We start from the raw sequence: 115,343 nt of genomic DNA, 5'->3' as shown, positions 1-115,343 counted from the left end.
CACGTCAGCCTGTCAGCGGCGATGCCGCGCTGTTGGGCACCGTCACGGCGGTGACCGTTTTGCAGGCCGGCAATCATCGTCAGGGTTGGGTCCAGTTGGAAGGCGAACGCTGGCAGGTGGCAAGCGCGACGCCGCTGCGGCCTGGGCAAGCGGTTCGGGTCATCGCCCGCAAGGGCTTGCTGCTGGAAGTGGCCCCCGCTGACTCACAAGGAGTCTGAGATGGGTATGCAAATCGGTTTTACGATGCTGTTGTTGCTGTTGATCGCGCTGGCGGCTTCGACATTCCGGATCCTGCGCGAATACGAACGGGCGGTGGTGTTCCAACTCGGTCGGTTCTGGCAAGTCAAAGGCCCAGGGTTGATCCTGCTGATTCCGGTGGTGCAGCAGATGATCCGCGTCGACCTGCGCACGATTGTCCTCGACGTGCCGGCCCAGGATGTGATCACCCGGGACAACGTCTCGGTGAAGGTCAACGCGGTGCTGTACTTCCGCGTGCTCGACCCGCAGAAGGCAATCATCCAGGTCGAGAACTTCCTCATGGCCACCAGCCAATTGGCGCAAACCACGTTACGGGCGGTCCTGGGCAAACATGACCTGGACCAGTTGCTGGCCGAACGCGAGCAATTGAACGGCGACATCCAGCAAGTGCTCGATGCCCAGACCGACGCCTGGGGCATCAAGGTGGCGAACGTCGAGATCAAGCACGTGGACCTCAACGAATCCATGATCCGCGCCATCGCCCGCCAAGCCGAGGCCGAACGGGAACGCCGGGCCAAGGTGATCCACGCCGAAGGCGAGCTGCAAGCCTCGGAAAAACTCATGCAGGCCGCCGAAATGCTCGGGCGCCAGCCAGGCGCCATGCAACTGCGCTACATGCAGACGCTGGGCTCGATTGCCGGGGATAAAAGCTCCACCATCGTCTTCCCTTTGCCGATTGAATTGCTCAAGGGGATGGCGGAGTTGTCGCCGAACAAGCCTTGACCCACAGAGCAAGCATCCCCTGTGGCGAGGGGATTTATCCCCGTTGGGCTGCGAAGCGGCCGCGAATCGGTCAGTTCGGTGTGCCAGGAAGATTGGGTTCGCTGCTTTAGGGCTGCTTCGCAGCCCAGCGGGGATAAATCCCCTCGCCACAAAAGCGGGTTTGACTCTCCACAAAAGCGGGTCTGATTCCCCACAAAAGCGGGTTTGATTCCCCATAAAAGCGAGTTTGATTCCCCACAAAAGCGGGTTTAATTCCCCACAAAAGCGGGTTTGATTCCCCATAAAAGCGGGTTTAATTCCCCACAAAAGCGGGTTTGATTCCCCATAAAAGCGGGTTTGATTCCCCACAAAAGCGAGTTTGATTCACCGCTACGGGGGCAGTGACTTCAACGCTTCATAGGGCCCCTGCGCCCAGCGCATGACCTGCTCGCGCAACAGCGCCGACGCCTCCCGGCGCTTGTCTTCGCTATCGCCAACAAATGTTTGCGCCGGCTGCTTGGCATGCTGCCCGACCGCTGCGAAGACGTGCCTGCATTGCTCATCATCGAGGCCGAAAAACGCTGCCAGCCTGCCCGTCATCGCCTCGGGCAGTTCGGTGTAGTCGACCGCTAGCCCAGCCAATGCCCGGCAGTGCTCCACCCCCGTCGCCAACAACCGCCCTACCCGGCGCGGGATGAAATCTTCCCGGCTGCCGAACGGCAATCCATCGTCCAGGACACTCGGCCCGATCATCTCCGGCACCATGTGCATGCCGGGACGGCGCAAGTGGGAAACGGCGATTTCCAAGGGATCGCGGTAGACGAACAGCCAGGGCGTGTCGGGAAAGCACCCGCGCAACAACGGCAGCTCACCGATGTTCCAGGCGTCGAGCTTGACCACCAGGCGTTGCTCCACGCCTCGACGGCGCTGCCCGTAGGCCGACATCAAGCCCTTGAGCGCCATGCACCGTTCGCCCGGCGGCAGATCACCGCGCAGCAGCGTATCCAGGGGCGGCGATTCCGAGATGACGATATGGTCGTCCAATTGGGCGAGCATCTGGCTGATCAAGGTCGAACCGCAACGGGAGGCATGGAAAATGAACGCACTGGGCCCGAGGCCCGGGCTTTGCCGTTGCCACTGGCCGAGCGCGTCCAAAGGCGTCCGGCGACGGAACGCCTGGTTGAAGGGCAGGCGCAGGGCGTCTTCCACGGCGTCGCCAAAAAATGGCTGCGTCAGTTGCGCGTCGCCAAACCAGCACCAATCGACCCACCACTGTCCGGCCTCCCGCCATACGCGGATGGGCAGCCAACCGTGCAGACTCAGGTCTTCCACTGCGCTCTCCACTGCTGGCGACCGTTGCGCATGGCGGCCCGCAATTCTTCCCGGGTGAAATGAAGCCCTCGCTCGGCCCCCAGCGCCAGCACCGACTCAATGAATGCATCGAGGTCAGGCAGGCCCTGCAACGTCCGGGCAAGATGAGGATCGTTTTCCACGTACCGCTGAAAACGAGCGAAGTCGCTTTGCCTGGCGCCCGCGGCGGGTGTGGTGGGCAACCCATCGGCGATCTGCCGGGCCAGCCAGGGCCCGGGACGACAATCGAGCACCAGGTGAACCCGCGAATGAGCACTTCGGTTAACCACCCGATGGGGCCGTGCGAGGTCGAGAAACCAGCACTCACCGGCTGTCATCGGAATGATCTGTCCATCCAGGAAGAAGTCCACGTCAGGTGGGCTGAGCAGGGGAACGTGCAGGCGCACATCGGCGTCCGGTCCGTCCAGGTCATAGTCACGATGCTCGTGGATGCACCCGCCGGGTCCCAGCCGCAGCAACCGGGCCGAGACGATCTCCAGGGGCCATTGGCACAACGCCTCATGCCAGCGACCGTCCGCTGTCCAAGGCTCACGGTGTCGGGGCTGACCGCGCCCGGGGGACAGCTCGGTGACAGCGTCGGCCGCCGAAATCAGCGCCACGCCGCTCCAATCGCCGCTGTGATAGGCACTGTTGAAATGCCCCCGCCAACGCACGTCTTCAATGGCTGCCAGTGCCTGCAACAGCAACGGCAGGTTCACCGCCACCGGCAGCCGGGAAAACGCCGGACGCGCCATGCCAGCGCCCGGTTATTGAGTCACCGTGGCGGGCTCCGGCAACGTGATATCGCCCTGGGACCAGGCCGCTTCGCGGTTGGCCAGCGCTGTGGCGATCGACTGGACTTCGGTCGATTGCACTTCGTTCGGCAGCGGGTCGAGGCCGGCGCTGGCGAAGATCTGCCCGTAGGCGTTGCGCAGGTCGGCGTAGGCCAGGTCCCGGCGCAGATCGGCCTGCAGGGTATTCAGTTCGCCCTGGATCAGGTCCAGTTCGCCGATACCGGCAGCCTGGTGACGGCTGCGCAGCTGACCGACAATCTGCCCGTCGATGTCCGACAGTTGCTGGCTGGTCTTGAATTGGCGCAGGGCTTCGCGATAGTTGGCATTGGCCACGTACAACTGCGCCAACACGGCAATCGACATCGCCTGACGCCGCGCCGCCGCCACTTCCTCACCGGCCTTGGCCACGTCGATGGCCGCCGGGGCGGAAATCACGTTGAACAGGTTCCAGGTGACTTTCACGCCATAGTCGGCCCAACCCTGCTCCACCAGGAACGAGTTGCTGTCGTAATGCCCGCCGGCGGAAAACTCCAGCCCCGGCAACAGGCGCAACATGGCCTTGCGGGTTTCGGCGGCGGTGATGCGCGTCTGGTAGTCCTGCTCGCGCAATTCCGGACGGCTGGCCAGGGCTTCCTGTTCGAGGCGGGCCAGGTCGACCTTGAGTTCCGGGATGGTGTATTCGTCCTGGGTCGCCAGCGTCAGCTCGGTGCCCAAAGGCAAGTTGATCAGGGTCGCCAGCTCGGTCTTGGCGAGGGACAGCGCCCGGCGTTGCTCTTCCAGTTGGCGGGTGGCCTGGATCAGCGAACGCTGGTAACCCAAGGCCTGCACCGGGTCACCAATGCGCTGTTCGCTCATGCTCTGGCTATTGTCGCGCGCCGCCTCGACCCGGACCATCAGGCTGTCGATCTGCTTGAGCAGGCGCTCGGCGGCCATGGCGCGCCAGTAGGCAGAACGCACGTCCTGAACAATGGTGTTGATCACCTTGCGCCGGCGTTCCTGCACAATCAGGCGCTGGTCCCCAGCCTGTTTGGCGCTGATATAACTCACGCCGAAGTCGAGCACGTTCCAGACCATGGTCAGGTCCGCCACTTCACGGTCACGGTCCTGGGAGGTCGACGGTTCCAGGGACTGGGTACCGGTTTCCACACTCTGGCTGCTGGAGGCGCTGACATTGTTGCGGCCCACATAACCGGCATCCAGGGCCATGCGCGGCAGCATGTCGAAACTGGCCAGGTCCAGCTGACGCTTGGCCAGGGCTTCCTCCATGATCTTCAAGCGACCTTCGAGGTTGTACTTCACCGCCCGGGCCATGGCCTGGTGCAGGGTCAGTGGGCCGCTCAGCGGCTCCTGATCCTTGTACATGTTCTGCAGGTCGGTTCGAGCGCGCTGTTCGCTGACGCTTCGATCGATCGGCTCACTGGTGACGGCACATCCGCTGACCACCAACGCCAGCGCACTCACTGCAAATAACTTCTGACTTCTATTCATTCCCTGGATTGCCCCTGGCTGCCCCAATATTTTTTAGAATTCAAGCCAGCACTTGGCTGATACCGACCTGTCGTAACGCGGTTGCCAGGTTGTCGACCTGACGTTGTTCAGTGTCTTTGAGCTGTTGCAGCTGCTGACCCAGGCTCGGCGCTCCGAACATCCCCCGCAGCCCTTGGGACACATCGCCGCCCTGCATCGACTGGCTGCCGAAGGCCTCCATCGAATCGCCCTCGGAACCGGCGTCCTGGGTGAACAGGGTCGAAAGCGTGCTGCTGCCGAACACCCCACCATCGCCCCCACCAAAGCCGAGGAACCCCTGGCCGCTGCCATCGCCAGCGGCGTCAGAGCTGAAAACCTGGGCGATATAGCTCGGCGCCAGGGCACCACGGTTGATGAAAATGTCCCCAATCGGCCGCAGGCCCCCGCCCACGTCCCGTTGCTCGAACAGCGGCGGGAAGCCCAGCGGCGAACCCAGGTTGCCAGTCGGCGGGGTAAAGACGATCGGTTGCAACGGCACCTCGGACGGCGGGAGGACCGTGACCGGGTCGGACGTCAGGAACTCCGGTGGCGGCTTCACGTCGTTGGGCACCACGGTGTCGATCGCGTAGTTGTTGGACACCGCCACGCTGGCCCCGGCGTTGCCGGACAGGTCGCTGACGTTGCTGGTGTCCAGGGCGATGAAGTTGCTCGGGTCGGTGAGGCTCACCGTCGGCGTGAACGTAGCCGTCCAGGTCCTGCCGCCGTCGCTGGTGGTCAGGTTGGTCAGTTCACCGTTGGTGACGCTGAGGTCCGACAGATCGAAGTCGGTCACCGCTTCGCTGAAGGTGAAGGTCACCTGGGTCGTCTCGCCCACCGTCAGGTTCGGGTCGGCGACCACGATGGTGGCCGTCGGCCGGGTGGCGTCCAGTGCGTAGTTGGCGGAAATCGCGATGCCGACGCCGGCGTTGCCGGCCAAGTCCTGCACAGTGCTGGCGTCGAGCAGAATCAGGTTGGTGGCATCGTTGACGCCCGCGGTCGGGGTCAGGGTCGCCGTCCAGGTCAGGCCGCCATCACTGCTGGCGAGGTTGGACAACACCCCATTGGCGACACTGAGGTCCGACAGGTCGAAACCGGACACCGCCTCGGTGAAGCTGATGGTCACGGTGGTGCTCTGGCCAATGCCCAGAGTGGTGTCGCCCACGGTGATGGTGGCGCCCGGGCGCACCGTGTCGATTGCGTAATTGTTAGAGGCCACCACACCGACACCGGTGTTGCCCGAGGCGTTGACCACGCCGCTGGTGTCCAGGCTGATCAGGTTGGTGGTGTCCGTGACGTTGCTCGCCGGGGTGAACGTCGCGGTCCAGGTCACGCCGCCATCGCTGGACGAAACGTTGCTCAGCGTACCGTTGCTGATGCTCAGGTCACTGTTGTCGAAGCCACTGACCGCCTCCGAGAAAGTGATGGTCACCAATGAGGTTTCACCGACCGCGAGGGCGTTGTCGGCCACCACGATCGTGGCGGTTGGCAGCCGGGTCTCGACCGCGTAGTTGGCCGAATCGGTGGTGCCCGCGCCAGCGTTGCCAGCCGCGTCGCTCACACCGGTATTGTCCAGGGTGATCAGGTTGGAGGCGTCGCTCACACCGAGGGTTGGCGTGAAGGTCGCCGTCCAGGTCAGGCCGCCGTCGCTGCTGCTGACGGCGCTCAGGGTACCGTTGGCCACGCTCAAGTCAGCATTGCTGAAGCCAGTCACCGCCTCGCTGAAGGTGATGGTCACTTGCGCGGTTTCACCCGGCCTCAGCGTTGTATCGCTGAGCACGATGGTGGCGGTCGGCAACTGGGTGTCGACGGCGTAGTTGTTCGAGTCGGTGGTGCCGCTGCCCGCGTTGCCCGCCAGGTCGGCCACGCCGCTGTTGTCCAGGGTGATCAGGTTGCTGGTGTCGGAAATGCCACCGGTCGGTGTGAACGTGGCCGTCCAGGTGATGCCGCCATCGTTGCTGCTCAGGCCGCTGAGCGAACCGTTGGCAACGCTCAGGTCGGCACTGGTGAAGCCGGTCACGGCTTCGCTGAAGGTGATGGTCACCAGCGACGTCTCGCCCGCGGCGAGGGCCGTGTCGGCGACAACGATGGTCGCCGTCGGGCGCACCGTGTCGACGGCGTAGTTGTTGGAATCGGTGGTGCCGACACCAGCGTTGCCCGAGACGTTGACGACACCGGTGTTGTCCAGGGTGATCAGGTTGCTGGTATCGGAAATACTCGCGCTCGGTGTGAACGTAGCCGTCCAGGTAACGCCGCCGTCGGAAGACGACACGTTGCTCAGCGTGCCATTGCTGATGGTCAGGTCGCTGTTGTCGAAACCGCTCACCGCTTCGTTGAAGGTGATGGTCACCTGGCTGGTTTCACCGATGCTCAGGGACGTATCGGCCACCACGATGGTGGCGGTCGGTACCTGGGTGTCGATGGCGTAGTTATTGGAGCTGGTCGCGCCGGTTCCGGCATTGCCCGCCCCATCGCTCACGCCGGTGTTGTCCAGCACGATGAGGTTGGTCGTGTCCCGGATGCCTAAGGCCGGGGTGAAGACCGCGGTCCAGGTGATACCGCCATCGCTGCTGCTGACCGCGCTCAGGGTGCCGTTGGTCACGCTCAGGTCCGAGTTGTCGAAACCTGTGACCGCTTCGGAGAAGGTGATGGTCACCAGGGACGTTTCGCCAACGCTCAGCGCGTTGTCCGCCACCACGATGGTGGCGGTCGGGCGCAGCGTATCGACGGCGTAGTTATTCGAGTCGGCGGTGCCGACGTTGACGTTGCCGGCCAGGTCAACGATGCCGCCACTGTTGAGCGAAATGACGTTGCTGGTGTCCGTGACGCCAGCGGTCGGTGTGAAGGTCGCGGTCCAGGTGATGCCGCCGTCGCTGCTGCTCAGGCCGGAGATCACGCCGTTGGCAACCGTCAGGTCGGCACTGGTGAACGCGGTCACCGCCTCGCTGAAGGTGATGGTCACCAGCGAGGTCTCGCCTGCGGCAATGGCGGTGTCGGCCACGACGATGGTCGCCGTTGGGCGCACCGTGTCGACGGCGTAGTTGTTGGAATCGGTGGTGCCGACCCCGGCGTTGTTCGCGCCGTTGCGCACGCCGGTGTTGTCCAGGGTAATCAGGTTGCTGGTGTCGGAAATGCCGGCGCTCGGGGTGAACGTCGCCGTCCAGGTCACGCCGCCATCGCTGGACGAAACACTGCTCAGCGTACCGTTGCTGATGCTCAGGTCGCTGTTGTCGAAGCCATTCACGGCGTCGTTGAAGGTGATGGTCACCAGGGACGTTTCACCAATGCTCAGCGACGTATCGGCCACCACGATGGTCGCCGTGGGCACGTTGGTGTCGACCTGGTAGTTGTTGGAGTTGGTGGTGCCAGTGCCGGTATTGCCCGCCGCATCGCTGATGCCGGTGTTGTTCAGGGTGATCAGGTTGGTGGCATCGCTGACCCCCAGGTTCGGGGTCAGGGTGGCGGTCCAGGTGAAGCCGCCGTCGCTGCTGCTGACCGCGCTGAGCGTGCCGTTGGCCACGGTCAGGTCCGAGTTGTCGAAACCTGTGACCGCCTCGGAGAACGTAATGGTCACCAGGGACGTTTCGCCAACGCTCAGCGCGTTATCCGCCACCACGATGGTGGCGGTCGGGCGCAGCGTATCGACGCCGTAGTTGTTCGAGTCGGTGGTGCCGCTGCCGGCGTTGCCCGCTCCGTCCACGACACCGGTATTGTCCAGGGTGATCAGGTTGCTGGTGTCGCTGATGCCCGCGCTCGGGGTGAAGGTCGCGGTGTAGGTGATGTTGTCGCTGGTGCTCAAGCCGCTCAAGACACCGTTCGCCGTCGTCAGGTCGGCCAGGGTGAAACCGGTCACCGCTTCACTGAAGGTGATGGTCACCACAGACGTCTCGCCGATGCTTAGGGTGCTGTCGGCGACCACGATCGTCGCGGTTGGCCGCACGTTGTCGATGGCATAGTTGTTGGAGTTGGTGGTGCCGCTACCGGCATTGCCCGCGGCATCGCTGACGCCGGTATTGTCCAGGGTGATGACGTTGCTGGTGTCGCTGATGCTGGCGGTCGGGGTCAGGGTCCCGGTCCAGGTAATGCCGCCGTCACCGCTGCTCAGCCCGGTGACGGTACCGTTGGCGACGGTCAGGTCGGCCGTGGTGAAGCCGGTCACCGCCTCGTTGAAGGTGATGGTCACCAGGGACGTTTCGCCGATGCTCAATGCCGCATCGGCCACGACGATGCTGGCGGTCGGGCGCTGGGTATCGACGGCGTAGTTGTTGGAGCTGGTGGTGCCGGTGCCGGCATTACCGGCGGCGTCGGACACGCCTGTGTTGGCCAGCACGATCAGGTTGGTGGCGTCGCTGATGCTGGCGGTCGGCGTGAGCGTCGCGGTCCAGGTGATGCCGCCATCGCTGCTGCTCAGGCCGCTCAAGGCGCCGTTGGCGACCGTCAGGTCGGCCAGGGTAAAGCCGCTCACGGCCTCGCTGAAGGTAATGGTCACCAGTGAGGTTTCGCCGACGGCCAGTGCGGTGTCGGCCACCACGATCGTGGCGGTTGGGCGCACCGTGTCGATCGCGTAGTTATTGGAGTCGGTGGTGCCCACCCCGGCGTTGCCGGACAGGTCGGCAACGCCACCATTGTTCAGCGTGATCACGTTGGTGGTGTCAGTGACACTGGCGGTCGGGGTCAGGGTCCCGGTCCAGGTGATGCCGCCATCGGCGCTGCTCAGCCCGGTCACCGCGCCGTTGGCGACCGTCAGGTCGGCGGTGGTGAAACCGCTCACCGCTTCATTGAAGGTGATGGTCACCAGGGACGTTTCACCGACGCTCAGCGACGTATCGGCCACGACGATGGTGGCAGTCGGGCGCAGGGTATCGATGGCGTAGTTGTTGGAGTTGGTGGTGCCCACCCCGGCGTTGCCGGACAGGTCGGCGACACCGGTCTTGTCCAGGACCACCAGGTTCGTGGTGTCGGTGATATCGGCATCCGGCGTCAGGGTCGCGGTCCAGGTGATGCCACCGTCGGCGCTGCTCAAGCCGGTGATTGTGCCATTCGCCACCGTCAGGTCGGCGGTGGTGAAACCGCTCACCGCTTCGGAGAACGTAATGGTCACTGTCGAGGTTTCACCGCTCCGGAGCGCGGTATCGGCCACCACGATGGTCGCGGTCGGCGCCACGGTGTCGTTGACCACATAATTGTTCGAACTGGTGGTGCCCACGCCGGCGTTGCCGGCCAGGTCGGCGACGCCGGTGTTGTCCAGGGTGATCACGTTGGTGGTGTCGGCAATGTTGCTGGCCGCCGTCAACGTGCCGGTCCAGGTGACGCCGCCGTCGCCGCTGGTCAAGGTGCCAACCGTACCGTTCTGCACCGTCAGGTCGGACGAGGTGAGGCCAGTCACCGCTTCGGAGAAGGTGATGGTCACCAGCGAGGTACCGCCGGAGCTCAGGTTGGTATTGGCCACCACGACGGTCGCGGTCGGTGGCGTCTCGTCCGGCACATAGTTGGTGTTGATGGTCCCGCCATCGCCGTAGACATTGGCGACGGAAGCCGGCGAAGTGCCCGAAGTGCCAGCACTGCCGCCGCCGGTACCGCTGCCGCCGACGTTGCCGGACAGGGCCGCGAAGTTGGCGGCGGTGATCAGGATAGCGCCTTTGTTCCAGATGGCGCCGACACCGACGCCCCCCGCGCCGCCGGTGTGGGTGTAGCCGCCCCCGGCACCGCCGCCGCCGCCGCCACCGCCGGCACCGATGTTGTTGGAGATCACCGAGTTGCCGATGATGCGCAGGGTCGCGCCGGTGTCGTTGTAGATACCGCCGACTGCACCGCCACCCGCACCACCCACGGCGTTGTAGCCGTCACCGCCACCGCCGCCGCCAATGGACAGGCCCGCGCTGGCCGCCGTACCACCCGACGAGCCGGTGCTGTAGCCCGGGTACGCGGCGCCACCGATGCCACCGGTGGAGTTGCCGCCACGCCCACCCATGTTGAAGAAACCGCCGCCGGCGCCGCCTTGTCCGGTCGAACCAACGGCGCCCGTGGCGTTGATCGTATCGCCGCCTTTGCCGCCGGTACCGCTGCCGACCGCGCCGCCGCCACCGCCGCCGCCACCGGCATATTGCGGCGTCACGCCGCCACCGCCGCCACCGCCCGATGCGGCGTTCGCGGTGATCGTGACGTTGCGCAGGGTCAAGGTCCCGGCATTGTAGATCCCGCCGGCCTTGGCGACCGCCGCGTCGACGCCGCCATTACCACCGTCGCCCGCCACCATGCCGCGGGTAATCACCAGGCCATCGAGGGTTGCCGTCGTACCGGACGTCACGTTGAGGACCTGGGTGCGGAATTGCCCATCGAGGGTGACATCGGCCACGTTGTCGTTATTGAGGTCGCCGTCGATGGTCACGTTCTTGTTGACCACCAGCACCTGGGTCAGCGCGACAGTCATGCCGCTGCTGAAGGTGACGATGTCGCCGTTCTGGGCAGAGGCCAGGGCCGCACGCAACGAACCCACGCCAGTGTTGGCGTTATTGGTGGCGGTCCAGGTGGCGAGGCCCCACTGGTATTCGCTCATCGCGCTGACGGACAGCACGTTGGCGCTTTCGATATTGCCGGTGGCAATTTCCAGGTCCCAGTCGCCGCCCAGGCCCGTGCGGTCATTGGAGGCCGCCACGTCACGGCCGGTCAACTGCGCCAGCGAATCGACCAGTGCCAGGCCCCGGTCACCCTCGGCGGTGTAGCAGCCGTAGATCAGGATATCGCCACCGGCGTTCATGTCCTGGCCGATCTGCGCCAGCACCTCGCTGCGGGCCTGGACGTTGTCCGCCGACAGGTAGGCGTTGCCCAGCCACAAATCGCCAGCGTTGCCGTGGGCGATGATTTGCACCGAGCTCACGCCCTGGTGGGTGTCCAGGTAGTCGGCAATCTGTTGCAGGCCGTCCTTGGTCGCGTCGAGCTGCACCACCTGGGTACCCGGCGCGACACCCTCGAGCAGGCTGGCGGCATCCTTGACCCGGGAATCGATAAACACCACGGACTTGCCCGGCACGGCGGCTTCGGTGGCATCGACCTGGCCCTGGGGCGCATGGGTATCGACCGACGGGTCGGCCGTCGGTGTCTTGGCTGCGTCAGCAGTGGGATGAGCCTCCGGTTGCGCGGCCTCGGCCACGGTCGCGGCCACCGCGCCGTCGAACAGCATGCGCGGTTCCAGGGACATGATCATTGGCGATGCCAGGGCCTGTGTGCCCTCGGTTACCCGCGATTTGCCTTTGCTCCACCACATGACGATCACCTGGACTCGAACTTTGAATACGCAAAATGAGAAAAACCGCAATCAACTGATCGCGGCGTCGGTTTTCATACGAATGACATTCGCCGCGCTGGCAGACCCATCGCGCCAGAACGACAACTCGGCAAACTTTTCGAACAGGTCCGGCGGCAGCAGCGTGCGCCGAGCTTGCGGCGCGACCCTGGGCTTGACCTTGTGCAGACCCGCAACGCCCAAGGCCTGATCGAAGGCCGGTGCGTCGTAGGTCAAGTGATTGAAATCGTGTTCGAACCAGGGCTCGCCGATGAACTCGTAGACCAGCCGCATCACCCGCTCGGGCGCCTGGCTCAGCAGGTCGTAATCGACGATCAGCAGCGACTCGGCATGCTCGCCGTAATAGGCTTCCTTGAGTGCCGTCCAGGCAAACCCCACCAGGCGGTTGCGCTGGGCCAGGGTTTCGCAACGGCTGTAGACGGTGTTGCGCTCGTCATCGTCGTTGAACAGTTTGGTGTTTTCGAAAGGATTGGCGCGATACAACCGCTCCAGGCTGTCGAGCACCCAGGCGACATTGCGCACGCAGGCGATGGTCTTGGCTTGGGGAAACAGGTCTTGCAGGGCCGGCAGGCGGGCGCACCACTGACGGTTGGTGTCGAAGATGACGGGTTTGTCGGCCTTGTCGGCGTAGTAGGAGTCGAACAGCCCGCGCAACAGGCGGCGACGCAGGTCGGTGTCGATCACCGAACCGAACTCGCTGCCGGCGCTGCACTGCTGCAGCACACTGCTGAACAGCGAACCGACGGGGCTGGTCATGCCGGCGTGAAAGCGCGGGTTCTGCAACAAGATCGCAGAAAGCAGAGTCGAGCCTGAGCGCGGAAGACCGGAAATAAAGTGAAATTGCGACAATCCCTTCACCGTTTGTAGTCCTTTTGTGTCCGAAGCGTAGCCCAGGAAACACGCGCCGCCTAGTAGTACTTTGATATCAAATACACCTCACCCTGTAAAAAAGATGGACGGTACGCGCCACTGCTCCAAGTGAACCGATTTAGCTGACCCGGAAGAATTTTCCTTGTGTCTCTTCCGGCAAAATCAGACATCCCCGTCTACGCTCAGCCGTGCGTGAGAGGCCTGGGAAGGAAAGCGTCGGTTTGATCGCTAACTTCACCCGCCTGCCGGACACACGCCAGACCAATTACCTGAGGGATGAGGCATCTATGGAAGTATTCATCGGGACTATCCAACCGTTCGCTTTTAACTTCGCCCCCAGGGACTGGGCCCTGTGCAACGGGCAGACCCTCAGTCTGGCCCAGTACCAGACACTGTTTGCCCTGATCGGCGTGACGTACGGAGGCAACGGCCAGACCACCTTTCTGTTGCCCAACCTGCAAGGCCGCCTGCCCATTGGCCAGGGCAATGGCCTGGGCCTGACGCCACGGGTCATCGGCGAGATTTCCGGCACCGAAAACGTCACCGCGACCCTGAACAACCTGCCCAACCACACCCACACCCTCACGGGCATCACCGCTTCCACCACCCTGCAGTTGGCCAACCCCGCCAGCAATCCGATGAATACGCCAACGGCCGCCAACTCGTTCATCGGCACCTCGGGCACCGGGCCGGGCGCGGCGAATATCTATTCCGACCAGATCGGCGCCTCACCGGTACCGCTGCAAGGCGTGACCACGACGGTCAGCGGTACGGTCGCCCCTACGGGCGGCAGCACACCGATGCCGATCATGAACCCGTTCCTGGCGATCAACTTCAGCATCGCCCTGCAAGGTTACTTCCCGTCCCGCAACTGATGACCCATCGGAGGGCCGCGGCCCTCCGGTCCGTTGGAGTATCGCCATGCTGCAAGCGGTTCATAGCCACCATTTCCAGCCATTGCTGGGCCAGACCAGCCACCTGACCCTGCCCGACGGCAGTTGTTTGCCCATACGGATCGAGGCCCTCGAAGAAACGCCCACGGCCAGAATGCCGAACACCGAGCGCATGCCATTCAGCGTGGCGCTCAACAGCCTGGAAGCCACCGAGTTCGTCGATGGCCTCTGTGCGCTGGAAGTGCCCGAACTGGGCAAACTCGAAGGGGTGTTCGTGTCTCGAATACCGCCCATGGGACGAGACCCCTCGGTTGGGTATTTCTACATCGCGTTCAACTAGGCGTGATCAGGCCAGGGAACAAGGAGTCGGGCTGAACGCAATCTTATTCGCTGGCGACACCAGACCAATCACCTGAAGGATGAAAAATCTATGGAAGTTTTCATGGGCACTATCCAGTCTTTTGCCTTTAACTTCGCACCCAATGGCTGGGCGCTGTGCAATGGGCAGACGCTCGCCATTTCGCAGTACCAGGCACTGTTCTCGCTGATCGGCACCTTTTACGGCGGCAACGGCCAGACCAACTTCATGCTCCCCAACCTGCAAGGCCGCCTGCCGATGGGCCAGGGCAACGGCCTGGGCCTGACCCCACGGGTCATCGGCGAGGTGTCCGGCACCGAAAACGTCACCGCGACCCTGAACAACCTGCCCAACCACACCCATACCCTCACGGGTATCACCGCTTCCACCACCCTGCAGTTGGCCAACCCCGCCAGCAATCCGATGAATACGCCAACGGCCACCAACTCGTTCATCGGCACCTCGGGCACCGGACCGGGTGCGGCGAATATCTATTCCGACCAGATAGGCGCCTCGCCGGTGCCGCTCAAAGGCGTCACCACGACGGTCAGCGGCACGGTGGCCCCGACGGGCAATGGCCAGCCGATGGCGATCATGAACCCGTTCCTGGCCCTCAACTTCAGCGTTGCCCTGAACGGTCTGTTCCCATCCCGTAACTGATGGTTCCATCGCAGAGGAGCGAGCCTGTGGGAGCAAGGCTCGCCCGCGATAGCATCGCCTCGGTCTCAACGTAAATCGAGGCGCCTGCATCGTGGGCAAGCCATGCTCCCACGGAAGCTGCCTCACATTGAACGACCTGGAAAGGTCAGTCGCCTTTGGGGTACCACACCAACCGCTCGGCCGCCGGGTTGCGCTCTTGCACTTCGAACCCCAGCGCCAGGTAGTGCCGCCGTGCGTGGGGGTTGCTGGTCCAGACCACCGTCGCCACCGGGCAGCGGATCTGTTGCGCGGCTTTCTGCACGCCCTGCAACACGGTCCGGCCATAACCCTGACCACGTGCCTGGGGGATGAAGGCCAGGTACAGCACGCGGATTTCATTCGGGCCAAAATCGGTGCTCAGGGCGCCGATGGCGGTGCCGAGCTTCTCCACCACGTAATGCATGGCATTGGGAAAGTTCTCCCCCAGCCCCTGCTCTTGCACCTGGAACTGCTGGGTGATCACCTGCTGCACCTGCTCGTGCTCACCGTCGATCCACTGCAAATCCGGTCGCGCCGCCTGGTAAAGGCTTTGCAGGAACGGCCCATCGCTGAATCGCGATGGCCGCACCACCAGCCCGTCTGCCGCCACTGAATCCATGCTCGCCCCTTAAAAACCGCTTTCCCTCACACCCAGCGCCGCCAATCGGCGCCAAGCCGCTCCCAGTACCGACTCCCCCCTGCCCTGCAACACCACCACGCCACGCAGCGGTTGCAGCGGCGCAGCCCCGTCCTCGACGGCGCTCAAGCGCACGCCGTACTGCGCCTGCACCGGTTCGGCCCGCTGCTGCGAGTCACGACGTACGGCAATGGGCCCGTGGTGATCGGAAGTCAGTGCCTGCTGCTCGACCCAAGCCACGCCGTTGGTGTCGATCTCATTCAGTTGCACGGCAATCGAGGGGTGCATCGGATCGTCGGCAATGAATCGCCCCGTGGCACCGGCGCTGACCCGCCACAACTCGGCCTCGGTCAGGTACCCGCGCAGGCGCGAATCGGTCTGTACCACCCGCGTCAGTGCCTGCGTCGGCGACAGCCAGCGCCCTACCGACAGTTGCGGCAACAAGTCACGCACCTGGCCCGCATGGGGCGCACGCAACAACAGACGTTCACGCTGGGCCACCAGCCCCCGGTACTCGGCCACCGCCTCGGCCAATTGCTGTTCAACGATGCCGGCATCGGCGGCGGTCTCGCTACGCCCGGCCTGACGACGCATCTGCAATTGCTGGATCTCGATCTCCCGGCGCACGATGGCCAGGCGCGACGCCATGTCCGGCGACTCCAGTTCAATCAATACATCGCCCTGGGCCACGACTTGGCCGTCGCGCACATTCACCTGCTTGACCCGTGCCGCCACCGGCGCGTGCAAGGCACTGGCGCGGCCGGCCTCGAGCATGGCCGGCACCTCCACCGCGCTGCGCCAGGGCAACAGCAGCAGCAACAGCAACGCCAGCAACACCAAGCCACTCAGTAGCATCCGTCCACCGTGGGCGTGCTCACGACGACTCCACCATTGTCGCCACTCATTCACGATGGGCATAAAAATGAACCACACCAATTCCACCATCATCAGAAAAATGCCCAGCACCTTGAAAAACAGGTGATAGACCGCCAGGGCAATCCCGAAAAACAACAACGCCCGCCACAGCCAGGAACCGTATCCCCATACCAGCAAACGCCGGCGCATCTTCGGCGACCAGGGTTCCGGCGCTGCCTCGCCATAACCGAACAAGGCTTCGCGCAGGCGCCAGCGGCACAGGGCGAACGCACGTCCCTGAAGGTTATCCACCGCCCAGAAATCACTGAGCAGGAAGTACCCGTCGAAGCGCATGAAGGGGTTCAGGTTGATGATCAGCGTGGTGATCCAGGTGGCGCTCGCCAGCATGAACGCTGCGGTGCGCGCCGGCCCGTCGGGCAGCAGCGACCAGGCCAGCAGGGCGATACACGCCAGCAGCAATTCCGCCAATACGCCACCGGCGCCGATCAGCAACCTCGCCCGCCGGTCATTGATCCGCCAGGCGTCACTGACATCGGTGTAGAACATCGGTAACAGCACCATGAACGCCACGCCCATGCTCTGCACCCGACAACCGGCGCGCTTGGCCATGAAGGCATGGCCGAATTCATGGCACAGCTTGGCGAAGAGCAACGCCGCCCCGAAGGCCAGCGCGCCCCCGAGACTGAACAGGTGCGGAAACGTCGCCAGGAACCGCTGCCAGTCCCGTGACACCAGGAAAATACCGAGCCCCAGCGTCAGTGGCAGTCCGTAGCGCAGGAGCTTGGGGCCGAACCGTGCCAGCCAGGGCCACGCACGGTTGAGGAAGGCGTCAGGGCGCCACAGCGGAATGCGGAAAAACAGGTATTGGTGCAACAGCATCTGCCACAGGCTCTGGCGCCGAGTCGCCGTCTTGAGCAGGTAGCTGTCGCGCTGTTGCGGGTCCAGGGCGCTGATCAGATCGTGGCCTCGCAAAAAGCCCAGCAACTGTTCCAGCGACTCGCCATTGAGGGGCAGGCCCGGCTCGCGGTTCGCCGCTTGCAGCACCCGCGCCGGGTCGCCCAGGGACCAATGCCGCAGCATGCGCATCGCCGCCGCGCCCAGTTTGAAATAGCGCCCGCGCACCGGGTCGGCCAGGGTCCACTGCGGCGAGCCGTCGGGGTCTGGAGCCGCGGGGGACAACTGCAAGTCTGGCCGCAGGCTCGGCAGGTCCATGCTACAGGCCTACACTCTGGCGCAGGCCGGCCAGTGGCCGACGCAACAGGTACAACGCCAGCGGCGCACGGTCGCCAAAGACCTTCGCCGTGCCCCGCAGGCCAATGCGCGGTGCCGTGGCATCGAAACGCGCATCCAGCCGATACGCCAGTTGCCCGGCGGCGGTAGGCTGCGCTTCATAGGCCGAACGCTCAAGCCAGGCCAGGTGCCGCTGCAACGGGTCGCTGTCGAGAAACAACGCCACTTGCGCACCGGGCTCCAGGGCAATCGCGTCGCCCACCGCCAGTTCAATGCGCAACTCGGCCTGGTTCGGATCAGCGATCTCCATCAATCGCTCGCCAGTCTGAACGGGCTTGCCGAGCCAACGCTCGGGGTCCGCGAACACCGCGATGCCGTCCCGCTCAGCGCGTACTTCGCTGCGCTTGAGCAGCTCAAGCGCATAGTTGCGCTCGGCGCGTTTCTGTTCGACGCGGGCGGCCAGCAAATCGATCTTCGAACTCGACTCAGCGTCGGTAAACGAGCGCTGGGAATTGGCCTTGAGCTCCGCCTCGGCCACACCCAACGCCCGCTCGGCCACATCGGCCTGGGCCTTGAGGCTGGTGCTTTCGAAGCGCAGCAGCAGGTCGCCGTTCTTGACGCTCTGGTTGGGCTTGACCAGGAACTCGGCGATCACCCCGTCCAATGGCGCGGCCACCACCTGCCCACCCAACGGCACCACTTCGGCTGGAGCCAACACGGACTGGCGCACCGGGATCAGCAAGCCCAGCAGCAATACCGCCACCAAGGCAACCTGGCGCTTGCGCGTCCAGCGCAAACGCCACGGCTTGCGCGGTTGCAGCGCCAACCACGCATGGCTGTAGGTGTCGCCCAGTTGCGACAGCAGCACTTGTTCGGCTGGCGTCCACGGCAGGTCGCGGGCCAGCCACAAACCGCCGAACACCTGGCCTTGATGATCGATCAACGGTAGCCAGAATACTTGCCCGGCCGACAAGCTTCGCCAGTCTGCCAGGATGGATTCGCTCACCCCATCGGCGGCAATCACGCGGGCCTGATTCAACTGGCCCTGCTTGAACAGCTGCGCCACCGCCTGCTCGACAAACGCCACGAACGGCGCGTTCGGCTCCACAGTACTGACGCCGGTCACGGCCTGGACCTTGCCGGCGATCAATAACGCAGCGTGGCGAAACCCGAACAGGGCCTGGCCGTCGTTGACCAGGCTGTAGCTCAATTGTGCGGGGGTACGTGCAGCGCGTGTCTGGCGCTCCAGGTCGAGGAAGCGTGCGAACACCTGCTCGGCGTTGCCGGTGATCGGTGCGTTCACTGGGCCTCCGCGAAACGCGCCGTACCGCTCATGCCAGACAGCAGGCCGCGGGCATCCGGCACGCTCGCCACCAGCAACAGGGTCTGGCTGCCCTCGTCGATGCGCGCGCCCAAGCGTTTGACCGTCGCTTGCAACGGCTTGCCGGTTTCATCGGGGACGAAGGTAAAGGGTTGGCCGGGCTTGAGCCTGTCCATCCAGCGTGAAGGCACCAGCAGGTGAATCTCCAGGGTGCGATTGTCGACCACATCGAGCAACGGCGCGCCGGCCGCTACGCTTTCATAACGCTGGACCTTGCGCGCCACCACTTGCCCGTCGAAGGGGGCGATCACGCTGCAGCGCTTAACCTGGACCTGATACACCTGGGATTGCGCCTGGGCCTCGCTGAGCCGCGCTTCGGCCCGCGACACCTCGAAACGCCCGACGGATTTCAACGCCGCCAACTGACGGTTATGGGCCAGCTCTTCCCCGGCCCCACGGCTGGCCGCCTGGGCCGCATTGAGCTGGGCCTGATAGGCCGAACAATCGAACCGCGCCAGCGTATCGCCCTTCTTGAACGACTCGCCCTCGCTGAACGGCAACTCGACGATGCGCCCGGCCAACTCGCTGGCCAGCACCGCCTGGTCCCGCGCCCGAAGCACCCCGCGCGCCTCATTGCCACTCGGCGCACTGGCCGTGACGCCATTTTCCAACAGAGGATCGTCCGCGACAGGCGTTTGCGCCTGCACGCCGCACGTCACAAAGGCCAATCCCACAACCCAACTACTCAAACGTCGCATGACCGTTACTCCCTGACGGATGGGCGGAGTCTACGACAGCGGTGGGAGGCGTCAAGGGAGTAGCCGTCAGGAGTGAGAAAACTCTTGTTTCAAAAAGGTCGAAGAGGGGACAAAAAAACGCTCAGTTTTTTCCTGATATGTACGGACATCAAATCCTACAAAGTATTGAGAATTTCCATTCGTTGGAAAATGGTTTTCGGTGATGGATTTCTACCGTTGCTATAAGAGAGGCTCTATTTCGTAACAAACGCTGACAGATCAAGCAAAGAATGGATTTGACCTTCCACCATGCATACGCTCAACACTGTTGCGCCGGTGACGAGAGAGAATCCAGCCAACGGTTGACGTTATGAGACGCTCAACTTAGGATGGCCCTACTCAACCCCGTACGCAGAGATTCAGTTCTCTGGCTGTTGGGGTGAAAAAACCGGCTTAGGCCGGTTTTTTCGTTTCTGGGGATCGAGTTTGTGCGCACCGCATTTTTTGTTGACGGCTATAACCTGTTCTATGGACTGCTCGCAGACACACCTTACAAATGGCTGGATTTGCGAAGCCTGTTGTCACACATCGCGCATATCGAAAACCCGCACAGCACAACTGCCTCAGTTGATTACTTCACCTCCTCGGTCAAACCATCACTGGCCACCCGTGGTCGAGTATCAAAAGAAGCGCAAGATTCTTATATCCGCGCCCTGAAGACCACCCATATCCGTGTCCATTATGGTCATCATCAACTTGAACCTGCCAAAGCCCCTCGTTTCGTTGACAGAAAGACAAAAGCCTCTCGAGAGGACAAAGTCGACATCTGGAAGCTGGAGGAAAAAGAAACGGACGTTCACATAGCAATCAGCATGTACCGAGCCGCTGCAAAGCAAACGACGCTGAAGAATCATGAACGGGTGGAGCAATTGGTACTTGTATCCAGCGACACCGATATGACTCCCGCTTTGAGAGCGTTGCGGGAGGATTTTCCCGAAACAACCGTTGGCGTTATTCTTCCTCATCGAGCTGAGCTGAATCGTCCGTCTCCAGGTTCGTTAAAGCAGCACGCCCATTGGATACGCCGCGTTGTCACTTGCGACGAACTCCAATCGCACCAGTTCCCCAACCGAGTGCCAACGCACAAAGCCCCCGCCATCAAGCCGGACTATTGGTAGCAACCAACGTCAACTCACCATCCCGATACAACACCTCACGCCCCAGCCACGCCACATCCACCTGCGGCAGCACCGCCGAAGGTTTACGCAACTCACGCAGTAAGGTCGAGCCGTGGGACAAACGCCCACCCATTCGCGCAATCACGGCCCGGGCGCTTTGATAGTGTGCATGGCGACCAGGGTCCAACGTGTCTTCAAGCAGAATATCCTCACCCAGAATCCCCCGGGCCTGCCCCGGATAAATCATGAAGCCGCTGGCCTGCTCGGTGCCTTCACGACCGTCCTGCCAGAAGCTGCCATCGCGGGCGCGGATCTCCGGGTGCGGCGCGAACCAATGCGCTCGGTCCGCCTGCGGCATGGCGTGGTGCAGGCGAAAAAACATCCGCATCAGGTTGTCGCGATACCATTCGCGCACTTGCAGGTAATAACCGCGCAGACCCGGCAGACCGGTCGAATGAGCCAGGCGAATCGTCAGGGGCCATTGTGGGAAGGCCTGCAAGGGCAACTCGGTCGGCGCCGGGCGTGGCGTCGCCGGGTCGGTTTCCCACGGCGGGCGATGGGGGCTGTGTTCAAGGTCGTCATAGGCGGTCGGTGGGCGCCCCAACAGGTCGCCGCCACTGCTGGCCAAGGCGCTGGCGATGCATAGGTTGCCCTGCACCACGAACACGTAGAAGCGGGTGAACCAGTCGGCCAATCGCTGGCCGTCGGCGCCTTGTGCGGTCAGTTCGAGCAGCTCCCGGTCGAAGCGCCGCAAGCCGTGTTCGAGCGTGAGCAGATGCCCGCGAGCGATGCGTTGCATGCGCAGGAACAATGGAAGCGAACGCATCAGGCGCAACGGCCGCCAGGGCAAATGCGGTGTCGCGCCGCCGACTTCGCCAGCGTAGCTGCTGGCGCTGATGCCCCAGTCGGCCAGCCGGGCGAGAAACAGGTCATTGTTGATATACGAAGCACCGCCAAACACCGCCGTGAAAGGTTCGTTGTCCTGCAACACCCGTGAGTCCCAGCGCGCCATGATCGCCGGGATGCTCGCCGCCGCACGACGCTGGGCGTACTCCACCAAGGCGCTGGGTTGCGGCGGCAGGATCTCGGCGATGTTGGCGGCAGTCAGGTGGCGGCGCCAGCCGTAGTCGCTGATCGGCCTGTATTGCAGCAACCACAGCTGGATGCCGTCCCAAGCCCATTCGACGTCACCGGGCACGTAGTGGAAGACCCGCAGCACGCCTTGCAGGAAGCGCCATAGCACGTCTTCGGTCAGGCCATGGGCGGGCTTGAATGTGCCGCTGTTCCATGACTCGCCGAGGCGAGAAAGAATCGCCCGCTCGGGGCTCACCTTACCATCGGCCAACGACTCAAGGTGACCTTCGACCCACTCCAACTCGACGGATAGATGGCGTACGAAGGCGATCCCCGACAACCGCGGCGTGATGAAACGCTGGACCACCACTTCCTCGACACCCGCCGCGCTCAACTCGGCAATGCGCGCCGGCACGTTGTGGGTCGGTTCACGCAAGAACGTGGTACTCAGGCCGGCATTCGCCGCGTCGGCCTGATCCTCGCCATAACTGGAGGAACGCACGGCCCAGATAGCGTCCGCCTGGCTCTTCAGAAAGTTCGGCAAGCGCGGATTATTGCAGTCGTTGAGCGTCAGCGCCGCAGGCACCGGCTGCCCAGCCAATGCCGCCAGACGCAAACGGCCGCCCTTGGTGTGCGCGACGAACCCACGCTCGCCCGACTCCAGCCACGCGGCAAACTCGGCCGGCGCATCGACCCACGGGTAGTGACCCCAACCGGGCTTCAGGCTTATGGTCAGATCGGCACGGGCCAGAATGGCGGACCAGGCCGCCGCTTGCGCGACGCCCAGCACTTTGTCCTGATCGCCCCAGACCAATTCGACCGGGTCGGTGATCCATTCCAACAGTGGCAACGCGGTGTCCGCACGCAGTTGATCCCAGAGCGGCACAAAGGCGCGGCAACGGGCATACCCGGCGCCCATGCGTTGGTATTGCGCGGGCGTCCAGGTCTGGTGGGAGAATTTGCGGGCGAACAGCGTCGGCTTGTTCGAGAGCAGCCAGTGAATGGTCTTGCGAATCGGCGGCGGCGACATCAATGCCGGCAATCGGCGCTGCCACAAAAACGCGCCCACCGGCGCCAGCAACACGCTGCGGCAGAAGTGCCCCGGCTGACATTGCAGCGCATGCAGCACCAGCAACGCACTCATCCCCACCGCCATGATCGCGCTGCCCTTGACCGTCGCCGCCAGCAAGGCTTGCGCGTAGGCCGCCAGGTCTTCGCAAGGGGCTTGAGGGTTGTTGCCGAAGCCGGGCAGTTCCAGCGGCACCACGTCGTGGTGCTGAAAATGCGGTACTGCGTCGTCCCACCAATCGGCGGCGCTACCGTTGCCGGCCAGCAGGTACATCCGGGGCTTGCTCATGGACGGTCCTCAGGCCAGGTCGCGCAGGGCAGCGTCGAGGGTTGGGTAACGGAACGTATAACCGGCCTCGACGAGACGATTGGGCACCACGCGCTGGCCGTCGAAAAACAACTGGGCCATCTCACCCGCCAGGGCACGCACCGGCGCGGCTGGGATGTGGAACCACACCGGACGCTTGAGTACCTTGCCGACGCGCTCGGCGAACAGCGCCTGACTGACGGTTTCCGGTGCCACCAGGTTGTAGGTGCCGCTCAGGCTTTCGTCATCGAACGCACGGGCGATCACTTGGATGACATCGTCGCGGTGCACCCAACTCATGATTTGCCGACCGTCGCCCATCCGCCCGCCGAACCCCAGGCGAAACGGAATCAGCAGCGGCAGCAATGCACCACCCGGGCCGAATACCACGCCCAGGCGCATCACCACCTGGCGCACGCCCAACTCCGTGGCGGGCCGGGCGGAGGCTTCCCAGCGCACACAGAGTTCAGCCATGAAGCCATCGCCCTGGGAGGCACTTTCATCGAGGCTTTCGCTGGCGTCGCGCACGCCATAAAAACCGACGGCCGAGGCCTGTATCCACAATGCCGGTTTGTGTCGGGCGTTTTTCAACCAGGTCATCAAGGCTTGGGTGGTATTGACCCGGCTGGCAATGAGTTGCGCCTGACGCTTGGGGCTCCAGCGCGGACCGGCCACCGGAGCGCCCGCCAGGTTGATCAAGACGTCGAAGGTTTCGTCATGGCCCAGCTTGCCCAGCGAACGCAGGCAGCGAGCGCGACCGTCAAACAGATAGGCCGCTTTCAACGGATCGCGAGCCAGCACGCTGACCGTGTGCCCGGCGTCGAGTAGCTGGTTGACCAGCGTCTCGCCGATAAACCCGGTGCCTCCCGTGACCAGCACGCGCTTGTGGGCGCCACCGGCAAACGGGTTGGCAGGCTTGCCCGCGCGCTGCATGCGCAAGGCCGCCACGCCGTCGCGAATCCCCGAGGCCGTGACCCCGATGGCGAACAAGGTCAGCAGCCAGCCGCGCCAGCCCAGGTCGATCCCGCTCAGGCCGGTGGGCAAACTCGCCCACTGCGCCAGTTGCACTCCGTACAGCGCGAAGAAGGCACCGCCGTTGACCGCCAGTACCGTGTGCATGATCCGCTCGATGGGCGGCAGTTTGCGGCTGCGGTCCTCGACCACGAAGTCCCACAGCGTCAGACCGATCTCCAAGGCGAACAGCAGCGCGATGACAATCGCCCAGGTGCCTTTGAAGGCCAGATGGGCAATGCCCAGGAACAGGATCCCGTAGAAGCACGAACGCAAGGCGTGGATCGACAGCTCCAGCCGCGCACTGTGGCGATAGGGCAAGGCGACGGTGAGTTCGTGGTGATACAGGGTATCCAGCGCGCCCAGGATCGCCTGGGCGATCAACAGCGTGATGGCCCAGTCCAGCAGGGAAAAGTCAGGCATGGTTTGCATCACTCGGCGCGTGGTCAATCAGGGAGGTGCGGCGGTCATGGCGATAGAGCCAGAACAGCGGCGGTAGTAACAACAGCAGTGCCATACCGTCGAGCCACAAGTGCGACCAGACCCGCGCCTGGGCGGAAATCAGCATGTCCTGGGGCGCCCAGAGCAGGATGCCGGCGATCATCCAGCCCCAGGGCATGGCGCGCTTCAATCGATTGCCGATGTGCACAAGGGCGAGCATGTACAGCGCGTAGCTTTGCAACGTGGCGCCGAACAAGGCCAGCCACCAGACCTGCTGCGCGCTGGCCGTTGCGGGCACCGCGGCGACGCCCCAGAAGGTCTGTTCGATGTTTTGCAGATAGCCATCGAGCAAGCCCGAATGGCCTGCCCAGCTCAGGGTGACGCCGGCAAGCAGATGCATCAGGGCGGCGGCATAAAGCCAATTGACCAAGGCTTTGCGAAGGGTGCTTTGAGGGACTGGCATTCCGTGTCCTGAAGGCTTGCTGGAGGGTCGCAAGTCTAATGGAAAAGGAAGTGGCTTTATCTGGCTATTTGGAATGGGTGCACTCGTACAGCCAGGTCCTAGGAGATTTCCTTCAAGTTGTAGCGATGTTGGTGAACTTGTCCGGCTTGGGGCTCACCGCTAGTCTGGGTTTGTCACTGAAAAAACGGTGACACGGACGTGCAAGTCCGGGTAAAAGACGTCGCACATCGCTATCAGCCTTGATCAAGGATTTTTATGGCGGTTGTGCGTGGGAGATTTTTCCGCAAGGAGGAATCTGCCGGGGTTCCGTCTGCCCGGTCTTGCACACCTACGTACAACTGCCACCTCATTTGCGTGCAAGCGAAAGAGTGACAGTTCCAACACTACAGATGGAGCTACACGACATGTTCAAAGTGACACCAAATCCGCCAGGAGATCCTGGCAACCTCTCTGACAAATCCTGGAAAACCAAAAAACTCGACGAAGCCGCGCAACGCGCCCTCGACTACTACCTCAATCCCAAACCGACCGATGAAGCCTCTGGCAAAACCCAAACCGCCCACCTCTTCATGGTCGCCCCGGACATCGACACCGAAACCCTGCTGGCCAATGCCTCCGAGGACCTGCTGTCCATCAGCGCCATCGCCGCCGACCTGGCGGATGACGTTGAAGGCAGTCGTCGAAGTGTCATCCTGGCGATCAGCCGGATGGCTGATGGGGTGCATTTGTTGGTGGAGAGGGCAATGGATCGGCTTGAGGTCCAGGCTTCGGGCTGACATTCCTGTGGTGGATTGAAAACCGCCATCGCGAGCAAGCTCGCTCCCACAGTTAAACAGTGTTGACCTCAATTTTTCGGTTCTACACAAATCCAGTGTGGGAGCGAGCTTGCTCGCGATGACGCCAGCCCAGACAATCCAGAATCCGTGGCGAGGGAGCTTGCTCCCGCTCGACTGCGCAGCAGTCACAAAACCCGGCAACGCGGTCAGCCTGAAGAAACGCTGGGGCCTGCTTCGCAGGCCAGCGGGAGCAAACTCCCTCGCCCCAGGGTGAATTCACTCCACCGATTAGCGCTGCATCCCCCAACGCTTCACCGTCACCCGCTCCAAACTGTCGAATACCAGGTTCTCCACCAGCAACCCAATCAAAATCACCACCGCCAACCCGGCGAACACCTTGTCGGTGTACAGTTCGTTGCGGTTCTGGAAAATGTACCAGCCCAGGCCGCCCTTGCCGCTGGTGGCGCCGAACACCAGTTCGGCGGCGATCAGGGTGCGCCAGGCGAAGGCCCAACCGATTTTCAGCCCGGCGAGGATCGACGGCAGCGCCGCCGGGATCAGGATGAACAGCACAAAACGCAGGCCCCGCAGCCCATAGTTGCGCCCGGCCATGCGCAGCGTTTCCGACACACCGAGAAACCCCGCATACATGTTCAACGCCAGCGCCCACAGCACCGAATGCACCAACACAAAAATCAGGCTGTTCTGCCCCAGGCCGAACCACAGCAGCGCCAACGGCAACAGGGCAATAGCCGGCAATGGATTGAACATCGGCGTCAGGGTACTGAGCAAGTCGCGACCGAACTGGGTCGACACGGCCAGCGTGGTCAAGCCAAACGCCAAGACGATCCCCAGCAGGTAGCCCTTGAGCAGCACTACCAACGAAATCCACACCTTGTCCAGCAGCTCGCCGCTGAGTAATCCGTCGTACAACGCACTGGTGGTTTGCAGGAAACTCGGCAGCAGCAAGTCATTGTCCTGGTATCGGGCCACCCCCTCCCACACCAGCGCCAGCAGCAACAGGATCAGGCTTTTGCGCAACCAACCCTGTTGCCAGAGGCGATGGCCCAAGGGCAACTCGCGCTCCAGTGGCACGTGGGTCAGGGGCTGCAGATCGACTTCATATTCTTCGCGTGCAGGCGATAACTGGCTCATGGAACGCTCCCCTTAATACGCGATACGGATGTCGGCGAAATCCAGCTCACGCTCGGTGTCCAGCGACTGGCTTTCATCGAACAGCAACCGATGAATCCGCCGCGCCGTGTGCTGGAACCCCACGCCGCCGAGGCTTTGCAGATCGTATTGATGGCTGTGGATTTCCGCCCGGACCCTTCCTGGGTGCGGTGACAGCAGCAGGATGCGATTGCCCACCACCAACGCTTCTTCGATGGAGTGAGTGACGAACAGCAGGGTGAAACGCACCTCTTCCCAGAGCAGCAGCAATTCTTCCTGCATCTTGCGTCGGGTCAGGGCATCGAGGGCGGCGAAGGGCTCGTCCATCAGCAGGATCTTCGGCTGCATCGCCAGCGCTCGGGCAATCGCGACGCGGGCCTTCATCCCACCGGACAAGGTGTGTGGATAGGCATCGGCAAACGCCACCAGGCCGACTTTGTCGAGGTAGTGCAGTGCCCGCTCCTCGGCTTCGCGACGCTTGAGCGTGCCGGATGCCAATAGCGCGAACATCACGTTCTGCTTCACGGTTTTCCAGGGCGGCAGTTGGTCGAACTCCTGGAACACCACGATCCGGTCAGGTCCCGGCGCGCTGACGGCTTGACCTTGCAGGCGGATCTCGCCTTCGCACGGCGTAATGAAGCCACCAATGGCCTTGAGCAAGGTGGACTTGCCACACCCGGACGGGCCAAGCAAAACAAAACGGTCCCCAGGGTCGACTTCGAAACTCACTTGGTGGGTGGCCCGCACCACCCGCTGTGGGGAGCGATATTCCAGGCTGACGTTATCCACCGACAACAATACCGTGTCGGTGCGGGTGTGGTTGCTGGCCGCGTGGCCTTGCAAAAGCGCGTTCATGACAATCAGCTCCCCTGCAACGGTTTGGCATCCTGGAAGAAATAGTCTTCCCATGACGCCGGCTTGTTCTTGATCGCGCCGACGCGGTAAAGGAACTCGGCCAGCGGGTAGGTGTTTTTCGGGGTAACGGTGAATTCGATCTGCGGGTTGTCGATGATTTTCAGCAAGGTCGCCCGGTCGATCTTGGCCTTGGTCACCCGCAGGTAGGTGTCCGCCGCCGCGGCTTTATCGTTTTGGGCGAACTCGGCCGCTTCGGTCAGCGCCTCGACGAACGCCTTGTAGGTCTTCGGGTTTTCATCGCGAAATTTCTCAGTGGCGAACAGCACCGTGGGAGAGTTTGGCCCAAGCACGTCATAGGAGTTGAGCACCACATGGACGTTGGGGTTCTGCAAGGCCTGGTTCTGGAACGGCGGGTTGGAGAAATGCCCGGTCAACTCGGTGCCGCCGGCAATCAACGCCGACGTGGCGTCCGGGTGCGGGACGGCCAAGGTGTACTTGTCGAGGCGATTGAAGTCCTTGTCACCCCACTGCTTCGCGGCGGCGTATTGCAGGAAACGCGACTGCACCGAGACCCCCACCGCTGGCACCGCGATGCGGTCCTTCTCGGTGAAATCGGCAATGGTCTTGACGTTGGGGTTGTTGCTCAACAGGTAATAGGGAAAGTTGCCCAGAGAGGCCACGGCCTTGACGTTCTGCTTGCCACGGGTGCGGTCCCAGACCGTCAGCAACGGCCCGACGCCGGCTCCGGCAATGTCGATGGAACCCGACAGCAATGCATCGTTGACCGCCGCCCCGCCGGACAGTTGGGTCCAATCGACCTTGATGTCGATGCCCTCTTCCTTGCCGTGCTTCTCGATCAATTGTTGGTCGCGGACCACGTTCAGCAACAGGTAAACGATGCCGAACTGCTCGGCGATTCGAATCTCGCCCTCGGCGTGGGCGCTGGCCGGCGCGACCAGACTGCCGGCCAGCAAACTGAAGCCCAGGCCGATGGCGGCGGCCAGCGGTGCAAAAGCAATGCGTTTGGACATGGTGATTCTCCGGGCTCGTTGCGCGAGGCGTAGCCGATCAGAAAGGGGCGTCGCCCTGGATGGTGGTGCGATACAGCTTGCGGCGCAGATGGCTCGGGCAACCGGCGGCCAGGTGGATCAGCGAGCGGTTGTCCCAGAACACCAAGTCATGAGGCTGCCATTGATGGCGATAGATGTTTTGAGGCAACACGCTGTGGGCATACAACTCCGTCAGGATGGCTTTGCTTTCGTCCTCCGGCAGGCCAACGATGCGGGTGGTGAACCCCTCGCTGACGAACAACGCCTTGCGCCCGGTTTCCGGGTGGGTGCGGACGATGGGGTGCACGACTTCGGCCACCTCGGCCAGTTGCTCCGGTGTCAATGTCGGACGCCAGTTGCCTTCGAATTTGGTTTCGCTGTAGCGCGCAGTGTAGGAGTGCGCCGCCGAACGGCCCTCGACCGCTTTACGCAGCGTTTCAGGCAAACCGTCCCAGGCCTTGTGCATGTCGGCGAACAACGTGTCGCCGCCTTCGCTCGGCAGTTCCTGGGCGTGGAGCATCGAGCCGAGGCTGGGCAGTTCCTTATAGGAAAGGTCCGAATGCCAGAACTTGCCTGCATCGCCGAGGCCGATGGATTGTCCGTTTTCGATGATGTTGGAAACGATGAGGATTTCCGGATGCCCGGCCAGCAGGAACTGCTTGAGCACATGGATTTGCAGTACGCCAAAACGGCGGCTGAAGGCGATGTGCTGTTCGGGGGTGATGCGCTGGTCGCGGAACACCACCACGTGATAGTCCAGGTGCGCGCGATGGATGCGGGCGAAATCCTGGTCGTTGATGGGCCGGGACAGGTCCAGCCCGACGATCTCGGCGCCAACGGCATCGCGAAACGGGAAGATTGCGAACGACTGCGGCGCGATGGGCGCGGCATTTGAATCTGGAGAAAAAGAGACGGCTGGCATACATCACTCCCACGCACAGCGCGCTTCAATGGGCGCGCAATCGATCAAAACTCACGGCGTTACCGTGTTGGTTTGTGTCGTGCGGCGCGCCGATTGGTCGACAGGTACGCAGGGGGATGACTTTAAAGCTATAAGAATTGAAATTTAAATACCGTTAATGAATAACGATATGGCTTAGAGTTTTCACCGCCCTCCCTGTGGCGAGGGGATTTATCCCCGCTGGGGTGCGAAGCAGCCCTAAAACCTGCCACCTCGGTGTGTCAGGCTTGGTTACATTCAGCTATTTCGGGGGCTGCTGCGCAGCCCAGCGGGGATAAATCCCCTCGCCACAGAGATAGCGCCGGCCCGAGCCATTGGGTCTCTACCGCTCGTGCAACGCCTCGGCCCGGGCCTTGATGATGGGCTTGAGCAAGTAGCTGAGCACGGTTTTCTTGCCGGTGATGATGTCCACCGAGGCCACCATGCCGGGAATGATCAGCAGCGGTTTTTCATCGGTGCCCAGGTGGCTGCGTTCGGTACGCAGTTTGATGATGTAGTAGGTGGTTTTCTTGTCTTCATCGGTGATGGTGTCGGCGCCAATCTGTTCCAGCTTGGCTTTCAGCCCACCGTAGATGGTGTAGTCGTACGCGGTGAATTTCACCGTGGCGTCCTGGCCCGGGTGCAGGAAAGCGATGTCCTGGGGACGGATTTTCGCTTCCACCAGAATGGTGTCGTCCAGGGGCACGATTTCCACCAGGTCGCTACCGGGCTGGATCACGCCGCCGATGGTATTGACCAGCAACTTATTGACAATGCCGCGCACCGGCGAGGTCACCAAGGTACGGCTCACCCGATCTTCCAGGGCTTTGCCGGTAGCCTGGGCCTTGTTCAGGTCCGTGCGTGCTTCGTTGAGTTGGGTCAGGGCTTCGCTGCGGAATTTGCCCCGGGTCTCGTCGATCTTGCGCTGCACTTCCTTGATCGCCGATTCGGCGCGAGGAATCGCCAGCGTCGTGGCATCCAGTTGCCCGCGGGTCTCGACTTCGGCGCGCTTGAGCCGCAACACTTCCACTGGCGACACCGCGCCCTGGGCCACCAACGGCTCGGACATGTTGATTTCCTGGCGCTGCAATGCCAGGGCGGAACGGTACTGCGCCTGCTTGGACACGAACTCGCGCAGCTCTTGCTGGCGCTGGATCAACTGTTCCTGCAGGCCGCCGATTTCATCGTGCAACTGCTGGCGGCGGCTGATGTACAGCGACTCTTCGCTGGCGGCCTGGCCCGGCACGGCCTTGAGCACATCGGCCGGGAAGTTCAGCGGTCGGTCATCGACCTCGGCGCTCAGGCGCTCGACCCGCAACAGCATGGACAGTCGATCGGCCTCGGTTTCGCCGACATTGGAGACAAACCGCGTGTCGTCCAGGCGAATCAACGGGGCACCGGCTTCGACAATCTGGCCTTCCTTGACGAACAGCTCAGCGACGATGCCACCCTCCAGGTTCTGGATCTTCTGGATCTTGGACGATGGAATCGCCTTGCCGTCGCCCCTGGTCACTTCGTCGATCTCGGCGAAGTTGGCCCACATCACCAGGAACACAAAGAAGCCGATGATGCCCCAGATCGTCAAACGTACCACCCGGGGAGCGTCCTCGATCAGGGCCTTGTTGACCTCGGGCAGCGGTTGGCCGTGCAGCGAGTCGGAACCTTTGAAATAACGGCCCACCGCACCCTTTAAACCTGACTTAAGCAACACTGATCTGCCCCTTCTTCAACGCTTCCATGACGGCGGCTTTCGGGCCATCGGCGAGGATCTGTCCACGGTCGATCACCAGCAGGCGGTCCACCAGCGACAGCAAGGATGCCCGGTGCGTCACGAGCAGCACGGTCTTGTTTTCCACCACGGCAGCCAGGCGCTGCTTCAAGCGTTCTTCACCGGTGTTGTCCATGGCGCTGGTGGGCTCGTCCAGCAGCAGGATGGGCGGGTTGAGCAGCAGCGCGCGGGCCAGGGCGACGTTCTGGCGCTGACCACCGGACAGGTTCTGCCCGCGCTCACCGACTTGCAGTTCATAGCCTTGCGGATGCAGGCGGGCGAATTCGTGCACCCCCGCCAACTCGGCGGCCTGGAGCACCAATTCGTCTTCGACGTAACGGGCGCCGGAGGTCAGGTTGTCCCGCAGGGTGCCGGACAGCAATTGGATGTCCTGGGGCACGTAGCCGATGTTGTAGCGCAGCTCGCTGACATCGATCTGGCGGATGTCCACGCCGTCCACCAGCAGCGCACCGTCATCCGGCTGATACAGCCCCACCAGCAATTTGGCGAGCGAGCTCTTGCCCGAGCCGCTGCGGCCGATGATGCCAATTTTCTCGCCCGGCTTGATCACCAGGTTGATGTTCTTCAGCGCGGCGTTCTGCTGGTTCGGATAGGTGAAATTCAACTGGCGGCATTCAATGGCGCCCTGCAACACCTTGCGGCTGAGCGGGCGCTCGTCGAAATTGCGCTCCTGGGGCAACTCCATCATCTGGTCGACCGAGGTCATCGTCACCCGCGCCTGTTGGTAGCGGGTCAACAGGCCCGACAGCGACGCCAGCGGGCTGAGCGCGCGGCCACTGAGCATGTAGCAGGCAACCAGCCCGCCCATGCTCAGGTTGCCGCCGATGATCAGGTAAACGCCGAAGACAATCATGATCACCCCGGCCAATTGCTGGATCAGCAAGGTGATGTTCATCGCCAACCCGGACAGCATTTTCACCCGCAGCTCGAGGCGACTTAAGGTGCCGATGGTCTGCTCCCATTGGTATTGGCGTTCGCTCTCGGCGTTGTTGACCTTCACCGCGTCCAGGCCGGCCAGGGTTTCGATCAGGCTGGACTGACGCTCGGCGCCCAGGGCCATGGTGCGCTCCATGGTTGCCACCAGGGGCTTCTGCAAGGCATAGCCGATCAGCAGGGCAATCGGGAACGCCAGCACTGGAATCCACACCAGGTGCCCACCGATAATCGCGATGACCATGAAAATCAGCAGGGTGAACGGCAGGTCGATCAGGCTGGTGAGGGTCAGCGAGGCGAGGAAGTCCCGCAGGCTCTGGAACTCATGGATGTTCTGGGCAAAGCTGCCGACCCGCGCCGGACGGTATTTCATGGCCATGCCGACGATGCGTTCGAACAACGTCGCCGAAATGATCAGGTCGGTTTTCTTGCCGGCCAGGTCCAGGCACAGGCTGCGCAGCATTTTGAGGATCAGGTCGAACACATAGGCACCGGTGATACCAACGGCCAATACCCACAGGGTCGATTCGGCCTGGTTCGGCACCACACGGTCGTAGACGTTCATCACGAACAGCGGCGCGGCCATGGCGATGATGTTGATCAGCAAGCTGGCAGCGATGGCATCGGCGTACAGCCAGCGGGATCTTTTGAGGGTGTCGCGAAACCACGAACGCGCCCGGGGAATGAGCGTGCCGTGGTTAACGTCAAATTTATGCTGCGGTTGGGCGAAAAACACCTTGCCGCTGTAGTCATCGGCCAGCAGTTCGCGGCTGATGGTCACCTCTCCGCCGTCGCTTTCACTGAGCAGCAATCGCGCCTGGTCGTCACCGACCCAGCTCAGCAGCACGGCGCTGCGGCCGTCCTTGAGCAACAACAGCGCCGGCATAGCGATGGCCGGGATCTGCTCAAGCTTACGTTGCAGCACCCGGCCTTGCAGACCGGCACGGGCCGCCGCGCGCGACAATAATTCGACGCTCAGCCGTTGCTTGGGCAGCGGCAGGCCAGTGGTGAGCATCGCCGCGCTGGCCGGCTTCTGATGCAGCATGCAAAGCGCCAGCAGACCATCCAACAGCGGGTCGTCGTGCAGCGTGCGCGGGTCATGAACTAGTTCGACTGGACTGACTTCTGATTCCACGCTCGGCACTCTGACTGATTAAAACGGGTGGTAGGACTCAATTCATCCCAGGCAACTGAACCTTGGGTTTCACGTCGTTCTGCACAACCGATGCCAACGGCGCGACCACACCCTGGCTTTTCAACAGCTGGCCCATGGTTGCCTTGATCCGGTACTGGGTGAACAGCTGCACATTCTTGATTTCCGCCAGGCGGCGGGAAGCACTGAACAGTTCGTTTTCGCTGTCGAGCAAGTCGAGCAGGGTCCGCTCGCCAAGGCTGAACTGCTTTTGGTAGGCAGTGCGCACGTTGGCGCTGCGATCCACGTATTGCTGGGCGATCGGCACCTGGGCGTTGGCATTGTTCAAGGCGTTCCAGGCCAGGCCCAGTTCTTCGTTCAACTGGCGCAGCGCGTTGTTGCGGATGTCCAGGGCCTGGTTGGACAGGTACGACTTGGATTCCAGGTCGGCCTTGTTGCTGCCACCGGCATACAGGTTGAAACGCATGCGCAGCATGGCTTGCCATTCATTGTTGTGGCCGTTCTGGCCATCCAGGTCGTTGTCGGCCGTGCGACCCAACTCGGCGTCGAAGCGTGGGTAGAAGCTCGACTTGGCGGCCTCGTACTGTTGCTCGGCTGCGGCGATGTCGGCCTCGGCCGAACGCAGCACCGGGCTGTTTTCCAGCATCTGGGCGCGGGCTTCGGTCAGGTTGGCCGGCAGCAGCGCCAGAAAATCGGCAGGACGCTCCAGTTGATCCGGCAGTTGGCCGACGGCGCTGAGGTAGTTGGTCTCGGCATCGGCCAGGTTGGTCTGTTCGGTGATCAGGTTGTTACGGGCCTGGGCCATGCGCGCTTCGGCCTGGTCCAGGTCGGCACCACTGCCCACGCCACGGGAGGTGCGCAGCTTGATCTGGTCGAAGATGCGTTCGTGACTCTTGAGGTTTTCCTCGGCCAGACGCACGAACTCACGACGGGTCAGCACGTCCAGGTAGACCTGGGCCACCGTCAAACCGGTGCGCTCGGAGGCGTCCAGCAACGAATAGGCACGGGCATTGACGGTGGCTTGTTGACGCCCGACTTCGCTGGACGTGGCAAAACCGTCAAAAACCATTTGCGACAGGCGCAGGCTCGACTCGCTGCGGTTCAGGGTTTCCCAATGGTTGGTCCCGCCCGAGCGGGTGGTGACACTGTCGGTGCCTTCGCGGCCATACCCGGCTGCAAGGTCCACTCTAGGCAGGTAGCCGCCCTTGGCCGCCTTGAGTTGGTAATCCGCCGCGAGACGGCTGTTCACGCCAGCCTGGATTTCAGGATGGACATCCAAAGCCTGCTGCATGGCCTGCGGCAAGGTTTGTGCTTGTACGAAGCTGGCAGCGAGGGCGAAGGGTAAAGCCTTGAGCAGGTGTGAACGCATGGTTGGATTATTCCCAGAACTCTTGTCTTGAATCACAGCGAAACGTGGCGCTGCATCGGATGATGGCAACCGGAATGACCGTATGTCGGAAAGTTCAAAACAGGAGCTGGAACACGCACTGAAAGAACAGGTCGCCGCTTAAATATCAATGTGACATTAGGGCGGCGATTGTTTAGGATGGCCGGCAGAAGGTCAATAGTTTGGCACAAACAAAATATCTGGAAAAACAAGCCAAAATATTGACATATAAAAGCGTCAAAATAACCCTACTTTGTGAATATAAACGTCCAGACCGCTGCTGCCCACAAGCTGCCGGGTCCATGGAAGTCTACTGAGCGCGGCACCCGGAGAGTCTTCAATGAGCAGTGTTATTGCCGTTGTCAAAAGCATTGTTGGTCAGGTTTTCGTCGTATCCCCAGAGGGCATCCGGCGCGTACTCATTGAAGGTGATCGCCTGAATGTGGGCGACCAGTTGGACACCGGCCCTGCCGGCGCCGTGACATTGGAGCTGGCCGATGGCCGCACCCTGGACCTGGGCCGCGACACCCAGTGGAGCGCCAATGCCCCGGACTCGTCCACTGACTTGGCCCAAGCCACTGCCCAGGCCGCGCCGTCGGTAGAAGAGCTGCAACAAGCTATCGCCGCGGGCGTGGACCCGACGACCGCCCTGGAAGCCACCGCTGCCGGCGCTACTGCCGCGGGTACGGGTGGTGCCGCCGGTGGGGGCCACAGCTTTGTGGTGCTGGATGCCACTGCAGGCAGCGTCGACCCGACCGTCGGTTTCCCAACGGAAGGCCTCGCAGCGGCTGCCGCCACCGATGACAACATCCTGGGTGGCGATACCACGGCCGATACGACCGCCAACGCCGTGCTCAATGCGACGATGACCCTGAGCGCCACGCCGACCCTGACCGAGGCCGGCGGCGTGCTGGTCTACACCGCGACAGTGACCCAGGCTCCGCAGACCAACCTGACCGTGACCTTGTCCAACGGCGCGGTCATCGTGATCCCGGCGGGCCAACTGACCGGCAGCGTCAACGTACCGCTGGCGCCGAACGACACCGTCTACAACGACGCCACCCAAATCAGCGTGACCGTCACAGGCACCACCGGCGGCACCGGCATCGCCGTGACCGTTCCCACCACACCGGCCGTGACCCAGATCACCGACACCATCGACACCACCACCGTCACCCTGACGGCGGGCAACACCGTGACCGAAGGCGGCCAGATTACCTACACCGCGACCCTGACCAACCCGGCCCAGACCCCGGTGACCGTGACCTTGAGCAATGGCTCGGTCATCACCATCGCGGCTGGCCAGACCACCGGCACCGTCAACGTCGACACCCCGGCCAATGACGTCTACAACAACGGCAGCACCGTCAGCACCACCATTACCGGTGCGACCGGTGGCAACTTCGAAAACCTGGTGCCGAGCACGGCGCCTGCGGTCACTACGATTACTGACTCGGCCGACACCACTGGCCTGACCCTGACGGCCAGCAACACCATCACCGAAGGCGGCCAGATCACCTACACCGCCACCCTGACCAACCCGGCCCAGACCCCGGTGACCGTGACCTTGAGCAATGGCTCGGTCATCACCATCGCGGCTGGCCAGACCAGCGGCACCGTCAATGTCGAGACGCCAGCTAATGACGTCTACAACAACGGCAGCACCGTCAGCACCACCATTACCGGTGCGACCGGTGGCAACTTCGAGAACCTGGTGCCGAGCACGGCGCCTGCGGTCACCACGATTACTGACTCGGCCGACACCACTGGCCTGACCCTGACGGCCAGCAACACCGTGACCGAAGGCGGCCAGATCACCTACACCGCCACCCTGACCAACCCGGCCCAGACCCCGGTGACCGTGACCTTGAGCAACGGCTCGGTCATCACCATCGCGGCTGGCCAGACCAGCGGCACCGTCAATGTCGACACCCCGGCCAACGACGTCTACAACAACGGCAGCACCGTCAGCACCACCATTACCGGCGCGACCGGTGGCAACTTCGAAAACCTGGTGCCGAGCACGGCGCCTGCGGTCACTACAATTACTGACTCGGCCGACACCACTGGCCTGACCCTGACGGCCAGTAACACCATCACCGAAGGCGGCCAGATCACCTACACCGCCACCCTGACCAACCCGGCCCAGACCCCGGTGACCGTGACCTTGAGCAATGGCTCGATCATCACCATCGCGGCTGGCCAGACCACCGGCACCGTCAACGTCGAGACGCCAGCTAATGACGTCTACAACAACGGCAGCACCGTCAGCACCACCATTACCGGTGCGACCGGTGGCAACTTCGAGAACCTGGTGCCGAGCACGGCGCCTGCGGTCACTACGATTACTGACTCGGCCGACACCACTGGCCTGACCCTGACGGCCAGCAACACCATCACCGAAGGCGGCCAGATCACCTACACCGCCACCCTGACCAACCCGGCCCAGACCCCGGTGACCGTGACCTTGAGCAATGGCTCGGTCATCACCATCGCGGCTGGCCAGACCACCGGCACCGTCAACGTCGACACCCCGGCCAATGACGTCTACAACAACGGCAGCACCGTCAGCACCACGATTACCGGTGCGACGGGTGGCAACTTTGAGAATCTGGTGCCGAGCACGGCGCCTGCGGTCACTACGATTACCGATTCGGTAGACACTACTACCGTGACGCTGACCGCTACACCAACCGTGAACGAAAACGGCACGATCACCTACACCGCGACCCTGACCGATGCCGATGGCAAGCCGGTCACTGCGCAAAATGGGCCTGTGACGGTCACCCTCGACAGCGGCAAGACCATTACCATCGCCGCCGGCGCAAGCTCGGGCGTGCTTGATGTCGCTGTTGGTAATGATGTTTACCAAGGCCCGACCACCGTCACTGAAAGCATCAGTACTGCCACTGGCGGTAACCTCGAAGCTATTGCACCGAACACGGCGCCAGTCAGCACTGTGGTCAGTGATGTCAACGACACCACCACGGTGACATTGACCGCTACACCGACCGTGAATGAAAACGGCACCATCACCTACACGGCTACCCTGACCGATGCCGATGGCAAGCCGGTCACTGCGCAAAACGGTCCTGTGACAGTCACCCTCGACAGCGGCAAGACCATCACTATCGCTGCGGGCGCAAGCTCGGGTGTGCTTGATGTCGCTGTTGGCAACGACGTGTACCAAGGCCCGACCACCGTCACCGAAAGCATCAGTACTGCCACTGGTGGCAACCTCGAAGCCATCGCGCCAAACACGGCGCCAGTCAGCACTATCGTCAGCGATGTTAATGACACCACCACGGTGACATTGACCGCGACACCGACCGTGAACGAGAACGGCACCATCACTTACACCGCCACGCTGACCGATGCTGACGGTAAACCCGTCACCGCACAAAACGGTCCTGTCACCGTGACTTTGGACAGCGGCAAAACCATCACCATCGCTGCCGGCGCAAGCTCAGGTGTGTTGGATGTGGCCGTTGGCAACGATGTTTACCAAGGTCCGACGACGGTTACCGAGTCGATTGCCTCGGCCTCCGGCGGCAACCTGGAAGCCATCGCGCCAAACACCGCTCCGGTCAGCACCATCGTCAGCGACGTCGACGACACCACTACCGTGACGCTGACCGCTACACCGACCGTGAATGAAAACGGCACCATCACTTACACCGCCACGCTGACGGATGCCGACGGCAAGCCGGTCACGGCGCAAAACGGTCCTGTGACAGTCACCCTCGACAGCGGCAAGACCATCACCATCGCCGCCGGTGCAAGCTCGGGCGTGCTGGACGTGGCCGTCGGCAACGATGTGTACCAAGGTCCAACCACCGTGACCGAGTCGATTGCCTCGGCCTCCGGTGGCAACCTGGAAGCCATCGCTCCAAACACCGCTCCGGTCAGCACCATCGTCAGCGACGTCGACGACACCACCACGGTAACGCTGACCGCTACACCGACCGTAAATGAAAACGGCACCATCACCTATACCGCCACGTTGACCGATGCCGACGGCAAGCCGGTCACGGCGCAAAACGGTCCTGTGACAGTCACCCTCGACAGCGGCAAGACCATCACTATCGCTGCGGGCGCAAGCTCGGGTGTGCTTGATGTCGCTGTTGGCAACGACGTGTACCAAGGCCCGACCACCGTCACCGAAAGCATCAGTACTGCCACTGGTGGCAACCTCGAAGCCATCGCGCCAAACACGGCGCCAGTCAGCACTATCGTCAGCGATGTTAATGACACCACCACGGTGACATTGACCGCGACACCGACCGTGAACGAGAACGGCACCATCACTTACACCGCCACGCTGACCGATGCTGACGGTAAACCCGTCACCGCACAAAACGGTCCTGTCACCGTGACTTTGGACAGCGGCAAAACCATCACCATCGCTGCCGGCGCAAGCTCAGGTGTGTTGGATGTGGCGGTTGGCAACGATGTTTACCGAGGCCCGACCACCGTCACTGAAAGCATCAGTACTGCCACTGGCGGCAACCTCGAAGCCATCGCACCGAACACCGCGCCAGTCAGCACTGTGGTCAGCGATGTCAACGACACCACCACCGTGACGCTGACCGCTACACCGACCGTAAATGAAAACGGCACCATCACCTACACCGCCACCCTGACCGATGCCGACGGCAAACCGGTGACGGCGCAAAACGGCCCCGTGACGGTCACCCTCGACAGCGGCAAAACGATCACCATCGCAGCCGGCGCAAGTTCGGGCGTGTTGGACGTAGCCGTTGGCAACGATGTTTACCAAGGTCCGACCACCGTCACTGAATCGATCAAAGGCGCGACTGGCGGCAACCTGGAAGCCATCGCTCCAAACACCGCTCCGGTCAGCACCATCGTCAGCGATGTCAACGACACCACCACGGTAACGCTGACCGCCACACCGACCGTGAACGAAAACGGCACCATCACCTACACCGCGACCCTGACCGGTGCCGACGGCAAGCCGGTCACGGCGCAGAACGGTCCTGTGACGGTTACCCTCGATAGCGGCAAGACCATCACCATCGCAGCAGGCGCAAGCTCGGGCGTACTGGATGTAGCGGTTGGCAACGATGTTTACCAAGGTCCGACCACCGTGACCGAATCGATTGCCTCGGCCTCTGGCGGTAACCTCGAAGCCATCGCGCCAAACACGGCGCCAGTCAGCACTGTGGTCAGTGATGTCAACGACACCACTACCGTGACGTTGACCGCCACGCCAACCGTGAATGAAAACGGTACCATCACTTACACCGCCACCCTGACGGATGCCGACGGTAAGCCGGTCACGGCGCAGAACGGTCCTGTGACGGTTACCCTCGACAGCGGCAAGACCATCACTATCGCAGTGGGCGCAAGCTCAGGTGTGTTGGATGTCGCGGTTGGCAACGACGTCTACCAAGGTCCGACCACCGTCACTGAAAGCATCAGTACTGCCACTGGCGGTAACCTCGAAGCCATCGCACCGAACACCGCGCCGGTCAGCACCATCGTCAGCGATGTCAACGACACCACCACGGTAACGCTGACCGCTACACCGACCGTGAACGAAAACGGCACCATCACCTACACCGCCACGCTGACCGATGCTGACGGCAAACCGGTGACGGCGCAAAACGGCCCCGTGACGGTCACCCTCGACAGCGGCAAAACGATCACCATCGCAGCCGGCGCAAGCTCGGGCGTGTTGGACGTAGCCGTTGGCAACGATGTTTACCAAGGTCCGACCACCGTCACTGAATCGATCAAAGGCGCGACTGGCGGCAACCTCGAAGCCATCGCACCGAACACGGCGCCAGTCAGCACCATCGTCAGCGACGTCAACGACACCACTACCGTGACGTTGACCGCCACACCGACCGTGAACGAAAACGGCACCATCACCTACACCGCGACCCTGACCGGTGCCGACGGCAAGCCGATCACCGCGCAGAACGGTCCGGTCACCGTGACGTTGGAAAGCGGCAAAACCATCACTATCGCAGCGGGTGCAAGCTCGGGCGTGTTGGACGTGGCCGTTGGCAACGATGTGTACCAAGGCCCGACCACCGTCACCGAAAGCATCAGTACTGCCACTGGTGGCAACCTCGAAGCCATCGCGCCAAACACCGCGCCAGTCAGCACCGTGGTCAGCGATGTCAACGACACCACCACCGTGACGCTGACCGCTACACCGACCGTGAACGAAAACGGCACCATCACCTACACCGCGACCCTGACCGATGCCGATGGCAAGCCGGTCACGGCGCAAAACGGTCCTGTGACAGTCACCCTCGACAGCGGCAAGACCATCACCATCGCCGCCGGCGCAAGCTCGGGCGTGCTGGACGTGGCCGTCGGCAACGATGTGTACCAAGGTCCAACCACCGTGACCGAGTCGATTGCCTCGGCCTCCGGTGGCAACCTCGAAGCCATTGCACCAAACACCGCGCCGGTCAGCACCATCGTCAGCGACGTCAACGACACCACCACGGTAACGCTGACCGCTACACCGACCGTGAACGAAAACGGCACCATCACCTACACCGCGACTCTGACCGATGCCGACGGCAAACCCGTCACTGCGCAAAATGGTCCGGTCACCGTCACCCTCGACAGCGGCAAAACGATCACCATCGCCGCCGGCGCAAGCTCGGGTGCACTGGATGTAGCCGTCGGTAACGACGTGTACCAAGGTCCAACCACCGTGACCGAGTCGATTGCCTCGGCCTCCGGTGGCAACCTGGAAGCCATCGCGCCAAACACCGCTCCGGTCAGCACCATCGTCAGCGATGTCAACGACACCACCACCGTGACGTTGACCGCTACACCAACCGTGAACGAAAACGGCACCATCACTTACACCGCGACGCTGACCGATGCCGACGGCAAACCCGTCACCGCGCAAAATGGTCCGGTCACCGTGACGTTGGAAAGCGGCAAAACCATCACCATCGCCGCCGGCGCAAGCTCGGGCGTGTTGGATGTGGCTGTTGGCAACGATGTTTACCAAGGTCCGACGACGGTTACTGAGTCGATTGCTTCCGCATCCGGCGGCAACCTGGAAGCCATCGCACCGAACACCGTTCCGGTCAGCACCATCGTCAGCGATGTCAACGACACCACCACGGTAACGCTGACCGCTATACCGACCGTGAACGAGAACGGCACGATCACCTACACCGCGACCCTGACCGATGCCGATGGCAAGCCTGTCACCGCACAAAACGGTCCGGTCACCGTGACGTTGGAAAGCGGCAAAACCATCACTATCGCAGCGGGTGCAAGCTCGGGCGTGTTGGATGTGGCTGTTGGCAACGATGTTTACCAAGGTCCGACCACCGTCACTGAAAGCATCAGTACTGCCACTGGCGGCAACCTCGAAGCCATTGCACCGAACACGGCGCCAGTCAGCACCATCGTCAGCGATGTCAACGACACCACCACCGTGACGCTGACCGCTACACCGACCGTAAATGAAAACGGCACCATCACCTACACCGCCACGCTGACCGATGCCGACGGCAAACCGGTGACGGCGCAAAACGGCCCCGTGACGGTCACCCTCGACAGCGGCAAAACCATCACCATCGCCGCCGGCGCAAGCTCGGGCGTGCTCGATGTCGCTGTTGGTAATGATGTTTACCAAGGCCCGACCACCGTCACTGAAAGCATCAGTACTGCCACTGGCGGCAACCTCGAAGCCATTGCTCCGAACACGGCGCCAGTCAGCACTGTGGTCAGCGACGTCAACGACACCACTACCGTGACGCTGACCGCTACACCAACCGTGAATGAAAACGGCACCATCACCTACACCGCCACCCTGACCGATGCCGACGGCAAACCCGTCACTGCGCAAAATGGTCCGGTCACCGTGACGTTGGAAAGCGGCAAGACCATCACCATCGCCGCCGGCGCAAGCTCGGGCGTGTTGGATGTGGCTGTTGGCAACGACGTCTACCAAGGTCCGACCACCGTCACTGAAAGCATCAGTACTGCCACTGGCGGCAACCTCGAAGCCATTGCACCGAACACGGCGCCAGTCAGCACCATCGTCAGCGATGTCAACGACACCACCACCGTGACGCTGACCGCTACACCGACCGTAAATGAAAACGGCACCATCACCTACACCGCCACGCTGACCGATGCCGACGGCAAACCGGTGACGGCGCAAAACGGCCCCGTGACGGTCACCCTCGACAGCGGCAAAACCATCACCATCGCCGCCGGCGCAAGCTCGGGCGTGCTCGATGTCGCTGTTGGTAATGATGTTTACCAAGGCCCGACCACCGTCACTGAAAGCATCAGTACTGCCACTGGCGGCAACCTCGAAGCCATTGCTCCGAACACGGCGCCAGTCAGCACTGTGGTCAGCGACGTCAACGACACCACTACCGTGACGCTGACCGCTACACCAACCGTGAATGAAAACGGCACCATCACCTACACCGCCACCCTGACCGATGCCGACGGCAAACCCGTCACTGCGCAAAATGGTCCGGTCACCGTGACGTTGGAAAGCGGCAAGACCATCACCATCGCCGCCGGCGCAAGCTCGGGCGTGTTGGATGTGGCTGTTGGCAACGACGTCTACCAAGGTCCGACCACCGTCACTGAAAGCATCAGTACTGCCACTGGCGGCAACCTCGAAGCCATTGCTCCGAACACGGCGCCAGTCAGCACTGTGGTCAGCGACGTCAACGACACCACTACCGTGACGCTGACCGCTACACCAACCGTGAATGAAAACGGCACCATCACCTACACCGCCACCCTGACCGATGCCGACGGCAAACCCGTCACTGCGCAAAACGGTCCTGTCACCGTCACCCTCGACAGCGGCAAGACCATCACCATCGCTGCGGGCGCAAGCTCAGGTGTGTTGGATGTCGCGGTTGGCAACGACGTCTACCAAGGTCCGACCACCGTCACTGAAAGCATCAGTACTGCCACTGGCGGTAACCTCGAAGCCATCGCACCGAACACCGCGCCGGTCAGCACCATCGTCAGCGATGTCAACGACACCACCACGGTGACGCTGACCGCCACACCGACCGTGAACGAAAACGGCACCATCACCTACACCGCGACCCTGACCGGTGCCGACGGCAAGCCGGTCACCGCGCAGAACGGTCCGGTCACCGTGACGTTGGAAAGCGGCAAGACCATCACCATCGCCGCCGGCGCAAGCTCGGGCGTGTTGGACGTAGCCGTTGGCAACGATGTTTACCAAGGTCCGACCACCGTCACTGAATCGATCAAAGGCGCCACTGGCGGTAACCTCGAAGCCATCGCACCGAACACCGCGCCGGTCAGCACCATCGTCAGCGATGTCAACGACACCACCACGGTAACGCTGACCGCCACACCGACCGTGAACGAAAACGGCACGATCACCTACACCGCGACCCTGACCGATGCCGATGGCAAGCCGGTCACGGCGCAAAATGGTCCGGTCACCGTCACCCTCGACAGCGGCAAAACCATCACCATCGCCGCCGGCGCAAGCTCGGGTGTACTGGATGTAGCCGTCGGCAACGACGTCTACACCGGTGCGCCGTCCATCACCGAGTCGATCAAGTCGGCCTCCGGCGGCAACCTCGAAGCCATCGCGGTCGATAAGACCGGCGCGTCGACGGCCGTGGGCGACACGGTCGACAACACCACCGTCAGCATCAGTGGCAGCACGTCGGTCACCGAAGGCCAGGCGGCGACGTACACGGTCAGCCTGACGAACCCGGCGCAAACCGAGGTAACGCTCAAGATCGTCTACAGCGGCACCGCCGCCGACGGCTCGGATTTCACCGGTGTCTACACCGTGAAGATCCCGGCCAACGCCACCAGCGCGACCTTCAACGTGGCAACCCTGGACGACAAGATCACCGAAGGCACCGAAAACTTCGTGGTCAGGATCGACTCGGCCACCGGTGGCAACTTCGAGCACCTGGCGGTCAGCGGCACCAACGGCAGCGTCAGCACGTCGATCATCGACAACGATGCGCCGCCGGTACTCGACCTGGACGCCAACAACTCCAGCGGCAAGACCGGTGCCGATTACCAGGTGACCTTCACCGAAGGCACCACCGGCCCGGGCGTGTCCATCGCCGACACCGACCTGAGCATCACTGACCCGGACAGCACCCTGCTGACCGGCGCGACCATCGTGCTGACCAACCGTCAGCCTGGCGATGCGCTGAACCTGGGCAACAGCGTCAACGGCATCAGCATCAACGCCAACAGCACCGACGGCAAAGTCGTCCTGACGCTGACGGGCAATGCGACGCTGGCTGACTACATGCAGCAGATCAAGAACATCAGCTTCATCAACAACAGCGAAGATCCGAGCACCGTACCGCGCATCATCACCGTGACGGTGACCGACGGCGCGAGCTACTCCAACACCGCCACCACCACCGTGAACGTGGTCGGGGTCAATGACGCGCCGGTAGCCACTGGCGGCGCGGTGACCGGTACCGAAGACACTTCACTGGTCCTCGGCTGGTCGACGTTCGGCATCAGCGACGTGGACAATTCCGCCACCAGCCTGGGTGTGAAAATCACCGAGCTGCCGGCCGATGGCAAGTTGCAGTATCTGGACGGTGCAACCTGGAAGGACGTGGCCAACAACCAGACCTTCACCAAGGCTGACATCGACGCCGGCAAGCTGCGCTTCACTCCGGACGCCAACGAATCCGGTGCCAACGGTTATGTTGGCAGCAGCACGGGCAACAATCAGGCCGACTACGCACAGGTCAAGTTCCAGCCAACCGACGGCCAGGCGCTGGGTAATACCGGCACCGTGAAGATCGACATCACGCCAGTCGCCGACGCACCGACCCTCAACGTGGCCGGTAACAACGTGACCTCCACCGGTTTGATCAAGGAAGTCTGGACCGGCCTGTCGGGCCTGGGCACCGATGGCAGCGGCGCGCCGTCCGGCACGCTCAAGTCGGTGATCGATGCCGCCGGCACGCCGAACAGCAGCGGCACCGTGACCAACGTGCAATCGGACAGCAACGTCAACCCTGGCACCGCGTCGAAAACCTCGGGCCTGATCTTCCTCGAGGCCGGCAAGACCTACACCTTCAGCGGCACGGGCGATGACAGCCTGCTGGTCACCATCGGCGGCAAGACCGCCGCGGCAACCACCTGGGGTGCGGGCGGCCAGTTGAACGGTTCGTTCACGCCGACCACCAGCGGCTACTACACCCTGGACATCTACCACCACAACCAGACCGGTCCGGGCAGTTATGACGTGAACCTGTCGGTCAACGGCAGCACACCGGTCGACCTGAACGGCTCCGGCGTACCGCTGTATACCAGCGTGACCGACCTGACGAACGCCGGCGTGACGGTCTCCGATTTGCACGGCACCAACGGCGAAGGCTACTACGACGGCTACAAGCTCAACGAAGGCGCCGAAGGCACCAGCGTGAACCTGTCGAAGATCACCACCGCCCTGACCGACACCGACGGTTCCGAAAGCCTGAGCGTGAAGATTGGCGGCATGCCGGAAGGAAGCGTGCTGAGCGACGGCGCGGGCCACTTCGCGACCGTGGGCAGCAACGGCGAAGCATCGGTCAGTGGCTGGAACCTGGGCAGCCTGACCCTGACACCGCCAGCCTATTACAACGGCCAGCTCAATCTGACCGTGACCTCCACCTCCACCGAAGCCCTCGGAGGATCGGCGACCACCACGGCGCATATCCCAGTCACCGTGTACCCGGCGACCTACAACGCCATCACCGCCACGTCGGGCAGTGACAACGTCACCGGCACCGACGGCAACGACATCGTCGTCGCCGACATCGGCGGGCTGACCGTGGTGCCAGGGGTCAACTACAACATCGCCTTCATGGTGGACAGCTCCGGCAGTATGAGCGACTCGTCCATCGCAGCTGCCAAGGCCTCGCTGACCTCGGTGTTCAACACCCTCAAGCAAAGCATGGGCAGCAACTCCGGGACGGTGAACATCTTTCTGGCGGACTTCGACAGCCAGGTGAACAACACGGTCTCGGTCAACCTCAACGACTCGAACGCCTTGACCCTGCTCAAGGGCGTGCTCGACTCGATGGTGTCCGGTGGCGGTACCAACTATGAAGACGTGTTCAAGACCACGGCGAACTTCTTCAAGAGCACCGACGCCCTGAACAATACCGGGGCGAAGAACCTGACGTATTTCATTACCGACGGTAAGCCGACTTACTACCAGACCGGCGAACAGACCAATCCGACGCTTTACGGCACCGTCAAGCTTGATGATGTCTTGAGCGCGGCCAATTACAGCGTCGGCAAGTACTACACCCAGACGATCGACAGCACGCACAAGTACACCATCTACGAAAACGGCGAGATGTACCTGTCGACCAAAAGCGGCAAGAAATGGACCGACAGCTATGTGGGCACCGTGCATGCCGAGGGCAATGGCACCTTTGAATTGTCGAACCAGGGCGGCACCGGTTATGGCGATTACTGGAACTATGTCGATTCGGCGGCGGGCTCGACCGACAGCTTCACGTTGCTCAAGGGCCTGAGCACCGTCGAGGCCATCGGCCTGAACAGCGACGTGACCCTGAACGACCTCAAGCCCTACGACTCGGACTCGACACCGCAGACCAACATCGACCCGAACAACCTGGCCAACTCGATCATCGGCCACACCGAAGCGACCCTGCCGGGCTCCGATACGGTCAATGGCGGCGACGGCAACGACATCCTGTTCGGCGACCTGGTGAGCTTCAATGGCGTGGCCGGCGAGGGCTACCAGGCCATCCAGGCCTTCGTCGCCAAACAAAGCGGCGTGGACGTCAGCAAGGTCACCACCAGCAACGTGCACCAGTACATCACCGAGCACTACACCGCGTTCGATGTGTCCGGTGCCCACGATGGCAACGACACCCTGCTGGGCGGCGCCGGCAACGACATCATTTTCGGCCAGGGCGGCAACGACACGCTCAACGGTGGCAAGGGCAATGACATCCTGCTCGGTGGCACGGGCAACGACACCCTGATCGGCGGCCAGGGCAATGACACCCTGATCGGCGGTCTGGGCGGCGATACCTTTGTCTGGAAGTCCGGCGACACCGGCAACGACGTGATCAAGGGCTTCAACGCCGGGGAAGGCGATCGGATCGACCTGCGGGATCTGTTGCAGGGTGAGTCCGGCAGCACCATCGACCACTTCCTGAAAATCAGCACGGTCGATGGCGTGTCGTCGCTGCAGGTCAGCACCTCCGGCCAGTTCAACACCGGCAACGCTGCGGCGACGCCAGACGTGACGATCAAGCTCGAAGGCAACAATTGGTCGAACGTGAACCTGAACTCGTTGATCGCCGGCAGCGACCCGACCATCAAGGTCGATCACAACAACAGCTGAACCTGACACAAAACCCGTGGCGAGGGCGCTTGCTCCCTCGCCACGATAAGTGTTCATACTCCCCCACAGTTGGCCTATGCTGCCCAGCATGACGCTGCTTCATACATGAGGGATGCCCGATGTTTTATGTGCAACGCGATGCACAAGGCCTGCTGGTGCGCGTAGAAGCCACCGCTTACGCCGAGGCCACCGAAACCTTGCCGGCCGACAACCACGAGATCCAGGACTGGTTCGCCAACCAGGCGGTGGAAAACAGCCTCAAGCAGCTCAAGCAAAGCGACCTGGAAATGATCCGGGTACTCGATGACTTGATCCAGGTGCTGACCAGCAAAGGCGTCATCCGCGTCACCGACTTGCCACCGGCGGCCCAGGCCAAGCTGATGGACCGCAACCAGGCCCGGGAAGCCTTGGGCGGGTTGAGCCGGTTGATCGATGATGATGAGAAGGGGTTGATCTAGGCTGCCACCTCGAGCAGCACACAAAACCCTGTGGCGAGGGGATTTATCCCCGCGGGGCTGCGCAGCAGCCCCAGATGCTTCTTAAAGGTGAACTGCCTGACCACCGAGGCGGCTGGTGTTTAGGGCTGCTGCGCAGCCCAGCGGGGATAAATCCCCTCGCCACAGGGTTTGGGGTTGTCTGGGCTGACGCCTTCGCGAGCGGGCTCGCTCCCACGTTAGTTGATCTCGATATTTCGGTTCGACACAGATCCAGTGTGGGAGATTCTATGGTTGAGGGAAAGCCCTCAAGCCGCGTTAGGTTGGTATTCGCTTTGCCCTTTCAGCAGAGCGAATACGATCCGAGCAAGCTTGCGAGCCAGCATTACCAACGCCTGAGTGGTAGTGAAACCGCGAGCTCTTTGCTTTTCATAGAAGCCTCTCCAGGCGGACGTGCGGCTAGCCGACATGGCGGCATTGTGTAACAGCCGACGGACTTCCGGGTCGCCTCGTTTACTCAAGCTACGGCGCCCATCTTTTTGTCCTGATTTCGACACTCGCAAGTCCATTCCCAAAAAGGCAATGAAGGCGTCTGAGTTTCTGAAATCCCCTCGTTGAAATGCCGTAAGCAAGCGGGCTCCGGTCAGAAATCCAATGCCCTCAACCTTCAAGCAACGGTTCAACTGACCCTGCAAACCGGCATCCCTCAGATGATCCTTGATCGTCTTCTCGATCAATGTCTCAAGCCTCTGCATGGCTGCAATTTGTTCGGCGAAAGCGGTCTTCAGCAGCGGCTCGTTAGCCCAGCTTTGTACCAGGGCCACTCGAGCCTGAACCAGGGCTGCGCGACGGCGGAAAAGGCTCAGGAGCTGGCGATACAGCGGAGATGGCGGGGTCCAGGGGTTAAGCTCATGCCCTTCGTTTTTCAGGTAACGGGCCAGCAGCTTGGCATCCAGCGCGTCAGTTTTGGCGCGGATTTTTACGCCTTCGCGGTAGTGATGCAGTTCATAACCGCCCACCATGTAGATCTCGCAGCCGGCCTCATAGGCCAGATCAGCGAATTCCAGGTGATAGATATTGGTCGACTCAATGGCTACAGCGACGGGGCCCGGCAATGCTTTCAACCACTTTTTGATGGCCGCTTTGTTGTTGGGAGTCGCCTCCAGTACGTCAAGTTCGGCGTGATAGATCACCAGTTCGTTCTTGGCGACATCCACGCCCACAATCGGCTTTGTGACAGAAACCGGCATTGCCATTGAAAATTCTCCGGGCTAAGGTTTGAACACTTGAAGGGTTCACCCAGAGGCGCAGGCTTGTTCCTATCGTCGGTTTAGGCCAGATGCATTCTTTATCGGCGCTTGGGTGAAAGGAGGAGGGGCGAAATCTCCCACGGTCTGTACTGCGGCTAACAGTCAGAATCGAGCCTTGTCCCTCCTCCTCCCTTCAAGTCCTACCATACAAGCGAGCCTGCTCGCGAAGGCGATCTTCAATTCACCGCAGGCCTGTCAGCCCGCCGTTTGAACCTCCAGCCGATCCATTGCCCGCTCCACCAGCAAATGCACCCCATCGGCCATTCGGCTGATCGCCAGGATCACGCTGCGGCGTGAGCCGTCGACGTCGTCAGCCAGGTCGGCGGCGATGGCGCTGATGGATAGCAAGTCTTCGGAGGCGTTGGCCAGGAGGGTTTCGGTGTCGATGTCCGGGGAGACCATGAAGAGCTGGGCGGTTTGGTTTTTCCCCGAGGCTTCGTCGGTTGGTTTGGGATTGAGGTAATAGTCGAGGACGCGCTCGGCGGCTTCGTCGAGTTTTTTGGATTTCGAGGATTTGCCGGAGATGTTGCCAGGGTTTTCTGGCGGATTCGGAGTGACCTTGAACATTAGAGATTTCCTAAACAGATAAGTGGAAACCGTCACCGTTCGCTTGCACGCGAATGAGGGTGGCGGCCGTACGCAGGTGTGCAAGACCGGGTCTGTTTAGGACACCCAGCAGATCCAAGGATCTCCTGCGTGCAGCCGCCATAAAGCCAGTGAGCAGAAGAAAGCCCCTGAGCGATGTAGCGTCGCATCCTAAACAGTTTGTTCGGACTTGCACGTCCGTGTCACCGTTTTTTCGGTGACAAACCCAGACTAGCCACGAGGCAGATGCCGGACAAGTTCACCAAGTTCGCTACAACTCGAAGGAAATCTCCTAGGACCTTACTTTTAGAGGGGGGTGTATATCCGTTTCTGCGGTAACGGCCACTGGCGGTTCCGCTCTTACAGCGGGTCACTTTTGGAAGAGCGCCAAAAGTAACCAAAAACGCTTTGCCCCACCACTCGGTGCCTCGCCTAGGCTCGGCATGCCCGAACGAAGGCATTGCTCCGTGGGCCGCCGCGAAGGGCCATCCATGGCCCAGCGCGGCTACCTCGGCATCCATGCCGAGGTGCCCACTGCGCAATGCCTGCGTTCGGCCATCGTGGTTAACGGGGCGCCGAGATCAACGTCCACCACGAGGCGGCCTAGTAGCCGACCTGGTTCTTGGTGAGACCGCGTTTCCCCCTGTGGGAGCGGGCTTGCTCGCGAAAGCGTCTGTTCAGCTTGCATCCTTGTTGCATGACACTGCGCTATCGCGAGCAAGCTCGCTCCCACATAGTTTTTGGTCGTTTATAAGTTCAGTGTCCACCGCCGAACCTGTGGGAGCCGAGCTTGCTCACGATAGCGGTCGGCCTGCTTGCATCAATGCTGAATGTGTCGCCGCCTTCGCGAGCAGGCTCGCTCCCACAATTGGATCGGGGGAATGGCCGGAGAGCCAGGCCGGCTATCAGGCCGCCTCGCGAGCAAGCTTTGCTCCCACAGATCGGACAGGTGTACGACCGGGAGAGCCAGGCCGGCTATAAGGCCGCCTCGCGAGCAAGCTTTGCTCCCACAGATTGGACAGGTGTACGACCGGAAGAGCCAGGTCGGCTATCAGGCCGCCTCGCGAGCAAGCTCTGCTCCCACAGATTGGACAGGTGTACGACCGGAAGAGCCAGGCCGGCTATAAGGCCGCCTTCGCGAGCAAGCCCGCTCCCACAATGAGATTGGTGTACACCTGAGAGCGCCAGGCCGGCTATAAGGCCGCCTTCGCGAGCAAGCCCGCTCCCACAATGGGATTGGCGTACACCTGAGAGCGCCAGGTCGGCTATCAGGCCGCCTCGCGGTGGACGTTGATCTTGGGGCCCCGTTAACCACGCTGGCCGAACGCAGGTATTGTGGAGTGGGCATCCCGGCATGGATGCCGGGATAGCCGCGCTGGGCCATGGATGGCCCTTCGCGGCGGGCCCACGGAGCAATGCCGGAGTGAGGGCACACCGAGCCTAGGCGAGGTGCCGAGTGGTGGGGCACAGACCTTTTGGTTACTTTTGGGGCGTTTGCCAAAAGTGACCCGCCGTAAGGGCGGAACCCTAAGTGGCCGTTACCGCAGAAACGGATATGTACTCGATCAGAAGCCTCACCCCCAACGCTTAGGCTCACCCACCAGTTGCCCCTGCACCCCAAACAACCCCATCTCCCGAATCACCGCCAACTCCCCCTCCGTCTCAACCCGCTCAGCAATCAACGGCAGGTCAATACTGTGAGCCGCCCGCTGAATCGCCTCAATGAACAGACGCTTGTCACTCTCCTGGTCGATGGCCCGAATATAGCTGCCATCGATTTTCAGATAGGCCAACCCCAACCGCGACAAGTTGCCGATCATGCTGAACCGCCCACCGAAACGCTGCAAGCTCAGGGAGAAGCCAAGCTCACGCAAATGCCGGGTCAACTGCTCCAGCACCGCTTGCTCCGGCAATTGCTCTTCACCAATCTCCAGGGTCAAGCGCGGCCCAAGGTTGGAATGCGCCCGCAGGATTTCAAAGATCTTGTTCAGCGCCTGCGGATCGGCCAAGGTCGCCGAAGACAGGTTCAACGCCAGGGATTGCTCATGCCCGGCCATTTGCCTGAGCACCTGTTCGAGCATCAAGCGGTCCAGGCGCGCGGTCCAGCCGAAGCGCTCCAGCCAAGGCAGGAAACGCCCGGCGGGGATGGTCTGGCCCTGCTCGTCCAGCAGCCGCGACAGCACTTTGTAATGCAGCACCACCTGGGTGTCCTGGGCCGCCACCACCGGCTGGAAGTACAGCTCGAAGCGCTGATGATTCAAGGCCTGGTCAAGCAGTGTGTGCCAGGCATGGTGATCGTCCCCGACACTGGCTGACGCACTGTGGTCCAGGCAAGCCCAACCCGGTTCGCCCTGGCTTTCGGCCTGGGCCAGGGCCTGGTCACCGAGCTGGAGCACCGCGTGCGGCGAGTCGCCATGGACGAACGGCGCCAGACCGATGGACGCCACCGACGCCACATCCGTCGCGCCGGTCGCATGCAGGCTCGCCAACGCCGCCTCAAGGTTCTGCGCCAGTTGCAGCGCTTCCTCGCGCACCAGCCCAGGTGCCAGCACCGCGAACTCACCGCCGCGAATACGCGTGACCAGGTTATGGGTTTCCGGATAGCGGGCGCACTCGCGCTGCAATTGCTCGCCCACGGCCTGGAGCAACTGGTCGGTGCGCTGCCCGCCCAGCCGCTGGTTCAAACCGGCCAGGTCCTTGACCCGCAACAACAGCAGATAACCGGAACTGGCCTGCTCCGGGTTGCTCACCCGGGCATTGAGCTGCATTTCGAAATAGCGCCGGTTGGCCAGGCCCGTGAGGTTGTCCTGGTAGGACTCGATGCGTAGCTTCTCGCTGCGCTCGGCCTGCTCCTGGAACAACGCCTTGAGCTTTTCGACCATCTGGTTCATCGCCTGCACCACCCGCCGCAGTTCAGGCGTGCGCGGCAACTCCGGCAGGCTCAGGAACTCACGTCGGGCAATGGCATGGGACTGATGCACCATATAGTCCAGCGGCTTGAGCTGGCGACGCAGCAGCAAGGCCCCCAGCACCGCGCTCACGGCGCCGCACAGCAACAGCCAGCCCAGGCTGCCCAACGCGCTCTGCCACAGCTTGGCGAGGGCGAACATCGGGTGGCTGATCACTTCGACCCGCGCCGCCTGCTCCCAACCGCGGCTGACGATAGCATCGCCACCGGCCGGTTCCAGGCCGATCAGCTTGACGAACCATTGCGGCACGCTGCCAGCGTCCGGCGTGCCGGTGCGCTCGACCAGGGTCTTGTCGGTGGCCACGTCGACCACGCGGATGCTGGCGTAGTAGCCGCTGTCGAAGATCGAGCTGACCATCAGCTCCACCATCGCCGGGTCGTCGATGTTCGGCGTCAGCGACAGGGCCAGTGCCGTGGCCGCATCCTGGGCGTGGGAGCGCAACTGGTTGACGTACTGGGCCCGCGAGCTCTCCAGGCTGACCATGAAGCTGCCGCTAAAGGCAACCACCAGGAACAGACAGATAGCGATCAACAGCTGTTTGAACAAGGACATCTGAGCGCGCGCTCCTAGTTAGTCGTCTCGACCGGAAAACCTTCGGCCTGCATTTTTTTCAACACATCCTGCCACCGGGACAGGCGCTTGGTGTCACCCACTTTCTTGTTGCCCTTGGCGCCCGGCAGCCACAACCCTTCGGCATTGAAAGAGTAGACCGGGAGCAAGTCGGTTCGCTGGCTGGCCGGCTGGATACCGTCGATCAGGCTGTCGAGCACCAGCGGCATCGCCTCGGGCGTGGCGTAATAGGTCAGCACCATGTGTGCTCGGTTCTGCCGCAACGCCTTGACGTAGGTGATGCGCAGCTTGTCACTGGACACCCCGAGATGACGCAGGCTGAAATACTTGGCGATGGCGTAGTCCTCACAATCGCCGGCGCCCTTCCACAGGGCCTGGATCGGGGTTTCCCAATAGTCGACCTCACGCCACAGGTCGATGTCCTCCACGTAGCGCACCTGCTTGTTGAAAAACAGGTTCACTACCTTGAGCTGTTCCAGTTCCGGGATCTGTTTGCGGGTCGCCAGCAATTGCTGCCAGGCGTCGATACGCTGCTGCCCCTCACCCAGTGGTCCATATAACGCTTGCGCCCGCCGGCTGATCTGCGCAAAGTCCCAGTCGGCCTGCAGGCTGCCCAGCGTCAGGCCGGCCAGCAGCAATGCCGAACACAGCCAGCGCAAGGACCTGAGGACTGGGAAAGGTGCAGCCAAGGGAAATACGTCCGAAAAGGGTCGTTGGAAACTCGTTGGATGGTGACGCCTGGCCCACTAAAAGACAATGGCAAGGTGCGATCACCGCAGGCAGACTAAACTTTAGTTCAGGAACCTCCGGTCGAGAGATTTTGACGGTTCGCCAACCTGTCACTAACGTGAGCCTGGATCCAATTTTCATGACCAATCAGGGTGCCTTGTCGTGACACAGAAGCCCAAACCGTTAAGCACTATTCAGATCAACGGCCCCATCCCTGCGGACCAGGCACGCTCGATCATCGAAAGCTCCCTGCGCGAGGCCATCCTCGACGGGCGCCTGCCCAGCGGCACCGCCCTGCGCCAACAGGAGCTGGCCGACCTGTTCGGCGTGAGCCGCATGCCGGTCCGCGAGGCGTTGCGTCAGCTCGAGGCACAGTCATTGCTCAATGTGGTCCAGCACAAAGGGGCCGTGGTGGCTCCGCTGATCACCAGCAATGCCGTCGAGACCTACGCCTTACGCGCAGTCCTGGAAGCTTTCGCCTTGCGCTTGTCCATTCCCCTGCTCGATGACGACGATTTGACGCTGGCAGCCCAGTACATCGAACAGTTGGAAATACAAACCGAATACGCTGAAATCGCCAAGCTCAATCGGTTGTTCCACATGTCGCTTTATCACAAGGCGCCTAACGGCAAGCTGCTGGACCTGATCGAGCACGAACTCAACGAAGAAGAGCGCTTCTTGCGTTTCCATCTCTCCTCCATGGGGCTGGGCAAGCTGACTCAGGACGATCACCGCGCCATTCTCGCCGCCGCTGCGGCCAGGGATGTCGATACAGCAGTCGCCCTGCTGGAACGGCACCTGGAAAAAGCCTCAGTGACCATGCGCCGGTACCTGGAACAGTCGTCGAAGCTTTGATCCGCCGCCGGCGCTCCATCCGGCGTAAAAATTTCTTACATATCCTTCCGACTCACTCGTCACCTGCGCGGCGCGGCTTGGCCGTGGCCGCGACTCGTCGCCCCATCAGTTCAATGGCACTGCCATCGATTTGGGCTCACTCTTGCGCTTGTCGATTCAAAACAGACCTGAAGAAGTCAGCGTCTGGCTGAGGCCAGACGGATCGAAGCCAATACGCAAGGAGCGTCGTCCAACCGGCGGGATGATCGGATGTCCGACCGATGTCCTGCCCATAACATAAAACTTCGTAACCCCCCGATCCCTGAAGTGCTCCGAGTGAGGCATTCACTCGAACTATTCGATTCTGATCTCGCCCAATCGGAAGGAGCTTCTTCGCCCCAATAAAACTTATATAAAAAGTTTTAAAAACCCTCTTCGCGCCAAATAAAACTTCAACTTTAAATAATTAAAATAATACTTGCCGCTCACTTGCCGCCTGTATTAGTTTTTTAATCGCCGCGTTACCAACGGCTCTCAAGGCTCGCCAAACCCCAGCAAACAAGGGCAATGCGAGTCGAAAACACGATTAAAAGAGAACACTTAAACCATTCTGGCAATTCATGGATTCCGGTTCAGGCACCCGCTCGCCCTCATTAAATAACGAGCCGCCTTCCGGACAAGACATCATTGATGAGGACGTTCCAATGCAGCCATCCAAAGAACAACTATCTCTGAAAAAACACGAACTTGGACAACACCCGGTTTTTTCCGAGATTACATCAATCGATCTATTACGCCGCTTTATGGAAAGCCATGTCTTTGCCGTCTGGGACTTCATGTCGCTGACCAAACGACTGCAACGCGAACTCACCTGCGTCCACCTGCCCTGGCTGCCCCCGGCCGACCCACACGCAGCCCGCCTGATCAATGAAATCGTGTTGGGGGAAGAGTCGGATGACCGCCCCGGCGCCGGCTATTGCAGCCATTTCGAACTGTACCTGGACGCCATGCGGGAAATCGGCGCCGATACCCGCGCAATCGAGCAGTTCATCACCTTGCAACAGGAAGGCGTCAGCCCCGAGACAGCGCTGGACAGCGTCGAGGTCGAGCCGGCGGCGGCGCGGTTCGTCCGCCAGACGTTGCACACCGCCCTGCACGCCCCGGCCCACAGTGTGGCAGCAGCCTTCGTGCACGGTCGCGAGAGTGTCATCCCGCAGATGTTCCAGCGCATGCTCGACGCGTGGGGCATTGGCCTGGATCAGGCGCCGACCTTTCGTTACTACCTGCAACGGCACATCGAAGTCGATTCAGAAGACCATGGCCCGGCGGCAGAAAAGTTGTTGGCCCGGCTGATCGATGGTGACCCGCAGCGCGAAACCGAAGTGCTGGCCGCCGCGCTCGCCGCTGTCCATAGCCGCGCGGCCTTGTGGGATGGCTTGCGCCAGAGCATGGCTCAACCGGTTGCGCAGGTGATGCCATGAACGCCATCCCCTACCAATCCTTCGCCGACGCCTGGGAAAGCCGCGCCACGATCCGTACCCGGCCGCGGCGCCGGGTCGAAGACGACGACAAGCTGATCTTTCCCATGAGCCGCCAGCCGCTGGTGCACAGCCAGACCTTCCTCAGCCACTGCGCGCAGTTACGCGACTTCGTGCTGGTGCAGAGCCTCTACAAATTCATCAATGACGTGGTGATTTTCGAAACCGAATTGGTGGACCACACCGCCCGCCGCATTGCCAAGAACCGCTTCGGCATCGAATTCCCGTTCGCCTGCCGCTACGACGCGATGACCGTGGTGGTGGACGAGGATTACCACGCACTGGTGGCGATGGACTTCATGCAGCAAACCATCGACATGACCGGCATCGAACCGATCCCCTTGCCCGGGCAGATCGAACTCAGCCGCGCCATACCCGCGACCCTGGCCCAGGCACCGGAACATCTGCTGAGCGCGGTGGAGCTGATCTGTATCGCCATCGCCGAGAACACTGTGACCAACGAAGTGGCCGCCTTCGCCCGGGACGACTCGGTCAAGGCCTCGATCAAAGGGTTGATGGCCGACCACTTGCTCGACGAAGGCCGCCACTCCGGCTTCTGGACGCGACTGGTGCAGATCTACTGGCGCACCGCGCCCGAAGAGGACCGTGCGGCGATTGCCCGCTTGATGCCCGGGTTCATCGTCCAGTACCTGGCGAGCGACCTGCAACAGGCGTTCGACTTCGAGCTGATCGCACACCTGCCCGTCGACGAATCGGTACGCCAATCGCTGCGTGAAGACGCCAGTGCGCTGACCTACCCCATCAATCGTTTTCACCCGTTGGTGGGCAACATCACGCGTTTCTTGCGCGGCAGCTCGATGCTCGCGTCCCCCTGCGTACGCGACGCCCTCGCTGATTACCTGACCCCATGAGGACCTTTCGATGAGACGCCTCGACATTGCAGTGCCTGGCACCAGCCAGGCCATGACCGAACTGGCCAAGGAGCTGGAACTGCACGGCCACGGTGTGGCTCGGCAATCGCCAGCCGGCCACGACGCGGTCGACCTGTTGATCGACGACGGGACGACACCGCGAGCGTTTGAAGCCCGCTCAAGCCTCCAGATCCGCGTGGCGCTATGCACGCTGCCCGGCGAGGCATTGCCGCAACCGGTGCTGGTCTTTCGCGACGGTGCGCAGCGGTTGTTGTGCCAGGAAGTGATCGCGCCGCAACGCGATGGCAACGGTCAATCCTTGCGCCTGCGTACACTGGCGACACTGGTCGAGAGCAGTGCACGACTGGTCAGCCACCTGTCCCGGGATGAAAGCTGCTTCGATCACTGGCCGACGGTACACGCTGACGCTGTCGAGCAGCCCCTGCTCGGGCTCGACGCGCTGGAGCCGCTGGCGTTCGAGCACGGCCTCAATCGGCCGCCAGTACCCTGGCTGCTCGCCGCCGCCGATGTGCCGGTGATGCACAGCATTGAACAGCGCATGCTCGACGACGCGGCGCAACCGGCCCTGTGGGTCGATGGGCAGCTCATCGACTACAAGGCCTTGCGCAGCCTGACGCTAAGGGTGCAGCAGGCGGTGCTGGAACGGTTGGAACGCGCAGACTCCGAGCAGGCAAGGCCTGTGGGAGCAAGGCTTGCCCGCGATACAGACACAGCGGTACCCAACCAGACCGAGTCATCGTTTATCGCGGGCAAGCCCTGCTCCCACCAGCGTAGCTCGCAAAAGGTGATTGCGGTGTGTCTGCCCAAGTCCGCGCACCTGTATGCGGCGATCCTGGCGGTGCTGGGTTGCGGGGCGGTGTACTTGCCGCTGGACCCGCAACACCCGGCGCAACGTCGGCGCTTCATTCTGGAGAACGCCAAGGCGGACCTGCTGCTGCACGACGGCGACAATGACCTGGGCGAGCTCGCGCTGCCGACGCTGGATGTGCTGCGATTGCCGGCACCCAAGCCCGGCCTCCCGGCCTCGCTGATCCGGCGCGTGGTGGACGGCGACGAACCGGCGGTGGCGATCTACACCTCTGGCACCACCGGCCAGCCCAAGGGCGTGTTGCTCAGCCACCGCAACCTCAGTCATTTCTGTGCCTGGTACGGCGACTACGTCGGGTTGCAGCGCGACAGCCGGGCGTTGCAGTTTTCCACCATCAACTTTGATGCGTCGCTGCTGGATATCCTGCCGACGTTCATCCACGGCGCCTTGCTGGTGGTACCCAGCGAAGACCAGCGCCGCGATCCGCAGCAATTGGTCGCGTTGATTCACCAGCAGCACATCAGCCACGCCTTTCTGCCGCCTGCGCTGCTGAGCGTCATGCCGCTGGATGCACCGCTGGGCCTGGCGCATCTGATCACCGGGGGCGATGTCTGCGAGCCGTTCGTGATCGAACAGCTCGCGCCACAATGCCAGTTCCACAACATCTACGGCCCGACCGAAACCACAGTGCTGGCGACCACACGACAGTTCGGCGTCGGCGACAACAACCGCAACCTCGGCGTGCCCATCGCCAATGGCCGGGTGCTGATCCTGGACGAACAGCTACAACCGGTTCCCCAAGGTGCCCCCGGCGAGCTGTACATCGCCGGCCCGGGTGTCGGGCTGGGTTATTTGAATGACCCGACACTGACCGCGGCGCGCTACCTCGACCTGACACTGCCCACCGGGCAGGTGCTGCGGGTTTATCGCACGGGTGATATCGGCCAGTGGACCGACAACGGCATCGAACTGTGTGGCCGCCGCGATAACCAGGTGAAGATCCGCGGCTTTCGAGTCGAGCCCGAGGAAATCGAGCACTGCCTGCGGGAAAGCCAGTTGTTTCGCCAAGTGGCGGTAGGGGTCGATGAGCGGCGGCGGATCCTGGCGTTCCTGGTTCACCCCGACCCCGCGCACCCCGGCGCTGCCCTCCAGGCGCTGCGCGAGCATGTGCAGAACAGCTTGCCCAGCTACATGCACCCGACAGCCTACGTCGAATTGCCCAACCTGCCCTACACCAGCAATGGCAAGGTCGATCGCCGGGCATTGCTCGCCATGGCGGTGCAGGTGCACGTCGACGGCCAGCGGCGCCAGCCGCAGAACGCCCTGGAGACACAACTGCAGCACCTGTGGGCCGAGCTGCTTGAACTGCCGGTCGACGACATCGCCACCGACGAAAGCTTCTTCAACCTCGGTGGGCATTCGATCCTGTTGTCGCGACTGTTGCTGAGCATTCGCCAGACGTTCGGCCGCAGCCTGTCGATCAACCGCTTCATCGAAGCGCCCACGCTGATGACCCTGGCGAAGTTGCTGGACGACCCGGAACACAGCAACGCATCGGTCCTCAGCCCCCAGGCCTTCATCGATGCCGAGGCCCAGATCAACCTTGATCCGCTGCCCATCAGCCAATGCGGCGATGTGCACAAGGTGGTGGTGACCGGCGCCAACAGCTTTCTCGGGGTGCACATCGTCGAAGCGCTGCTGGCCTGGGGCGCCACCGAAGTCGCGTGCCTGGTGCGCGCGAGCGCTGAACAGAGCGCGGCCGAACGGTTCTCCCAGGCCCTGCGGGACAATCACCTGACCCACCTGGACCTGGACCGGGTCAGCGTCTACGCCGCCGATATCACCCAACCGCAATTGGGTCTGCCGGACGACGTCTACGCCCGCATCGACCGTACCTTCGGCGCGCTGGTGCACAACGCGGCCCACGTCAACCATGTGCTCGACTATGCATCCCTGGCGCGGGACAACGTGGAACCGATCTTCGAATGCCTGCGCCTGTGTGAAGGGCGCAGCAAGAAAATCTTCAATTTCGTCTCCACGCTGTCCGCCTCCAGTGCCTTGGATGCCGACGGCCAGGTGCTGGAACAGCCTGCCGCCGAGACACCGCCGATCTACATCAAGAACGGCTACAACCTGTCCAAATGGGTCGGCGAACGGATCCTGCAACGGGCCCGTGATCGAGGGGTGTGGGTCAATCTGTTCCGCCCCGGCAACATCAGTTTCAACAGCCTGACCGGGGTCTGCCAACCCCACAAGAATCGCTTGATGCTGATGCTCAAGGGCTCGATCCAGCTCGGCCAGGTGCCGGACCTGTCACTCAATTTCGACCTGATGCCGGTGGACTTCCTGGCCCGCTTCATCGCCTTCCATGCCAGCCGCTACCAGCCCACCCAGGCGGTGTTCAACCTGCACAACCCACAGCCTTTGAGCTGGGACGCTTATGTGGCGTCGTTTCGCGAAAGCGGCCGGGAATTTTCGCTGGTCAGCGTCGCCGAGTGGCAACGGCAATTGGCTCGGGTCGATTCGGACAATGCGTTGTTTGGCGTGCTGGGTTTCTACCTCAACGGCTTCGAGGAGGACATCGGCGATATCTCGCTGATCAGCCACGACAACGCCCGCGCCGGCGTGCGGCAGATGGGCGCCAGCTACCCGGAAAAATCCCCGGCCCTGCTGCGGCGCGGCGCCGACTACCTCAAGGCCATCGACTTCATCTGAAACACCCTCAACCCAAAGCAAGGAGCAAGACCATGAGTGCATTTCAACCCGACACCCTGATCAAAAACCCCCACGCCTGCCAGGTCGAAACCTCGGTGGAGGTCGCGGCCGACGCGGCACGCGTCTGGAACGTGGTGGGTGATTTTGGCGGATTCGACCGCTTCATCCCGGCGCTGGAGCGCATCGAAATGACCGGCGAGGGCGTGAGGTCCCTGCGCAAGAAATTCTTCCGCGATGGGCAAAACCTGGTGGTGGAACAGCTCAACAGCCGTGACGACCAGGCCATGCACATGACCTGGACGCTGATCTACAACACCCTGGGCATCGACAACCTGTGGGCGGCCATGCGCGTCGAACCCCTGGCGAACAACCGCTGCCGCGCCACCTGGACCATCATCGCCGACCACACCGACGCCCATACACCGTCGGGCTTCAGGGACTTCCTCCAGGGCTTCGCCGATGTGGCGATGGGAAATGTGCAGGGGATGTTCAAATAAGCACCAGTCCCTTGTGGGAGCGAGCTTGCTCGCGAAAGCGGCGGGTCTGTTGGCGGTGATGGTGGCTTTACCGACGCCATCGCGAGCAAGCTCGCTCCCACATTGAGTTGCAGTGAACTCAAGATCCAGCCTCACCGCCAATCCCCTGTGGGAGCGAGCTTGCTCGCGATGGCGGTGGCTCGGTTTGCGACTGGGGTCAGATCTTGAAGCTATCCACCAGTTGCTTCAGTCGATTGGCCTGTTGGGACAAGGCATCGCAGTCCTTCAGGGTTTCATTGAGGTTGGCCACACTTTGCTGGTTCAGCAGGTTGATGTGGCTGACGTCCATGTTGAGGGTCTCGACCACGGCGGTCTGTTCTTCGGTCGCGGCGGCCACCGACTGGTTCATGCCGTCGATCTCACCGATGCGCTGTGTCACGCTGACCAGGCGCAGGCCGGCCTGGTTGGCCACCTCCACGCTTTCTTCGCTGGAGGTCTGGCTGGCGTTCATCGTGGTCACCGCTTCACGGGAGCCGACTTGCAGCGAGGTGATCATCTTGTGGATTTCTTCCGCCGACTCCTGGGTGCGGTGCGCCAGGTTGCGTACTTCATCGGCCACCACCGCAAAACCACGGCCGGCTTCACCGGCACGGGCCGCTTCGATAGCCGCGTTCAGGGCCAGCAAGTTGGTTTGCTGGGAGATGCCCTTGATCACATCCAGGATGTGCCCGATGTTGTCGGTGCTGGCGTTCAAGGTTTCGATCTGGGTGCACGAAAGGCTGATCTTCTGGGACAGCTCGGTCATCGCCTGGATGGTTTTTTCCACCACCTGGCGACCGTCATCGGCCTGTTCGCTGGCACCGCTGGCCTGTTGCGAGGCATCGGCGGCATTGCGGGCGATTTCCTGGGTCGCGGCGCCCAACTGGTTGATGGCCGCGGCCACGCTGTTGGTGCGCGCGCTCTGCTCATCCGAGCCGACGAGCGAAGCGTTGGACGAGGTCATCACCCGCTGCGACAAGTCATGCACCTGGCGAGTGGCGGAAGACACTTCCGCGATCGAGGCGTGAATCCGCTCCACGAACTGGTTGAACGAACCACCCAACACCGCGAACTCATCCTTGCCCTGCACCACCAGGCGCCGGGTCAGGTCGCCTTCGCCCTGGGCGATGTCGTGCATGGCGCGGCCCATGGTGGTCAACGGACGCATCAGCACCTGGATCAGCAGGCTCAGCAGCAAGGCAATGGCCGCCACCGCGACGAACATCGCAATCAGCGCAGACGTACGGAACTGGCTCAACGGCGCGTAGGCCTTGGCCTTGTCGATCGACAGGCCGATGTACCACTCGGCGCCCGGCAGGCCGGTAACGGGGGTGAACGAAAGGATGCGGTCCTGCCCGTTCAGCTCGACCTCCTGGATACCCTTGCCGATGCGCACCGGGGTGCCGGGGTAGATGTCCTTGAGGTTCTTCATCACCTGGTCTTTATCCGGGCTGACGATCACCTGACCATCGCTGCTGACCAGGAACGCATGGCCGATACCACCGAAATCCACGGAGTTGATGATTTTCACCAGGGTTTCCAGGCTCAGGTCGCCGCCCACCACGCCGAGCAGTTCGCCGTTGCGCTTCACCGGCAGGGCAACGGTGACCACCAGCCCCCCCACCGCCGCCAGGTAAGGTGGCGTCAGCATGGTTTTATCGGCGGTCACCGCCTGTTTGTACCAGGGACGCTGACGCGGGTCATAACCGTCGGGCATTTTTGCGTCAGGACGTTGGGTGAAGACACCATTGGCCTGGCCCACATAAGTGAACTGGAAGTTCGACGTCAACGCCGGCTGATCGACCAGCCCCGGCAGATCGGCAGAGGCGCCCTGATGCGCGATGTTTTGCGCCAGGTTTTCCAACACCAGTATCCGCCCACTCATCCAGTTCTGGATGCTACTGGCCGTCAGGTCGCCGGATTGCTCGATGGATGACTCAAGGCTGCTGCCAATGGTATTGCGCTGCAAATAGTCGTTATAGAGGGTAAACAGGGCAAAAGCCAAGACCACTACACCAGAGGCGGCGAGAAGGATTTTGTGGCTGAACTTTAGATTCATTTATGAGGCTTCTTATGCAAGGAGTGGGGGTGCATTCCAGGTTTGCAACGTTTCATGTAGCAGTGCGAGCGGTTATCACTACGCTCCACTTTGGTGCACGCATACCAGTCTGTCGGCAAGCCTGTACAAATAATTAGGGGCCCGGAGAAATAGGCGACGGGAGGACACAGCGGGCGAACGGTGGTTGCAAATTCGCCGACGCCTGATGACAATGCGACCTATTATCATTTGTAACATCCAGGCCGTCGCGTCCATGTCATCTCCCGAGTTTGCAGTACAGGCGCTCTACAGCCGGCATCACGGCTGGCTCAATACATGGCTGCGCACCCGGCTGGGCAATGGCGCCGATGCGGCGGACCTGGCCCAGGACACCTTCGTACGCCTGTTGCAGCGTAGCGAACGCCTGGAACTTCGAGCCCCACGCGCCTTTTTGCGCACCATCGCCCAAGGCTTGGTGATCGACCATTGGCGGCGAGAAGAAATCGAACGTGCCTACCTCCAAACCATAGCTCACTTGCCGGAAGCCGAAACTCCTGGCGCTGAAGCCCAGGCCCTGATTCTGGAACTGCTCGAAGCGATCGCCAGGATGCTCGAAGGCCTCAGGCCGAAAGTACGCAGGGCCTTTCTGTTGGCCCAGTGCGAAGGCCTGACGTACAAGCAGATTGCCGAACAGATGGGCATCTCGTTGCGCTCGGTGGAGCGCTACGTCGCCGATGCGCTGTACCACTGCTATGTGCTGCGCTATGAAAGCTGAGCCGGCGGAGCACTTGCAGGATCGCCGCAACGGCCCGTCGCAACAGGTTGTCAGGCAGGCGATCAACTGGCTGCTGCGCCTGCGCAATCACACCGCTCACCCGACCCTGCGCCAACAGTGCGACACCTGGCGCGCCGCCCACCCCGAACACGAACTGGCCTGGCAACGGGTGCAATCGCTGCACAGCGAATTGGCCTCCAACCTGCGGGCAGTGCCCGGTGCCCATGTCGCCCTGGATACCCTGGAAAACAGCGCCCAGCGCCTCAGTCGTCGCCAGGCCCTGAAGCTGCTGTCGGGCATCGCCCTGGTGAGCGGCGCGGCATGGCTGGGCAAGGACCTGGGCTGGCAGGCGTGGAATGCCGATTTCGCCACCGCCACCGGTGAGCGCCGAGGTTTCCAGTTGCCGGACGGCACGCGGCTCGAGCTCAATACCCACAGCGCTGCCAACCTGGACTTCAGCGCCCGGCAGCGCCTGATGACGCTGGCCCGTGGCGAGATCATGGTCACCTGTGGCCGCGACCCGGGGCGCCCACTGCTGGTACGCAGCCGACATGGCCTGTTCGAAGGACTGGAGGGGCGCTTCGTCGTGCGCCAGGACAGCGACTGCACGCGCCTGAGCGTCACCAGCGGCCGGGCCGTGATCCGTTCGCACCCCGACAGCGATGGCTCGCCCATCCACGTCGAAGCTGGGCAAAGCTACCTGGTCAGCCCATCGACGGCGGTCCTGGCACCGCCGCTGGACATGGACGCAGGCGCCTGGGCCGACGGTTTGATCGTCACCCGCAACATGCGCCTGGAAGACTTTCTCAACGAAGTAGGACGCTACCGACCTGGCTATTTGAATTGCGCCGCGTCGATTGCCGATCTGCGCTTGTCGGGGGTTTTCCGCTTGGAGGACACCGACAGGTTGCTGGCCGTCCTGCCACGCACGCTCCCGGTACAACTGCGTTATCGAACCCGCTGGTGGGTCACGGTGGAACGCCTGGCCTGATTTTTTTTGGCGGGTTTCAGGCCGGCGCCCGGCTAGGACAGTAAGCAACCCTTATCTGCCTTCAGCGACTCCAACGGAACCTACAATGACTGAGCGCGTACTTCTCAAGAACCCCTTCGGTTTCTCTTCGCAACCGGGCCTGTTGCGCCAGGCCATTCATGCCGCGCTGTTCTCCACGGCACTGGGGGCCAGCGTCGTGCCGATGTTCGCGATGGCCGCACAGGACGGCGTGACCGCCAGCCGTCAGAGCTACAACATTGCCCCAGGCCCCTTGAGCGATGTGCTGAACCAGTTCGCCCGCCAGGCCGGCATCACCCTGGCAAGCACCCCGACGCAAACCGGCGGCGTCCAGTCGCCGGGGCTCAAGGGGGAGTATTCGCCCGACCAGGCCCTGAGCCAGTTGCTCAGCGGCTCGGGACTGGTTGCCGTCAGCCAGGATGGCAGCAGCTACGTGCTGCAAACCGAGACCCCTGACAGCACACTGGAACTGCCGAGCACCGACATCAAGGGCTTTGCCCTGGGTAACGCCTTGGGCAGCATGGAAGGCTACAACGCCACCCACAGCCAGGTCGCCACCAAGACCAGTACCGCCCTGCGGGAAACCTCCCAGAGCGTATCCGTGGTCACCCGCGAACAAATGGATGATCAGGGCGCGCAAACCGTGTCCCAGGCCATGCGCTACACCCCTGGCGTGCTGACCAACCCCTACGGCGCCACCCACCGCTACGACTACGTGGCGATGCGCGGCTTCAACGACGGCTCGGTGGATAACATCTACCTCGACGGCCTCAAGTCCATGGGCGACAGCGGCACCTACAGCTCCATGCAGGTCGATCCGTACTTCCTCGAGCGCGTCGACATTCTCAAGGGGCCGTCCTCGGTGCTCTACGGCCGCAGCTCGCCCGGTGGCCTGGTGGCGCTCACCAGCAAGAAGCCACTGTACGAGGCCTATCACCAGATCCAGGCCACGGTCGGCACCCAGGGCCAACGCGGCATGGGATTCGACTTCAGCGGCCCGGTGGATGACGACAAACGCATCACCTATCGCCTGGTCGGCCTGGCGGACACCTCCGACACCCAGTTCGACCACAACAAGGAAAAGCGCTTCGCCCTCGCGCCGACAGTGAACATCGACTTCAACGAGGACACCTCGCTGACGCTCCAGGCGTACCTGCAGCATGACCCCGACGGCGGCTACCACGGTGGCATGCCGGCCGATGGCACCTTGCATCAGCGCAACGGCCGGCGGATCTCCGAGCACTTCTTCGAAGGCGAACCCGGCGTCGACGGTTACGAACGCGATCAGCAGTCGTTCGGCTACCAGTTCGAGCACCGCTTCAACGACGTTTTCACTGCCCGGCAGAACTTCCGATACCTGGACTCCGACGTCACCAACGATCAGGTCTACGCCTATGGCTGGACCACGCCCACCAGCAACGAGCTGAACCGCTACTACACCGGCGCCGAAGAAAAGCTCCATTCCTTCATCGTCGACAACATGCTCCAGGCAGAGTTTTTCACTGGCGCAACCAAGCACACCGTGCTGATGGGGGCCGACTATCAGCGGCGCAAAACCGTGGTCGACTGGACCAGCGGGAGCCTGGCGCCGATCAATGCCTTCGACCCGGTCTACGGCAACTCGGCCATCACCTATTTCAGCCCCACCAGTTACCTGCGGCGCCTGGAGCAGACTGGCGTCTACCTGCAAGACCTGATCGAAATGGACAAGTGGCGCTTCTCCCTCGGCCTGCGCCAGGACTGGGTTCAAACCTCGGATGAAAATCGCATCGCCGAATTCGGCCGCCCGGAAGGCACCGAGATCAACGACAAACGCACCAAGCTCACCGGCCGCGCCGGAGCGCTGTACCTGTTCGACAATGGCCTGGCGCCGTACATCAGCTACTCCGAGTCGTTCAACCCGAACGCCTACGCCGACAGCGCCGGCAACCCGCTGCCGCCCACCGATGGCAAGCAATGGGAACTGGGCCTGAAGTACCAGCCGCCGGGCACTGATGACCTGTACACAGCCTCGCTGTTTCGCATCGACCAGGAAAACCTGGCAACCAAACTGCCCCAGGAAAACTTCTACCGCGCCATCGGGGCCGTGCGCTCCCAGGGTCTGGAACTGGAAGCGCACCTGCAATTGACTAAGCAGTTCAAGGTGCTGGGCAGCTACACCTTCACCGATATCGAATACTCGAAATCGATGGTCAGCACCCTCAGCACGCCCACCGACATCATTGAAAACAAGGGCAACTCACCGACCCAGGCCCCGCGCCACATGGCTTCGGTCTGGGCTGACTACAAATTCGACAGCGGCACCCTCGACGGCCTGCGCCTCGGTGGCGGCGTGCGCTATGTCGGCTATAGCTGGGCCGATGCGGAGAACACCATGAAGGTGCCGTCCTACACGTTGTTCGACGCTTCGGTGGGGTATGACCTGGGCAAGGTCGGCTTGAAGGGCGTGGATGTGCGCCTGAATGCGAACAACCTGACGAACGAAAGCTACGTCGCCTCGTGCGCGAGCCTGAGCTACTGCTACCTGGGCGAAGAGCGCAATGTAGCGGCGACGGTGAGCTACCAGTTCTGACTCATTCTTCAGGCCCGACATGGGCACCTGTGGCGAGGGGATTTATCCCCTCGCCACAGGTTGTGTGTGTGTCCCTGAAGTGGTGCGCCTCAAACCCGAACCGTATCCCCTTCCTCCCGCACCACACCTTCCTGGCGCACAAACCGGTTCGCCCGCCCGAACGTGCCGAAATCATTGAACCGCACGCCCATCTCCCGCATCACCTTATGCGCCACCGGCACCGTCAATTGGCGAATGTAGAACGGCTCCTTCACCACAAAATGATGAATGCCATGGCTGCTGCCGAAGTTGAAGCAGAACGCCTGCAACGGCCACAACCACCAAGGGTTGAGCACCTGGGTCTGCTGGATGACATTGCCCGGCTCGATGTCGCCGTAGTAATGCATGTTCGAGCTGACGAAATGCAGGCAAAAGGTGCGCAACACGTTCGGCCCGATGATCACCACCGCAGCGATGTCGATCACCTGCATCGTCGCCAGCGTGCTTGTCGACCAGTCGATTGAAGTCCCCAGCAGACTGGCGAGACCGTTGGCCCCGTGGAAACCGAGAAACACGTACCAGGCGCCCCAGTGCAGCAACGCCAGCGGGAAATACACCTTCAGCGTGCGCTTGAGGATGCTGCGCTTATGCGCCCAGGTCTTGGCCCGCAACAGGCGGATGAAGGCCGACATCACGTTGTCGCCGACCATCAGCAACCGCGCCAGGCCCCAGGGTTCGCCGTTGGTGATGGCCCGCTCCTCCATGTCGGCCTCGCTGCCGGACACCTTGTGGTGGTTGAGGTGCAGGTGGCGGCGGATCCAGGGGTTGATCGTGCTCGGGCGCGCCAGCCAGACCAACCCCATCATCAGGTTGTGGGGCAGGCGTTGCTTGCGAAAATACATGCTGTGGATCAGGTCATGTTCCAACTCGTGGGTCAGCGACGCGAAAAACGCGTTGAGCAACAGACACGCCCATCCGGCCAGGTCACCCTTGATGTAGAGCAGCGCCGAGCCGATCATCCCAGCCAGGGCAAACGCCAGGATGCCCGCGCCCAACGCATCCTGGTGGCGCAGGATCGGATAGCGCCGACGCAACTCCTCGCCCCGGGCCAATACAACCTGGCGAATATGGGCCGATCGTTGTTGTGCATTCAATCGCTCGGGGCTTGCGCAAGTGCCGTGCATGGCTTACATCCTCTGTTAGAGATGTGCTCATCCTGCCGGGCGTTGCCCCACGGGGTGGTAGCCGTAAACGCCAACCTGTTGACCGCAAGCGCCAATCGCCATGACGGAACCGACCTCCCTCGCCAGCTGGACCCGCGCCCTGCGCAAGCAGCTCGATGCATTGGGCCTGGACAGCCACGCACTATGCATCGAGGCCGGCCTCGACCCGCAATGGATGGACGACCCGAACGCCCGCTACCCGCTCTCGGCCACCACCCGCCTGTGGGCATTGGCCGTGCAGGCCAGCGGCGACCCGGCCATCGGCCTGCGGGTGTCGCGCTTCGTCAGCCCCACCACGTTCCACGCACTGGGTTATGCCCTGGTGGCCAGCGGCAGCCTGCGGGAAGTGTTCGAGCGGATCGTGCGCTATCACCCGGTGGTCAGCGATGCACTGACTTTGCAATTGAGCCGTGGCGAAGACCGCTACCGCTTCAACCTCGATGTACCGGCAGGACGTCCTGCCCCGGCCTTCGAAGCGATTGATGCGTTCGCGGCGATTTACGTACGCACCTGTCGCAACCGCCTCGGCCGCGATTACGCACCGCTGGCGGTGTACCTGCGGCGGCCGGAACCCGCGGACGCCAGCCCATGGCACAAAGTGTTCCGCTCGCCAGTGCATTTCGGTGCCGCCCAGGATTGCCTGGAGTTCAACCTCAGCGATTTCGACAGCCACCTGGACGACGCCAACCCGGAACTGGCCGAACACAACGAAACGGTGCTCGAACGCACCCTCGCCCAGCTCAAGCCATTGACCTGGGAGCGCAAGGTACGCGCGGCCATCGAGGCCCAACTGCCCGAAGGCGAGCCCAGCGCCGAACGTATCGCCCAGGCCATGCACCTGAGCCTGCGCAGCCTGCAAAGGCACCTGGCCGACGAAGGCTGCCGCTTCGACGCACTGCTCAACGAATGCCGGGAAAACCTCGCACTGCTGCACCTGCGCGATCCGCAATGTTCGCTGAGTGAAGTCAGCTACCTGCTGGGCTTTGCCGATGCCAGCAGCTTCAGCCGTGCCTTCAAGCGCTGGACCGGGATGACGCCGGGGCAGTTTCGGGATGGGCTGCGCTAGGGATTGGGGTGGGTTGCACTGGCCCCATCGCGAGCAGGCTCGTGCCCACAAGGTTCAGATCCGGTTCAGGTTGTGGTCAGCGCCCGCAGCCGCTCGATGTCGAGGATTTCGATCTCGCCATACCCCAAGTGGAGAATGCCCTGGGCCTGCAAGTCCTTGAGGATCTGGTTGGTGGTCTGGCGTGACAGCGAGAGCATCAGCGCCAGTTGCTCCTGGGGCAGTAGCAGGACCCGTCGCGGCGGTTCGATTTCGCCGTAGCCTTGGGCGATCAGCAGCAGGCGATGGGCCACGCGGGCCGGGGCGGGCATCAGGCTCAGGTGTTCGAGGTTGATGAAGGTCAGGCGCAGTTTGTGGCTCATCAACAATGCGAGATGCCGCCAGTGGATCGGCTGCGCTTGCAGGAAGGCCAGCAAGGGCGCCTGGGGCACGTGCAGCAGCGTACATTGACCCACCACGACCGCATCATGGGTCCGCGGCTGGCCATCGAACAGACTGATTTCACCGAACCAGTGGGGCGCTTCCACCACACTCAGCAACGCCTCCTTGCCTTGTTCGTTCACCGCACCGACGCGCACCGCACCTTCCAGCACGGCATACAAACCGCACGGCGGGTCGCCGCGCTGGAACAGCCGATGGCCCGCCGGCAGGTGGCGCACCCGCGCCATGTCCAACAGACTATTCTGTAACTCAGCAGGCAGATGGCTGTACCAGTGGCCGGCCATCAAGTGTGAGTGCCAGGGATGCGAATTCATGGAAACTCCGGGGCAAGTGTCGGCTAACTGACAGAACACCTTGTGGTACCCGGGCATCATGCAGGCATCACCTCAGGAGGAACAACAATGAAAAGCCTCGTCGATCACCTCAGTCAATACGCCGCTTATCACCGCGACCCGCGCAACATCGCCAGCCATTTCATCGGCATTCCGCTGATCTTCGTCGCCGTCGCCGTGCTGCTGTCACGGCCCGGCTGGCCAGTGGGCGAGGTGCTGGTGTCGCCGGCGCTGCTGGTGGCGGTGGCCAGTGCCTGGTTCTATCTGCGCCTGGAGGTGCGCCTGGGGGTGCTGATGACGGTGCTCCTGGGCCTGGCGGTATGGCTGGGCCAGGTGCTCGCCGCGCAAAGCACCTGGATATGGTTGGGCAGTGGCCTGGGCATGTTTGTGGTGGGCTGGGTGATCCAGTTCGTCGGCCACTATTACGAAGGCCGCAAGCCGGCGTTCGTCGACGACCTCACCGGGCTGATTGTCGGGCCGCTGTTTGTGGTGGTGGAAGCGGGTTTTCTACTGGGGCTTCGCGGCGAACTGAAGCAGGCCATCGAAGAGCGCGCCGGGCCGGTGGCGTTGCGCAACCGGCGTTCGGCGGCGTGAAAAACCATGCCCCTCTGTGGGAGCGAGCTTGCTCGCGATAGCGCTCGGCCAGACACATCCGTGTCGACTGATCCACCGCTATCGCGAGCAAGCTCGCTCCCACAGGAGTCAGGCCTTACCGCTCAAGCGTTACAACGCACCAAACTCGACCCGAATCGTCAGCGCGCCGGTGTTATCTTTCAAGCCAGACCCGTACTGCCCGGTCAGATCATCGTTGATGCACAGTTGCAGTTCCCCTTGCTGGTCGCCCGGAACCTGCCCCAGATCCCCCACCAGGAACGGCTTGCCACCCTCGCCCACACGACCGATCAAGGCGCCTTCGGCAGCACCGGGCAAGGCATAGCTGCTGTAGTCGATGTGCCTCGAACCGCCATTGCCATCGACATTGCCGCCCTGCGGACTGGCACACCATAGCCCACTGACGTAGCGAACCAGGCGCGGTACCAAACCGTTGACCTGCACGCCGGTGCCCTGCCAGGCGACGTTGGATTGGACCTGCATCGTCACCGCCTTCAGGTCGTTGGCCACCGTGTCCCCGGCCTGGAACGACAACGCCGCAATCGTCAGGCTCGGGTTCGAGGTGCCGGTGCTGGGGAACACACCATCGCCCACCAGGAACAGGTTCTTGTGGTCCCAACTGCGCTGGTCCTTGTCCACTACCGACTTGGTCGGGTCATCGCCCATGCGGTAGGTGCCCATCAGGTGTCCGGCGCCCTGGAAGCTGTAATCCTCGTCTTTGTATCTGAATGTCCCTTGGCCAATGGGTACCGTCAGCTCCACGGCACCGAGCAGGTCCTTGATGATATGAGTCGCCAGTATCTTCGCCTGCCTGAAACCTTCCTTGGTGTAATCGGACAGGTCGTAGTGGATTTCCGGCCGAAGAATGCCGAGCCCGTCCGTGAGCTTGTCCGTCGAGGGCACGATGTAGCTATTGGCCTGGTCGGGATGCTCTTCCACCTGCTCCACCAAAAAGCCGATCCGAAACTGACGGATGAACAAATCGTTGAGCCGTTGAATCAGGGCCGTGCCGTAAAGCGCTTCAGTGGGCGGCGGCGGGTTCTCTTTCGATGGCAACGGGTTGGTGCAGCTTTTGTTCTTGCCGTCGATAAAATCGGCCACGGTGATGTATGGGTCGCCAACCGGCCAGTTCCAGCCCTCGTTGCCGATTTCGATGCGCCATGCCGCTCGCTGGCTACGAAAAGCGCCGTCACGCAGGCTCTCGATGCCCGCCGTGGACACCGGGCCACGGTACGGGAACACCGTTTTGCCTTCCGGCATCAGCCCCCACGCCAGGTATATCGGATGGTCGGACAAACTGCGTCCCACCTGCCCACTGCTGTTGGCCACACCGTTGGGCCAGTCCGGGGTCTTGGAGTTGAGCAACAATTTAGGGGTTTCGATGGCATGGGCCGCGATCACGTAACGCTGCCCGATGGCCACGCCGGTGCCCGTCTGCGGGCCCTCGCCCAGCTGATATTGAATGAATTGGACGCCATTGATGTGCTTGTCCGAGCCCACGGTCACTTTGCTGGCCACGGTCCGGTACATGACCCGGACCTTGCCGGTGGCCAGGGCCTTGTTCATGGTCACAGTCGCATCGTACTTGGCCTGGATCGGGCAGATCGGCGTGCAGTTGGTATTGCCGGCACACACCCGGCGCCCGGCATAGGGCTGGGAGTTGCGCCCGGCCGGCGTCGGACTGACCACCAACGGCAACCCGTCGAATGTCTGGCCAGTCACGGCGGTGACAAAACTGCCGTCGACCAACGACAACGGAATGCTGTGCATCGGAAAGCTATAGCCCTCGGGGAACGTCATGCCCAGATAGGCCTGGTCGGCGACATTGGCCGACACCCCGATTTCCGCCTCGGCCCGGCAATAGGCGCTTTGTAGATCGTCGTAGCCGATTGGCCAATCCACTCCGACGCCGTACTTGCTCCTCAGGCGAAAATCGTTCGGCACCATGCGCAGGCATGTCCCGACCCAATGCCAGGTCGTACCGCCGCCCACCCGTTCATAGGTGCTGTTGAAGGGCAGTGGGCCTTTCTGCACCAAATAGCTGACCTGCGGCTTGTCCCAGCCAAGGATCAGGTCGGCGATGGTCGCCCGGGGGGCATTTTCCTTGGTCGGGTCACGCGGCGTGTCCAGGGTCGACACCGGAGGGTAAGGGGATTCCGGGGTTTTCAGGGTGGCCGTGTAGAAACGCTCCAGATATTGGGCACGGTTGGCCGGGATCTCCGGGCCCGATTCGAGCACCAGCACGTCCACGCCCGCCATGCCCAACTGATAAGCGATGATGCTGCCGGCCAGCCCCGCGCCAACGATGATCACCTCGGCTTGTTCGGTACTCATGACGAGGCTCCTTGGCCGTTGGCAGGCACGCCGGTGTAGTCCTCAAGGCTCGGTGGCGTGGTGTTCCAATAGCCGAAAAACATCTCGCTGTAGCCCATGGGATGGGCCTGGGCGATTTTCCAGGCCCAGCTCTGGATGTAGGCCTGGTCGGACACCACCGTCGAGTCGGTCGATTGGTAGCTGCCAGTGGCATAGGGCTGATACCAGACCCCCAGCAACCACAGTTTCATGATCGAACGCGCGGCCTGGGCCGCTTGCGTGACAGCCGGTCGCGATCCATCCATCAGCACCGCTTGGGCGATCTGGTCGGGGGGCACATTGTCCGCCGCCAGCGTGGCGTATTGAGTCAGCAACGTGTTGAGTACGTCAGGGGTGATACGCGGGGTGATGAATGCAAGAAAAGTCGGCGGCAGACCCACCTGGTCGATCGCCGGTGCCAGCCGATCCGTGGGAATGCCGGTCAGGGCCGATGACAAGCCTACAAAGTTGTCCAGATCACTGCTCATGGTTGACTCCTTGTCCGCCAGTGGACTGTGCACGTTCGAGCAAATAGGTGAAATCCGCGAAGCTGGTGCGGGGTGATTCGGTGACATGGGTGGCCGCATTGCCGTGACAGGCCATGCAACTGGAGGACGCCTGGGGCACGGTGCCCTGGATGTAGGTTTCCAGCGTGGCGTTGGCCAGGAACAACGGCGCGGGACTGCCCAGCGGGTTGGCGGCCGATACCTGGCAGTTCTTGGGCGGGTCCGACGGCCACTGGGTACTGATCAGTTGGTAGTTCGCCCAGACGCTCTGCGGGTTCACCGTACGCAACTGCGCTTGATAGGTAGCATTGAGGCTTTTGGTGGCCTCGGTCAGCGGCACTTCCCGCACGATCTGCGAAGGGGTCGCCTTGACTGCCGGGTTCCATGGCCGTGGCGGCGGTTGGTTGATGTCGCTTTTGCTGGCAGCGTTGTAGAACAGATAAGGTCCGGTCCGCTGGGCGGGAGGCGTGGTTTTTTCCGGCACGTTGTTCACATGCTCGAAGGTCGACCAGACCCATTGCGCCGCGCTGGCGGTCTTATGGACCATGTGCAGTCCCACCAAACCGACCGGCTCGGACACGCACGACTCCTCGACGATCGGCCCATGACTCGGGTCGTTGTTGCCCGGGGTGTAGACCAGCGCATCGACGGTGTGAAAATCCTGGCGGTTGTCGTTGGGGCCCAGCACTTTCCACGACGCCTTCACCATCACCGCACCGACCTGTTGGGTCTCGGTGGAACCACAACTGAACGCCACGGCATTGGTCGGCTTCGCGGCGAAAAACGCCTGCTGCCCTTCGATGCTGTACAGGCCGTTGTCGACGATGCCGTTGAACATCGACTGGTTGACCACGATTTCGTTGCGCGTGTAGGTACCGTTCTGGTCCACCAACGGGCCGCTTTCGAAGGGCTGGATAAACTCATCCAGCACATCGGGCACCTTGCCCATCTGCTGCAACAGGCGACCGGGCTTGAGCGACTTGCACGCTTCAGGGAGGGTCGCCGAGGCGTTCCAAGGCAACGGTGCCTGGCCCTTGGCGCGGAAAATCTGGTAACTCTCTTTCCAGCTTTCCCACACGGTGGCGCCATCCTGCTTGCCGATGGGGATGGCGGTATTCGGATCACCGTTATCCAGCGCCGGCCAGTTCAGGGCGATGAACGTTTGCCACGACAGTTCATCGAAATTGGCTTGCAGGCTGACCAGTGATACGGGGCTGGTCACCGTGACATCGAAGGGTATCTGGGGGGACAACGAGGGGGCGGCGCTGGTGGCCGGAGCCAGCAAGACGCCTAACAATGCACAGCCAAACGGGCCATGCCGACTGATTTCCACGCTCATGTTTTCTCTCCTTGGCATCAGGTCGCCAGGGGAGATAACACCGGTCCGTCATGGACTCTGACTTGCCTCCTGGCATGTCAGAGTCTAGGTAGGGATTTAAATGGGAAAGGGTATTGGCGTAGAACCAATCGAAGCAAGGTTGGGCGGAGTTATTCAGATTCTGATCGGGGTGTCAGTGGGGACGCCATCGCGAGCAAGCTCGCTTGTATGGTAGGACTTGAAGGGAGGAGGAGGGACAAGGCTCGATTCTGACTGTTTGGCGCAGTACAGACCGTGGGAGATTTCGCCCCTCCTCCTTTCACCCAAGCGCCGATAAAGAATGCATCTGGCCTAAACCGACGATAGGAACAAGCCTGCGCCTCTGGGTGAACCCTTCAAGTGTTCAAACCTTAGCCCGGAGAATTTTCAATGGCAATGCCGGTTTCTGTCACAAAGCCGATTGTGGGCGTGGATGTCGCCAAGAACGAACTGGTGATCTATCACGCCGAACTTGACGTACTGGAGGCGACTCCCAACAACAAAGCGGCCATCAAAAAGTGGTTGAAAGCATTGCCGGGCCCCGTCGCTGTAGCCATTGAGTCGACCAATATCTATCACCTGGAATTCGCTGATCTGGCCTATGAGGCCGGCTGCGAGATCTACATGGTGGGCGGTTATGAACTGCATCACTACCGCGAAGGCGTAAAAATCCGCGCCAAAACTGACGCGCTGGATGCCAAGCTGCTGGCCCGTTACCTGAAAAACGAAGGGCATGAGCTTAACCCCTGGACCCCGCCATCTCCGCTGTATCGCCAGCTCCTGAGCCTTTTCCGCCGTCGCGCAGCCCTGGTTCAGGCTCGAGTGGCCCTGGTACAAAGCTGGGCTAACGAGCCGCTGCTGAAGACCGCTTTCGCCGAACAAATTGCAGCCATGCAGAGGCTTGAGACATTGATCGAGAAGACGATCAAGGATCATCTGAGGGATGCCGGTTTGCAGGGTCAGTTGAACCGTTGCTTGAAGGTTGAGGGCATTGGATTTCTGACCGGAGCCCGCTTGCTTACGGCATTTCAACGAGGGGATTTCAGAAACTCAGACGCCTTCATTGCCTTTTTGGGAATGGACTTGCGAGTGTCGAAATCAGGACAAAAAGATGGGCGCCGTAGCTTGAGTAAACGAGGCGACCCGGAAGTCCGTCGGCTGTTACACAATGCCGCCATGTCGGCTAGCCGCACGTCCGCCTGGAGAGGCTTCTATGAAAAGCAAAGAGCTCGCGGTTTCACTACCACTCAGGCGTTGGTAATGCTGGCTCGCAAGCTTGCTCGGATCGTATTCGCTCTGCTGAAAGGGCAAAGCGAATACCAACCTAACGCGGCTTGAGGGCTTTCCCTCAACCATAGAATCTCCCACAATGGATCTGCGCCATACACAAATCCCCTGTGGGAGCGAGCTTGCTCGCGATGCTTTTAGAGGTTGGCGACTTTCTGCCAGACCTTCGGCTTGAAGAACAGCGTCTCGCCCTTCGCCAGGCCCACCAGGCTGTCGTGATCCTTCACCACTTCCGCTTCGATCAGTTCGCTCTGGCCTTCCACCTTCAGGGTCACCCGAGTGGTGGCGCCGAGCGGACGGATGTCCCGCACTTCGGCAGCGTGGTGGTCTTCCAGCTCCGAGCGCGACAACGAAACTTCGTGAGGACGGAACAGCACATGCCGGTCCTCACCCAAGTGCAGGCGGTTCGAGTCGCCGAGGAAGTGATACACAAAGTCGCTGGCCGGGTTTTCGTAGACATCCCCCGGTGAACCGATCTGCTCGATCACGCCTTTGTTCATCACCACGATCCGATCGGCGACTTCCATGGCCTCTTCCTGGTCGTGGGTCACGAACACCGAGGTCAGGTTGATGTCCTCGTGCAGCCGTGCCAGCCAGCGACGCAGTTCCTTGCGGACCTTGGCGTCGAGGGCACCGAACGGTTCGTCCAGCAACAACACCTTGGGCTCCACCGCCAGGGCGCGGGCCAGGGCGATCCGCTGGCGCTGGCCGCCGGACAACTGCTCCGGGTAACGGTCGGCGAGCCAATCCAGTTGCACCATGTTCAGCAGTTCGTGGACCTTGGTCGCGATCTGGCTTTCGTTCGGACGTTGATTCTTGGGCTTCATGCGCAGGCCGAAGGCGACGTTGTCGAACACCGTCATGTGGCGGAACAAGGCGTAGTGCTGGAACACGAAACCGACGTTGCGATCCCGCACGTCGTGGCCGGACACGTCCTCGCCGTGGAACACGATGCTGCCTTGGTCCGGGGTTTCGAGGCCGGCGATGATCCGCAGCAACGTGGTCTTGCCGCAACCCGACGGCCCCAGCAGCGCCACCAGCTCGCCACTCTGGATATCCAGGCTGATCTGATCCAAGGCCCTGAATGCGTTGAAATTCTTGCTGACGTTACGGACTTCGATCGACATGACTTATTCCTCCGCGGCGCTGGCGCGCAGGCGGTTGATTCGGTTTTCGCTCCACTGCTTGAGCAGCAGGATCAAGAGCGCCAGGATCAGCAACAGGCTCGCCACAGCGAACGCGGCCACGTGGTTGTATTCGTTGTAGAGAATCTCGACGTGCAACGGCAGGGTGTTGGTCACCCCGCGAATGTGCCCGGAGACCACCGACACTGCGCCAAACTCACCCATGGCCCGGGCGGTACACAGCACCACGCCATAGATCAGGCCCCACTTGATGTTCGGCACGGTGACATGCCAGAACATCTGCCAGCCATTGGCGCCCAGCAGGCGCGCGGCCTCTTCTTCCTGGGTGCCTTGTTCCTGCATCAGCGGGATCAGCTCACGGGCCACGAAAGGCACGGTGACGAAGATGGTCGCCAGAACGATGCCCGGCAGTGCGAACACGATCTGGATATCGTGATCCGACAGCCACGGCCCGAACAGGCCCTGGGCGCCGAACATCAACACGTAGACCAGGCCCGCGATCACCGGCGACACCGAGAACGGCAGGTCGATCAGCGTCACCAGCATGCTCTTGCCACGGAATGAGTATTTGCTCACGCACCACGCGGCACTGACGCCGAACACCAGGTTCAGCGGCACCGAGATCAGCACGGCAACCACCGTGAGCTTCAACGCCGACAGTGCATCGGGTTCGAAGATCGCCGTGAAGAACGCCCCCAGCCCGAGCTTCAGGCCCTGGGACACCACGATGAACAGCGGCAACAGCAAAAACAGCGCAAAAATCAACCAGCCGAGGCCGATCAGCACGCGCCGCGACGTCGCACTGCCGCGACGAGCGGCGTTGGTGGAGGCTGCGCAAATAGACGATTGGGACATGTTCGCGCCTCCTTATGGGGTTTCGATGCGCCGCTGCAGCAAGTTGATCAGCAGCAACAGGACGAAGGAAACCACCAGCATCAGCACGCCGATGGAGGTGGCGCCGGTGTAGTCGTATTGGTCGAGCTTGACCATGATCAGCAGCGGCAGGATTTCGGTCTTCATTGGCATGTTGCCCGCGATGAAAATCACCGAACCGTACTCGCCCACGCCACGGGCAAACGCCAGGGCGAAGCCGGTCAACCAGGCCGGCAGCAACGCCGGCACGAGGATGTGGCGAAACACTTGCCACGGTTTGGCACCGAGGCAAGCGGCCGCCTCTTCGACTTCACGGGGAATATCGGCCAGCACCGGCTGCACCGTGCGCACCACGAACGGCAGGGTCACGAAGGTCAGCGCCAGGGTGATGCCCAACGGGGTGTAGGCGATCTTGAAGCCCAGGTCGGTGGCGAACTGGCCCACCAGGCCGGTCGGCGCGTACAACGCCGTCAGGGCAATGCCGGCCACGGCGGTGGGCAACGCGAACGGCAGGTCAATCATCGCGTCGATGATCTTGCGACCGGGGAAGGTGTAGCGCACCAGTACCCAGGCCAGCAATGTCCCGATCACGCCGTTGATGATCGCGGCGCACAGCGCGGTGCCGAAACTGAGCTTCAAGGCCGCCAGCACCCGCGGCGCCGAAATGATCGCCCAGAACTGTTCCCAGGTGAGTTGGGCGGCATGCACGAACATTGCCGCCAAGGGGATGAGCACAATCAGGCTGAGGTACACCAGGGTGTAGCCCAGCGTCAGCCCGAAGCCGGGTATGACGGGGGATATGCGACGCGACATAAAGGTCCTTGGTTGAACGCACGAAACTGTGGCGAGGGGATTTATCCCCGTTGGGCTGCGCAGCAGCCCCTAGCCGTTATCTACAGTCAGATTTTAGGGCGCGCTGCGCGCGCCCGCGGGGATAAATTCCCTCGCCACAGGTTGGGTGTGCGGCTTTATCTTTGGTAACTGACTGACATTAGGTTCGTTTAAGCGTGTTTCAGCTTACTGCGCCTGATAGATCTGGTCGAACACGCCGCCATCGTTGAAGAATTTCGGTTGCGCGGTTTTCCAGCCGCCGAAGTCCTGGTCGATGGTCACCAGCTCCACCTTCGGAAATTGCCGGGCGTACTTGGCAGCCACGTCCTTGTCACGCGGGCGATAGTAGTTTTTCGCGGCGATTTCCTGGCCAGCCGGGCTGTACAGGTGCTTGAGGTACGCCTCGGCGATCTCGGCATTGCCCTTTTTCTCGGCGTTCTTGTCCACCACCGCCACCGGCGGCTCGGCGAGAATCGACAACGACGGCACGACGATATCGAACTTGTCCGCACCACCGTCCTCTTTCAGCGCCAGGAAGGCTTCGTTTTCCCAGGCCAGCAACACGTCGCCCTGACCGTTGTTGACGAAGGTAATGGTCGAGCCACGGGCGCCGGTGTCGAGGATCGGCACATGTTTGAACAGCGCCTGCACATATGCTTTGGCCTTGGCTTCGTCACCGCCGTTGGCCTTCAGGCCATAGGCCCAGGCAGCGAGGAAGTTCCAGCGCGCACCGCCGGAGGTCTTCGGGTTCGGGGTGATAACCGATACATCGTTCTTGATCAGATCGCCCCAATCCTTGATGCCCTTGGGGTTGCCCTTGCGCACCAGGAACACGATGGTGGACGTGTAGGGTGTACTGGCTTCCGGCAGGCGTGTTTGCCAGTCCGCCGGCAGGGACTTGCCCAGCTTGGCGATTTCATCGATATCACCGGCCAGGGCCAGGGTCACCACGTCGGCCCGCAGACCATCGATCACCGCCCGGCCTTGCTTGCCCGAACCCCCGTGGGACTGCTGGATTTTCACGCTGTCGTCCGGGTGCGCTTTCTTCCAGAAACTGGCGAATTCGGCGTTGTAATCCTGGTAAAGCTCACGCGTCGGGTCGTAGGACACGTTGAGCAGCTCGTAATCCTTGGCGACGGCGGAACCTGCAAAAACAGCACTGGCCAGCGCGGCCAGGGCATAACGACGAATGAACGACATGGTGAAAGCTCCTGGAATTCTGGTTTTTATGGCTTATAAATCGTGAGACCTGAACAAATCGAACCGCTGTGGGAGCAAAGCCTGCTCGCGATGAAGGCACCGCAGTCCCCACAAATCGAGGCGCGTGTTTCGCGAGCAAGCTTTGCTCCCACAACCAGACTGTTTCAGCCCGGCTTATGACTCGGCTGCTGCAAGCGGAATTTTTCCTTGCGTTCGATCTGGACCACCTGCGCGTTGTGCACGGTGATCTCCACGGCCCCAAAACGCAGATCGCGCAACGCGCTCTGGATCTCGCGCAAGATGGTTGCTTCGTCCTGGCCGTCAACGCTACGTAGAGATGCGCTCATGCTGCTGCTCCTTGAATGAATGCCTGGCAGTGGGCGGCACTGCTTGCGGCGTGGGAGCAATACTAGATAAGTGCAGATATTCTTAAAAAGACTATTTAAGAATTTTTATATAACCAAAATTACAGAAAGTAGCCGGCGTCCTACGGCAGGGGTGATTGGGGCTTTTCCCTGCCGAACCCTCGGAGATTTCCTTCAAAACGCCGGGCTGTTCGTGAACTAGGCACCCTGGTTTTGCACCGCTAACCTTTGTTCGTCATCGCAAAAAACGGTGACACGGACGTGCAAGTCCGGACTGGTATGCAATTGGTCATGGCTATTGACCGAGCATTTTTTTATGCTCGCGTCCGTTATGGCGATTGTGCGTGGGAGACCTTCGGGTCTGCCGGCGGTACCGGACCGGTCTTGCACACCTACGCACAGTTGCCACCTCTTCGAATGCAAGCGAAAGGATGTCGACCCCAACTCTGGTACATAAAATATGGTCAAGCCTTCACCTAATCCGCCGCAAAACGGCCACAAATCCCGCGTCCAAGCGCAGGAAGAAAAAAAGCTCGATGACGCCGCCACCCGCGTCCTCGACTACTACCTCAACCCCAAGCCCGCCTCCCCGCCTGAACCCGACAAAAACCAACTCTTCATCGTTTCTCCCCACATAGACACCGAAACCCTGCTCGCCAACGCCTCCGAAGACCTGCTCTCCATCAGCACCATCGCCGCCGACCTGGCTGACGACGTGGATGACTCACGCCGCTGCGTCGCCCTGGCGATCAGCCGCATGGCCGATGGGGTGCAGTTGTTGGTTGAGCGGGCGTTGGATCATCTGGAAACCAAGGAGGCGGTGGCGCCCGGCGCCAAGGTGTAGCGCTTTGCATTGATGCAGGCTGAGCCGGCGCCATCGCGAGCAAGCTCGCTCCCACAGGGTTCTGCGTCGAACCGAATCTCAAGTTCAACGCCAATCCATTGTGGGAGCGAGCCTGCTCGCGATAGCGGTGCATCAGTCCCTATCAATGCAAGCTGAACAGACGCCTTCGCGAGCAAGCCCGCTCCCACAGTTGGATTGGAGCACGGCCGGAGAGACAGGTCGGCTACTAGGCCGCCTCGCGAGCAAGCTTTGCTCCCACAGATCCGATGGGTGTACAACCGGAAGAACCAGGTCGGCTACCAGGCCGCCTCGCGGTGGACGTTGATCTCGGCGCCCCGTTAACCACGATGGCCGAACGCAGGTATTGTGGAGTGGGCATCCCGGCATGGATGCCGGGATAGCCGCGCTGGGCCATGGATGGCCCTTCGCGGCGGGCCCACGGAGCAATGCCGGAGTGAGGGCACACCGAGCCTAGGCGAGGTGCCGAGTGGTGGGGCTAAAGCGCTTTGGTTACTTTCGACTGGGCCGGCTTCCGGGCTTTTCGAAAGTGACCCGCCGTCAGGGCGGAACCATAAGCCGCCGTTACCTCAGCAACGGATATGTACTCGACCAACATCAACACCACTGACGATCAAGCAATAACCGGCGCCCGATCCCAATCCAACTGCGCCGCCGCCACGGGCCGGCCAAACCAGTAACCCTGCCCCAACTCACACGCCTGCCCAAGCAAAAACGCCGCCTGCTCGCGCTGTTCGATGCCTTCGGCGTGCACCTGCATGCCCATGCTGCGGGCCAGGGCAATGATCACCCGAACGATCGCCGCGTCATCCTCATCCCACGGCAACCCCGCGACAAAGCCCTGATCGATCTTGAGCTTCTGCACCGGCAGGCGCTTGAGCCGCAGCAGCGACGAATAACCGGTGCCGAAATCGTCGATCGCCAGGCGCACGCCCAGCTCCCGCAGGCGATGCATCTGCTCCAGCGCCACCTCCGGGTCTTCCATCACCGCGCTTTCCGTCACCTCCAGCTCCAGGCAGGCTGGATCCAGGCCCGTGTCGTGCAACACCTGGGCGACCTGGTCATACAACTCGCGACGGGCAAACAACCGACTCGACACGTTGACGGCGACAAACGACAGCGCCACGCCCGCCTGCTGCCACTGGCACATCTGCCGGCAGGCCTGGTCCATGACCCAGGCATCGACCTGGGCAATCAGGCCGGTACGCTCAGCGATGGGGATGAACTCGGCCGGCGACACCAGCCCACGCGTCGGATGCTCCCATCGCACCAGCGCTTCGACACCAATCAGGCGACTGCTCGCCAGGTCGTGGACCGGCTGGTAGTGAACGCGCAACTCCTGTTGCTGCAGCGCACGACGCAGTTCGAAAGCAATCTCGACCCGTTGCTGGGCGTGGGCCGTGAGCTCTTCGGTATACAGGGCGTAACCGTCACGCCCGGCGCTCTTGGCCTTGAACAACGCCGAATCGGCATTGCGCAGCAGCTGCCCGGCGTTCAGGGCATCGCCGGGAAACAGGCTGATGCCGATGCTGGCATTGATGAACAATGCGTGGTCATCGAACCGCAGCGGTTCTTTCAAGGCGTCGAGGATGCGCCGGGCCAGCGCCGCTGCCTGGCCTGGCTGCGAGCAGTTTTCCACCAGCAGCGCAAATTCGTCGCCCCCCAGCCGGGCCAGGGTCACGCCCGGCGCAAACAATCCACGAAACCGCTCGGCCACACCTTTGAGCAATTCATCGCCGACGTTGTGGCCCAGGCTGTCATTGATGTTCTTGAAATGATCCAGATCCACCAGCAACAGGGCACAGCCACGCTTGTGCAACTGTGCCGACGCCACGGCCTGCTCAGTACGGTCGGAAAACAGCAGGCGGTTGGGCAAACCTGTCAGCGGGTCATGATGGGCCAGGTAGGCCAACTCATGCTCGGAATCCTTGATGGCGCTGATGTCAGAAAACACCGCGACGTAATGGCCGACCTGACCAATGTCGTCATGAATGACGCGGATCGTCTGCCATTGCGGGTATATCTCACCGCTTTTACGCCGATTCCAGATCTCGCCGCTCCACTCCCCCAGGCTGTCCAGGGAGGTAAACATGTCGCGATAGAAATCCGGCCCATGACGACCGGATTTGAACAGATTGGGGCGCTGGCCCAGCACTTCGTCCCGGGCATAACCGGTGATCGCCATGAAAGCCCGGTTTACATGCACGATCAGGCCGTTGCGGTCCGTCACCAACACCCCTTCGCGGGTGCAATCGAAGACGGCGGCAGCCTGGCGCAGGCGCTCGCGATCGGCGCCGTGCTCACCCTTGGCGAAAAATCGCGAGATCCGCGCCCGCGCCAGGAAGATCAACCCGGCGCTGAGCAGGACCCAGGCATAACCGTTGATCAGGAGCCAGCGCTGCCTGTCGGCGAATTGATCGAAGAAACTGCTCAATAAATAACCAATCAGCTGCAGCCAGACGACTGACAACACGAGGTAAAGCAGCGCTACGCGCATGGCACTGCGTTGATAGGCAGGCATTCGGCCATCCATGTCCCTACAGAGAGGTGGGGATTATAGAGGAAGAAACATTCAGCCACTCTTATCTGAAAGGCCGACTGGTTTTATCTGTGGGGCTGGTGATAATGCAACGGCTGTTTCTATCTTTATCGAGGGCCCTACAGCCTATGTGGTACGAAGGTTTTCTTGGCTTGTCGGCCTGGTCACTGGTGGCAGTCACCCTGCTGATGACCCACGTCACGATTATTGCCGTCACGGTCTACCTGCACCGTTATTCGGCGCATCGCTCCCTGGAGCTCAATGCCGGCCTCAAACATTTCTTCCGTTTCTGGCTGTGGCTGACCACGGCGCAGAACACCCGCGAGTGGACCGCCATCCACCGCAAGCACCACGCAAAATGCGAAACCGAGGATGACCCTCACAGCCCGGTCGTCAAGGGCTTGTCCACCGTACTGCGCAAAGGTGCCGAGCTGTACCGCGCCGAAGCGGAAAACCCGGAAACCTTGCGCATCTACGGCAAGAACTGCCCCGACGACTGGATCGAGCGCAACCTCTACAGCCGCTTTCCATTGCTGGGCGTGGCAATCATGGGCGTCATCGACCTGCTGCTGTTCGGCACCATTGGCATCACCATCTGGGCCATCCAGATGATGTGGATCCCCGTCTGGGCCGCCGGCGTGGTCAATGGCCTGGGCCATGCCGTGGGCTACCGCAACTTCGAATGCCGCGACGCGGCGACCAACCTGGTGCCCTGGGGTATCCTGATCGGCGGCGAAGAACTGCACAACAACCACCACACCTACCCCAATTCGGCCAAGCTGTCGGTACGCAAGTGGGAGTTCGACCTGGGGTGGGCCTGGATACGGGTGTTCAGTGTCCTGCGCCTGGCCAAGGTCCAGCGGGTTGCGCCGATCGCCCACCGAGTCGAAGGCAAGGGCCACCTGGACATGGACACGGCCATGGCGATCCTCAACAACCGTTTCCAGATCATGGCCCAGTACCGCCGGCTGGTCATCGCGCCGCTGGTCAAGCAGGAACTGGAAAAGGTCGATCACTCGGTGCGTCACCAGTTCCACCGGGCCAAACGGCTGCTGTCGCGGGAAACCAGCCTGCTGGACGACCGTCACCACGTGCGTATCCAGAACATCCTCGAGCACAGCCAGGCGCTGAAGGTGATCTACGAGAAACGCCTGGCCTTGCAGCAGATCTGGGTCAAGACCAGCAGCAACGGCCACGACATGCTCGCCGCGATCAAGGAATGGGTCCACGAGGCCGAGGCCAGCGGCATCCAGTCCCTGCGGGACTTTGCCGACCAGCTCAAGACCTACTCGCTACGGCCGGCCACGGCCTGACCCTCATCTGTGGCGAGGGGATTTATCCCCGCTGGGCTGCGTAGCAGCCCCAGGATCCTGATGGCTCGGTGTGTCAGATCAATTGAGTTGACTGCTTTGGGGCTGCTTCGCAGCCCAGCGGGGATAAATCCCCTCGCCACAGGTTCAGTACTCATGACGTGATTGGCTGAGCTCCCCCCCGCCCTTCGTCGCCTGAAAAGGAACTTCGCTCCGAATCCCCTATCTCAAAGAGCACTTCGCCATCCTGGCGGGCTTTGGAGAAAAGTGCGTGCGAACCCACAACAGTGCACGCTCTTTGAGATTTGTGCCGATGGTCGACAAGAACCTACAGGATTACTCCCTACCTCATTGGCCCGAGTCGGCCCAGACGCTCATGGCGCTGATACATGCCCAGGGCGAAGTGGCACGCCTGAGCGAGCGTGAGCAGTTGTTCAGCTCGCTGCTGGTCAGCGTCAATGCCGTGCTCTGGGCGTTCAACTGGGAAACCCGGCAAGTGCTGTATGTCAGCCCTGCCTACGAGCGCATCTTCGGCCGCCCTGCCGGCCTGGTCCTGGCGGACTACAACGAATGGCGCGACGCAATCTACCCCGACGACCTGGAGTACGCTGAACGCAGCCTGGCCGAAGTGTTGGTCAAGGGCGCCGTCGAAGACCGTGAATACCGCATTATCGCCGGCGATGGCCAGGTCCGCTGGCTGAGCGACAAGTGCTTCATCAACCGCCAGGCCGAGCCCGGGCAACCGGTGATTGTGGTCGGCATTGCCGAGGACATCACCGAAAAGAAGCTGTTGGAAAGTGAACTGCAGCGACTGGCGACCACCGATGTGTTGACCCAGAGCAGCAATCGCCGGCATTTTTTCGAATGCGCCCACCGTGAATTCGAGCAGGCGCGGCTACAAGGGACGCCCATGGCTTTCCTGTTGCTGGACATCGATGACTTCAAGGTAATCAACGACACCTACGGTCATCAGGAAGGCGATACCGTGTTGCAGAAGATTGCCGAAAGTGGCCGGTCCGTGCTCCGGCGCGGTGACTTGTTCGGGCGGATCGGTGGCGAAGAGTTCGCCGCGGTGTTCCCCGGCTGCGCCCCCGACATGGCCTTGCAAGTGGCCGAACGGTTACAGCGGGAAATCCAGCGCCTGATGTTCCGCTGTGGCGAACAGACCTTCGGCATTACCGTCAGCCAGGGCTTGACCAGCATCACGGCTGACGACCAGAGCCTCGACAGCCTGTTCGCCCGCGCCGACGCGGCCATGTACGACGCCAAGCGCAAAGGCAAGAACCGTATTATCGCGGCTTGAATGAGTTGCTCCACCGCCTACCCCTGTGGGAGCGGGCAGTGGCTTTATTTACGGCGCAAGCGCATCAGCTCCGGCAAGCCGATCTTCAGCAACCGCGCGGTACGCCCCCGCGCCAGTTCTTCAAGCCCTTCATGGGCGGGCAGGTGCGCCATCTGCGCCGCCATGTTCATCACCAAGGCTTCTCGGGAATACACCCCGCCCCCCAGGCTATAGACCGCCGCGATCAACTCTCGCAATTCCAACGGCAAACGCCAGCGGGCACGCAACGCCGAGCCGAAACTGGCGCCGAACGTGTCCAGCGAGTCGCCGACTTCCTCCGGCTCCTCCAGCTCGCCACCGGCCTGTTTCCATTCCTCCAGGCAGCGCAACAACGCCAGGTCGCCCAGGCGATGCAACAACCCGGCGCAATAACAACGCTCCTGCTCCAGGTCCAGCAACCGTGCGATCGTCCGGGCGTACTCGGCGGTGTGCAACGACAGCTCCCAATAACGCTCGGCATAGTCCGCCAGGCACGGGACGCTGAGCCGCGCGCAGCGTTTGAGGGTCAGGCCGAGGATCAGGTTCATGCTTTGCCCGGTACCGAGCTGGTGCAGCGCCTGGGCCACGGTCTGTACCGGGCTGCTGCCCTGATGCTGGGCAGCACTGTTGGCGGCAGCGATCAGCACCGCAGTGATTTGCGGATCGGTGCGCAGCTCCTCTTCGAGCAGTTTCAGATCCAGGCCGCCAGGGTTGAGGCTGCGCTTGATTGCCACTTGTACGTCAGTCATCAAGGGCGCGCCCTCGGACAGGTCACGTCGACGTTCCAGGAAGGTGGACAAGGTCAGGCCCGGCCCTGGCGCCTCGTTGATGGTTTCCTCAGCACCGCCCACCAACACCCCCTGTAAACGCTGAGTCAGGCTTTCCCGGCTCAAGGGCTTGGTCAAATACGCGGTCGGCGCCAGCGGCAAGACCTCCCGCACACTGGCGGCGTCATTACGCCGGCTCATCAGGATGAACGGTAACGGCGGGGTACGATGTTGCTGGCGCAGGCCGCGCAGAATCGCCAGGCCATCGACGCCGGGCAACTCCCAATCGGCGATCACCAGGTCATAAGGATGGCTCGCCAGCAAATCCAATGCCTGTCTGCCCTCGCCACATGTGTCCACCCGGGCATCACAGCGCACGCCCGACACCACCTGTTCGAGCAATTCACGGGACGCCGGATCGGCCTCGGCGATCAACACACGCGGTACAGCGGGTAAATCCACAGCAGTCATGCAGCATGCTCCCTTACCATACGTGCACCTTAGACGCTGTCGGCCGTTCCAGACAGCTCGAAATCCACCGTACAGATTCGCGAATATGAAAAAACCCGCCAAAAGGCGGGTTTTTGTGGATCAGTGCACAACCCGATTCAGAGCTCGGAGAAGCACTCGTCGATGATCGCCAGGCCCTTGTCCAACTGCTCGTCCGGCGAGGTCAGCGGCACCAGCACCCGCAGCACGTTGCCGTAGGTGCCGCAGGACAGCAGGATCAGGCCCTTGTCCCGCGCCTTGGCCACCACCTGGGCCACTGCCGCGGCGTTCGGCTTGTGGGTGTCGCCGTTTTCGAACAGCTCCACGGCGATCATCGCGCCCAGGGCACGCACATCGCCAATGACCGGGTACTTTTTCTGGATAGCCTTGAGGCCAGTGACCAGACGCTCGCCCACCGCCTTGCAGCGATCCAGCAGGTGTTCTTCTTCGAACACGTCCATCACCGCCAGCGCCGCCGCACAGGCGATCGGGCTACCGGCGTAGGTACCGCCCAGGCCACCCGGCGCGATGGCATCCATGTACTCGGCCTTGCCGCACACACCGGCCAACGGGAAGCCGCCAGCGATGGATTTGGCGAAGGTGGTCAGGTCGGCGGCAACGCCCATCTGCTCCATGGCGAAGAAGGTGCCGGTACGGCCGGCACCGGTCTGCACTTCGTCAGCGATCAGCAGGATGCCGTGCTGGTCGCACAGGGCACGCAGGCGCTGCATGAATGCCTTGGGCGCTACGTAGAAACCACCTTCGCCCTGGACGGGCTCGATGATGATTGCCGCAATGTCACGCGGTTCGGCGTCGTTCTTGAAGATGCGCTCGATGCTGGCGATGGAATCGTCGATGCTCACACCGTGCAGTTCGTTCGGGTACAGCGCGCGGAAGATACCACCGGGCATCAGGCCCATGCCGGCCGAGTACGGCACGACTTTACCGGTCAGGCCCAGGGTCATCATGGTGCGACCGTGGTAAGCGCCGGTGAAGGCGATCACACCGGCACGGCCCGTGGCGGCGCGGGCGATTTTCACGGCGTTTTCCACCGCTTCCGAACCGGTGGTCACCAACAGGGTTTTCTTGGCGAAATCACCCGGCACCTTGGCGTTGATTTTTTCACACAGCTCCACGTACGGCTCGTAGGCCAGGACCTGGAAGCAGGTGTGGGTCAGCTTGTTCAACTGCTCGGTCACGGCGGCGATGATTTTCGGGTGCACGTGGCCGGTGTTCAGCACGGCGATACCACCGGCGAAGTCGATGAACTCACGACCTTCAACGTCGGTCACCGTGGCGTTCTTCGCCGATTCGGCAAAGATCGGGTGAATCTGGCCGACGCCACGGGGAACAGCGGCGGTGCGGCGGGCCATCAGGTCAGCGTTAGTCTTGCTCATTACAGTCCTCATTCGCCGCTCATCGGTCGGCGTGGTTCAAGGAATACATGGCGGGGAGGCGACTGCGACAGCATGCGATGATCGACTGCCGCAGCGTTCCGGCCACAAGAAACAGAACGGGTGGAACACGCAAAGGGACAGCGCTCTCGTGCCCCTTGCGCTTGAAGCAGATCAGATACCCAGGCAGAGGTATTTGATTTCCAGGTAATCCTCGATGCCGTACTTGGAGCCTTCACGGCCCAGGCCCGAGGCCTTGATGCCGCCGAACGGCGCGACTTCGTTGGAAATCAACCCGGTGTTGACGCCGACCATGCCGTACTCCAGGGCTTCGGCAACACGGAACACACGGCCCAGGTCGCGGGCATAGAAGTACGAGGCCAGGCCGAACTCGGTGTCGTTGGACATCGCGATCACTTCGGCTTCGTCTTTGAAACGGAACAGCGGCGCCAGCGGTCCGAAGGTTTCTTCTTTCGCCACGGCGGCGTTCTTCGGTACGTTGGTCAGGATGGTCGGTTCGAAGAAGTTGCCTTCCATCGCATTGCCGCCCGACAGCACGGTCGCGCCTTTGCTGACCGCATCGGCGATGTGTTCCTGCACCTTGGCGACCGCTTTGCCATCGATCAGGGGACCTGTGGTGGTGCCATCGTCAAGACCGTTGCCGATTTTGAGCTTGGCGACCGCTGCCTTGAGTTTTTCGGCGAACGCGTCGTACACCGAATCCTGGATGTACAGACGGTTGGCGCAGACGCAGGTCTGGCCGTTGTTGCGGTATTTGGAAATGATCGCGCCTTCGACGGCCTTATCTAGGTCGGCGTCGTCGAACACGATGAACGGCGCGTTTCCGCCCAGTTCCAGGGAGACTTTCTTGATGTCCTTGGCACATTCGGCCATCAACTGGCGACCGATCTCGGTCGAGCCGGTGAAAGACAGCTTACGCACGATCGGGTTGCTGGTCAGCTCGCCGCCGATGTCGCCGGCGCTGCCGGTGACCACGCTCAACACGCCTTGCGGGATGCCGGCACGGTGCGCCAGTTCCACCAGGGCCAGGGCCGAGAACGGGGTTTGCGAAGCCGGCTTGATGACCATGGTGCAACCGGCAGCTAGGGCCGGGCCGGCCTTGCGGGTGATCATCGCGGCCGGGAAGTTCCACGGGGTAATGGCCGCGGTCACACCAATCGGCTGCTTGATCACGATCAGGCGCTTGTCGGGCTGGTGGCCGGGAATCACGTCACCGTAGATGCGCTTGGCTTCCTCGGCGAACCATTCGATGAACGAGGCGGCGTAGACGATTTCGCCCTTGGCTTCGGCCAGTGGCTTGCCTTGTTCCAGGGTCATCAGGCGACCGAGGTCGTCCTGGTTTTCGATCAGCAATTCGTACCAGCGGCGCAGCTTGTTGGCGCGCTCCTTGGCCGTCAGCGCACGCCAGGCCGGCAGCGCCTTGTCGGCGGCTTCAATCGCACGACGGGTTTCGGCGGCGCCCATCTTCGGCACAGTGCCCAGCACTTCACCCGTCGCCGGGTTGGTGACCTTGATCGTCTGGCCATTGTCCGCATCGACCCAAGCGCCATCGATAAAGGCTTGCTGGCGGAACAACTGGGTGTCTTTAAGCTGCATGTCGGCTTTCCTTAACAGCACCGCGCGCACGCGGAGCGAATTAGAGTTGTAGAAAGGCGCCTCGGGGGCTGCCGTCAGGGAAATCATTCACCGGGCTGAAGCACAGAAATAACGCACATAAGCACAGACGTGCGGTTCAGCACCCAGACAAGAGCGTTTGAAATCTCAAACGAATCCTAGGGCCGATGGGGGTGGAGGACAATAGGTTGTTCGAAAAAAAGAACAAAAAAGCCGCATTTGCTGGTTTTTTCTGATCAGCGTAGCCAAGAGCCGCCAAGCTGCATGAAAACGCAGGCGATTCAGTAGCATGGACGCCCGCCACGCATATGAGTATCATGGCGCCCGCGTCGCACCAGTAGCTCAGCTGGATAGAGTACTGCCCTCCGAAGGCAGGGGTCGTGGGTTCGAATCCCGCCTGGTGCACCATCTTCAGAATCAAAAGCCCCAGGTCGCAAGACTTGGGGCTTTTTTGTGGGCGCCGATCTCACTCAACGCTTGCGCAACGCCTCCAACCGCGCCGGCAAGTCTTCCTCGGGAAAGCGCTTATGCAACGCCAGCAGCTTTTCATCAGCAGCCTTGCTCTCACCCGCCTCGCGCAAACGCAAGATTTCCATCAGGCCCTGCTCCAGCGATGGCAGTGCAGCCGGCGCCGATTTGCTCATTTTCGCCGCTGGCTTTTCCGCAAGGGACTGGTCAGCGCTTGCCGGGGCACGGGCCAGTTCGCCCTGGGGTGCCATGGCAGTGATCGGTGCGGGGGCGGGCATGGCGGGTGGGGGGGCGGAGGCAACCGCGGGGGCCTGCCGGTCGGCGGAGAATTCCAGCGATGCCGGCGCAGCCATTTCCTGTTGAGGCACGGGCGAGCGCAGCACCAGGCCAATCATCAGCGCGACACCGGCGACCGTGGCGAACGCCATCTGCAAGCGCGGACGTTGGCAGGCCAGCCACCAGCGCTTCCACAGACTTGGCCGGGGTTCTGGGGCTTCACGGCGGGCAGTGGCCAGGATGAAGGCGTCCAGGGAGGCCGGCGGCTCGGCGCTGGCGTGTTGGCGGAAATGCTCAATTAGCATTTCATCGTCGGGATCCGGAGTGTGTTTGGAGTCGATCATGCGGGTACCTCCTCGGCCAGCAGCCGATGCAACTTCTGCTGGGCGTAACGCAAGCGGCTCTTGACCGTTTCCAGTGGGGCGCCGGTCAAGGCGGCAATCTGTGGCAGCTCCAGGTCGCCGTGCAGGCGCAGCAGGAAGACTTCCCGCTGATCTTCGGGCAAGGCCTGCAGCGCAGCATCGAGACGCGCCTGGTCGCGACTCAGGCTCAGCTGCTGCTCAGGACTGCCGGTCTCGTCGGGCTGGACGTGAAGCTGCTCGTCGTAACTATCGTGCAACGGATTGTGGACACCTTGCTTGCGCCAGTGGTCGATCAAGCGGTTGCGGGCAATCTGGAACAGCCAGGTGCGAAAACTCGCCCGGCCTTGTGGCTGGGTGGTACTGCGAATCAGGCTGAGCCAGGTGTCCTGGAACACTTCCTCGGCCAGTTCGGCCTTGTTGCTCAAGGACACGAGGAAACGGTAGAGCCCTTGCCGATGGCGGGCGTACAGGACTTCGAAAGAAGCCCCATCGCCGTTGCGGTAGCGGGCCAGCAGCGATTCGTCGCTGGGAGAATCAAGCGCAGCGGGCATGTGGGTGACGAACTCCTTTCCGGTCATTGCAACACAGTCCTGGCAGACAACAAGGAACCCTGTGGGAGCGAGCTTGCTCGCGATAGCGGTGGGCCGATCATGCTCATCATTGACTGATCCGACGCCATCGCGAGCAAGCTCGCTCCCACATTTTGATCCCCGTTGTGCTCGGGATCAGCGCTTGGCCTCAGGCTCAAGGCTCTGGGCAAGCTCCACCAACTGCACAAACTCGGCACGCAGCCCGAACGGATCATCACCGCGGGCCGAGCGGGCCAATTGCGCAGTGTCCTTCAAGCTCATCGTCCCAGTGTAACGCCCATCGCCCTTGAGCTGCTGGGCGAAGGCCGCCACGGCGGCGGAGAAACGCAGGTCATCGCTAGGCTTGTCGTTGTTCTGCACGCCCGCAATGGGATGCTCGATCAATCGACTGCTACCGCCCTCAGCGGGTTTGTAGCGTACGCGCAACATTGCCAATTCGCCTGATTTACCCTCCGACTGGGGCGTGCTGGCATAGCGCAGCGGCTCCAACCAGCCCGGCTGGCCCTTGGGGACAATTTCATACAAGGCCGTCACCGTATGCCCGGCGCCGATCTCGCCCGCGTCGACTTTGTCGTTGTTGAAATCCTCACGCTTCAACGCGCGGTTCTCATAGCCCAGCAGTCGATACTCACTGACCTGGGCGGGGTTGAACTCCACCTGCAACTTCACATCTCGCGCCACTATCGCCAGGGTGGAACTGAGCTGATCCACCAAGACCTTGCGTGCTTCGAGCAGGTTGTCGATGTAGGCGTAGTTACCGTCACCGGCGTCGGCCAATTGTTCCATCAGGTGTTCGTTATAGTTATCCACACCGAAGCCCAGCGTCGTCAGGGAAACGCCGCTCTTGCGCTGGTCCACCGCCATCTGCTTGAGGCTGTCGAAATCACTGATACCGACGTTGAAGTCGCCATCGGTGGCCAGCAGGATGCGGTTGATGCCCTTGTCGATGAAGCTCTCCCGCGCCATCCGATAGGCCAGCTCGATACCCGAGGCGCCTGCGGTGGAGCCTCCGGCGTCGAGTTGATCGATGGCGTTGCGGATTTTCACCTTGTCGCGACCCGAGGTGGGCTTGAGCACCACCCGGGATTCGCCGGCATAGACCACCAGGGATACCCGGTCCTGGTCGCGCAGTTGATCCACCAACAGCTTCAACGTGCTCTTGACCAGCGGCAGGCCCTCGCGACGGTTCATGGAACCGGAAACGTCCACCAGGAACACCAGGTTGGCCGGCGCCAAGTCCGCCACCGCGCGGTCGGACGCCTTGATGCCAATGCGCAACAGCCGGGTGTGCGGGTTCCACGGCGACGGCGCCACTTCGGTGGTCACGCCAAAAGGTGAACCGTCGGTGGGCAAGGCATAGTGGTACGGGAAGTAGTTGACCATTTCCTCCAAGCGCACCGCACCTTCGGGCGGCAGGCTGCCTTGATTGAGCAAACGTCGCACATTGGCGTAGCTGCCGGTATCGACATCCGCGCTGAAGGTCGAGACCGGTGTTTCGACGACGCTATGGATGGGGTTGTCCGGCAGTTTTTCGTACTGTTCACGCGGTTCGCTGCGGTAGTCCGGGGCGATGGCATCGTTCGCCACGCTGGGAGCAGGCATCGATGCCGGCTTCATGAGCATGCGCTTGACCGTCGACTGGCGCACTTCGGCGATCTCGCCTTGCGGTACGACGCTGGGCGCCACGGCTACCGGTTCGGACGGCCTGGCTGCCTCCCGGGAGGAAGACAACCCACAACCGGCCAACGCCACCAGCAAAGTCACGGCGAAGCCTTGGGCAGCAGGACGCATAAAGGGAAGTGGACGGGACATGGGCTGAACCTCGTGAATGAATGATCCGTTCACAGGGTCAGACGCAGGGCACACGCAGTTCGGGTTAACGAGCACACGATTTTTTTGCAGCGCTGCAAAACAGGGCTGGCCACTCCAAAAGTGGCCAGCCCACTACAGCAGGCATGGTTAGCGGGAAGGAATGCCCCGCAGATCATCGGCGATGAATCCGCTCAAATGGCCGGTGTAATAATCTTCGACATCCGAGTTGCCTCTGTTCGTCAGGGCGCCCGCGATGCCTCTCATTGCCTCAAGTTGCCCGATCGCCCCACCCGGCATCAGCCCCTGGCGGGCCTGGGCAAAATGCAGCACTTCGACACCGGCCTTCTTCACCTTGACCTGATAATTGAAATCGACACTGGCCAGATACGTACCGTCGGCGACGATCTTGTTCATGAAACCACCTTGGGTGTCTTGAATACGGCGCGCATAGACGGCGTTGACGTCCAGCAGATAATCAGCGGTTTCCTTGCTGGAGGCATAGCGATTGCCGTCGAGCAGGCGGACGATCAGGTCGGTGTGCAACTGGTCACGGACTTTTTCGTCGGGCAGAAAGCGTTCGTTTTTGCCGACGACTTCAACGTTGAACGTGTCGATCCAATAGGTGGCGGTCTCGGGGATCGCCACCGGCGTAGGGGAAATGTAGTAGTCGGGCTTGGAAGCGCAACCTGCCATAAGGCAGAGGGCCAACAACAGGGTAAAAACTCGCATGTTTGAATTCGTCCTTGAGAGGTAGCGGCATTAATGGCGGCTGCATTCTACGGGGTTTGAATGAGCGCTCAAGTTGTTTGGCCCTGACGGAGTGCGGTCCCGTCTCACTCAATCCCAATGTCCACTACCGTTTTCCCCGCCCCACGCCCCTCGGCTACCTGCGCAAAGGCCTCATTGACTTGCTCCAGGCCAAACCGGCGCTGATCCAGCTTGATCCGCAGTTGCCCTGACTCAACCAGAGCGGCGGCCTGCCGCAAGATCTGACCATGATGCTCGCGCCCCTTGCCGGTCAGCAGCGGCATCAACGTAAACACCCCGGAATAGCTCGCCCCCCGAAACGACAACGGCGCGAGGCTGTGCTGGCCCCAGCCGAGGCAACTGAGCACGTGGCCGGTGTAGGTCCTTACCGCATTGAAGGACGCATCCAGGGTCGGGCCGCCAACGGTGTCGTAGACGATGTCGAAGCCTTCGCCATCGGTGTACTGGCGCACGTAGCTGTCGGTGTCCTGGGTCCGATAGTCGATGGCTGACGCACCCAGTTCGCGGATGAAAGCCTGGCTGTCGGCCGAGCCCGTAGCGTAGACCTCAGCGCCACGGGCCTTGGCGATTTGCACGGCCATTTGACCGACGCCGCCCGCCCCACCATGAATCAGCACCTGTTGCCCGGCCCGAACGTTGGCGCGATCGACCAAGCCTTCCCAGGCCGTAATGAATGCCAGCGGCAAGGCGGCCGCTTCGCGCATGCTCAGTGAGCGAGGCTTGAGCGCAATCAGGCGGGCATCGACCGCGATGTATTCGGCCAGCGCGCCTTGGGCCCCACCGATCCCCCCGGCCATGCCGAACACCTCGTCGCCAGGCGCGAAGTCATTCACGCCCTCACCCCGTTCAACCACCGTCCCGGCCAGGTCGATCCCCAATACGGCGGGCAACGGCTGGCGTGCATGGGCACCGCCTCCCGCCGCGATCTTGGTGTCCAGCGGGTTGACTCCGGCAGCATGCACCTTGATCAATACCTGGCCTTTGCCGGGAACGGGCCGGGCGATGGAACGGACAATCAGCGCAGCCTGAGCGGTTTCGGCAACGGCGGCGGACATGGTGTTGTTCATGACGGTAAACCTCCAATGAGTGGGCAGGTTCATCATGCGAGCGAAGACGCATTCCGATAAGTGAGCAACAATGGATAGGATTTATTCCAGGCAGAGGCTAAATCCTGATGGATCTGTTCGACGCAATGCAGGTGTTCGTGCGGGTGGTGGAGCGCGGCTCGTTCTCGGCCGTCGCCAGGGAACTGAACCTGGGCCAACCGGCGGTGAGCAAGCAGATCCGCGGGTTGGAGCAACACCTGGGCGGGGCGCTGTTTGCCCGCAGCACCCGCCATCTCGCGCTGACCGACCAGGGGCAGCGCTTCTACGCCGAAAGCAAGGACATACTCGCCAGCCTGGACGCGGCACGGCTCAGTTTCGCCAGTGGGCAGGAACAGATCGCCGGCCTTCTGCGCGTGGCGGCGCCCGTCAGTTTCGGCCGGTTGTGTATTGCGCCCTTGGTGGGCGAGTTCCTCGCGCGACACCCGCAGCTTCGGATCGACTTGAGGCTGAGCGATCAGAACGAGGATGTGTTGAAGGAAAACATCGACCTGGCCATTCGCATCGGCGTGGTGAAAAGCGAAGGGCTGGTAGCGATTTCCCTCGGCGACAGCCCGCGCCGGGTGTACGCCTCCCCCGCCTATCTGCAGCAGCATGGCACGCCTCTCGAACCGGCTGACCTGGCCGGCCATAACTGTTTGGCTTTCACGCTGCTGGAGCATTACGACGTCTGGCGGTTCGACCAGGATGGCCGACAGCACAGCGTAACGATCAAGGGCAACGTCACCTGCAACAGCAGCGAGGCCATCCGGGAAATGGTGCTGTCGGGGCTGGGCGTTTCGCTGTCACCGCAGTGGCTGTTCGCTGCCGATGTTCGCCAGGGAACCGTCTGCGCCGTGCTGCCCGATTACCAGCCGCTGGCACTGCCCATCAGCGCCGTGTTCAGCCAAGATCGACGACGCTCGGCACGGACTCGTGCTTTTGTGGATTTTTTGCGTGAGCGTCTTAGAACGACCGGTAGCCAAATAATCGTAAGCGTCGATGATGGCGACGCTGGAGCTTCAAGCACTAACGTTGCCAGGCGCTGACTTCTCAGTAAGCGGCTGGCGAAGTCATTTACCAAACCAGCAGGTCAAGAGCGATAAGGGCAAACGCGTCCACGATTTTTTAAGCGGACGCAATTAACGCTAGGATTCGCATGCGTCAACGACATACCTATCTGTTCGACGTTTGGGCCTACTGCACTACGCCTTTTTCGGTCTCAATGCAGTGGTTTACGACTTAAGTCCGAGCCGCGCGGGCGAGCATGCACGCAACTTCCTTGGGCAAGTCGAACGGCAAGCAAGGGAGATGGCCGACGAAGATCGCTGGCGAATACGCCAAGAAAAAGCGGCGCCCCTTATCGATGCTCTAAATACCTCGATGTTGGCCCAGTGCGATCTTGTGCCCGAAGGACCGTCAATGCCTGGATTGGGTCTTGTTCGATAGCGAGTGACTAAGTTCGCTCAGATTGACGAGATTTTGGTCATCGCTCGCAGCATCTTCTTGCTGGCGCAACTGGTGAAATAGCTCATATTGCGACTCGGCGTGTTGCTTGGCCAGGTCATGAGAAATTTGACCCGCACTATCAAGAATTTCGCGGTCGTTCAATGTCAGGAAACCATCGAGCTTTTTCACCCACTCAGCCATGGACATTGGAATACGACGCATGGCTTGGCCCTCCGCAAACACCAAGTACTGCTCGACCAGATTGTTCAAAGCGCTGAGTTCTTCTGCCGAGAGGTAGTTCTTAGCATTAGCGACATCCTGTTTGCGCACCTTGGCACCGCGCCAGTTGGTCAGCCCCATGTGGGGTTTACCGCTGTTGGCACGATTGTGAATAAGCTCGGCCGCAGTCTGCCCAGTAATCGCCCAGTGCACTTTGTTTTGCACGGTCTTGAAGAAGTTGATACTGGCTTCCTGAGTCGGGTCGTAGTCCACACTGGTGGCGTAGATGTCGGTAATTTTCTGGTAGAAGCGTTTTTCGCTGGTGCGAATATCCTGAATGCGCCGCGTCAGCTCTTCAAAGTAGTCGAACGGCTGATCGGGATTTTTCAGGCGCTCATCATCTAGTAAAAAACCTTTGACAATGTAGTCACGCAACTGCCGAGTGGCCCACTGACGGAAGCGCGTTGCCGTATGGCTTTGTACGCGATAGCCCACAGAGATAATGGCATCAAGGTTGTAGTGCTTGAGGTTGCGCTTAACTTGACGCGTACCTTCCTGACGAACTACTAAGAAATCCTTAGTGGTTGCGTTTTGATCAAGTTCACCTTCGCTGAAGATGTTCTTCAGATGCATCAACACGTTCTCTGGCGTGGTACTGAATAACTCGCCCATCAAGGCTTGGGTCAACCATACGGTCTCGTCGACAAAGCGCACGTCCAACCGGGTTCGCCCGTCTTCGCTCTGGTAGATGATGAACTGCGAGGTATTGCGATTGGCGTTATCCGCGCTCATAGCTCAACGACTCCGCCTTGCTTAACAGCGCGACCAGTCTCCAATGTGCCCCCCAATATTTCTATGTACGGAGCCTGACGAATGCCCCCCTCTTCAATCACTGGCCACCTCTTGTATTTCTCGCCAGGCGAAATCCCACGATATAAAGTCAGGCGGCTTTCGGTCGCCGCCGAATGAGACTGCTCCATGCCCGAAACGAACCGGATCGCCTCGATAGCTGCGGTGGATAATTCATATTCTTCTTCGGATGCCCCTGGCGGGAAGCGCCGTTCGAGATAACCCTCCGACAGCCAGCCCGCTACATAGCTTTGCGCAGTTCCCAGATGCTCGCCTCGCACGCGAAGCTCTTCGAGTTCCCGCTCGATACGTTCATGGAAGATGGATGCGGGCAAACCCCGTGCGCTTTCGTACAGATGGGTCTGGAGCAGTCCCAGGGTCAGAGGCCCATGATCAGAGGCCAACAGCCGCCACAAAGGCTGGGGCCGCAACCGACGAAACGTAGCAATGGCTGTACTGGCTTTCATGCAAGGCTCCCCCAACAGAAGAGATGCCCATAGTAAATACAAAGTGCGCTGAGTCTACTTCGAATCAGGCTGGATCATACTGCTTCAGAAAAGGCCTACAACAAAGCTTACGAATTGTAGTCAGGATCCCGACGCTAGAGCCGAACCATAAACACGCGCCCAACGCCCTGGGAAATACGCCGCCGCTGCCACGCCCACCGCGCCCATCACCACGCAATAGCCCACGCACACCCATGGGCTCCATGGCACCAGTGCAATCAGCAGCAACGGGGTCATGCTGGCCCACAGGGCATAGGCGATGTTGTAGGTGAGCGAGATGCCGGACACACGGATTTTCGGCGGGAACAGGCTGACCATCACCGACGGCACCGCACCAACCACGCCGCAACCCAGCCCGGCCACGGCGTAGGCCAGGCCCAGCCAGGCGCTACCGCTGATCAGGCTGGCGTAGAGCACGGCGATGCCCACAGGCAGCAGCAGGCTGTAGAGCATGACGGTGCGCCAGGCGCCGATACGGTCGACAATGAGGCCGGCCAGGACGCAGCCGATGTTCAGGAACACGATGCCCAGGCTGCTCAGGGCGAAGGTGTGGCTGGGGGTCATGCCGAAGCTTTTCTGCATCACGGTCGGGGTGATGACCACGAACACCACCACGGCGGAAGTCAGCACGCAGGTCAGGATGGCAGCGGGCAACAAGGCCTGGCGGTGGTCGCGCAAGACCGTGCGCAACGGCAGTTCCGCTGCGCCTTCACGATCGGCTTGCAGGGCCATGAAGATCGGCGTTTCGCTCAGCCAGCGGCGCAGCCAGACGCCGATCACACCGAAGACGCCCCCCAGCAGGAAGGGCAGGCGCCAGGCGTAATCGAGAATCTCCGCCGGTGTGTAGACCCGCGCCAGCGCCGTTGCAGTCAAGGCGCCCAGCAAGTAGCCGAAAGTCAGGCCGGCCTGGAGAAAACCCAGGGCATAGCCGCGATGATGCAGCGGCGCATGTTCGGCCACGAACACCCAGGCGCTGGGCACCTCGCCGCCCACCGCCGCACCCTGCAGGATACGCAGCGCCAGCAACAGCAACGGTGCGAAATAACCGATTTGCGCGTAGGTCGGCATCACGCCGATGAGCAGGCACGGCAAGGCCATCATCAGGATACTCAGGCTGAACACGCGCTTGCGCCCCAGACGATCGGCGAAGTGCGCCATGAGAATGCCGCCCAGTGGCCGGGCCAGGTAGCCGGTGGCGAAAATCCCGAAGCTTTGCAGCAAGCGCAGCCAATCGGGCATTTCCGGCGGGAAGAACAACTGGCTAAGGGTCAGGGCGAAGAAGACGAAGATGATGAAATCGTAGATTTCCAGCGCACCTCCCAAGGCGGCCAGGCCCAGGGTCTTGTAATCGGATCGGCTGAAGCGGTCACCGGGTGAAACAGGGGTGGCAGTCATAGGCAAGTGTGAACAATAAAGTTGAAAGAGGGCGACGGTTCAGTCGTCGCGATCAGTGCCCGCCGGTTGAACCGGTGGCTGGCCTGGCTCGGCGTCTTCGGCCTCGTCGGCAGGCAGGAAATCCTTACGGCTCTGGGCGATGGCCCGGCGTATTTCGTCGCCCTTGGTGGGACAGTTCAGGAGGCGGGCGATGCCGTCGGGTTTCTGCGTCATCGCCATCCTCCGGCATGAGTGAACATGGGGCTCGATAGTGCTCGCTTTTGGCGCGTGATGCCAATGTTGCGTCGGAGCGTCAGTGCCATTGTGGGGGGCTGCTTCGCAGCCCAGCGGGAGCAAGCTCCCTGGCCACAGGGGGTTGTGTCGTCTCGGGTCAGCGGTGGTAGCGGCGCACTACGCTGCTGTTGCGCAGGACGTGGCCTTTGATTTTTTCCATCAGTTGGGCCCGTGTGAGGCCGGCAGGCAGGGCGTCCGGCGGCAGGTCCAGGGCGAAGAGCTGGATCAGGTAGTGGTGAGCGCTGTCGCCGATGGGCGGACATGGGCCGATGTAGCCGTGAGTGTTCTTGCTGTTGATACCGCTCATGCCTTCCAGCGAGGACATGGTGCCAGCACCCGCCGGGATCTGCCGTGTGCCGGCCTTGATGCCGTAGTGAATCCAGTGGTCGACACCCTGGCCCCTTTGGCCATCCGGGTCCAACATGACGATGGCGTAGCTGAGGGTGCCGGGCGGGCCGGCGTTCCAGCTCAGGGCCGGGGAAACGTTCTTGCCGCCACAGGTGTTGGCGTCACTGGCCGCCGCCGCAGTGAAGAGGCGGTCGTCCGACACGCCGGGGATGCTGAGGGTAAAACGCTCCTCGGCCTGGACAGCCCCTTGTGCGCACAGCACCAGGGCGACGGCCGCCAGCCAAGGGGAGAAAGAATTCAATCGGGTCATACCGGGGCACCTTGTGCGTGTCTGGCCATGGACGGCTTGCGAACTATAGCCGCAGCTTCGCCAAGGTTGCAGTGACAATTATGCTGAAACTCGTTCCGTTCCTGCGACTCCAAAGGGAAACGCCTGCCGGAGAATGACCATGTCTCTGCATCAAGTCGCCCGTTTCGCCGACGTTCGTGAAGACCGCGGCCTCGAAGTCAAAATCGACGACACGTCCATCCTGCTGTTGCGCTCCGGTGAACAAGTGCGCGCCTTCCAAGGCAAATGCCCGCATGCCGGCGCCCCACTGGCCAAGGGCGCGGTATGCCATGGACGGCTGATTTGCCCCTGGCACAAGGCCGCGTTCCGGGCGGAAGACGGCGCCCTGTGCGAGCCGCCGGCCCTCGACAGCCTGGCGCGCTATCACGTCGAGGTACGGGACGGTGACGTCTGGGTCGATGACCAACCGCTGCCGGCCGATAAAGTCCCGCCAGCCGATGACACGCGCACGTTTGTCATCATCGGTGCCGGTGCGGCCGGCACGGCTTGTGCGGCGGCGTTGCGGGAGAAGGGGTTTGGCGGCCGAATACTGTTGATCGACCGCGAAGCCGAAGCTGGCTACGACCGTACAGTGCTGAGCAAGTATGTCTTGGCCGGCGACATGGCGGTCAACGAGACGGCACCGCTACGCGATGAAACTTACTTCACCCAGCAACGTATCGAAAGGCTCCATGGCGAGGTCACCCATTTGGACCCCAGTGCCCGGCATATCCAACTAGCCGATGGTCGACGCCTGGACTACGACGCCGCGCTCATTGCCACAGGGGGGGAGCCGAAAACCCCTGTGCTCCCCGGTATCGATTTGCCGCAAGTTTTCGTACTGCGTTCGATCTCCCACGCCCGACAGATTCTCGACGCTGTCCGGCCGGGGCAACGGGCGGTGATCATCGGCGACAGTTTCATTGCCATGGAAGTCGCTTCGTCCCTGCGCAAGCGCGAGCTGAGCGTCACTGTCGTGGCCCGGCACCCGGTGCCGTTTGCCGCACAATTGGGCGAGAGCGTCGGCCAGGCCATCCTGGCCCGGCACCGGGCCAATGGCGTGGAGTACCACACCGACGGCGAAGCGGCACGGATCGAGGGCGCCCACAAGGTCGAAGCCGTGGTGCTGGATAACGGCCAGCGTTTGGCCGCGGACCTGGTGATCATCGGCATCGGCGTGCGCGCGGCCACCGAGCCGTTTGCCGAGTTGCCGCGGGAACCGGACCAGTCGCTGTCCGTTGACGCGGGCATGCGTGTGACCGATGGCCTATGGGCCGTGGGCGATATCGCAACCTTTCCCCTCAATGGCCAGCCCCGGCGCATCGAGCATTGGCGCCTGGCCCAGCAACAGGCGCGCATCGCCGCCGCGAACATGCTCGGCGGCGACGAGCACTACCTGGACGTACCGTTTTTCTGGACCTATCACTTCGGCAAACGCTACGACTACCTCGGCCACGCCGAGCATTGGGACGAGGTGGAATTCAAGGGCACGCCCGAGCATCCGCCTTTTATCGCCCTGCTGGCCAAGGACGGCCTCGTTGCCGCCGCAGTGGCCTGCGATGAAGGCCGGGCCATGGCGGCGTTGGCCCAGCGCATGAAACAACCGTTGCCGGTGGACGAGGCATGGCGGCTGATCCGGGACTTCTCGTCGTAGACCTGTCCCACACGACCCAAAATCCCCTGAGGGAGCGAGCTTGCTCGCGATAGCGGTGGTTCAGTCGACTTCAGTAGGGCTGACACGACGCCTTCGCGAGCAAGCTCGCTCCCACAGTTCTGCTCAGTGTTGACCGAAATATCCGCCACAACCCCAATCCCCTGTGGGAGCGGGCTTGCTCGCGAAAGCGTCGGCACGGCTTGCATCAATGTACGGAGTGCTCGGCCGGCAGGTGAATCACGCCGGGACGCTCCAGTGGCGCCAGGGGCGGTGGCTGCAAGTCGGGGCTGAGCAAGTGGAAGTGCGGCACGACGTGGCTGATGTCACCGTCCTGATTGTTGTGAATAGTCTTCGAGCCGGGCTGGCGCAGTGTGTCCAGGCGCTCGTCAGTCAACTTGAAACTGGCGCTCAAGCCCTGGTCATTCACCACCGGGGCCGGCGACCGGCGCTGGGCGAAGCTGCGGCTTTTGCGCTGTTGGTAACGCGCCCAGGTAATCAATAGCACCGCGTTGACCAAGGCGATCCATCCATAGACCTGCAAGGTCCCCAGGGTATCGAACAGAGACCCTCCCGGGCGCGGACCGGCCTGGCTCGCGAACAGCGGCCACAGCCCATTGACCAGCAAGTACAACAACCCCACCCACGCCAGCACGGTAAAAAACGCATCGATGACCACCAGAAATGGCCGTTGCCGGGTCCTGATAATTTTCATCGAATCACTTCCTCTTCCTGATCGTCGAAGGGTTTGATGCCGCGATCCGGACTGACCCAGCGCGCACGCTTCTGATGCTGCCCAAACAACACTTTTGGAAAGCTCACAAGAGTGGTGAACAGGCTGATCAGCCAGAACACCAGTGGGTACCAGACCACCCAGAACATGATGTGCCACAGGCCTTTTTCGTAACGCCGATCGATCAGGATGCTCACCGCGAACTGCAGCAGGCATACCACCGCCAACAGCAGCCCGGTGAAGGCTGGCGGCATCAGGTGATCCACAGCGATGGCCGCGGGCATTTCGACGAACTTGCCGGCGCCCCAGAAGATCACCGACAACAGGAACGTGAATGCCCAACCGGTGGACAGGCAGTATTCGAACAACAGCGGCCACAGGTAGCGGTGGCGGTATTGCCAGATGCCGCGGATATTCTTGAACAGCACCTCGGCGCCCCCCTGGGCCCAGCGCAGGCGTTGCCGCCACAGGCCACGCAGGGTTTCGGGCATGAGGATCCAGCACAGCGCGCGCGGCTCGTAGAAGATGCTCCAGTGATCCAGTTGCAGCTTCCAACTGATGTCGATGTCTTCGGTGATCATGTCCGGGCTCCAGTAGCCGACCCGATGCAGGGCCGTGCGACGGAACGCGACGATCACGCCGGACACGGTGAAGATCCGCCCAAAAACCCGCTGGGTGCGCTTGATCAGGCCGATGATCGAGGAAAACTCGCCGACCTGGACCCGACCTATCAGGGTCGAGCGGGTGCGGATGCGTGGGTTGCCGGTCACCGCGCCGAGGCGGGCGTTGTCCAGCATCGGCGCCACCAGGTAAGCACAGGTGTTCGGCGCCAGCAGCGCGTCACCGTCGATGCACACCAGGTATTCACTGCGCGCCGCGATGGCGCCCATGCGCAGGGCCACGGCCTTGCCCTGGTTTTCCGCCAGGTGCAGGACGCGCAGGCGCGGGTCTTCGGCCGCCAATTGATCGAGCATCTGGGCGGTGTTGTCTTTGGAACCGTCGTTGATGGCGATGACTTCGATGTTGGGGTAATGCTGGCCCAGCGCCGCGTGAATGGTGTCGGCAACATTGTCGCCTTCGTTGAAGCATGGGATCAGGATGCTGATCAGCGGCTCGCCCGCCAGGGGCGGTGGCAAGGTGTCGTCCTTCCACGGCCAGTGGCGCTCCCAGTGCAGCCAGAAATACAGGCCGCCGGCGATCCACAGCCCGGACATGAACAGCGGGTAAAAGAACACGAAGTCCATCAGGAATTGCCCGGTGACCAGGAAGATCAGGCCCAGGGGCACCCCAAGGACGATCGCCAGCACCAGCAGGGCGAGCAGTCTGTCGAGCATGTCAAGGATTCCACTTGTTGGAGAGCGCCGGCCGCACGGTTTTCACTGCGGGCTGGTCTTCGATGAAGTTGTCCGGGTAGTAGCCGAAGCTGGTTACGCCTTTGCGCTTGAGGCGCCCCATCCAATCGGCCAGTTGTTCGCCGTCGATGTCGCTGACCGGCTTGCTGTGCCAGTCACGGGCTTGCAGTTCGAACACCGTGCGCTTGAGCGCGCCGGGGCGGGCCTTGACGGTGTCCACCAGGCGCTCGAGCCAGGGGCCGGATTGCTCGCGGGTCTGCCTTTCCATCAGCGGCATGGCCATCGGTGCCGTCCAGTCGTAGGCGCCGAGGAAATCGTCGAGGTTCTGGGCGAACCAGGCTTCGCTGTCCGGATTGAGCATTGGTTCGGCAAAGATGTTGCGCGCCGTCAGGACCTGCGGACCGCGAATCGCCCGGACCTTGGCAGTCAATTCATGAGTGAAGTCGATCAAGTAGCGGCTCTTGAAGCGGGTCCAGCGTCGCATCGCCGCAGGATCGTCCCGCAGGGCGGCGATGGACGTCGGCAAGCCGTGGGCGGCATAGACTTTCAGGGCCGCGGGGCTGGCATCCTCGAAGTCGGAGAACACCGCGTCGTCATGGTACAGAACACCGTCCAATGAGCTCATCCGCGCCAGGTCCTGGTAGATCTCGCCAATGACCTTGCGCACCTTCGGGTCGAACGGCGACAAACGCACGTACTGGTCCGGGGCAACGCCCGTCTTGCCGGTTTCCGGATCCCAACGCTGTACCCGCGAAAGCTTCGCGTCCAGGGCGAAACTGAGTACCGGCATCCAGGCATAGACCTTGACGTTGGCCCGGGTGCGCAACTGCCATGCAACCCGGTCGAACAGGTCGGCACGTACCGGCAGGTGACGATTGGAGAAGTACAGCGAGTGCACGAGGCCGTCGCCTTTCGGATCGGCGAAGGCTTGCAGGAATACCGTATTGGCGCCCAGGTCGGAAATGCGCTGGACCAACTGGCCAACGTTGGCCTCCTGCTGCACCGGGTCCGGGTCATAGACGTAATCGAGGTCGACATGCACCACGCGCATCGGGTCCATCGTCTGCACCGACACGATGCTTTCGGCGAAATGGGCGCCATCGGGGTCGGACGCCACCAGGAAGCGTGGGCCGCTCATCAGGTTATCCAGGCTGTCGAGACCGTCCTCCAGGGTCAGGGCCATTTGATAGCCCTCGTTGCCGATCACCTGCAACGCCGTACCGTCGGCTTCACCGTACGGCCAGACCCAGACACGCGGGCTGTAGCCAGTGACTTTGCGGATCTTCTCGGAAATGGCCGCCACGTCCTTGCGCAGGCGAGCCTGGAAATCGGCCTCGGTCTCGTAACGACCGGTGGCGGGGTCGTAGCGCCGGGTGGTCGCGGCGGGTTGCTGGTTGCCTTGCGGGTTGGCGAGGATGCCTTTGTGATTGGCATCGGTGTGGGCGGCGATTTCCACCAGGCCCGATCTGGACACCTCGCGAATCTGCTCCCAGGTCAGGAACTCGGAACGCTTGCGCGGCACCCCGGCGAAATCCACCGTTTGGTTCTGTGGTGTATCCACCCAACTGCCGACCGGGGCGAGGATCGCCGGCCAGTTATAGGCGCGCAGGATGGGCATGACGCGGGTATAGAAGCTTGCGTAGCCGTCGTCGAAACTCAGCAGTACCGCACGCGGCGGCAATTGCGGACCGCCATTGCGGGCCGTGATGATCTGATCCACCGTGACCGGCTGGTAGTTGTTTTCCCGCAGCCACGCCAGTTGCTCGATCAACCGTTCGGTACGCACGGCCACCAGCGCCTGGTCCGGGTCTCGGTCGTCGACGTCGTGGTAGGCGATACCGAGCACATGGTTCTTCGGCCACGGGGCATCATTGGCCGCCAGCGGACGCTGCGAAGGCGGCGTGAACGCCGGGGCTTGCTGGGCACAAGCGCTGATCAGCAAGACCCCCAGCAGAAGGATGAATCGCGAAATGACAGGCATCTTCAAACTCTTCTAGAAGCGATAGGTGAGGTCGACAAGCAGGCGCAGATCGCTTTCGCGATCGCCGTCGTAGGGGCGGTTGAGCCAGCTCAGCGCGGCGCCGGCCTCCAGCACGTCGTTCCAGATGAAACGCTGGCCGTAGCCGAGCAATCCCACGGCGGCAGTGTTGTAGTCGCGCTGGCTGTAGGTACCGGCACCGACCTGGAACTGCTGACTCCACGTGGTCTCGTAGCGGCGGTGCAACACGTGATTGACGCTCACGGTCGGCATGACGCTGAAGTCCGATTTCGGATTGAAATAAGGGACTTCGTTGGAACCGCTGTTGCGGCTGGCAGCCACTTCCAGCCCCAGCTCCACTTGCACACGCGGTGTGCTGTAGATGCCTTCGCGACCGGTCAGTTGGGTTTCGAGACGGTTGTTGCCATCACTGAAATGGGACGGGCTGACAGCCAGTCGCCACTCGCGGCTTTCATGGGCCCGCCAGCGTACGAAACCGCTACCGCCGTTAGAGCGAATGCCGCTGTTGAGGGCCCGCAGCGGGGTATTGGCCGAGAGGTAATCCAGGCTGCCGCCGTACTGCCAGTGGTCGTCGATGTCCCGCGCCACAGCCACACGCGCGCCTTGTTTGTCGCCGGAACCATAGGCGTGATTGGAGACCTCGGCTTCCAGCGTCATGTCCCGGGTGCGGCGCTCCACGCCCAGGCGCTGCCAACGATGGTGGCCGGTGCCTTCCTCGAAATCACCCGTGGCGTAGCCGGCACCGCCAAACAGCCGCCAGTCTTCATCGATGGGTGGGCTGTAGAGCAGCGTTTCGATACCAAAATCCCGGCTGCCGGTGACTGCACCCGCATCACCATTGCCACCGCCATAGCTCTTGCCGGTGTAGGCCTCGATGCGCAGCTCGGCCATGTCGTGCACTTCGCGCTGGCGTTGCAGGCGTTTGACGTGAGCATTCTCCGGGTAGCGGGCGACCACGTCGTCGGTCAGTGCATCCATCTGCCGCCATTCCTGCAGCTCCATGGCGGCGCGGGCCTGGGCGATTTCCAGGTCACGGTTGCGCGGGATCGTGGCCTCGACTTCCTTGAGCAGGCGTTCGGAACGGCGCGGCCAGTTACGAGCCTGGTACAGATCGGCTTGGGCCAGGCGCATGCCGGTGTTGCCGGGGCCTTGGTTGACCAGGGTTTCGAGGCGAGCCTCGGCAGAAGGCAGGTCGGCGCCGTATGTGCCGGCCTGGGCGGCGAGTTGCTGGGCGTCCATCCATTCATCGTTGGGGTTGCCGATCGGCAGGCCCTTGAGTTCGATGCGCGGGCGCTGGGCTTTGGCCATGTCTTCGGCCAGTGCACGGGCCTCTTCGGATTGTTCGCTTTCCAGCAACGCGTAGTAGAGCGCGGTGCTGTCTTCAAAACGTTCCGCGGGATCGGCATCCGGCGCGATCAGGACTCGGCGGTACAGATCGACGGCGATTTCCGGCTCCCGCTGTTCCAGATAGGAAGACGCCACCCAGCGCAGGGCATAGGTAGGAATGCTCACACCCTCGGCGAGCAACTTCTGGTATTCGGCAATCACCTCGGCCCGACGGGCGCGGGCGTTGAGGGCGCCCATGCGATCGATGCGCCAACGGAGTACGTCGTCATGGGCCTCGGCCACCGGGGTCCAGGTGGCGAGCAACTTGTCGTAGTCGGCGAGGGCGCGGTCGGCAATGACAAAGCGCTCCTGTTCGCTGCGGCTGGCCATGTCCGCCAGGCGCACCCGTTCGGCCGCAACGTCGCCTTCCAGGCGCCGCTGCACGCCACGGTCGATCAGACCCGGTTGCAGACGTGCCAGGCGCAGTGCCGGCTCCGGCAACCGGGCACGTTGCAGGGCGTAGATGTATTCGCGCGCAACTTCCGGGCTGTTGCCAGCACGGGAGAAGGCCTGGTCGTATTCGAACAGCGCTTCGTGAGGGCTGTCGGCGCGGGTCAAGGCATAACCCAGTGCCAGCCGGCGCATCGGATCTGTCGGTTTGGCAGCGACCAGGGCCTTTGTGCGGGTGACGGCTTCGTCGGGCTGGCCTGCATCGGCCTGGGTCAAGGCCAGGCCGAGTTGCAGGTCGGGGTTCTGGGGATCGATCACCAAGGCCTGGCGGTACAGCTCAGCCGCCGAATCCCAACGCTTGAGGTTGCGATAGGCGCGAGCCGTTGCAGCCAACGCCTGGACGGGCAGCGTTCGAGAACGGCCCTGAGTCTCATAGACGTTGATCACCTCGGCGTCGAGGCCGGCCCAACTGGCAATTTGCAGGTGGTCACTGATCTGCGCGGTGCTGGCCTGGCCGGCCGGCACCTGGCGCAACGCGGTCAGCGCAGGGGTGTAATGGCCTGCACGGGCGTCGAGCACCATTTGGTCATAGGCGGTATCGGCAAACGCCAGTATCGGCCAGCACAGTTGACTGCACAGCGCTACGCGAAACAACGGGCGCAAACCACGTTGAATAAAAGGACCCACAGTACGCGGCATTCGTCAGCATCCTTACATGGCCAGCCGGGTCGCAGTGCCCCCTTGCCCATCAAACAGGAAGCCGGATCAAAGGAATCCAGCCAAGCTCTAATGGGCCTAGTCTTGCACTCTCAGGCGGGTCATTTTCAGGAATGCCACAATTCTTCAGAATCGCTACAGATTTCGGCGCAGCGCTGATCGTCAGGCGTAAAAAAACCCGGCCCATGCGTCATGCACGGACCGGGTTTGCGGTGTTGCCCGAACGCGTTACTGGACCGCGACGCCACCACCCAGCTTGCTCATCACGAATGCCGTGAATTGCTCAACGGTCATTTTCTGGCCGTTGAAATCGACCTGGTTGTTGGCGTAGTGCAGCTTGGTAACGACGTCGTTGCCTTCAAGGGTCGCCAGTTGAGTACCGACGGCCATGGCGCTGAACATGTCGCTAGTGGCGGTGGCTTGATCGGCGATCAGTTTGGCATCCGTCTGGCCTTCCATCTGTGCCTGTACGGTCATCAGGTCCACCAGCATCGGCTTGGAAACCTTGAGATTGAAATCCAGCAGGGCGAGCAACTGACGTCCCAGTTCATCCGGCGGCAGATCCATGGACTGCGGCTTGGCCAGGTCAACGATCAGGCTGGCACGGCTTTCGCCGTTGGCAGTGTTGAACGACAGGTTTTCCAACGCCACTTGCGGGGCACCGGCCAAGAGTTTTTCCAGATCGGCTTTGACCTGCGCTTCCTCAGCTTCGGTCAGGTTCAGCTCTGGAGCTGGTTCACCGGCTGCTGCGGCTTCGGCAGCGGCTTTTTCGTAGGGTTGCAGCTTGGTCTGGTAAATCTGCATCAGCGACATGGTTGCCGGGATGTCCAGATTCTTGAGGCTGACCGCCATCTGCGCCGAACCGATGGTCTTGTCGTTGAACGACAACTCACCGATCTTGTAATCGGCACGCCCCGACGCACTGGTGCCGTTCTCGCTGCTGCTGTTCTTCATTTCGAAGTTCTTCAGGCCCAGCACCGACTTCGGCTCACCAAAGGTGGCCTTGGTGCTGCTCATCAACAGGGTGTTGTCACCCATGTAGTAACCGTATGAGCTTTTGCTCAGGTTACTGGCCAATGTCAGGCCGTTCAGCTCGACCTGCACTGGCGTCTGGTCTTCGGCGACGGTGGTCAACTTGAAGCTGTCCATGTAGCCGTCGGCCTTGATCTTCTGTCCCTGGGCGCTGGCGGCCAGGTCGATTTTCAGGCCGGAGAAGGTGAGCTGGGATTGCTCATCCAGCTTGGTCTCCAGTGGCAGCAGCTCGTAAGTGCCATTGATGGACTCGTCGTAACCCAGGTTGACCACACCTTTGAGCGGAGACTGATCTTTGGTCGCAGCGAACCACTTGTCAGTCAGCGGATTGCGTTCAAGAGCGGTATGACTGGTGGCCATGACCGGCAGCCACTTGAGCGTAATCAAGCGCGAGAATGGCAGTGGGCCGTGCTCGATCTGGTCGACGAAGAGCAGCTCAACCGACTCGCCACCGAATATCTCGCCTTCGCCTTTGAGACGGTAGTGGGCGGTGCTGCTGAATGTGCCACGGTCCATGGAAACCAATTCCAGGGCGGCAGTGCTGTTGGACCCGGCCAAGGCTGTCTGCATTTGCTTATTGCTATCGGCAATAGCGTTTTTCAAGACGCCTTCGAGTTTGGTCCCGGTGTACCAGGCGCCACCCGCACTGATAGCACCGACAGCCACAACGATTCCCAGAAGTACGCTTGCTGATTTATTCATGAGTGACCCGATATCCATGGTTGATGAAAGCCGTCGTCTTCCCTGACCCGCAAAGGGGGTGGCTCGACGCCGTAAAGAGGAGGGGAGATTACCATCACGCACCCTTGCGGGCCCAATGTTTATAGGGGTGAAAACGTTTTCTTGAGAGGTGGTCTACGAATACTGGACTTCGATCTCGTCGAGCTGATGGTCGAAAGTCTTGAGGCGGGCCGTCCACGTGTACACCAGCACTTCGAAATCGCGATTGATCACCGCCGCCCCCGATGACTCGGCACGTGAATCGCAAAAGTCCAGCTGATAGCGCTCCCGTGCCATGGCGTTAGCCACGTCGCACAACTCACGGGCGTTGTTGAGCCAATGCCAGCCTTCCTGGGTGACTTGCTTGTCCAAGGCAGCGCATTGGGTTTTCAGGGCTTCCAGGCTTTTTTCCAGCGGGGTACCGGTGAGTTCGCCCATGACCTCCTGGAACGTGCGACCAGGCTGCCAGTAACTGCCCCAAAAATAACGGTCGAACACCGTTTCGACCCGGCGTAGCGCCACCTTGGTGTCCCAAATCAGCACCAGGGTCTTGCCTTGCTCGAGATGCTTTTTCTTGATGCGTTGGCCCTGGAACGAAGCCCAGGCCACGATTGCAATGGATATCACGCCAATCAACGCCGCCGCGCTATCGAGGAACAAGAGCGCCTTGTCGATTTGATGAGTGAGCATGACGCCGTAGAAATAAGTGGCCGAAAGCAGCAGCAATGCAGCAGTGGCGCACCAGAAGCCGGGAGCATAAGGGTTTTTCATTATTGGAATCCCCATGACCAGTGACGTCGCGGGCCTTTTACCGCCGGGCCCGACTCTCACAGCATAGCAACGGCATTGGGGGTTTGCCGGGGCTTCAGAGACTCGATCCGATTACTGGCCCAAAACGACAAAACCCCTGGCTGCTGAGCAGACAGGGGTTCTGGGAATTCAATCTTGACGATGACCTACTCTCACATGGGGAAACCCCACACTACCATCGGCGATGCATCGTTTCACTGCTGAGTTCGGGATGGGATCAGGTGGTTCCAATGCTCTATGGTCGTCAAGAAATTCTGTGACCAACCCGTTAAACGACAACGTGTCGGTAAAATCGATGACTTCTACTAAAAACAAAACCCCTACCTGCGTCAGCAGATAGGGGTTTCGGAATTTAATCTTGACGATGACCTACTCTCACATGGGGAAACCCCACACTACCATCGGCGATGCATCGTTTCACTGCTGAGTTCGGGATGGGATCAGGTGGTTCCAATGCTCTATGGTCGTCAAGAAATTCGGTAGCCAGTGCGTGCCTTGCGGTCACGTTCCAGCGAATGGGTATGCGATAGTTTGTGTGTTGTCGCTGACGTTCTCGAACTTTCGGTTCGTTTCGTCTTCACACACCGCAATCTGGTCTCTTTCGAGTTCACAAATTGCTTGGGTGTTATATGGTCAAGCCTCACGGGCAATTAGTACAGGTTAGCTCAACGCCTCACAGCGCTTACACACCCTGCCTATCAACGTCGTAGTCTTCGACGGCCCTTCAGGGGACTCAAGGTCCCAGTGAGATCTCATCTTGAGGCAAGTTTCCCGCTTAGATGCTTTCAGCGGTTATCTTTTCCGAACATAGCTACCCGGCAATGCCACTGGCGTGACAACCGGAACACCAGAGGTTCGTCCACTCCGGTCCTCTCGTACTAGGAGCAGCCCCTCTCAAATCTCAAACGTCCACGGCAGATAGGGACCGAACTGTCTCACGACGTTCTAAACCCAGCTCGCGTACCACTTTAAATGGCGAACAGCCATACCCTTGGGACCGGCTTCAGCCCCAGGATGTGATGAGCCGACATCGAGGTGCCAAACACCGCCGTCGATATGAACTCTTGGGCGGTATCAGCCTGTTATCCCCGGAGTACCTTTTATCCGTTGAGCGATGGCCCTTCCATACAGAACCACCGGATCACTAAGACCTACTTTCGTACCTGCTC

Annotated in this window: 79 protein-coding genes, 1 tRNA gene, 3 rRNA genes and 1 pseudogene (2 of these 84 running past the window's edge); 27 read left to right on the top strand and 57 right to left on the bottom strand. The window is 61.8% G+C overall.

Annotated elements, in window-relative coordinates; translation table 11 throughout:
• Together ACMTA2_RS02250 and ACMTA2_RS02245 are read left to right on the top strand one after the other, a co-directional pair.
• Window positions 1-218, top strand: the final stretch of a protein-coding gene (locus ACMTA2_RS02250; RefSeq protein ID WP_413793537.1) for an NfeD family protein. 307 nt of this gene lie to the left of the window's left edge; only the last 218 of its 525 coding nucleotides appear in the window; its start codon lies beyond the left edge, outside the window; the stop codon is at window positions 216-218.
• A 1-nt stretch (window position 219) separates the two neighbouring features.
• Window positions 220-981 (top strand): slipin family protein, encoded by a 762-nt coding sequence (locus tag ACMTA2_RS02245; RefSeq protein ID WP_413793536.1) that lies wholly within the window; start codon window positions 220-222, stop codon window positions 979-981.
• Between the two features lie 369 nt (window positions 982-1,350).
• Here ACMTA2_RS02245 and ACMTA2_RS02240 read toward each other — a convergent pair whose 3' ends face one another.
• Genes ACMTA2_RS02240 through ACMTA2_RS02220 form a run of 5 tightly spaced genes read right to left on the bottom strand, consistent with a single transcriptional unit; the run spans window position 1,351 to window position 12,768 of the window.
• Window positions 1,351-2,292 carry a sulfotransferase family protein gene (locus ACMTA2_RS02240; RefSeq protein WP_413793535.1) on the bottom strand — a complete coding sequence of 314 codons (942 nt, stop codon included), beginning with the start codon at window positions 2,290-2,292 and terminating at the stop codon, window positions 1,351-1,353.
• Entirely contained in the window at window positions 2,280-3,065 is a 786-nt protein-coding gene (locus tag ACMTA2_RS02235) for an aspartyl/asparaginyl beta-hydroxylase domain-containing protein (RefSeq protein ID WP_413793534.1), read from the bottom strand. The genes ACMTA2_RS02240 and ACMTA2_RS02235 overlap by 13 nt, the downstream gene beginning before the upstream one ends.
• Window positions 3,066-3,077: 12 nt before the next feature.
• Window positions 3,078-4,592 (bottom strand): TolC family protein, encoded by a 1,515-nt coding sequence (locus ACMTA2_RS02230; RefSeq protein WP_413793533.1) that lies wholly within the window; start codon window positions 4,590-4,592, stop codon window positions 3,078-3,080.
• 40 nt (window positions 4,593-4,632) lie between these two features.
• On the bottom strand, window positions 4,633-11,871 hold the full coding sequence (locus ACMTA2_RS02225; protein ID WP_413793532.1) for an Ig-like domain-containing protein: 7,239 nt from the start codon (window positions 11,869-11,871) through the stop codon (window positions 4,633-4,635).
• 51 nt (window positions 11,872-11,922) lie between these two features.
• A complete protein-coding gene (locus ACMTA2_RS02220; RefSeq protein ID WP_413793531.1) occupies window positions 11,923-12,768 on the bottom strand; it encodes a sulfotransferase family protein in 846 nt (281 codons plus the stop codon).
• Between the two features lie 299 nt (window positions 12,769-13,067).
• On the opposite strand from ACMTA2_RS02220, the gene ACMTA2_RS02215 reads away from it, so the two are divergent.
• The 3 genes from ACMTA2_RS02215 to ACMTA2_RS02205 all read left to right on the top strand — a co-directional run bounded on the left by ACMTA2_RS02215 (window position 13,068) and on the right by ACMTA2_RS02205 (window position 14,691).
• Window positions 13,068-13,655 carry a phage tail protein gene (locus tag ACMTA2_RS02215; RefSeq protein ID WP_413795578.1) on the top strand — a complete coding sequence of 196 codons (588 nt, stop codon included), beginning with the start codon at window positions 13,068-13,070 and terminating at the stop codon, window positions 13,653-13,655.
• Between the two features lie 46 nt (window positions 13,656-13,701).
• On the top strand, window positions 13,702-14,013 hold the full coding sequence (locus ACMTA2_RS02210; RefSeq protein ID WP_413793530.1) for a DUF6916 family protein: 312 nt from the start codon (window positions 13,702-13,704) through the stop codon (window positions 14,011-14,013).
• 90 nt (window positions 14,014-14,103) lie between these two features.
• Window positions 14,104-14,691 (top strand): phage tail protein, encoded by a 588-nt coding sequence (locus ACMTA2_RS02205; protein WP_413793529.1) that lies wholly within the window; start codon window positions 14,104-14,106, stop codon window positions 14,689-14,691.
• A gap of 145 nt (window positions 14,692-14,836) precedes the next feature.
• Here the strand turns inward: ACMTA2_RS02205 and ACMTA2_RS02200 are convergent, their stop codons facing one another.
• Genes ACMTA2_RS02200 through ACMTA2_RS02185 form a run of 4 tightly spaced genes read right to left on the bottom strand, consistent with a single transcriptional unit; the run spans window position 14,837 to window position 19,531 of the window.
• The gene (locus tag ACMTA2_RS02200; RefSeq protein ID WP_413793528.1) at window positions 14,837-15,328 is read right to left on the bottom strand and encodes a GNAT family N-acetyltransferase; all 492 of its coding nucleotides are present in this window, start codon (window positions 15,326-15,328) and stop codon (window positions 14,837-14,839) included.
• A 9-nt stretch (window positions 15,329-15,337) separates the two neighbouring features.
• Window positions 15,338-17,434, bottom strand: coding sequence for a site-2 protease family protein (locus ACMTA2_RS02195; RefSeq protein WP_413793527.1), 2,097 nt, complete (start codon window positions 17,432-17,434; stop codon window positions 15,338-15,340).
• Between the two features lies 1 nt (window position 17,435).
• Entirely contained in the window at window positions 17,436-18,755 is a 1,320-nt protein-coding gene (locus ACMTA2_RS02190; RefSeq protein ID WP_413793526.1) for an efflux RND transporter periplasmic adaptor subunit, read from the bottom strand.
• Complete coding sequence (locus ACMTA2_RS02185) at window positions 18,752-19,531, bottom strand: efflux RND transporter periplasmic adaptor subunit (protein WP_413793525.1); 780 nt, start codon at window positions 19,529-19,531, stop codon at window positions 18,752-18,754. The genes ACMTA2_RS02190 and ACMTA2_RS02185 overlap by 4 nt, the downstream gene beginning before the upstream one ends.
• 467 nt (window positions 19,532-19,998) lie before the next feature.
• Here ACMTA2_RS02185 and ACMTA2_RS02180 point away from each other — a divergent pair, with 467 nt between their 5' ends.
• The gene (locus ACMTA2_RS02180; protein WP_092329862.1) at window positions 19,999-20,688 is read left to right on the top strand and encodes an NYN domain-containing protein; all 690 of its coding nucleotides are present in this window, start codon (window positions 19,999-20,001) and stop codon (window positions 20,686-20,688) included.
• Here the strand turns inward: ACMTA2_RS02180 and ACMTA2_RS02175 are convergent.
• From ACMTA2_RS02175 to ACMTA2_RS02165, 3 genes are read right to left on the bottom strand one after another with little or no spacing between them, the layout of a single operon-like run.
• Window positions 20,669-23,119, bottom strand: a complete 2,451-nt coding sequence (locus tag ACMTA2_RS02175; RefSeq protein WP_413793524.1) for an alpha/beta hydrolase — start codon at window positions 23,117-23,119, stop codon at window positions 20,669-20,671. The genes ACMTA2_RS02180 and ACMTA2_RS02175 overlap by 20 nt on opposite strands.
• A gap of 9 nt (window positions 23,120-23,128) precedes the next feature.
• The gene (locus tag ACMTA2_RS02170; protein ID WP_413793523.1) at window positions 23,129-24,571 is read right to left on the bottom strand and encodes a TIGR01777 family oxidoreductase; all 1,443 of its coding nucleotides are present in this window, start codon (window positions 24,569-24,571) and stop codon (window positions 23,129-23,131) included.
• Window positions 24,564-25,052 (bottom strand): cell division protein, encoded by a 489-nt coding sequence (locus tag ACMTA2_RS02165; RefSeq protein WP_413793522.1) that lies wholly within the window; start codon window positions 25,050-25,052, stop codon window positions 24,564-24,566. Before ACMTA2_RS02165 ends, ACMTA2_RS02170 begins: the two co-directional genes overlap by 8 nt.
• A 404-nt stretch (window positions 25,053-25,456) precedes the next feature.
• Between ACMTA2_RS02165 and ACMTA2_RS02160 the strand changes: the two genes are divergently transcribed.
• Complete coding sequence (locus ACMTA2_RS02160) at window positions 25,457-25,828, top strand: DUF6124 family protein (RefSeq protein WP_413793521.1); 372 nt, start codon at window positions 25,457-25,459, stop codon at window positions 25,826-25,828.
• Window positions 25,829-26,116: 288 nt separating this feature from the next.
• Here ACMTA2_RS02160 and ACMTA2_RS02155 read toward each other — a convergent pair whose 3' ends face one another.
• The 7 genes from ACMTA2_RS02155 to ACMTA2_RS02125 form a co-directional block, all read right to left on the bottom strand.
• Complete coding sequence (locus ACMTA2_RS02155; RefSeq protein ID WP_413793520.1) at window positions 26,117-26,983, bottom strand: ABC transporter permease; 867 nt, start codon at window positions 26,981-26,983, stop codon at window positions 26,117-26,119.
• 12 nt (window positions 26,984-26,995) lie between these two features.
• Window positions 26,996-27,856 (bottom strand): ABC transporter ATP-binding protein, encoded by an 861-nt coding sequence (locus ACMTA2_RS02150; protein ID WP_413793519.1) that lies wholly within the window; start codon window positions 27,854-27,856, stop codon window positions 26,996-26,998.
• A gap of 5 nt (window positions 27,857-27,861) precedes the next feature.
• Window positions 27,862-28,887 (bottom strand): ABC transporter substrate-binding protein, encoded by a 1,026-nt coding sequence (locus ACMTA2_RS02145; RefSeq protein WP_413793518.1) that lies wholly within the window; start codon window positions 28,885-28,887, stop codon window positions 27,862-27,864.
• Between the two features lie 37 nt (window positions 28,888-28,924).
• The gene (locus tag ACMTA2_RS02140) at window positions 28,925-29,827 is read right to left on the bottom strand and encodes a TauD/TfdA dioxygenase family protein (RefSeq protein ID WP_413793517.1); all 903 of its coding nucleotides are present in this window, start codon (window positions 29,825-29,827) and stop codon (window positions 28,925-28,927) included.
• A 361-nt stretch (window positions 29,828-30,188) separates the two neighbouring features.
• Window positions 30,189-31,556: an HlyD family type I secretion periplasmic adaptor subunit gene (locus tag ACMTA2_RS02135; protein WP_413793516.1), complete on the bottom strand. Its 1,368-nt coding sequence runs from the start codon at window positions 31,554-31,556 to the stop codon at window positions 30,189-30,191.
• Window positions 31,546-33,702 carry a type I secretion system permease/ATPase gene (locus ACMTA2_RS02130; RefSeq protein ID WP_413793515.1) on the bottom strand — a complete coding sequence of 719 codons (2,157 nt, stop codon included), beginning with the start codon at window positions 33,700-33,702 and terminating at the stop codon, window positions 31,546-31,548. The genes ACMTA2_RS02135 and ACMTA2_RS02130 overlap by 11 nt, the downstream gene beginning before the upstream one ends.
• Window positions 33,703-33,739: 37 nt before the next feature.
• Window positions 33,740-35,089 carry a TolC family outer membrane protein gene (locus ACMTA2_RS02125; RefSeq protein ID WP_413793514.1) on the bottom strand — a complete coding sequence of 450 codons (1,350 nt, stop codon included), beginning with the start codon at window positions 35,087-35,089 and terminating at the stop codon, window positions 33,740-33,742.
• Window positions 35,090-35,447: 358 nt separating this feature from the next.
• Here ACMTA2_RS02125 and ACMTA2_RS02120 point away from each other — a divergent pair, with 358 nt between their 5' ends.
• Complete coding sequence (locus ACMTA2_RS02120; RefSeq protein ID WP_413793513.1) at window positions 35,448-48,482, top strand: LapA family giant adhesin; 13,035 nt, start codon at window positions 35,448-35,450, stop codon at window positions 48,480-48,482.
• A gap of 119 nt (window positions 48,483-48,601) precedes the next feature.
• The gene (locus ACMTA2_RS02115; protein ID WP_014335964.1) at window positions 48,602-48,940 is read left to right on the top strand and encodes a hypothetical protein; all 339 of its coding nucleotides are present in this window, start codon (window positions 48,602-48,604) and stop codon (window positions 48,938-48,940) included.
• 284 nt (window positions 48,941-49,224) lie between these two features.
• Here ACMTA2_RS02115 and ACMTA2_RS02110 read toward each other — a convergent pair whose 3' ends face one another.
• The 4 genes from ACMTA2_RS02110 to lapG all read right to left on the bottom strand — a co-directional run bounded on the left by ACMTA2_RS02110 (window position 49,225) and on the right by lapG (window position 55,039).
• A complete protein-coding gene (locus ACMTA2_RS02110) occupies window positions 49,225-50,172 on the bottom strand; it encodes an IS110 family transposase (protein ID WP_413791447.1) in 948 nt (315 codons plus the stop codon).
• 249 nt (window positions 50,173-50,421) lie between these two features.
• A complete protein-coding gene (locus ACMTA2_RS02105; RefSeq protein ID WP_413793512.1) occupies window positions 50,422-50,793 on the bottom strand; it encodes a DUF6124 family protein in 372 nt (123 codons plus the stop codon).
• Window positions 50,794-52,385: 1,592 nt separating this feature from the next.
• Window positions 52,386-54,332, bottom strand: a complete 1,947-nt coding sequence (lapD, locus tag ACMTA2_RS02100; RefSeq protein WP_413793511.1) for a cyclic di-GMP receptor LapD — start codon at window positions 54,330-54,332, stop codon at window positions 52,386-52,388.
• A 14-nt stretch (window positions 54,333-54,346) separates the two neighbouring features.
• Complete coding sequence (lapG, locus tag ACMTA2_RS02095; RefSeq protein WP_413793510.1) at window positions 54,347-55,039, bottom strand: cysteine protease LapG; 693 nt, start codon at window positions 55,037-55,039, stop codon at window positions 54,347-54,349.
• 202 nt (window positions 55,040-55,241) lie between these two features.
• On the opposite strand from lapG, the gene ACMTA2_RS02090 reads away from it, so the two are divergent.
• The 5 genes from ACMTA2_RS02090 to ACMTA2_RS02070 all read left to right on the top strand — a co-directional run bounded on the left by ACMTA2_RS02090 (window position 55,242) and on the right by ACMTA2_RS02070 (window position 62,364).
• Complete coding sequence (locus ACMTA2_RS02090) at window positions 55,242-55,934, top strand: GntR family transcriptional regulator (protein ID WP_413793509.1); 693 nt, start codon at window positions 55,242-55,244, stop codon at window positions 55,932-55,934.
• 683 nt (window positions 55,935-56,617) lie between these two features.
• Window positions 56,618-57,394: a DUF3050 domain-containing protein gene (locus ACMTA2_RS02085; RefSeq protein WP_158457536.1), complete on the top strand. Its 777-nt coding sequence runs from the start codon at window positions 56,618-56,620 to the stop codon at window positions 57,392-57,394.
• Window positions 57,391-58,323: a diiron oxygenase gene (locus ACMTA2_RS02080; protein ID WP_413793508.1), complete on the top strand. Its 933-nt coding sequence runs from the start codon at window positions 57,391-57,393 to the stop codon at window positions 58,321-58,323. Before ACMTA2_RS02085 ends, ACMTA2_RS02080 begins: the two co-directional genes overlap by 4 nt.
• A 10-nt stretch (window positions 58,324-58,333) precedes the next feature.
• Complete coding sequence (locus ACMTA2_RS02075) at window positions 58,334-61,867, top strand: non-ribosomal peptide synthetase (protein ID WP_413793507.1); 3,534 nt, start codon at window positions 58,334-58,336, stop codon at window positions 61,865-61,867.
• Between the two features lie 32 nt (window positions 61,868-61,899).
• Entirely contained in the window at window positions 61,900-62,364 is a 465-nt protein-coding gene (locus ACMTA2_RS02070) for an SRPBCC family protein (RefSeq protein WP_413793506.1), read from the top strand.
• A 196-nt stretch (window positions 62,365-62,560) separates the two neighbouring features.
• On the opposite strand, the gene ACMTA2_RS02065 is transcribed toward ACMTA2_RS02070, so the two are convergent.
• Window positions 62,561-64,441, bottom strand: a complete 1,881-nt coding sequence (locus ACMTA2_RS02065; RefSeq protein ID WP_413793505.1) for a methyl-accepting chemotaxis protein — start codon at window positions 64,439-64,441, stop codon at window positions 62,561-62,563.
• Window positions 64,442-64,694: 253 nt separating this feature from the next.
• Between ACMTA2_RS02065 and ACMTA2_RS02060 the strand changes: the two genes are divergently transcribed.
• The 3 genes from ACMTA2_RS02060 to ACMTA2_RS02050 all read left to right on the top strand — a co-directional run bounded on the left by ACMTA2_RS02060 (window position 64,695) and on the right by ACMTA2_RS02050 (window position 68,776).
• Window positions 64,695-65,195, top strand: coding sequence for a sigma-70 family RNA polymerase sigma factor (locus ACMTA2_RS02060; protein WP_413793504.1), 501 nt, complete (start codon window positions 64,695-64,697; stop codon window positions 65,193-65,195).
• Window positions 65,185-66,186, top strand: coding sequence for a FecR domain-containing protein (locus ACMTA2_RS02055; RefSeq protein WP_413793503.1), 1,002 nt, complete (start codon window positions 65,185-65,187; stop codon window positions 66,184-66,186). Before ACMTA2_RS02060 ends, ACMTA2_RS02055 begins: the two co-directional genes overlap by 11 nt.
• Window positions 66,187-66,271: 85 nt before the next feature.
• Window positions 66,272-68,776, top strand: coding sequence for a TonB-dependent siderophore receptor (locus ACMTA2_RS02050; RefSeq protein ID WP_413793502.1), 2,505 nt, complete (start codon window positions 66,272-66,274; stop codon window positions 68,774-68,776).
• 89 nt (window positions 68,777-68,865) lie between these two features.
• Here the strand turns inward: ACMTA2_RS02050 and ACMTA2_RS02045 are convergent, their stop codons facing one another.
• Window positions 68,866-69,939, bottom strand: coding sequence for a fatty acid desaturase (locus ACMTA2_RS02045; protein WP_413793501.1), 1,074 nt, complete (start codon window positions 69,937-69,939; stop codon window positions 68,866-68,868).
• Between the two features lie 100 nt (window positions 69,940-70,039).
• On the opposite strand from ACMTA2_RS02045, the gene ACMTA2_RS02040 reads away from it, so the two are divergent.
• Window positions 70,040-71,044, top strand: a complete 1,005-nt coding sequence (locus ACMTA2_RS02040) for an AraC family transcriptional regulator (protein WP_413793500.1) — start codon at window positions 70,040-70,042, stop codon at window positions 71,042-71,044.
• Between the two features lie 65 nt (window positions 71,045-71,109).
• Here ACMTA2_RS02040 and ACMTA2_RS02035 read toward each other — a convergent pair whose 3' ends face one another.
• Complete coding sequence (locus tag ACMTA2_RS02035) at window positions 71,110-71,796, bottom strand: Crp/Fnr family transcriptional regulator (RefSeq protein WP_413793499.1); 687 nt, start codon at window positions 71,794-71,796, stop codon at window positions 71,110-71,112.
• An 87-nt stretch (window positions 71,797-71,883) separates the two neighbouring features.
• On the opposite strand from ACMTA2_RS02035, the gene ACMTA2_RS02030 reads away from it, so the two are divergent.
• Window positions 71,884-72,408 (top strand): Mpo1 family 2-hydroxy fatty acid dioxygenase, encoded by a 525-nt coding sequence (locus ACMTA2_RS02030; protein ID WP_413793498.1) that lies wholly within the window; start codon window positions 71,884-71,886, stop codon window positions 72,406-72,408.
• Between the two features lie 129 nt (window positions 72,409-72,537).
• Here ACMTA2_RS02030 and ACMTA2_RS02025 read toward each other — a convergent pair whose 3' ends face one another.
• The 3 genes from ACMTA2_RS02025 to ACMTA2_RS02015 are packed head-to-tail and all read right to left on the bottom strand — an operon-like array spanning window position 72,538 to window position 76,623.
• Complete coding sequence (locus tag ACMTA2_RS02025; RefSeq protein WP_413793497.1) at window positions 72,538-74,760, bottom strand: GMC oxidoreductase; 2,223 nt, start codon at window positions 74,758-74,760, stop codon at window positions 72,538-72,540.
• Window positions 74,757-75,266, bottom strand: coding sequence for a sorbitol dehydrogenase (locus tag ACMTA2_RS02020; RefSeq protein ID WP_413793496.1), 510 nt, complete (start codon window positions 75,264-75,266; stop codon window positions 74,757-74,759). The genes ACMTA2_RS02025 and ACMTA2_RS02020 overlap by 4 nt, the downstream gene beginning before the upstream one ends.
• Window positions 75,256-76,623: a cytochrome C gene (locus tag ACMTA2_RS02015; protein WP_413793495.1), complete on the bottom strand. Its 1,368-nt coding sequence runs from the start codon at window positions 76,621-76,623 to the stop codon at window positions 75,256-75,258. Before ACMTA2_RS02015 ends, ACMTA2_RS02020 begins: the two co-directional genes overlap by 11 nt.
• A 408-nt stretch (window positions 76,624-77,031) precedes the next feature.
• Between ACMTA2_RS02015 and ACMTA2_RS02010 the strand changes: the two genes are divergently transcribed.
• Window positions 77,032-77,979, top strand: a complete 948-nt coding sequence (locus ACMTA2_RS02010) for an IS110 family transposase (RefSeq protein ID WP_413791447.1) — start codon at window positions 77,032-77,034, stop codon at window positions 77,977-77,979.
• A gap of 86 nt (window positions 77,980-78,065) precedes the next feature.
• Here the strand turns inward: ACMTA2_RS02010 and ACMTA2_RS02005 are convergent, their stop codons facing one another.
• The 5 genes from ACMTA2_RS02005 to oscA all read right to left on the bottom strand — a co-directional run bounded on the left by ACMTA2_RS02005 (window position 78,066) and on the right by oscA (window position 82,324).
• Window positions 78,066-79,055, bottom strand: coding sequence for a sulfate/molybdate ABC transporter ATP-binding protein (locus tag ACMTA2_RS02005; protein WP_413793494.1), 990 nt, complete (start codon window positions 79,053-79,055; stop codon window positions 78,066-78,068).
• Between the two features lie 3 nt (window positions 79,056-79,058).
• The gene (cysW, locus tag ACMTA2_RS02000; RefSeq protein WP_413793493.1) at window positions 79,059-79,928 is read right to left on the bottom strand and encodes a sulfate ABC transporter permease subunit CysW; all 870 of its coding nucleotides are present in this window, start codon (window positions 79,926-79,928) and stop codon (window positions 79,059-79,061) included.
• 12 nt (window positions 79,929-79,940) lie between these two features.
• The gene (gene cysT / locus ACMTA2_RS01995) at window positions 79,941-80,759 is read right to left on the bottom strand and encodes a sulfate ABC transporter permease subunit CysT (RefSeq protein WP_274090594.1); all 819 of its coding nucleotides are present in this window, start codon (window positions 80,757-80,759) and stop codon (window positions 79,941-79,943) included.
• Between the two features lie 204 nt (window positions 80,760-80,963).
• A complete protein-coding gene (locus ACMTA2_RS01990; RefSeq protein WP_413793492.1) occupies window positions 80,964-81,977 on the bottom strand; it encodes a sulfate ABC transporter substrate-binding protein in 1,014 nt (337 codons plus the stop codon).
• Window positions 81,978-82,141: 164 nt separating this feature from the next.
• Window positions 82,142-82,324 carry a sulfur starvation response protein OscA gene (oscA, locus tag ACMTA2_RS01985; RefSeq protein WP_042732574.1) on the bottom strand — a complete coding sequence of 61 codons (183 nt, stop codon included), beginning with the start codon at window positions 82,322-82,324 and terminating at the stop codon, window positions 82,142-82,144.
• A gap of 478 nt (window positions 82,325-82,802) precedes the next feature.
• Here oscA and ACMTA2_RS01980 point away from each other — a divergent pair, with 478 nt between their 5' ends.
• Window positions 82,803-83,186: a DUF6124 family protein gene (locus ACMTA2_RS01980; protein ID WP_413793491.1), complete on the top strand. Its 384-nt coding sequence runs from the start codon at window positions 82,803-82,805 to the stop codon at window positions 83,184-83,186.
• A gap of 631 nt (window positions 83,187-83,817) precedes the next feature.
• Here the strand turns inward: ACMTA2_RS01980 and dibA are convergent.
• Entirely contained in the window at window positions 83,818-85,725 is a 1,908-nt protein-coding gene (gene dibA / locus ACMTA2_RS01975; RefSeq protein WP_413793490.1) for a phosphodiesterase DibA, read from the bottom strand.
• A 146-nt stretch (window positions 85,726-85,871) separates the two neighbouring features.
• Between dibA and desA the strand changes: the two genes are divergently transcribed.
• Together desA and ACMTA2_RS01965 are read left to right on the top strand one after the other, a co-directional pair.
• Window positions 85,872-87,056, top strand: a complete 1,185-nt coding sequence (gene desA, locus ACMTA2_RS01970) for a delta-9 fatty acid desaturase DesA (protein WP_413793489.1) — start codon at window positions 85,872-85,874, stop codon at window positions 87,054-87,056.
• 310 nt (window positions 87,057-87,366) lie between these two features.
• Window positions 87,367-88,356, top strand: a complete 990-nt coding sequence (locus ACMTA2_RS01965) for a GGDEF domain-containing protein (RefSeq protein ID WP_413793488.1) — start codon at window positions 87,367-87,369, stop codon at window positions 88,354-88,356.
• Between the two features lie 44 nt (window positions 88,357-88,400).
• Here the strand turns inward: ACMTA2_RS01965 and ACMTA2_RS01960 are convergent, their stop codons facing one another.
• From ACMTA2_RS01960 to gabD, 3 genes are all read right to left on the bottom strand, one after another.
• Entirely contained in the window at window positions 88,401-89,612 is a 1,212-nt protein-coding gene (locus ACMTA2_RS01960; protein ID WP_413793487.1) for an HDOD domain-containing protein, read from the bottom strand.
• A 137-nt stretch (window positions 89,613-89,749) separates the two neighbouring features.
• The gene (gene gabT, locus ACMTA2_RS01955; protein ID WP_413793486.1) at window positions 89,750-91,027 is read right to left on the bottom strand and encodes a 4-aminobutyrate--2-oxoglutarate transaminase; all 1,278 of its coding nucleotides are present in this window, start codon (window positions 91,025-91,027) and stop codon (window positions 89,750-89,752) included.
• 171 nt (window positions 91,028-91,198) lie between these two features.
• Window positions 91,199-92,641 carry an NADP-dependent succinate-semialdehyde dehydrogenase gene (gene gabD / locus ACMTA2_RS01950; protein WP_413793485.1) on the bottom strand — a complete coding sequence of 481 codons (1,443 nt, stop codon included), beginning with the start codon at window positions 92,639-92,641 and terminating at the stop codon, window positions 91,199-91,201.
• Between the two features lie 349 nt (window positions 92,642-92,990).
• Between gabD and ACMTA2_RS01945 the strand changes: the two genes are divergently transcribed.
• Window positions 92,991-93,067: transfer RNA gene (locus tag ACMTA2_RS01945), tRNA-Arg, on the top strand.
• A gap of 62 nt (window positions 93,068-93,129) precedes the next feature.
• On the opposite strand, the gene ACMTA2_RS01940 is transcribed toward ACMTA2_RS01945, so the two are convergent.
• The 5 genes from ACMTA2_RS01940 to ACMTA2_RS01920 all read right to left on the bottom strand — a co-directional run bounded on the left by ACMTA2_RS01940 (window position 93,130) and on the right by ACMTA2_RS01920 (window position 98,002).
• Window positions 93,130-93,747, bottom strand: a complete 618-nt coding sequence (locus ACMTA2_RS01940) for a hypothetical protein (RefSeq protein WP_413793484.1) — start codon at window positions 93,745-93,747, stop codon at window positions 93,130-93,132.
• Window positions 93,744-94,316 (bottom strand): RNA polymerase sigma factor, encoded by a 573-nt coding sequence (locus tag ACMTA2_RS01935; RefSeq protein ID WP_413795577.1) that lies wholly within the window; start codon window positions 94,314-94,316, stop codon window positions 93,744-93,746. Before ACMTA2_RS01935 ends, ACMTA2_RS01940 begins: the two co-directional genes overlap by 4 nt.
• A 174-nt stretch (window positions 94,317-94,490) precedes the next feature.
• Entirely contained in the window at window positions 94,491-96,167 is a 1,677-nt protein-coding gene (locus ACMTA2_RS01930) for a vWA domain-containing protein (protein ID WP_413793483.1), read from the bottom strand.
• 147 nt (window positions 96,168-96,314) lie between these two features.
• Window positions 96,315-96,896 (bottom strand): hypothetical protein, encoded by a 582-nt coding sequence (locus tag ACMTA2_RS01925; protein WP_413793482.1) that lies wholly within the window; start codon window positions 96,894-96,896, stop codon window positions 96,315-96,317.
• A 104-nt stretch (window positions 96,897-97,000) separates the two neighbouring features.
• Window positions 97,001-98,002 (bottom strand): zinc-dependent alcohol dehydrogenase family protein, encoded by a 1,002-nt coding sequence (locus tag ACMTA2_RS01920; protein WP_413793481.1) that lies wholly within the window; start codon window positions 98,000-98,002, stop codon window positions 97,001-97,003.
• 107 nt (window positions 98,003-98,109) lie between these two features.
• Between ACMTA2_RS01920 and ACMTA2_RS01915 the strand changes: the two genes are divergently transcribed.
• Both ACMTA2_RS01915 and ACMTA2_RS01910 read left to right on the top strand, forming a co-directional pair.
• Window positions 98,110-99,066 carry a LysR family transcriptional regulator gene (locus ACMTA2_RS01915; protein WP_413793480.1) on the top strand — a complete coding sequence of 319 codons (957 nt, stop codon included), beginning with the start codon at window positions 98,110-98,112 and terminating at the stop codon, window positions 99,064-99,066.
• 116 nt (window positions 99,067-99,182) lie between these two features.
• Window positions 99,183-99,433, top strand: a pseudogene (locus ACMTA2_RS01910) (IS66 family transposase); the annotation flags it as partial.
• Between the two features lie 3 nt (window positions 99,434-99,436).
• On the opposite strand, the gene ACMTA2_RS01905 reads toward ACMTA2_RS01910, so the two are convergent.
• The 5 genes from ACMTA2_RS01905 to ACMTA2_RS01885 all read right to left on the bottom strand — a co-directional run bounded on the left by ACMTA2_RS01905 (window position 99,437) and on the right by ACMTA2_RS01885 (window position 103,366).
• Window positions 99,437-100,477, bottom strand: coding sequence for a virulence RhuM family protein (locus ACMTA2_RS01905; protein ID WP_413793479.1), 1,041 nt, complete (start codon window positions 100,475-100,477; stop codon window positions 99,437-99,439).
• Window positions 100,474-101,001 (bottom strand): DUF3375 family protein, encoded by a 528-nt coding sequence (locus ACMTA2_RS01900; protein ID WP_413793478.1) that lies wholly within the window; start codon window positions 100,999-101,001, stop codon window positions 100,474-100,476. The genes ACMTA2_RS01905 and ACMTA2_RS01900 overlap by 4 nt, the downstream gene beginning before the upstream one ends.
• A 120-nt stretch (window positions 101,002-101,121) precedes the next feature.
• Complete coding sequence (locus ACMTA2_RS01895) at window positions 101,122-102,435, bottom strand: MFS transporter (protein WP_413793477.1); 1,314 nt, start codon at window positions 102,433-102,435, stop codon at window positions 101,122-101,124.
• A gap of 39 nt (window positions 102,436-102,474) precedes the next feature.
• Window positions 102,475-102,648 (bottom strand): hypothetical protein, encoded by a 174-nt coding sequence (locus tag ACMTA2_RS01890; RefSeq protein WP_413793476.1) that lies wholly within the window; start codon window positions 102,646-102,648, stop codon window positions 102,475-102,477.
• Between the two features lie 157 nt (window positions 102,649-102,805).
• Window positions 102,806-103,366: a YbhB/YbcL family Raf kinase inhibitor-like protein gene (locus tag ACMTA2_RS01885; protein ID WP_413793475.1), complete on the bottom strand. Its 561-nt coding sequence runs from the start codon at window positions 103,364-103,366 to the stop codon at window positions 102,806-102,808.
• Between the two features lie 139 nt (window positions 103,367-103,505).
• Between ACMTA2_RS01885 and ACMTA2_RS01880 the strand changes: the two genes are divergently transcribed.
• Window positions 103,506-105,038 carry an FAD-dependent oxidoreductase gene (locus ACMTA2_RS01880; protein WP_413793474.1) on the top strand — a complete coding sequence of 511 codons (1,533 nt, stop codon included), beginning with the start codon at window positions 103,506-103,508 and terminating at the stop codon, window positions 105,036-105,038.
• A gap of 205 nt (window positions 105,039-105,243) precedes the next feature.
• Here ACMTA2_RS01880 and pgaD read toward each other — a convergent pair whose 3' ends face one another.
• The 9 genes from pgaD to ACMTA2_RS01835 form a co-directional block, all read right to left on the bottom strand.
• Entirely contained in the window at window positions 105,244-105,750 is a 507-nt protein-coding gene (pgaD, locus tag ACMTA2_RS01875; protein ID WP_413793473.1) for a poly-beta-1,6-N-acetyl-D-glucosamine biosynthesis protein PgaD, read from the bottom strand.
• The gene (gene pgaC / locus ACMTA2_RS01870) at window positions 105,747-107,102 is read right to left on the bottom strand and encodes a poly-beta-1,6-N-acetyl-D-glucosamine synthase (protein ID WP_413793472.1); all 1,356 of its coding nucleotides are present in this window, start codon (window positions 107,100-107,102) and stop codon (window positions 105,747-105,749) included. The genes pgaD and pgaC overlap by 4 nt, the downstream gene beginning before the upstream one ends.
• Window position 107,103: 1 nt before the next feature.
• Complete coding sequence (gene pgaB / locus ACMTA2_RS01865; protein WP_413793471.1) at window positions 107,104-109,101, bottom strand: poly-beta-1,6-N-acetyl-D-glucosamine N-deacetylase PgaB; 1,998 nt, start codon at window positions 109,099-109,101, stop codon at window positions 107,104-107,106.
• Between the two features lie 12 nt (window positions 109,102-109,113).
• Window positions 109,114-111,594, bottom strand: coding sequence for a poly-beta-1,6 N-acetyl-D-glucosamine export porin PgaA (gene pgaA / locus ACMTA2_RS01860; RefSeq protein ID WP_413793470.1), 2,481 nt, complete (start codon window positions 111,592-111,594; stop codon window positions 109,114-109,116).
• Window positions 111,595-111,840: 246 nt separating this feature from the next.
• Window positions 111,841-113,346 carry a YdgA family protein gene (locus tag ACMTA2_RS01855; protein ID WP_413793469.1) on the bottom strand — a complete coding sequence of 502 codons (1,506 nt, stop codon included), beginning with the start codon at window positions 113,344-113,346 and terminating at the stop codon, window positions 111,841-111,843.
• 153 nt (window positions 113,347-113,499) lie between these two features.
• Window positions 113,500-114,135 (bottom strand): NADH:ubiquinone oxidoreductase subunit N, encoded by a 636-nt coding sequence (locus ACMTA2_RS01850; protein WP_413793468.1) that lies wholly within the window; start codon window positions 114,133-114,135, stop codon window positions 113,500-113,502.
• Window positions 114,136-114,307: 172 nt separating this feature from the next.
• Window positions 114,308-114,423, bottom strand: a 5S ribosomal RNA gene (gene rrf, locus ACMTA2_RS01845).
• Between the two features lie 107 nt (window positions 114,424-114,530).
• Window positions 114,531-114,646 (bottom strand): 5S ribosomal RNA (rrf, locus tag ACMTA2_RS01840).
• A gap of 157 nt (window positions 114,647-114,803) precedes the next feature.
• Window positions 114,804-115,343, bottom strand: a 23S ribosomal RNA gene (locus ACMTA2_RS01835); it runs 2,352 nt beyond the window's last position.

The sequence above is a fragment of the Pseudomonas medicaginis genome, from assembly GCF_965119365.1.
Classification (GTDB): domain Bacteria; phylum Pseudomonadota; class Gammaproteobacteria; order Pseudomonadales; family Pseudomonadaceae; genus Aquipseudomonas.
The sequence above is the reverse complement of the archived record's forward strand: the minus strand, read 5'-3'. Positions and strand labels throughout refer to the sequence as shown.

Excerpts from the sequence above, each read along its gene's own strand:
- ACMTA2_RS02245 (WP_413793536.1), top strand. The coding sequence starts at position 220 with ATGGGTATGCAAATCGGTTTTACGATGCTGTTGTTGCTGTTGATCGCG.
- ACMTA2_RS02235 (WP_413793534.1), bottom strand. The coding sequence starts at position 3,065 with ATGGCGCGTCCGGCGTTTTCCCGGCTGCCGGTGGCGGTGAACCTGCCG.
- ACMTA2_RS02230 (WP_413793533.1), bottom strand. The coding sequence starts at position 4,592 with ATGAATAGAAGTCAGAAGTTATTTGCAGTGAGTGCGCTGGCGTTGGTG.
- ACMTA2_RS02225 (WP_413793532.1), bottom strand. The coding sequence starts at position 11,871 with ATGTGGTGGAGCAAAGGCAAATCGCGGGTAACCGAGGGCACACAGGCC.
- ACMTA2_RS02215 (WP_413795578.1), top strand. The coding sequence starts at position 13,068 with ATGGAAGTATTCATCGGGACTATCCAACCGTTCGCTTTTAACTTCGCC.
- ACMTA2_RS02210 (WP_413793530.1), top strand. The coding sequence starts at position 13,702 with ATGCTGCAAGCGGTTCATAGCCACCATTTCCAGCCATTGCTGGGCCAG.
- ACMTA2_RS02205 (WP_413793529.1), top strand. The coding sequence starts at position 14,104 with ATGGAAGTTTTCATGGGCACTATCCAGTCTTTTGCCTTTAACTTCGCA.
- ACMTA2_RS02200 (WP_413793528.1), bottom strand. The coding sequence starts at position 15,328 with ATGGATTCAGTGGCGGCAGACGGGCTGGTGGTGCGGCCATCGCGATTC.
- ACMTA2_RS02195 (WP_413793527.1), bottom strand. The coding sequence starts at position 17,434 with ATGGACCTGCCGAGCCTGCGGCCAGACTTGCAGTTGTCCCCCGCGGCT.
- ACMTA2_RS02185 (WP_413793525.1), bottom strand. The coding sequence starts at position 19,531 with ATGCGACGTTTGAGTAGTTGGGTTGTGGGATTGGCCTTTGTGACGTGC.
- ACMTA2_RS02175 (WP_413793524.1), bottom strand. The coding sequence starts at position 23,119 with ATGAGCAAGCCCCGGATGTACCTGCTGGCCGGCAACGGTAGCGCCGCC.
- ACMTA2_RS02170 (WP_413793523.1), bottom strand. The coding sequence starts at position 24,571 with ATGCCTGACTTTTCCCTGCTGGACTGGGCCATCACGCTGTTGATCGCC.
- ACMTA2_RS02165 (WP_413793522.1), bottom strand. The coding sequence starts at position 25,052 with ATGCCAGTCCCTCAAAGCACCCTTCGCAAAGCCTTGGTCAATTGGCTT.
- ACMTA2_RS02160 (WP_413793521.1), top strand. The coding sequence starts at position 25,457 with ATGTTCAAAGTGACACCAAATCCGCCAGGAGATCCTGGCAACCTCTCT.
- ACMTA2_RS02155 (WP_413793520.1), bottom strand. The coding sequence starts at position 26,983 with ATGAGCCAGTTATCGCCTGCACGCGAAGAATATGAAGTCGATCTGCAG.
- ACMTA2_RS02150 (WP_413793519.1), bottom strand. The coding sequence starts at position 27,856 with ATGAACGCGCTTTTGCAAGGCCACGCGGCCAGCAACCACACCCGCACC.
- ACMTA2_RS02145 (WP_413793518.1), bottom strand. The coding sequence starts at position 28,887 with ATGTCCAAACGCATTGCTTTTGCACCGCTGGCCGCCGCCATCGGCCTG.
- ACMTA2_RS02140 (WP_413793517.1), bottom strand. The coding sequence starts at position 29,827 with ATGCCAGCCGTCTCTTTTTCTCCAGATTCAAATGCCGCGCCCATCGCG.
- ACMTA2_RS02125 (WP_413793514.1), bottom strand. The coding sequence starts at position 35,089 with ATGCGTTCACACCTGCTCAAGGCTTTACCCTTCGCCCTCGCTGCCAGC.
- ACMTA2_RS02120 (WP_413793513.1), top strand. The coding sequence starts at position 35,448 with ATGAGCAGTGTTATTGCCGTTGTCAAAAGCATTGTTGGTCAGGTTTTC.
- ACMTA2_RS02115 (WP_014335964.1), top strand. The coding sequence starts at position 48,602 with ATGTTTTATGTGCAACGCGATGCACAAGGCCTGCTGGTGCGCGTAGAA.
- ACMTA2_RS02110 (WP_413791447.1), bottom strand. The coding sequence starts at position 50,172 with ATGGCAATGCCGGTTTCTGTCACAAAGCCGATTGTGGGCGTGGATGTC.
- ACMTA2_RS02105 (WP_413793512.1), bottom strand. The coding sequence starts at position 50,793 with ATGTTCAAGGTCACTCCGAATCCGCCAGAAAACCCTGGCAACATCTCC.
- lapD (WP_413793511.1), bottom strand. The coding sequence starts at position 54,332 with ATGTCCTTGTTCAAACAGCTGTTGATCGCTATCTGTCTGTTCCTGGTG.
- ACMTA2_RS02085 (WP_158457536.1), top strand. The coding sequence starts at position 56,618 with ATGCAGCCATCCAAAGAACAACTATCTCTGAAAAAACACGAACTTGGA.
- ACMTA2_RS02080 (WP_413793508.1), top strand. The coding sequence starts at position 57,391 with ATGAACGCCATCCCCTACCAATCCTTCGCCGACGCCTGGGAAAGCCGC.
- ACMTA2_RS02075 (WP_413793507.1), top strand. The coding sequence starts at position 58,334 with ATGAGACGCCTCGACATTGCAGTGCCTGGCACCAGCCAGGCCATGACC.
- ACMTA2_RS02070 (WP_413793506.1), top strand. The coding sequence starts at position 61,900 with ATGAGTGCATTTCAACCCGACACCCTGATCAAAAACCCCCACGCCTGC.
- ACMTA2_RS02065 (WP_413793505.1), bottom strand. The coding sequence starts at position 64,441 with ATGAATCTAAAGTTCAGCCACAAAATCCTTCTCGCCGCCTCTGGTGTA.
- ACMTA2_RS02060 (WP_413793504.1), top strand. The coding sequence starts at position 64,695 with ATGTCATCTCCCGAGTTTGCAGTACAGGCGCTCTACAGCCGGCATCAC.
- ACMTA2_RS02055 (WP_413793503.1), top strand. The coding sequence starts at position 65,185 with ATGAAAGCTGAGCCGGCGGAGCACTTGCAGGATCGCCGCAACGGCCCG.
- ACMTA2_RS02050 (WP_413793502.1), top strand. The coding sequence starts at position 66,272 with ATGACTGAGCGCGTACTTCTCAAGAACCCCTTCGGTTTCTCTTCGCAA.
- ACMTA2_RS02045 (WP_413793501.1), bottom strand. The coding sequence starts at position 69,939 with ATGCACGGCACTTGCGCAAGCCCCGAGCGATTGAATGCACAACAACGA.
- ACMTA2_RS02040 (WP_413793500.1), top strand. The coding sequence starts at position 70,040 with ATGACGGAACCGACCTCCCTCGCCAGCTGGACCCGCGCCCTGCGCAAG.
- ACMTA2_RS02035 (WP_413793499.1), bottom strand. The coding sequence starts at position 71,796 with ATGAATTCGCATCCCTGGCACTCACACTTGATGGCCGGCCACTGGTAC.
- ACMTA2_RS02030 (WP_413793498.1), top strand. The coding sequence starts at position 71,884 with ATGAAAAGCCTCGTCGATCACCTCAGTCAATACGCCGCTTATCACCGC.
- ACMTA2_RS02025 (WP_413793497.1), bottom strand. The coding sequence starts at position 74,760 with ATGAGTACCGAACAAGCCGAGGTGATCATCGTTGGCGCGGGGCTGGCC.
- ACMTA2_RS02020 (WP_413793496.1), bottom strand. The coding sequence starts at position 75,266 with ATGAGCAGTGATCTGGACAACTTTGTAGGCTTGTCATCGGCCCTGACC.
- ACMTA2_RS02015 (WP_413793495.1), bottom strand. The coding sequence starts at position 76,623 with ATGAGCGTGGAAATCAGTCGGCATGGCCCGTTTGGCTGTGCATTGTTA.
- ACMTA2_RS02010 (WP_413791447.1), top strand. The coding sequence starts at position 77,032 with ATGGCAATGCCGGTTTCTGTCACAAAGCCGATTGTGGGCGTGGATGTC.
- ACMTA2_RS02005 (WP_413793494.1), bottom strand. The coding sequence starts at position 79,055 with ATGTCGATCGAAGTCCGTAACGTCAGCAAGAATTTCAACGCATTCAGG.
- cysW (WP_413793493.1), bottom strand. The coding sequence starts at position 79,928 with ATGTCCCAATCGTCTATTTGCGCAGCCTCCACCAACGCCGCTCGTCGC.
- cysT (WP_274090594.1), bottom strand. The coding sequence starts at position 80,759 with ATGTCGCGTCGCATATCCCCCGTCATACCCGGCTTCGGGCTGACGCTG.
- ACMTA2_RS01990 (WP_413793492.1), bottom strand. The coding sequence starts at position 81,977 with ATGTCGTTCATTCGTCGTTATGCCCTGGCCGCGCTGGCCAGTGCTGTT.
- oscA (WP_042732574.1), bottom strand. The coding sequence starts at position 82,324 with ATGAGCGCATCTCTACGTAGCGTTGACGGCCAGGACGAAGCAACCATC.
- ACMTA2_RS01980 (WP_413793491.1), top strand. The coding sequence starts at position 82,803 with ATGGTCAAGCCTTCACCTAATCCGCCGCAAAACGGCCACAAATCCCGC.
- dibA (WP_413793490.1), bottom strand. The coding sequence starts at position 85,725 with ATGCCTGCCTATCAACGCAGTGCCATGCGCGTAGCGCTGCTTTACCTC.
- desA (WP_413793489.1), top strand. The coding sequence starts at position 85,872 with ATGTGGTACGAAGGTTTTCTTGGCTTGTCGGCCTGGTCACTGGTGGCA.
- ACMTA2_RS01965 (WP_413793488.1), top strand. The coding sequence starts at position 87,367 with ATGGTCGACAAGAACCTACAGGATTACTCCCTACCTCATTGGCCCGAG.
- ACMTA2_RS01960 (WP_413793487.1), bottom strand. The coding sequence starts at position 89,612 with ATGACTGCTGTGGATTTACCCGCTGTACCGCGTGTGTTGATCGCCGAG.
- gabT (WP_413793486.1), bottom strand. The coding sequence starts at position 91,027 with ATGAGCAAGACTAACGCTGACCTGATGGCCCGCCGCACCGCCGCTGTT.
- gabD (WP_413793485.1), bottom strand. The coding sequence starts at position 92,641 with ATGCAGCTTAAAGACACCCAGTTGTTCCGCCAGCAAGCCTTTATCGAT.
- ACMTA2_RS01940 (WP_413793484.1), bottom strand. The coding sequence starts at position 93,747 with ATGATCGACTCCAAACACACTCCGGATCCCGACGATGAAATGCTAATT.
- ACMTA2_RS01935 (WP_413795577.1), bottom strand. The coding sequence starts at position 94,316 with ATGCCCGCTGCGCTTGATTCTCCCAGCGACGAATCGCTGCTGGCCCGC.
- ACMTA2_RS01930 (WP_413793483.1), bottom strand. The coding sequence starts at position 96,167 with ATGTCCCGTCCACTTCCCTTTATGCGTCCTGCTGCCCAAGGCTTCGCC.
- ACMTA2_RS01925 (WP_413793482.1), bottom strand. The coding sequence starts at position 96,896 with ATGCGAGTTTTTACCCTGTTGTTGGCCCTCTGCCTTATGGCAGGTTGC.
- ACMTA2_RS01920 (WP_413793481.1), bottom strand. The coding sequence starts at position 98,002 with ATGAACAACACCATGTCCGCCGCCGTTGCCGAAACCGCTCAGGCTGCG.
- ACMTA2_RS01915 (WP_413793480.1), top strand. The coding sequence starts at position 98,110 with ATGGATCTGTTCGACGCAATGCAGGTGTTCGTGCGGGTGGTGGAGCGC.
- ACMTA2_RS01905 (WP_413793479.1), bottom strand. The coding sequence starts at position 100,477 with ATGAGCGCGGATAACGCCAATCGCAATACCTCGCAGTTCATCATCTAC.
- ACMTA2_RS01900 (WP_413793478.1), bottom strand. The coding sequence starts at position 101,001 with ATGAAAGCCAGTACAGCCATTGCTACGTTTCGTCGGTTGCGGCCCCAG.
- ACMTA2_RS01895 (WP_413793477.1), bottom strand. The coding sequence starts at position 102,435 with ATGACTGCCACCCCTGTTTCACCCGGTGACCGCTTCAGCCGATCCGAT.
- ACMTA2_RS01890 (WP_413793476.1), bottom strand. The coding sequence starts at position 102,648 with ATGACGCAGAAACCCGACGGCATCGCCCGCCTCCTGAACTGTCCCACC.
- ACMTA2_RS01885 (WP_413793475.1), bottom strand. The coding sequence starts at position 103,366 with ATGACCCGATTGAATTCTTTCTCCCCTTGGCTGGCGGCCGTCGCCCTG.
- ACMTA2_RS01880 (WP_413793474.1), top strand. The coding sequence starts at position 103,506 with ATGTCTCTGCATCAAGTCGCCCGTTTCGCCGACGTTCGTGAAGACCGC.
- pgaD (WP_413793473.1), bottom strand. The coding sequence starts at position 105,750 with ATGAAAATTATCAGGACCCGGCAACGGCCATTTCTGGTGGTCATCGAT.
- pgaC (WP_413793472.1), bottom strand. The coding sequence starts at position 107,102 with ATGCTCGACAGACTGCTCGCCCTGCTGGTGCTGGCGATCGTCCTTGGG.
- pgaB (WP_413793471.1), bottom strand. The coding sequence starts at position 109,101 with ATGCCTGTCATTTCGCGATTCATCCTTCTGCTGGGGGTCTTGCTGATC.
- pgaA (WP_413793470.1), bottom strand. The coding sequence starts at position 111,594 with ATGCCGCGTACTGTGGGTCCTTTTATTCAACGTGGTTTGCGCCCGTTG.
- ACMTA2_RS01855 (WP_413793469.1), bottom strand. The coding sequence starts at position 113,346 with ATGAATAAATCAGCAAGCGTACTTCTGGGAATCGTTGTGGCTGTCGGT.
- ACMTA2_RS01850 (WP_413793468.1), bottom strand. The coding sequence starts at position 114,135 with ATGAAAAACCCTTATGCTCCCGGCTTCTGGTGCGCCACTGCTGCATTG.